This is a genomic window from Xanthobacter oligotrophicus (assembly GCF_008364685.1).
Taxonomy (GTDB): Bacteria; Pseudomonadota; Alphaproteobacteria; order Rhizobiales; family Xanthobacteraceae; genus Xanthobacter; species Xanthobacter oligotrophicus.
The window spans coordinates 1-112,254 of record NZ_VTTL01000006.1 but is presented as its reverse complement, the minus strand read 5'-3'; the positions used below and the strand labels follow the sequence as shown (position 1 = coordinate 112,254).

At 68.0% G+C, this 112,254-nt stretch carries 102 protein-coding genes and 1 pseudogene (1 of these 103 only partly in view); 56 read left to right on the top strand and 47 right to left on the bottom strand.

Annotated elements, in window-relative coordinates; translation table 11 throughout:
* The 14 genes from FZ033_RS11375 to FZ033_RS11310 form a co-directional block, all read right to left on the bottom strand.
* Positions 1-246, bottom strand: partial view of a NifX-associated nitrogen fixation protein gene (locus FZ033_RS11375; RefSeq protein WP_138400539.1) — the 5' portion only. 225 nt of this gene lie to the left of the window's left edge; the window shows 246 of its 471 coding nt (coding positions 1-246); it begins with the start codon at positions 244-246; the stop codon falls past the left edge of the window.
* A gap of 8 nt (positions 247-254) precedes the next feature.
* Positions 255-650 carry a nitrogen fixation protein NifX gene (gene nifX / locus FZ033_RS11370; RefSeq protein WP_011995771.1) on the bottom strand — a complete coding sequence of 132 codons (396 nt, stop codon included), beginning with the start codon at positions 648-650 and terminating at the stop codon, positions 255-257.
* A gap of 24 nt (positions 651-674) precedes the next feature.
* The gene (gene nifN, locus FZ033_RS11365) at positions 675-2,102 is read right to left on the bottom strand and encodes a nitrogenase iron-molybdenum cofactor biosynthesis protein NifN (RefSeq protein ID WP_149576262.1); all 1,428 of its coding nucleotides are present in this window, start codon (positions 2,100-2,102) and stop codon (positions 675-677) included.
* A gap of 9 nt (positions 2,103-2,111) precedes the next feature.
* A complete protein-coding gene (gene nifE, locus FZ033_RS11360) occupies positions 2,112-3,998 on the bottom strand; it encodes a nitrogenase iron-molybdenum cofactor biosynthesis protein NifE (RefSeq protein WP_149576261.1) in 1,887 nt (628 codons plus the stop codon).
* Between the two features lie 120 nt (positions 3,999-4,118).
* Positions 4,119-5,678: a nitrogenase molybdenum-iron protein subunit beta gene (nifK, locus tag FZ033_RS11355; RefSeq protein ID WP_149576260.1), complete on the bottom strand. Its 1,560-nt coding sequence runs from the start codon at positions 5,676-5,678 to the stop codon at positions 4,119-4,121.
* Between the two features lie 84 nt (positions 5,679-5,762).
* The gene (nifD, locus tag FZ033_RS11350) at positions 5,763-7,268 is read right to left on the bottom strand and encodes a nitrogenase molybdenum-iron protein alpha chain (protein ID WP_149576259.1); all 1,506 of its coding nucleotides are present in this window, start codon (positions 7,266-7,268) and stop codon (positions 5,763-5,765) included.
* A gap of 76 nt (positions 7,269-7,344) precedes the next feature.
* Entirely contained in the window at positions 7,345-8,226 is an 882-nt protein-coding gene (gene nifH, locus FZ033_RS11345) for a nitrogenase iron protein (protein WP_138400501.1), read from the bottom strand.
* A gap of 665 nt (positions 8,227-8,891) precedes the next feature.
* Positions 8,892-10,154, bottom strand: a complete 1,263-nt coding sequence (locus tag FZ033_RS11340; protein WP_149576258.1) for a cysteine desulfurase — start codon at positions 10,152-10,154, stop codon at positions 8,892-8,894.
* A complete protein-coding gene (gene sufD, locus FZ033_RS11335; protein ID WP_232847443.1) occupies positions 10,155-11,462 on the bottom strand; it encodes a Fe-S cluster assembly protein SufD in 1,308 nt (435 codons plus the stop codon). It abuts the gene before it with no gap.
* A gap of 37 nt (positions 11,463-11,499) precedes the next feature.
* Positions 11,500-12,261, bottom strand: coding sequence for a Fe-S cluster assembly ATPase SufC (gene sufC / locus FZ033_RS11330; protein WP_149576256.1), 762 nt, complete (start codon positions 12,259-12,261; stop codon positions 11,500-11,502).
* Positions 12,262-12,318: 57 nt separating this feature from the next.
* A complete protein-coding gene (gene sufB, locus FZ033_RS11325) occupies positions 12,319-13,803 on the bottom strand; it encodes a Fe-S cluster assembly protein SufB (RefSeq protein WP_149576255.1) in 1,485 nt (494 codons plus the stop codon).
* A gap of 308 nt (positions 13,804-14,111) precedes the next feature.
* Positions 14,112-14,306, bottom strand: coding sequence for a 4Fe-4S binding protein (locus tag FZ033_RS11320; RefSeq protein WP_149576254.1), 195 nt, complete (start codon positions 14,304-14,306; stop codon positions 14,112-14,114).
* 395 nt (positions 14,307-14,701) lie between these two features.
* Positions 14,702-16,495, bottom strand: a complete 1,794-nt coding sequence (nifA, locus tag FZ033_RS11315; RefSeq protein WP_149576253.1) for a nif-specific transcriptional activator NifA — start codon at positions 16,493-16,495, stop codon at positions 14,702-14,704.
* A 396-nt stretch (positions 16,496-16,891) separates the two neighbouring features.
* Positions 16,892-19,258, bottom strand: coding sequence for a putative bifunctional diguanylate cyclase/phosphodiesterase (locus FZ033_RS11310; RefSeq protein ID WP_149576252.1), 2,367 nt, complete (start codon positions 19,256-19,258; stop codon positions 16,892-16,894).
* A 223-nt stretch (positions 19,259-19,481) separates the two neighbouring features.
* Between FZ033_RS11310 and coaBC the strand changes: the two genes are divergently transcribed.
* From coaBC to cysK, 4 genes are read left to right on the top strand one after another with little or no spacing between them, the layout of a single operon-like run.
* Positions 19,482-20,699: a bifunctional phosphopantothenoylcysteine decarboxylase/phosphopantothenate--cysteine ligase CoaBC gene (coaBC, locus tag FZ033_RS11305; RefSeq protein WP_149576251.1), complete on the top strand. Its 1,218-nt coding sequence runs from the start codon at positions 19,482-19,484 to the stop codon at positions 20,697-20,699.
* Entirely contained in the window at positions 20,696-21,187 is a 492-nt protein-coding gene (gene dut, locus FZ033_RS11300) for a dUTP diphosphatase (RefSeq protein ID WP_149576250.1), read from the top strand. Before coaBC ends, dut begins: the two co-directional genes overlap by 4 nt.
* A gap of 10 nt (positions 21,188-21,197) precedes the next feature.
* Positions 21,198-21,638, top strand: a complete 441-nt coding sequence (locus FZ033_RS11295) for an RrF2 family transcriptional regulator (protein ID WP_011995755.1) — start codon at positions 21,198-21,200, stop codon at positions 21,636-21,638.
* Between the two features lie 49 nt (positions 21,639-21,687).
* Entirely contained in the window at positions 21,688-22,674 is a 987-nt protein-coding gene (gene cysK, locus FZ033_RS11290; protein WP_149576249.1) for a cysteine synthase A, read from the top strand.
* 72 nt (positions 22,675-22,746) lie between these two features.
* Here cysK and FZ033_RS11285 read toward each other — a convergent pair whose 3' ends face one another.
* A complete protein-coding gene (locus tag FZ033_RS11285) occupies positions 22,747-23,001 on the bottom strand; it encodes a hypothetical protein (RefSeq protein WP_149576248.1) in 255 nt (84 codons plus the stop codon).
* Positions 23,002-23,226: 225 nt separating this feature from the next.
* On the opposite strand from FZ033_RS11285, the gene FZ033_RS11280 reads away from it, so the two are divergent.
* Positions 23,227-23,619 (top strand): helix-turn-helix domain-containing protein, encoded by a 393-nt coding sequence (locus FZ033_RS11280; RefSeq protein ID WP_232847442.1) that lies wholly within the window; start codon positions 23,227-23,229, stop codon positions 23,617-23,619.
* A gap of 2 nt (positions 23,620-23,621) precedes the next feature.
* Complete coding sequence (locus FZ033_RS11275) at positions 23,622-24,194, top strand: DUF6456 domain-containing protein (protein WP_149576247.1); 573 nt, start codon at positions 23,622-23,624, stop codon at positions 24,192-24,194.
* Between the two features lie 6 nt (positions 24,195-24,200).
* Here the strand turns inward: FZ033_RS11275 and FZ033_RS11270 are convergent, their stop codons facing one another.
* Positions 24,201-25,625 (bottom strand): pyridoxal phosphate-dependent decarboxylase family protein, encoded by a 1,425-nt coding sequence (locus tag FZ033_RS11270; protein ID WP_149576246.1) that lies wholly within the window; start codon positions 25,623-25,625, stop codon positions 24,201-24,203.
* Positions 25,626-25,865: 240 nt separating this feature from the next.
* On the opposite strand from FZ033_RS11270, the gene ilvD reads away from it, so the two are divergent.
* The gene (gene ilvD / locus FZ033_RS11265) at positions 25,866-27,719 is read left to right on the top strand and encodes a dihydroxy-acid dehydratase (protein WP_149576245.1); all 1,854 of its coding nucleotides are present in this window, start codon (positions 25,866-25,868) and stop codon (positions 27,717-27,719) included.
* A gap of 80 nt (positions 27,720-27,799) precedes the next feature.
* On the opposite strand, the gene FZ033_RS11260 is transcribed toward ilvD, so the two are convergent.
* On the bottom strand, positions 27,800-28,285 hold the full coding sequence (locus tag FZ033_RS11260; RefSeq protein WP_188079437.1) for a CVNH domain-containing protein: 486 nt from the start codon (positions 28,283-28,285) through the stop codon (positions 27,800-27,802).
* Between the two features lie 156 nt (positions 28,286-28,441).
* Between FZ033_RS11260 and FZ033_RS11255 the strand changes: the two genes are divergently transcribed.
* The 5 genes from FZ033_RS11255 (at position 28,442) to rpoN (ending at position 33,696) form a co-directional block, all read left to right on the top strand.
* Positions 28,442-29,062 (top strand): ribonuclease D, encoded by a 621-nt coding sequence (locus FZ033_RS11255; RefSeq protein WP_149576243.1) that lies wholly within the window; start codon positions 28,442-28,444, stop codon positions 29,060-29,062.
* 235 nt (positions 29,063-29,297) lie between these two features.
* Entirely contained in the window at positions 29,298-30,206 is a 909-nt protein-coding gene (locus FZ033_RS11250; protein WP_149576242.1) for a hypothetical protein, read from the top strand.
* Complete coding sequence (locus FZ033_RS11245) at positions 30,203-30,895, top strand: LptA/OstA family protein (RefSeq protein WP_149576241.1); 693 nt, start codon at positions 30,203-30,205, stop codon at positions 30,893-30,895. The genes FZ033_RS11250 and FZ033_RS11245 overlap by 4 nt, the downstream gene beginning before the upstream one ends.
* A gap of 244 nt (positions 30,896-31,139) precedes the next feature.
* A complete protein-coding gene (lptB, locus tag FZ033_RS11240) occupies positions 31,140-32,072 on the top strand; it encodes an LPS export ABC transporter ATP-binding protein (protein ID WP_408068480.1) in 933 nt (310 codons plus the stop codon).
* A 61-nt stretch (positions 32,073-32,133) separates the two neighbouring features.
* On the top strand, positions 32,134-33,696 hold the full coding sequence (rpoN, locus tag FZ033_RS11235; RefSeq protein WP_149576240.1) for an RNA polymerase factor sigma-54: 1,563 nt from the start codon (positions 32,134-32,136) through the stop codon (positions 33,694-33,696).
* A 37-nt stretch (positions 33,697-33,733) separates the two neighbouring features.
* On the opposite strand, the gene FZ033_RS11230 is transcribed toward rpoN, so the two are convergent.
* Both FZ033_RS11230 and FZ033_RS11225 read right to left on the bottom strand, forming a co-directional pair.
* Complete coding sequence (locus FZ033_RS11230; RefSeq protein ID WP_149576239.1) at positions 33,734-34,333, bottom strand: glycoside hydrolase family 75 protein; 600 nt, start codon at positions 34,331-34,333, stop codon at positions 33,734-33,736.
* A gap of 250 nt (positions 34,334-34,583) precedes the next feature.
* A complete protein-coding gene (locus FZ033_RS11225) occupies positions 34,584-35,012 on the bottom strand; it encodes an organic hydroperoxide resistance protein (RefSeq protein WP_149576238.1) in 429 nt (142 codons plus the stop codon).
* A 151-nt stretch (positions 35,013-35,163) separates the two neighbouring features.
* Between FZ033_RS11225 and FZ033_RS11220 the strand changes: the two genes are divergently transcribed.
* Positions 35,164-35,664 (top strand): MarR family winged helix-turn-helix transcriptional regulator, encoded by a 501-nt coding sequence (locus tag FZ033_RS11220; RefSeq protein WP_149576237.1) that lies wholly within the window; start codon positions 35,164-35,166, stop codon positions 35,662-35,664.
* A 111-nt stretch (positions 35,665-35,775) separates the two neighbouring features.
* A complete protein-coding gene (locus FZ033_RS11215; protein WP_149576236.1) occupies positions 35,776-36,456 on the top strand; it encodes an alpha/beta hydrolase in 681 nt (226 codons plus the stop codon).
* Positions 36,457-36,566: 110 nt separating this feature from the next.
* Here FZ033_RS11215 and FZ033_RS11210 read toward each other — a convergent pair whose 3' ends face one another.
* Positions 36,567-37,493, bottom strand: coding sequence for a 2OG-Fe(II) oxygenase (locus FZ033_RS11210; protein WP_232847441.1), 927 nt, complete (start codon positions 37,491-37,493; stop codon positions 36,567-36,569).
* 194 nt (positions 37,494-37,687) lie between these two features.
* Between FZ033_RS11210 and FZ033_RS11205 the strand changes: the two genes are divergently transcribed.
* The 5 genes from FZ033_RS11205 to FZ033_RS11185 all read left to right on the top strand — a co-directional run bounded on the left by FZ033_RS11205 (position 37,688) and on the right by FZ033_RS11185 (position 44,592).
* Complete coding sequence (locus FZ033_RS11205; RefSeq protein ID WP_149576235.1) at positions 37,688-41,188, top strand: PAS domain-containing hybrid sensor histidine kinase/response regulator; 3,501 nt, start codon at positions 37,688-37,690, stop codon at positions 41,186-41,188.
* 224 nt (positions 41,189-41,412) lie between these two features.
* Positions 41,413-41,625: a hypothetical protein gene (locus tag FZ033_RS11200; RefSeq protein ID WP_149576234.1), complete on the top strand. Its 213-nt coding sequence runs from the start codon at positions 41,413-41,415 to the stop codon at positions 41,623-41,625.
* An 81-nt stretch (positions 41,626-41,706) separates the two neighbouring features.
* On the top strand, positions 41,707-42,654 hold the full coding sequence (locus tag FZ033_RS11195; RefSeq protein WP_149576233.1) for a 2-hydroxyacid dehydrogenase: 948 nt from the start codon (positions 41,707-41,709) through the stop codon (positions 42,652-42,654).
* Positions 42,655-42,811: 157 nt separating this feature from the next.
* Positions 42,812-43,510, top strand: a complete 699-nt coding sequence (locus tag FZ033_RS11190) for an orotate phosphoribosyltransferase (protein WP_149576232.1) — start codon at positions 42,812-42,814, stop codon at positions 43,508-43,510.
* Positions 43,511-43,518: 8 nt separating this feature from the next.
* On the top strand, positions 43,519-44,592 hold the full coding sequence (locus FZ033_RS11185; protein WP_149576231.1) for a quinone-dependent dihydroorotate dehydrogenase: 1,074 nt from the start codon (positions 43,519-43,521) through the stop codon (positions 44,590-44,592).
* 13 nt (positions 44,593-44,605) lie between these two features.
* Here the strand turns inward: FZ033_RS11185 and mscL are convergent, their stop codons facing one another.
* Positions 44,606-45,022, bottom strand: coding sequence for a large conductance mechanosensitive channel protein MscL (gene mscL / locus FZ033_RS11180; RefSeq protein ID WP_188079455.1), 417 nt, complete (start codon positions 45,020-45,022; stop codon positions 44,606-44,608).
* Positions 45,023-45,400: 378 nt separating this feature from the next.
* Between mscL and fabA the strand changes: the two genes are divergently transcribed.
* From fabA to FZ033_RS11155, 5 genes are all read left to right on the top strand, one after another.
* A complete protein-coding gene (gene fabA, locus FZ033_RS11175; protein ID WP_149576229.1) occupies positions 45,401-45,940 on the top strand; it encodes a 3-hydroxyacyl-[acyl-carrier-protein] dehydratase FabA in 540 nt (179 codons plus the stop codon).
* Between the two features lie 54 nt (positions 45,941-45,994).
* Positions 45,995-47,212: a beta-ketoacyl-ACP synthase I gene (gene fabB / locus FZ033_RS11170; RefSeq protein WP_149576228.1), complete on the top strand. Its 1,218-nt coding sequence runs from the start codon at positions 45,995-45,997 to the stop codon at positions 47,210-47,212.
* 228 nt (positions 47,213-47,440) lie between these two features.
* Positions 47,441-48,289: an enoyl-ACP reductase FabI gene (gene fabI, locus FZ033_RS11165; RefSeq protein ID WP_149576227.1), complete on the top strand. Its 849-nt coding sequence runs from the start codon at positions 47,441-47,443 to the stop codon at positions 48,287-48,289.
* 134 nt (positions 48,290-48,423) lie between these two features.
* Positions 48,424-49,203 carry a bestrophin-like domain gene (locus FZ033_RS11160; protein ID WP_149576226.1) on the top strand — a complete coding sequence of 260 codons (780 nt, stop codon included), beginning with the start codon at positions 48,424-48,426 and terminating at the stop codon, positions 49,201-49,203.
* Between the two features lie 296 nt (positions 49,204-49,499).
* Positions 49,500-50,390, top strand: a complete 891-nt coding sequence (locus FZ033_RS11155; protein ID WP_149576225.1) for a cation diffusion facilitator family transporter — start codon at positions 49,500-49,502, stop codon at positions 50,388-50,390.
* Between the two features lie 16 nt (positions 50,391-50,406).
* On the opposite strand, the gene mog is transcribed toward FZ033_RS11155, so the two are convergent.
* Positions 50,407-50,940, bottom strand: coding sequence for a molybdopterin adenylyltransferase (gene mog, locus FZ033_RS11150; protein WP_149576224.1), 534 nt, complete (start codon positions 50,938-50,940; stop codon positions 50,407-50,409).
* Between the two features lie 306 nt (positions 50,941-51,246).
* On the opposite strand from mog, the gene FZ033_RS11145 reads away from it, so the two are divergent.
* Positions 51,247-52,137: a helix-turn-helix transcriptional regulator gene (locus FZ033_RS11145; protein WP_149576223.1), complete on the top strand. Its 891-nt coding sequence runs from the start codon at positions 51,247-51,249 to the stop codon at positions 52,135-52,137.
* 91 nt (positions 52,138-52,228) lie between these two features.
* On the opposite strand, the gene FZ033_RS11140 is transcribed toward FZ033_RS11145, so the two are convergent.
* Positions 52,229-53,941: an AAA family ATPase gene (locus tag FZ033_RS11140; RefSeq protein WP_149576222.1), complete on the bottom strand. Its 1,713-nt coding sequence runs from the start codon at positions 53,939-53,941 to the stop codon at positions 52,229-52,231.
* Positions 53,942-54,387: 446 nt separating this feature from the next.
* Here FZ033_RS11140 and FZ033_RS11135 point away from each other — a divergent pair, with 446 nt between their 5' ends.
* The 7 genes from FZ033_RS11135 (at position 54,388) to FZ033_RS11105 (ending at position 60,399) form a co-directional block, all read left to right on the top strand.
* The gene (locus FZ033_RS11135) at positions 54,388-55,260 is read left to right on the top strand and encodes a branched-chain amino acid ABC transporter permease (RefSeq protein ID WP_149576221.1); all 873 of its coding nucleotides are present in this window, start codon (positions 54,388-54,390) and stop codon (positions 55,258-55,260) included.
* Positions 55,260-56,102, top strand: a complete 843-nt coding sequence (locus tag FZ033_RS11130; RefSeq protein WP_149576220.1) for a branched-chain amino acid ABC transporter permease — start codon at positions 55,260-55,262, stop codon at positions 56,100-56,102. Before FZ033_RS11135 ends, FZ033_RS11130 begins: the two co-directional genes overlap by 1 nt.
* Entirely contained in the window at positions 56,099-56,860 is a 762-nt protein-coding gene (locus FZ033_RS11125) for an ABC transporter ATP-binding protein (protein ID WP_149576219.1), read from the top strand. Before FZ033_RS11130 ends, FZ033_RS11125 begins: the two co-directional genes overlap by 4 nt.
* A 1-nt stretch (position 56,861) precedes the next feature.
* Entirely contained in the window at positions 56,862-57,584 is a 723-nt protein-coding gene (locus FZ033_RS11120) for an ABC transporter ATP-binding protein (RefSeq protein WP_149576218.1), read from the top strand.
* An 89-nt stretch (positions 57,585-57,673) separates the two neighbouring features.
* The gene (locus FZ033_RS11115) at positions 57,674-58,846 is read left to right on the top strand and encodes an ABC transporter substrate-binding protein (RefSeq protein WP_149576217.1); all 1,173 of its coding nucleotides are present in this window, start codon (positions 57,674-57,676) and stop codon (positions 58,844-58,846) included.
* 153 nt (positions 58,847-58,999) lie between these two features.
* Positions 59,000-59,686, top strand: coding sequence for a DUF2848 domain-containing protein (locus FZ033_RS11110; RefSeq protein WP_149576216.1), 687 nt, complete (start codon positions 59,000-59,002; stop codon positions 59,684-59,686).
* 29 nt (positions 59,687-59,715) lie between these two features.
* Positions 59,716-60,399, top strand: a complete 684-nt coding sequence (locus FZ033_RS11105; protein WP_149576215.1) for a GntR family transcriptional regulator — start codon at positions 59,716-59,718, stop codon at positions 60,397-60,399.
* A 20-nt stretch (positions 60,400-60,419) separates the two neighbouring features.
* Here FZ033_RS11105 and FZ033_RS11100 read toward each other — a convergent pair whose 3' ends face one another.
* Positions 60,420-62,123 carry a heparinase II/III family protein gene (locus tag FZ033_RS11100; protein WP_188079436.1) on the bottom strand — a complete coding sequence of 568 codons (1,704 nt, stop codon included), beginning with the start codon at positions 62,121-62,123 and terminating at the stop codon, positions 60,420-60,422.
* Positions 62,124-62,333: 210 nt separating this feature from the next.
* Positions 62,334-63,710: an RsmB/NOP family class I SAM-dependent RNA methyltransferase gene (locus tag FZ033_RS11095; protein ID WP_408068479.1), complete on the bottom strand. Its 1,377-nt coding sequence runs from the start codon at positions 63,708-63,710 to the stop codon at positions 62,334-62,336.
* Positions 63,711-63,916: 206 nt separating this feature from the next.
* On the opposite strand from FZ033_RS11095, the gene FZ033_RS11090 reads away from it, so the two are divergent.
* Positions 63,917-65,212 (top strand): adenylosuccinate synthase, encoded by a 1,296-nt coding sequence (locus tag FZ033_RS11090; RefSeq protein ID WP_149576213.1) that lies wholly within the window; start codon positions 63,917-63,919, stop codon positions 65,210-65,212.
* A 153-nt stretch (positions 65,213-65,365) separates the two neighbouring features.
* Complete coding sequence (locus tag FZ033_RS11085) at positions 65,366-66,742, top strand: hypothetical protein (protein ID WP_149576212.1); 1,377 nt, start codon at positions 65,366-65,368, stop codon at positions 66,740-66,742.
* A 250-nt stretch (positions 66,743-66,992) separates the two neighbouring features.
* On the opposite strand, the gene mutS is transcribed toward FZ033_RS11085, so the two are convergent.
* The 3 genes from mutS to FZ033_RS11070 form a co-directional block, all read right to left on the bottom strand.
* On the bottom strand, positions 66,993-69,773 hold the full coding sequence (mutS, locus tag FZ033_RS11080; RefSeq protein WP_188079435.1) for a DNA mismatch repair protein MutS: 2,781 nt from the start codon (positions 69,771-69,773) through the stop codon (positions 66,993-66,995).
* A 161-nt stretch (positions 69,774-69,934) separates the two neighbouring features.
* Positions 69,935-70,891 (bottom strand): zinc metalloprotease HtpX, encoded by a 957-nt coding sequence (gene htpX / locus FZ033_RS11075; RefSeq protein ID WP_149576211.1) that lies wholly within the window; start codon positions 70,889-70,891, stop codon positions 69,935-69,937.
* A gap of 118 nt (positions 70,892-71,009) precedes the next feature.
* On the bottom strand, positions 71,010-71,216 hold the full coding sequence (locus tag FZ033_RS11070) for a hypothetical protein (RefSeq protein WP_041574977.1): 207 nt from the start codon (positions 71,214-71,216) through the stop codon (positions 71,010-71,012).
* Positions 71,217-71,794: 578 nt separating this feature from the next.
* On the opposite strand from FZ033_RS11070, the gene fae reads away from it, so the two are divergent.
* Positions 71,795-72,304 carry a formaldehyde-activating enzyme gene (fae, locus tag FZ033_RS11065; RefSeq protein WP_149576210.1) on the top strand — a complete coding sequence of 170 codons (510 nt, stop codon included), beginning with the start codon at positions 71,795-71,797 and terminating at the stop codon, positions 72,302-72,304.
* A 141-nt stretch (positions 72,305-72,445) separates the two neighbouring features.
* Here fae and FZ033_RS11060 read toward each other — a convergent pair whose 3' ends face one another.
* From FZ033_RS11060 to FZ033_RS11050, 3 genes are all read right to left on the bottom strand, one after another.
* Complete coding sequence (locus tag FZ033_RS11060; RefSeq protein ID WP_149576209.1) at positions 72,446-73,432, bottom strand: YVTN family beta-propeller repeat protein; 987 nt, start codon at positions 73,430-73,432, stop codon at positions 72,446-72,448.
* Positions 73,432-73,968, bottom strand: a complete 537-nt coding sequence (locus FZ033_RS11055; RefSeq protein ID WP_149576208.1) for an SRPBCC family protein — start codon at positions 73,966-73,968, stop codon at positions 73,432-73,434. The genes FZ033_RS11060 and FZ033_RS11055 overlap by 1 nt, the downstream gene beginning before the upstream one ends.
* A gap of 79 nt (positions 73,969-74,047) precedes the next feature.
* On the bottom strand, positions 74,048-74,623 hold the full coding sequence (locus FZ033_RS11050; RefSeq protein WP_149576207.1) for a DUF3280 domain-containing protein: 576 nt from the start codon (positions 74,621-74,623) through the stop codon (positions 74,048-74,050).
* Between the two features lie 177 nt (positions 74,624-74,800).
* Between FZ033_RS11050 and FZ033_RS11045 the strand changes: the two genes are divergently transcribed.
* From FZ033_RS11045 to FZ033_RS11025, 5 genes are read left to right on the top strand one after another with little or no spacing between them, the layout of a single operon-like run.
* Positions 74,801-76,033, top strand: a complete 1,233-nt coding sequence (locus FZ033_RS11045) for an ABC transporter substrate-binding protein (protein ID WP_149576206.1) — start codon at positions 74,801-74,803, stop codon at positions 76,031-76,033.
* Positions 76,034-76,088: 55 nt separating this feature from the next.
* Positions 76,089-77,075 (top strand): YVTN family beta-propeller repeat protein, encoded by a 987-nt coding sequence (locus FZ033_RS11040; RefSeq protein ID WP_149576205.1) that lies wholly within the window; start codon positions 76,089-76,091, stop codon positions 77,073-77,075.
* Positions 77,076-77,113: 38 nt separating this feature from the next.
* Positions 77,114-77,911 carry an ABC transporter ATP-binding protein gene (locus FZ033_RS11035; RefSeq protein WP_149576204.1) on the top strand — a complete coding sequence of 266 codons (798 nt, stop codon included), beginning with the start codon at positions 77,114-77,116 and terminating at the stop codon, positions 77,909-77,911.
* A 10-nt stretch (positions 77,912-77,921) separates the two neighbouring features.
* Complete coding sequence (locus tag FZ033_RS11030; RefSeq protein ID WP_149576203.1) at positions 77,922-78,794, top strand: ABC transporter permease; 873 nt, start codon at positions 77,922-77,924, stop codon at positions 78,792-78,794.
* Positions 78,794-79,429: a hypothetical protein gene (locus FZ033_RS11025; protein ID WP_269152265.1), complete on the top strand. Its 636-nt coding sequence runs from the start codon at positions 78,794-78,796 to the stop codon at positions 79,427-79,429. The genes FZ033_RS11030 and FZ033_RS11025 overlap by 1 nt, the downstream gene beginning before the upstream one ends.
* Positions 79,430-79,453: 24 nt before the next feature.
* Here FZ033_RS11025 and hpt read toward each other — a convergent pair whose 3' ends face one another.
* A complete protein-coding gene (gene hpt / locus FZ033_RS11020) occupies positions 79,454-79,990 on the bottom strand; it encodes a hypoxanthine phosphoribosyltransferase (RefSeq protein ID WP_149576201.1) in 537 nt (178 codons plus the stop codon).
* A gap of 281 nt (positions 79,991-80,271) precedes the next feature.
* Here hpt and ftsE point away from each other — a divergent pair, with 281 nt between their 5' ends.
* The 5 genes from ftsE (at position 80,272) to FZ033_RS10995 (ending at position 84,216) form a co-directional block, all read left to right on the top strand.
* The gene (gene ftsE / locus FZ033_RS11015; protein ID WP_041574975.1) at positions 80,272-80,931 is read left to right on the top strand and encodes a cell division ATP-binding protein FtsE; all 660 of its coding nucleotides are present in this window, start codon (positions 80,272-80,274) and stop codon (positions 80,929-80,931) included.
* On the top strand, positions 80,918-81,919 hold the full coding sequence (locus FZ033_RS11010) for a cell division protein FtsX (protein WP_149576200.1): 1,002 nt from the start codon (positions 80,918-80,920) through the stop codon (positions 81,917-81,919). Before ftsE ends, FZ033_RS11010 begins: the two co-directional genes overlap by 14 nt.
* 82 nt (positions 81,920-82,001) lie before the next feature.
* The gene (locus FZ033_RS11005; RefSeq protein ID WP_232847439.1) at positions 82,002-82,823 is read left to right on the top strand and encodes a YdcF family protein; all 822 of its coding nucleotides are present in this window, start codon (positions 82,002-82,004) and stop codon (positions 82,821-82,823) included.
* Between the two features lie 136 nt (positions 82,824-82,959).
* The gene (locus FZ033_RS11000; protein WP_188079434.1) at positions 82,960-83,781 is read left to right on the top strand and encodes a lysophospholipid acyltransferase family protein; all 822 of its coding nucleotides are present in this window, start codon (positions 82,960-82,962) and stop codon (positions 83,779-83,781) included.
* A 33-nt stretch (positions 83,782-83,814) separates the two neighbouring features.
* Entirely contained in the window at positions 83,815-84,216 is a 402-nt protein-coding gene (locus FZ033_RS10995; protein WP_149576199.1) for a hypothetical protein, read from the top strand.
* A 196-nt stretch (positions 84,217-84,412) separates the two neighbouring features.
* Here the strand turns inward: FZ033_RS10995 and FZ033_RS10990 are convergent, their stop codons facing one another.
* Entirely contained in the window at positions 84,413-85,000 is a 588-nt protein-coding gene (locus FZ033_RS10990) for a gamma-glutamylcyclotransferase (protein ID WP_149576460.1), read from the bottom strand.
* Positions 85,001-85,315: 315 nt separating this feature from the next.
* Between FZ033_RS10990 and FZ033_RS10985 the strand changes: the two genes are divergently transcribed.
* A complete protein-coding gene (locus tag FZ033_RS10985; protein ID WP_188079433.1) occupies positions 85,316-86,380 on the top strand; it encodes a DUF2125 domain-containing protein in 1,065 nt (354 codons plus the stop codon).
* 12 nt (positions 86,381-86,392) lie between these two features.
* Here FZ033_RS10985 and FZ033_RS10980 read toward each other — a convergent pair whose 3' ends face one another.
* Together FZ033_RS10980 and FZ033_RS10975 are read right to left on the bottom strand one after the other, a co-directional pair.
* Positions 86,393-87,526: an alpha-D-ribose 1-methylphosphonate 5-triphosphate diphosphatase gene (locus tag FZ033_RS10980; protein WP_149576197.1), complete on the bottom strand. Its 1,134-nt coding sequence runs from the start codon at positions 87,524-87,526 to the stop codon at positions 86,393-86,395.
* 89 nt (positions 87,527-87,615) lie between these two features.
* Entirely contained in the window at positions 87,616-89,253 is a 1,638-nt protein-coding gene (locus FZ033_RS10975; RefSeq protein WP_149576196.1) for a hypothetical protein, read from the bottom strand.
* 289 nt (positions 89,254-89,542) lie between these two features.
* Between FZ033_RS10975 and argB the strand changes: the two genes are divergently transcribed.
* Entirely contained in the window at positions 89,543-90,436 is an 894-nt protein-coding gene (gene argB, locus FZ033_RS10970) for an acetylglutamate kinase (protein WP_149576195.1), read from the top strand.
* Here the strand turns inward: argB and FZ033_RS10965 are convergent.
* Complete coding sequence (locus tag FZ033_RS10965; RefSeq protein ID WP_149576194.1) at positions 90,426-90,968, bottom strand: GNAT family N-acetyltransferase; 543 nt, start codon at positions 90,966-90,968, stop codon at positions 90,426-90,428. The two genes, argB and FZ033_RS10965, sit on opposite strands and share 11 nt — an antisense overlap.
* A gap of 178 nt (positions 90,969-91,146) precedes the next feature.
* Between FZ033_RS10965 and FZ033_RS10960 the strand changes: the two genes are divergently transcribed.
* A complete protein-coding gene (locus tag FZ033_RS10960; protein WP_149576193.1) occupies positions 91,147-92,292 on the top strand; it encodes a glycerol dehydrogenase in 1,146 nt (381 codons plus the stop codon).
* A gap of 40 nt (positions 92,293-92,332) precedes the next feature.
* The gene (locus FZ033_RS10955; protein WP_149576192.1) at positions 92,333-93,043 is read left to right on the top strand and encodes a GntR family transcriptional regulator; all 711 of its coding nucleotides are present in this window, start codon (positions 92,333-92,335) and stop codon (positions 93,041-93,043) included.
* A gap of 191 nt (positions 93,044-93,234) precedes the next feature.
* Here FZ033_RS10955 and FZ033_RS10950 read toward each other — a convergent pair whose 3' ends face one another.
* The 10 genes from FZ033_RS10950 to rpsT form a co-directional block, all read right to left on the bottom strand.
* Positions 93,235-93,939 (bottom strand): SDR family NAD(P)-dependent oxidoreductase, encoded by a 705-nt coding sequence (locus tag FZ033_RS10950; RefSeq protein ID WP_149576191.1) that lies wholly within the window; start codon positions 93,937-93,939, stop codon positions 93,235-93,237.
* A 29-nt stretch (positions 93,940-93,968) separates the two neighbouring features.
* The gene (locus tag FZ033_RS10945) at positions 93,969-94,730 is read right to left on the bottom strand and encodes an ABC transporter ATP-binding protein (protein WP_149576190.1); all 762 of its coding nucleotides are present in this window, start codon (positions 94,728-94,730) and stop codon (positions 93,969-93,971) included.
* Positions 94,711-95,448: an ABC transporter ATP-binding protein gene (locus FZ033_RS10940; protein ID WP_149576189.1), complete on the bottom strand. Its 738-nt coding sequence runs from the start codon at positions 95,446-95,448 to the stop codon at positions 94,711-94,713. The genes FZ033_RS10945 and FZ033_RS10940 overlap by 20 nt, the downstream gene beginning before the upstream one ends.
* Positions 95,445-96,479, bottom strand: a complete 1,035-nt coding sequence (locus FZ033_RS10935) for a branched-chain amino acid ABC transporter permease (protein ID WP_149576188.1) — start codon at positions 96,477-96,479, stop codon at positions 95,445-95,447. The genes FZ033_RS10940 and FZ033_RS10935 overlap by 4 nt, the downstream gene beginning before the upstream one ends.
* Before the next feature lie 16 nt (positions 96,480-96,495).
* Positions 96,496-97,380: a branched-chain amino acid ABC transporter permease gene (locus tag FZ033_RS10930; RefSeq protein ID WP_149576187.1), complete on the bottom strand. Its 885-nt coding sequence runs from the start codon at positions 97,378-97,380 to the stop codon at positions 96,496-96,498.
* A 126-nt stretch (positions 97,381-97,506) separates the two neighbouring features.
* Entirely contained in the window at positions 97,507-98,760 is a 1,254-nt protein-coding gene (locus FZ033_RS10925; protein ID WP_149576186.1) for an ABC transporter substrate-binding protein, read from the bottom strand.
* 398 nt (positions 98,761-99,158) lie between these two features.
* Positions 99,159-100,295 carry a DNA replication/repair protein RecF gene (gene recF / locus FZ033_RS10920; RefSeq protein WP_149576185.1) on the bottom strand — a complete coding sequence of 379 codons (1,137 nt, stop codon included), beginning with the start codon at positions 100,293-100,295 and terminating at the stop codon, positions 99,159-99,161.
* Positions 100,296-100,402: 107 nt separating this feature from the next.
* Positions 100,403-101,524 (bottom strand): DNA polymerase III subunit beta, encoded by a 1,122-nt coding sequence (gene dnaN, locus FZ033_RS10915; protein ID WP_149576184.1) that lies wholly within the window; start codon positions 101,522-101,524, stop codon positions 100,403-100,405.
* Positions 101,525-101,960: 436 nt separating this feature from the next.
* Positions 101,961-103,466 (bottom strand): chromosomal replication initiator protein DnaA, encoded by a 1,506-nt coding sequence (gene dnaA, locus FZ033_RS10910; protein ID WP_149576183.1) that lies wholly within the window; start codon positions 103,464-103,466, stop codon positions 101,961-101,963.
* Between the two features lie 1,094 nt (positions 103,467-104,560).
* Positions 104,561-104,830: a 30S ribosomal protein S20 gene (gene rpsT / locus FZ033_RS10905; protein ID WP_149576182.1), complete on the bottom strand. Its 270-nt coding sequence runs from the start codon at positions 104,828-104,830 to the stop codon at positions 104,561-104,563.
* 313 nt (positions 104,831-105,143) lie between these two features.
* Between rpsT and FZ033_RS10900 the strand changes: the two genes are divergently transcribed.
* From FZ033_RS10900 to FZ033_RS10870, 7 genes are all read left to right on the top strand, one after another.
* Positions 105,144-106,130, top strand: a complete 987-nt coding sequence (locus tag FZ033_RS10900; protein WP_149576181.1) for a complex I NDUFA9 subunit family protein — start codon at positions 105,144-105,146, stop codon at positions 106,128-106,130.
* A gap of 118 nt (positions 106,131-106,248) precedes the next feature.
* On the top strand, positions 106,249-106,989 hold the full coding sequence (locus FZ033_RS10895; RefSeq protein ID WP_149576459.1) for a phosphoribosylanthranilate isomerase: 741 nt from the start codon (positions 106,249-106,251) through the stop codon (positions 106,987-106,989).
* On the top strand, positions 106,986-108,203 hold the full coding sequence (gene trpB / locus FZ033_RS10890; RefSeq protein WP_149576180.1) for a tryptophan synthase subunit beta: 1,218 nt from the start codon (positions 106,986-106,988) through the stop codon (positions 108,201-108,203). Before FZ033_RS10895 ends, trpB begins: the two co-directional genes overlap by 4 nt.
* Before the next feature lie 2 nt (positions 108,204-108,205).
* The gene (locus FZ033_RS10885; protein WP_149576179.1) at positions 108,206-108,547 is read left to right on the top strand and encodes a hypothetical protein; all 342 of its coding nucleotides are present in this window, start codon (positions 108,206-108,208) and stop codon (positions 108,545-108,547) included.
* A gap of 165 nt (positions 108,548-108,712) precedes the next feature.
* A complete protein-coding gene (trpA, locus tag FZ033_RS10880) occupies positions 108,713-109,540 on the top strand; it encodes a tryptophan synthase subunit alpha (RefSeq protein WP_149576178.1) in 828 nt (275 codons plus the stop codon).
* A gap of 164 nt (positions 109,541-109,704) precedes the next feature.
* On the top strand, positions 109,705-110,598 hold the full coding sequence (gene accD, locus FZ033_RS10875; protein WP_149576177.1) for an acetyl-CoA carboxylase, carboxyltransferase subunit beta: 894 nt from the start codon (positions 109,705-109,707) through the stop codon (positions 110,596-110,598).
* Positions 110,599-110,648: 50 nt separating this feature from the next.
* Entirely contained in the window at positions 110,649-111,992 is a 1,344-nt protein-coding gene (locus FZ033_RS10870) for a bifunctional folylpolyglutamate synthase/dihydrofolate synthase (RefSeq protein ID WP_149576176.1), read from the top strand.
* 10 nt (positions 111,993-112,002) lie between these two features.
* Here FZ033_RS10870 and FZ033_RS10865 read toward each other — a convergent pair.
* Positions 112,003-112,254 (bottom strand): annotated as a pseudogene (locus tag FZ033_RS10865) (dihydroxy-acid dehydratase domain-containing protein); the annotation flags it as partial.

Sequence of the window (112,254 nt, the reverse complement as noted above, 5' to 3'; positions counted from 1 at the left end):
GATCAGGAGGCACACGGCATTGAAGAACAGCTCCATGCGCCAGATGGTCTCGGGATCGGGATCGCCGATGATGGGCAGGGCGCGGCGGGCCTCCTTGTCCACGATGTATTCGGCGATGAGATCGAGGTCAGCCTTGCCTTCCCACGCGCCGTGGGTGTCCTGGGCGCGCCAGACCTTGATGAGTTGCTTGATGAAGGGATTGTCTTCGGCCGATACCGGCTCGATCACTTGCGCTGCTTCGGACATGTCAATCCTCATTCATCAAAATCGAAAGTACGTTCCTGGCCCTTCGACATCACCTTCCGCAGCCAGGGCGGAGGCGTGCCGCGCAGCACCGTGGCCAGCTTTTCGATGAGGTCTTCGATCTCCTCGGGCTGGTTCACCTTCATGGGGTGGATGTTGTTGGCCACCACCCGCGCCGCGCCCGAGCCGCCGATGGCAGCCACGTAGAGGATCGCGCAATCCTTGATCGCCTCGATCTTCGGGGCGAGCTTGTCCTCGTTGCCGTCTTCCTTCAGGTCGCCGTCGAACTCGATGGCTTCCACGAAATGATGGCTTTCCGGACCCACCTCGTAGATGGCGATATTCTTGGCCCACCCGAAATGGGCATCGACCCGTTTGAGGTCCTGGGTTGCAAATGCGACTTTCATGGGAGGGTGCGCCTCTGCTCGTTCTTAGTGGTGGGACGTGCTCACGGCGGTGCCGTGGGTGGGCGTCACCGCTGGGGCATGGGCGTGGCCGTGACCATCCCCGTCCCACGGATTTTTCCAGGTGTCGGGCGTCACCTCGTGGTTCGCCTCGTGATCGGCGATGCACAGGTTCGCAAGCGTGAAGATCAGCTCGCGGGTGCCGCGATAGCCGACGATCATGCGGTGGCCGGCGCCGATGCGGTCGAACATGGGAATGCCGATGCGGTGGAACGGAATGTTCAGCCGCTCCGCCGCCTGTCGGCCATGGGAATGGGTCAGCAGCAGGTCGCAGCCGCGCTCTTTCGCCAGCGTCTCCAGGTCCTCGAGGTCGCCCAGCAGCACCTCCTCCGCCTCCAGCTTCTCGAACACCGGCGACTGGGTGGTGGTGACGGCCGTGGAGATGTGCGTGCCCATCTCGTGGAGCATGGACGCCACGTCGAACAGCAGGTCCGGCTCCGCCCCGATGGCGAGCTTGCGCCCGCCCAGATGGAAGTGGGCGTCCAGCATGGCATCCACCAGCTGGCCACGCTGCCGGCGATACTTCTTGGGAACTTCCCGCCCCGAGATCTCACTCAGGAACATGAAGAATTCGTCGTTGGGCCCGAGCCCGCACAGCCGCTCGAACAGCCGATAAGGCACGCCGGTCTTCTTCTGCATGGCCTCGGCCGCCCGGCGCATCTGCGCGCCGATGGCGATCGTCCACGAGGCCTCGCCCATGGTAGCGATCTCCTCCACCCCGATGCCGCCGATTGTGGTCGGGGTGAAGTCATCCGGAATGTGCCCGTCCAGCGAGCCTGCGAGATCCGGCAGGAAGGAAGGCTCCAGCCCGAAATCCTCGAAGATGGAGCGCAGTTCGTCGAGATCGCCTGGCTGCAGATGGGAGCCCGGCAGCACGTTGATGCGCCTGGGGTCGCGCTTGGCCTCCGGCTCCGGCGTCTTCACCAGAACCTCGACCATCTTGGCGACCGTCTTCTCCCAGCCATCCTGAAAGGCGTCCTTGAAGTCGGGCGTCGAGACATAGACCATGGGGAAGTCCGCAAGCTGCGGATACTTGGCGCGGATCAGCTTGATGTAGCCGTCCACGTCGTCGCCCTTGGTCTCGGTGACGCCGGTGGAGCAGATGCCGATGATCTCCGGCTTGGTCCGGTTGTAGATGTTGAGGACCGCCTGCTCCACATTGTCGAGACCGCCCAGCACGGTGGCGACCTCGCTCATGGCGGTGGTCTGCAGCGGGATCGCTTCCTTGAAGTGGCGCACGAACAGCACCAGGCCGAACGAGGTGCAGCCCTGCGAGCCGTGCAGCAGCGGCATGGCACCGCGAAGCCCCATGAAGGCGAGCGCGCCGCCGATGGGCTGGCTCATCTTCAGGGGATTGACCGCGCAGGCCTTCTTGCCCGTGACGAATTTCGCCATGCCGGCCTCCTATTCCGCAGCCACGAGGGTGGCCGGCGCCGCAGCATCCAGCATGTCCTCGATGCGCTCGGCACAGCCGCCGCAGCCGCCGGTGGCCTTGGTCTGCGCCTTCACCTCGGCGAGGTTGCCAGCGCCGGCATGGATGGCATCCTCGATGGCGCCCACATCCACGCTCATGCAATTGCACACCTTCTTGGCCCGACGCTTGGCCTCTGCTGCGACAGGATCGAGCTCGGGTTCTTCCGCCGGCACCAGGCCACGAGCCTCGAAGATCTCCTCGATGCGACCGGCACAGGCACCGCAGCCGCCGGAGGCATTGGTGTGGGTCTTCACGCCTTCCACAGTGGTGAGGCCGTGGGCCGCGATGGCGTCCTCGATGGTGCCGAGATCGACGCTCTTGCAGTTGCAGATCTTCTTGGCCCGGCGCGCCTTCTCGGCGGCCACCGGATCGGCGGCGAGCGCCGCGGCTTCCGCCTCCATCTCGGCGATGGCGCGGTTCTGCCAGTTGTTGGCCGGATTGTCCCACGGGGCGGGCTTACGCACCTGCTCCCAGATGGGGTTGTAGAGCGCCTTGTCGATCTCCTCGACCAGCTTCACCATACCCACATAGCCCATGTAGGCGTGGTGGCGCTCCTGGTTGATGTCGAGCCACGGCATGGCGGCCTTGAGCGCGATGAACTGCGAGCGGCCGCCCGAGAGCATGATGTCGGCCTTCGCGTCCTTCAGCATCTTGTACATTTCGCGGGGCGTCATGTCGTCGATCATGTGGGCGTCCTGCCCCATGAGCTCCTTGATGCGCTCCTTGTCCTCGCGGGTGGATTTCTTCACCGAGGTGCCCACGAGCTCAAGGCCGGCTTCCTGAAGCGCCGCCACCACCGACCAGGACTTCACGCCGCCGGTGATCAGCAGCACCTTCTTGTCCTTGAAGCGGGGCTTATACTTGGCAATGGCCTTCCAGGCGTTCGCCTCCTCGCGCTCGATGAGGGCTTCGGTGCGGTCCATCAGCTCCGGATCGGCGCCGCGCTCGATGAGCATACGGGCGATCTCGCGGAGCGAGTCGGACGAATCCTGGATGCCGTAGAACGAGCCCTCGAAGAAGGGGATATCGTAGCGCTCCTCCATCTTGCGGGCCACGTTGATCATGGCCTTGGAGCACACCATCATCGCCGCCTTGGCGCGGTGCGAGGAGGCCACGTCCTTGTAGCGCCCATCGCCGGAGATGCAGGCCATGATGCGGATGCCGAGCTCGTCGAGCAGCGGTTTCACCTGCCACAATTCACCGGACAGATTGTATTCGCCGATGATGTTGAGGTCGTAGGGCGTGGTGTATTCCGGCTCCTCGGTGCCGATGACGTGCTGGAGGATGGCCTCGCCGGCGAGCTTGTTGCCGAGATTCTTCGGACCCACGAAGCCGGGCGAATTCACCGGGATCACCGGCGTGCCGAACTTCTCCTTCGCTGCCTTGCAGACCGCGTCGATGTCGTCGCCGATCATGGCGGGCACGCAGGTCTGGTAGACGAAGACGGCGGGAGGATTGTACTTCTCGATGATTTCCTTGATGGACTTGAACAGGCGCTTTTCGCCGCCGAACACCACGTCGGTCTCGTTGATGTCGGTGGTGAAGCCGGTGCGCCAGATCTGCGAGCCGGACGACTTCGCGCCGCGATTGTCCCAGCTGTTGCCCTCGCAGGCGATGGGGCCGTGCACGAGATGGGCGACGTCGGTCAGGGGCTGGAGGGCGATCTTGGCGCCGTCGAACGCGCAGCCGCCGGCGGCACCGCCTGGCTGGAGCTGCTTGGTGCACCCCTTCTTCTTTTCCGCTTCCGATTTGTTCTGGTTCTTCGCGCAGCTTGGCTCGTTGAAGACTTCCTGGATCGTAGCGGAAACCGAGCTCATGGATCTCTCCTTCGAGAAGCGGGCTGTGTAAAGATCAGAACTTCCGAAAAGGGCAGGCTCCCGTTCGGGCCGGCCCGGGCGGGGCCCCGGGCCGGATCGATTGTCGTCAGACTTCTGCGATCAACGGATGATGTCGAACGAGTAGTCGGTCTTCGCCGGGACGATCGTGTTCTGATCGATGGTGTCGAAGATCTTGTCGAGGATGGTGATCAGCACGTTCATGCCGCCCTGATAACCCCACACCGGACGGCGGTGATGGTGGTGACGGTCGAACACCGGGAAGCCGATGCGGATCAGGGGGGTGCCCGTATCGCGCTCGAGATACTTGCCGTAGGTGTTGCCGATCAGGAAGTCGACCGGCTCCGTGAAGAGCAGCGAACGCATGTGCCACAGATCACGGCCGGGATAGACTTGGCAGTTCTGGCCGAACGGAGAAGAGTCGAACAGCGCCTGCATCTTGTCGGCCCACTTCTTGTTGCCGTTGGTGGCAAGCACGTGGGTCGGCTCGGCGCCGAGCTCGAGCAGGAAGGCCGCAAGGCCCATGCAGAGGTCGGGATCGCCGTAGATGGCGAACTTCTTGCCGTGGATATGGGCGTTGGAGTCGGCGATGGCGTCGACCAGGCGGCCGCGCTCCTTGGCGAGGGCTTCCGGGATCTCCTTGCCGGAGATGCGGGAGATCGCCATCAGGAACTCGTCGGTGCCCTTCACGCCCACGGGATGGTTGAAGGCAACCACTTCCTGGCCGTGGTTGGCGATCAGCGGCAGGGTCTTCTCGGTGCAGTATTCCTGCATGGAGATGGTGGCCTTGGCGTGCAGCGCGTCGGCCGCCTCTTCCAGGGTGGTGCCACCGTCATACATGCGGAATTCGCCGTCGGTGGGGGTATCCCACACTTCGGAATTGTCGGCGAGGATGGTGTATTCCACGCCCATCAGGCCGAACAGGCGCTTGACTTCACGCAGGTTGCCGACGGTGTAGCCGTCGAAGCCGCCGATGAAGTTGATCTTCTCGTTCGGGACGCGCTCGAGCTTCGGCGCGGTGCCGGCCTTGCCGTCCCAGAAGTGCTCGAAGATGCCCTTCATCACGTTGTCGTAGCCGGTGATGTGGCTGCCGACGAACGCCGGGGTGTGGGCGAAGGGAACGTCGTATTCCTGCGGAACCGAGCCCTTTTCCTTGGCGGTCTTGATGAAGGCGTTCAGGTCGTCACCGATGACTTCCGCCATGCAGGTGGTGGAGACCGAAATCATCTTCGGCTTGTACATGCTGTAGGTGTTGGCCAGGCCGTCGATCATGTTGTTCAGGCCGCCGAACACCGCCGCGTCTTCCGTCATGGAAGAGGACACGCAGGAGCTGGGCTCCTTGAAGTGACGCGAGAAGTGCGAGCGATAGTAAGCGACGCAGCCCTGCGAGCCGTGCACGAAGGGGATGGTCTGCTCGAAGCCCACGGCGGCGAACACAGCGCCGAGCGGCTGGCAGGCCTTGGCCGGGTTCACAGTGAGAGCTTCGCGGGCGAAGTTCTTTTCCTTGTACTCGGGCGTCTTGGCCCACTCGCGGACGCGCTCGACTTCGGCGGGATCGCGGGGGTTCTCGAACAGCTTCTTCTTGTTGGCCAGCATCTGCTGGTACTCGGGACCGCGGAACAGCTCGAAGTGATCGAGCACGTTATCTGCATTCTGTGGCATCTCGAACCCCTATGGGTGGGTCAATCGGATCAAGCCCGCCGGGTGCCCCTCCCCGAAAAGGGGAGGGGCTTCGGGCTCAGGCGGTCACTCGGCCGCGAGCAGGCTCGGCTGCGCCGGCGCCTTCTTCCACGGAGCCTTGGTCATCTTCCAGACGGGGGAGTTGATGGCCATGTCCATGTCGCGGGCGAAGATGGCGAAGCCGTCATAGCCGTGATACGGGCCGGAATAGTCCCAGGAGTGCATCTGCCGGAACGGCACACCCATCTTCTGGAACACGTACTTTTCCTTGATGCCCGAGCCGACGAGATCGGGCTGGACCTTCTCGACGAACTTCTCGAACTCGTAGCCGGTCACGTCGTCATAGATGATCGTGCCATCCTTGACGTAGTGCTGGGCGGTGCGCTGATAGTCGTCGTTGTGGCCGAACTCGTAGCCGGTGCCGACCACTTCCATGCCGAGGTCTTCGTAAGCGCCGATCACGTGACGGGGACGCAGGCCGCCCACGTACAGCATGACGGTCTTGCCCTCGAGCCGCGGACGGTACTTGGCAATGACCGCGTCCATGAGGGGCTGGTACTTGGCGATGACGCGCTCGGCGCCTTCCTTGATCTTGTCGTCGAAGTAGCCGGCGATCTTGCGCAGCGACTCAGCGATCTTGGACGGACCGAAGAAGTTGTACTCGCACCACGGGATACCGAACTTCTCTTCCATGTGACGGGAGATATAGTTCATGGAGCGGTAGCAGTGCAGGACGTTCAGCTTGGCCTTCGGGGTCGCCTCGAGCTCGGCAAGCGAGCCGTCGCCGGACCACTGGGCGATCACGCGCAGGCCCATTTCCTCGAGCAGGATGCGCGAAGACCAGGCGTCGCCGCCGATGTTGTAGTCGCCGATGATGGCGACGTCATACGGAGACTGCTCGAAGCGGGGGGCCGCATTCGGGTCCATCTTGTCGAACACCCAGTCCCGGATCGCATCGTTGGCGATGTGATGGCCGAGCGACTGGGACACGCCGCGGAAACCCTCGCAGCGGACCGGCACGATGGTCTTGTTGTCGTATTCCTTGGACTTCGCCTTGGACACGGCCTCAATGTCGTCGCCGATGAGGCCGATCGGGCACTCGGACTGGACGGTGATGCCGTTGTTCAGCGGGAACAGGTCCTGGATTTCGTCCATGATCTTGGCGAGCTTCTTGTCGCCACCGAAGACGATGTCCTTTTCCTGGAAGTCCGAGGTGAACTGCATCGTCACGAAGGTGTCGATACCGGTCGTGCCGATGTAGTAGTTGCGGCGGGCGGCCCAGCTGTACTGGCCGCAGCCCACCGGGCCGTGGGAGATGTGGATCATGTCCTTGATGGGACCCCACACCACGCCCTTGGAGCCGGCATACGCGCAGCCGCGGATCGTCATCACGCCCGGGATGGACTTGATGTTCGACTTCACGCCGCAATCGGACTTGCCGGATTCATGGACGTTGAGGTGCTTCGCGCGGCGCTTCGCGGTCTTCTCCGGATAAACCTTGAGAACTTCCGCGATGATTTCTTTGTTACGCGCCTTGATTTCAGCAACGCTTTGCGGTTGGGCCAAGCTCATTTCGCAATCTCGCTCTCGTTTTGGATGCCGGATGAAGGCCGACCCCGCAATTGGGGCCGGCCTCGCTGCGTCAGCCTCAGGCAGTGAGCTCTGCGGCGGTCTTGCCGACCTGGCTCTCGTCCACGGCCTTCATGATGCCGTGCTCCATCAGCATGTCCTCGAGCTCGTCCATCGTGATGGGGGTCGGGATGATGCCGTTGCCCTTGTTGGCGTGAACCTTTTCCGCAAGGTTCCGGTAATGCTGGGCCTGAACCGAATCGGGCGCATACTCGATCACGGTCATGCGGCGCAGCTCGGCGTGCTGCACGATGTTGTCGCGCGGCACGAAGTAGATCAGCTCGGTGCCGAGCTTCTTCGCCAGGTTCTCGGCCAGCTCCAGTTCCTTGTCGGTCTGGCGCTCGTTGCACACCAGCCCGCCCAGGCGCACGCCGCCGGAGTTGGCATACTTCAGAATGCCCTTCGAGATGTTGTTGGCCGCATACATGGCCATCATCTCGCCCGACATGACGATGTAGATTTCCTGGGCCTTGTTCTCGCGGATGGGCATGGCGAAGCCGCCGCACACCACGTCGCCGAGCACGTCGTAGGACACGTAGTCGATGTCCTCGTAGGCGCCGTTCTCTTCCAGGAAGTTGATCGAGGTGATCACGCCGCGGCCGGCGCAGCCCACGCCCGGCTCAGGACCACCGGACTCCACGCAGCGGATGTCCTGGTAGCCGATCTTCATCACGTCCTCGAGCTCGAGGTCTTCCACCGAGCCGGCGTTCGCCGCAAGCGACAGGATGGTGTCCTGGGCCTTGGCATGCAGGATCAGGCGGGTCGAGTCGGCCTTGGGGTCGCAACCCACGATGAGGATCTTGTGGCCCATCTGCGCAAGCGCAGCCAGGGTATTCTGGGACGTGGTGGACTTGCCGATGCCACCCTTCCCGTAAAACGCGATCTGTCGCAGCGAAGACATCTGTCTCTCCTTCGAACCTTAAGCCGACATTCGGTCCTGCCCGGTCTTTCGGTGTGCGCCGGCTGGCGGTCACACCCCGGGACGTTGCACTCCGGCGCGGATGCGGACGTGGCCTTTGTAGGGGCCCACAAAGCCAGCAACCTGTCGCCCGCACTAGAAGCTAGCAACCAGCGTGCCAGCAGACCGCACTGCAAAAATGCCTTTGAAAACAGACATTTATTGAATGACTACCGGCACTTGCGCCCGTGTTCAGAACCCGACACACGGTGATTTCGGCCGACACGCCAGTTTAGGGCTGTTTGAAACAGGACACTGCCGGCAGACCGTCCGAGCCTGAGCGGAAGCCGACACAGGCGACGGATAGGGGGGCCGTGTCGCAAGTTCGACGTGCCCCGCCGACACGGTCACGAACCCCAAGTAGGGGCGGCCGGACATGGGTCCTTCCTGTCGGGAGACGGACGCCAAGGATGTGTTTCGAACAGGGATGGGTTCGGGCCTGGGGGCGCATGTCGCGCCGGGCGTGGGCAGGGCTGGCCGCGGTGTGCCGCGTGACGAAGATTCGTCAGGACCCGAACGGAAAGAGGGGAAGCGCAGAAGCACTGGGGAAAATGCGGACCGGGCTGATGACACCGCCCGGTCCGGGGGAAACGCAGTGTGTGCCGGCCTCAGCCGATCAGCTCCTGCGCCTTCGAGAGGGCGGCGACAAAACGGTCCACTTCCTCGCGGGTATTGTAGAGACCGAAGGAAGCGCGACACGTGGCCGAGACCCCGAAGCGCTCCAGCAGCGGCATGGCGCAATGGGTTCCGGCGCGCACGGCGATGCCGTCATTGTCGATCAGCGTCGCGAAATCGTGGGCGTGCGCGCCCTTGATCTCGAACGAGATGATAGCGCCCTTGTCCTTGGCCGTGCCAATGATGCGCACGGAATTCAGCTCGCCGAGCCGCTCCTGCGCATAGCGGGTGAGTTCCGCCTCATGGGCCCGGATGCGGGCCTTGCCGATGGACTCGATATAGTCCAGCGCGGCACCGAGGCCCGCCGCCTGCACGATGGCCGGCGTGCCCGCCTCGAAGCGGTGGGGCGGATCGCCATAGGTGACGGTTTCCTGCCGCACTTCGCGGATCATCTCGCCGCCGCCGTTGAAGGGCGGCATGGCCTCCAGATGCTCATACTTGCCGTAGAGCGCGCCGATGCCGGTGGGCCCATACAGCTTGTGGCCGGTGATGATGTAGAAGTCGCAATCGAGATCCTGCACGTCCACGTCGAGATGGACCGCGCCCTGGGAGCCGTCCACCAGCACCGGAATGCCGCGGGCGTGGGCGATCTTCACCACCTCCTTCACCGGAACGGTAGTACCAAGCACGTTGGACATCTGGGTGATGGCCACCATCTTGGTCCGCTCGGTGAGCAGGGCCTCGAACTCGTCCATGAGGAAGTTGCCTTCCTCGTCCACCGGCGCCCACTTGATCACCGCGCCGTGACTCTCCCGCAGGAAGTGCCAGGGCACGATGTTGGCGTGGTGCTCCATGATGGAGAGCACGATCTCGTCGCCTGGCTTGATGCGGGTCTTGCCGAAGGTGGCGGCGACGAGATTGATCGCCTCCGTCGCGCTGCGGGTGAAGACGATCTCCTCTGGACGCGCGGCGTTGAGAAAGCGCTGGACCCGGGCGCGCCCGCCCTCATAGGCCTCGGTGGCCGCATTGGCGAGGTAATGCAGGCCGCGATGCACGTTGGCATATTCGGAGGTGTAGACCTGCTGGATGCGGTCCAGGACTTGGCGAGGTTTCTGGGCCGAGGCGCCATTGTCCAGATAGACCAGCGGCTTGCCGTTGACCTTCAGGTCGAGGATGGGAAAGTCCTCGCGCACGCGCAGGACATCGTAGCTGCCGTTGGAAACGGCGGGGTGCGGAGCGGGAAGGGGAAGCATCATTCACTCCCGACCCAGGAGCCAGGCCTGGGTCGCATCCGTCAGCGCCGCGCGCACGCCCTCGTTGCCGATGGCGTCGAGCACCTCGCCCACAAAGGCCTGGATCAGCAGCGCTTCCGCCTCCTTCGCGGGAATGCCGCGGGACATGAGGTAGAATTTCAGCTGCTGATCCAGCGTGCCGGTGGTGCAGCCGTGGCCGCACTGCACGTCGTCGGCGAAGATCTCCAGCTCCGGCTTGGCGCAGGCTTCCGCCGTCTCGGTCAGCAGCAGCGCGCGGCTGAGCATGCGGGCGTCGGTCTTCTGCGCCGCCTGGCGCACAGCGATCTTGCCCTGGAAGATGTCCTGCGCGGTGCCATCGAGCACGGCGCGGAAGGATTCCCGGCTTTCGCCGGCAGGCGCCGCATGGTCCACCGACAGCAGGGTGTCCGCATGCTGCTTGCCGGACAAAAGGCTCACCCCGTTCATGCGGGCGTGGATCGCCTCGCCGGCGAGGTGCCCGAGGAGCTGGTTGCGTACCACCAGGCCGCCGGTGGTGAAGAAGGTGTTGGCGAACGTGGCGGTCGCATCGATGCGCGCGAGGAGGGTGGCAAGATGCACCGCGTCTGCGCCTTCCGCCGTGATCTTCACCCGCTCCACGTTGGCGCCGGCGCCCACCACCAGCTCCAGCGCGGTGTTGACCTGGTAGGCGACGCCAGAGGGGCCCTCATGGCTCTCGATAAGGGAGAGGGAGGCCCCCTCCTCCACCACCACAAGGGAGCGGGTGAACATGGACACCGGGGTCGCCTCGGTGGTCACGAAGACCAGCTCCACCGGACGCTCGATGACCGCGCCAGTCGCCACGTGCAGCACCACGCCGTCGCCCATGAGGGCCGTGTTCAGCGCCAGAACCACGTCCGACGACGGCACCGTCTGGCCGAGTTGGGCAATGAGCGCATCGCCATTCGTCAGCGCATCGGCCATGGAGCGGATGGAGAGGCCGGCTTCGAGGCCGGCGAGGTCCGACAGCTCGGGCACGAAGGCGCCGTTGACCAGGACCAGGCGGCGGAAGCCGAGGCCCGCCAGCATGGCGCCGGCCGTGGCGGCCCGGGCCTTGGCCTCCGCATCCGGCGGAGCTGCGAGGGGGCGCGCCTCGCGCATCAAGGCGCGCAGGTCCGTATAGCGCCAGGCTTCCACCCGCCGGTGGGGCAGGCCCGCATCGGCGAAGGTGCCGAAGGCGGCGGCGCGCTGGGCCGCCACGTCCGGGCCGCCCGGAAGCGCGGTGCGCGCGGCGGCGAAGGTTTCGGCCAGCGCCAGCTCGGCGCTGGTCTTCATGGGTCGGATCTGGGCAGAGGTCGGGGCGGCCATGGGATCACGCTGCCTCGTTCTGGTACTGGGCGTAGCCGGTGGCTTCCAGCTCCAGCGCCAGTTCCTTGCCGCCCGTGTGCACGATGCGGCCGGCGGCGAAGACGTGGACTACGTCCGGGACGATATAGTCGAGCAGGCGCTGGTAGTGGGTGATCACCAGCATGGAGCGCTCGGGGGAGCGCAGCGCGTTCACGCCGTTGGACACCACCTTCAGCGCATCGATGTCGAGGCCGGAATCCGCCTCGTCCAGCACGCACAGATAGGGCTCGAGCAGCGCCATCTGGAGCGTCTCGTTGCGTTTCTTCTCGCCGCCGGAGAAGCCCACGTTCACCGGGCGCTTCAGCATCTCTGCATTGATGCCCAGCGTCTGGCCCAGCTCGCGCACCTTGCGCACCAGCTCCGGCGAGGTCAGCTCGGTCTCGCCGCGCTTGCGGCGCTGGCTGTTCACCGCCGTGTGCAGGAACGCCATGTTGGAGACGCCCGGGATTTCCAGCGGATACTGGAAGCAAAGGAACAGGCCCTGCGCCGCGCGCTCGTCGGGGGACAGCTCCAGCAGGTTCACGCCGCGGAAGATCACCTCGCCGGCGGTGATCTCATAGCCCGGCTTGCCCGACAGCACGTAGGACAGGGTGGACTTGCCGGCGCCGTTCGGCCCCATGATGGCGTGAACCTCGCCCGGATTGATGGTGAGGTTCATGCCGTCGATGATCTTGCGTCCCCCCGAGATCTCGGCATGGAGGTCCTTGATTTCCAGAAGGGGAGCCATGGTGAAGATCCTTTGATGTGTGGGGCCCGGCGTTTTTTGACGATCGAAGACGTGGCGTCAGCCGACGCTGCCTTCGAGACTGATGGAAATGAGCTTCTGCGCTTCCACGGCGAACTCCATGGGCAGTTGCTGGAGCACGTCGCGTACGAAGCCGTTGACCACGAGGGCGACCGCGTCTTCCTGGGTCAGGCCGCGCTGCATGCAGTAGAACAGCATGTCCTCGGAGATCTTCGAGGTGGTGGCCTCGTGCTCGAACTGGGCGGTGGGGTTCTTCGCCTCGATGTAGGGCACGGTGTGCGCACCGCAATTATCGCCGATGAGCAGCGAATCGCAGTTGGTGAAGTTGCGCGCGCCGGCGGCCTTGCGGTGGGCGGAGACGAGGCCGCGATAGGTGTTGTTGGAACGGCCCGCCGAAATTCCCTTGGAGATGATCCGGCTGGTGGTGTTCTTGCCCAGATGGATCATCTTGGTGCCCGAATCCACCTGCTGGCGGCCATTGGAGATGGCGATGGAGTAGAACTCGCCGGAGGAGCCCTCCCCGCGCAGCACGCAGCTGGGATACTTCCAGGTGATGGCAGAGCCGGTCTCCACCTGGGTCCAGGAAATCTTGGAATTCTTGCCGCGGCAGTCGCCGCGCTTGGTCACGAAATTGTAGATGCCACCCTTGCCGTCGGCATCGCCGGGGTACCAGTTCTGCACCGTCGAATACTTGATCTCGGCATCGTCGAGCACCACCAGCTCCACCACAGCGGCGTGCAGCTGGTTCTCGTCGCGCATGGGGGCGGTGCAGCCCTCCAGATACGACACGTAGGAGCCCTTGTCGGCGATGATCAGGGTGCGCTCGAACTGGCCGGTATTCTTCTCGTTGATGCGGAAGTAAGTGGACAACTCCATGGGGCACCGCACGCCCGGCGGGATGTACACGAACGAGCCGTCGGAGAACACCGCCTGGTTCAGCGTCGCGAAATAATTGTCGGTCGGCGGCACCACGGAGCCGAGATACTGCTTCACGAGGTCGGGATGCTCGCGCAGCGCCTCGGAGATCGGCATGAAGATAACGCCCGCGGCCTTCAGCTCTTCCTTGAAGGTGGTGGCCACGGAGACGCTGTCGAACACCGCGTCCACCGCGATCTTGGGACGCTCGCCCTCGGGGATCTCCACGCCGGCCAGGATCTCCTGCTCACGCAGCGGGATGCCGAGCTTGGCGTAGGTCTTCAGGATCTCCGGATCGACCTCGTCCAGGGACTTGGGCGCCTTGAACTGCTTGGGCTGGGAATAATAATAGAGGTCCTGGTAATCGATCGCCGGATAGTCGACCCGCGCCCATTCGGGCTCCTGCATGGTCAGCCATCGCGCATAGGCGTCAAGCCGCCACTGCAGCATCCATTCCGGCTCTTCCTTCTTGGCGGAGATGTAGCGAATCACCTCCTCCGAAAGGCCTTTCGGCGCCTTTTCGGATTCGATCAGGGTCTCGAATCCGTATTTGTACTGGTCGACGTCGATGGAGCGAACCTGTTCGACTGTGTCCTGTACGGCCGCCATATGTCCCTCCGTCCAACTTGCCAGCGGCGGCGCGCTCACGTTACCGGGCGCAGCACACCGCACATGAAGCCCGCCAGGGGCCTTGAAATGACTTCGCCTGAAACGCTTTCGCCCGAAAACCGGGCGGCCCGGCACCGACTTGGTGCATCAGGCCCCGGAACCGTGCGGGTGGGGATCTGCGATCCGCCGCCCGCCACTCTTTGCCACCGGAGAGCACGCATCGCATGCGTCCCGGCGAAGATACTGCGCGGTGACCGGCCCGCAGATGCGCCCATGGACGCCATGCGGGCCACCCGCCGCTCAGGCCATCAGGCCGGGACGCAGGTGTTTTCCACCGGGCACACCACCGCGCACTGCGGGGTCTCGAAGCTGCCCTCGCATTCGGTGCACTTCTTGGGATTGATGATGTACATATCGTTCTTCAGGCTGATCGCGGCGTTCGGGCACTCGAACTCGCAAGCGCCGCAGACGGTGCACTGAGACGCAATAATCTTGTAGGCCATGGGCTAGCTCCGCTCTGTGCAGATTGGCAGGCAAGGCTCTCTTTCAAGCACCGTGCCATCGTCTAACCCATTGAATTATTATAAATATTCTTTGGCCCTTGAGAACAGAGCGCTGTCGCTCCCCCGACAACGTGTCGCAAGTGCGACAGCGCGCCTGTCGGCATCGGAAGCCGTGCGGAGACGGGGTAAGGCGCCTTCCAGGCATCCACGGCCGACAATGCCGGCACCCCGCCCGGCCACACGAGCCCGCGATCACGAGGTGGCGGTAATGGGGGTGGAGGCGCAGGAGCACGCTTGCCCCAAAACGCTTGAGCCCGAAGGCGGCCAGGGCCGACTTCGGGCTCAAGGCCGAACACCCGAAGGCGCGGCCGGATCCGGACGATGGTGCGAAGGCGTCAGAAGCGCTTGATCTCGATGTCGTGCTTCTTCAGCGCATAGCCGATCTGGCGAGGGGTGAGGCCGAGCAGGCGCGCGGCTTTCGCCTGCACCCAGCCGGCCCGCTCCATGGCGTCCACCAGCCGCTCGCGCTCCGACAATTCCTCGTCCAGCGCGGTCGGCCGCGCCGGCACCACCGCCGGAGCTGCGGCCGGCGACAGGGGCTGCGGCGCCGCCATCGGCAGAGGCAGCTTGGTGACGGTGTTGGAATTGGCCGGCTCGGCGCCGATGGGCGTGACCACCGACGGCATCACCGGCAGCGGGATCTCCATGGGCCGGCGCGTCGCCGCCTCGGCCGGGCTGCGCCACAGCAGGGCCGACAGACACTCGTTGTGCTTGCAGGCGAAGTCGTCGCTGACGATGGCGCCGCCCTGGGCGAGTGTGGCGGTGCGCTGCACGCAGTTCTCAAGCTCGCGCACGTTGCCGGGGAAGCCGCAGCCCATGAGGACTTCCATGGCGTCGGGATTGAATGCCAGGTCGCGGCCGTTCTCGCGGTTGAAGCGCTCGAGGAACTCGTTGGCCAGAAGCGGAATGTCTACACGGCGGTCGCGCAGGGACGGCACGATGACCGGGATGACGCTGATGCGGTAGTAGAGATCGGCGCGGAACTCGTTCTTCGCCACCGCTTCCTCAAGGTTGCGGTTGGTGGCGGCGACGACGCGCACGTTCACCTTCAGCGTGTGGGAACCGCCGACCCGCTCGAACTCCTGCTCCTGCAGCACGCGAAGCAGCTTGGCCTGGAACGAGGGCGAAATCTCGCCGATCTCGTCGAGGAAGAGCGTGCCCTTGTCCGCCAGCTCGAATCGGCCCTTGCGGGCGCCCACGGCGCCGGTGAAGGCGCCCTTCTCATGGCCGAACAGTTCGGATTCGAGCACCGATTCCGGCAGCGCCGCGCAGTTCAGCTTGATGAAGGGGCCCTTGGCCCGTGGCGACAGCTCGTGGATCGCCTTGGCGATCAGTTCCTTGCCGGTGCCGCTCTCGCCGCGCAGCAGCACGGGCGAATGGGACTTGGCGACGATCATGATCTTGTCGAGCAGCGCGCGAATCTCGCGGCTCTCGCCGATGATGCCGTCCACATAGACGCGCTTGCGCTCGCTTCTGCCCGTGTGGGGCTTCAGCTCGGACAATTCCTTCTGCAGGCGCCCGCTCTCGGCCATCAGGCGCTCGCGATCGCGGGAGACGACGCGATGCAGCTGCACGGTCTGGCCGATGAGGTTCGCCACCATGGTCAGGAAGCGCACGTCGGAATCGAGGCGGAAGACGGAGCGGCCGTCCCACACCCGGTCGATGGTGAGGGTGCCGATGACGCGCGAGCCGACCCGCAGCGGAACGCCGATCCAGGAGACACGCGTCTCCTCGCTGGCACCCAGCGCCACCACATCGGCAGGGGCGAAGGCGGGATGGGAGGCGACGTTCTCCGCGATCAGCGGCACGGCGGTGGCAATCACCTGGCCGATGGCCTTTTCGGGCAGGCGTGCGCGGTAGCGCGCATCGGTGCCCTCGTTCCAGCCGGCGCCCACGGTGATGTTGGGAATTCCGTCGTCTTCCAGCAGCGAGATGACGCCGTGGCGCATCTGCATGAAGGACGAAAGCAGGCTGACCACGCTCGACAACGTGGTTTCGAGCCGGTTCGGCGCCGTCAGAATCTTCGAGATCTCGTAGATCCCGGTGAGCGCCACATCGCTCAGGGATACGAGGGGTACATGAGCCCGGGGCTGCTCGCGCTCGACTTGCAACGCTTCTTGATGAACCATGGTGCTGTCTCCGTCACCTCAGGCTCCCATCCCAACTTTTTTGTATGATTAGCGACACTTTGATTTAGTTTCATTCTCATGTCGTGCCCAAGGTAAGGGCAAAAGTTGCCACCGTTTTGAGCACCTTTTGATCAGTGTCCGTTTTCGCGCCAAACAGCGCCATCATCCGGCCCGACACGAGCCGACAATTGTTCGAAAATTGACGGTTCAGCACATGTGTCGGCAAAAAGATTTCGCACTGCGAAAGCCGCCACGTCGCATTTGCCGCAACTTTCCTCACCCTGCGGCGCTGCAGCGCACCAAAGCGATCTGTGAGGCCTGATGTAAAGAACCCACCGCCGCGCGGCCTTGTCCGGGCTCGAAGTCAGGTGGGCTTGAAGTCAGGCAGTCTTGAAGTCAGCTGGTCTCGAAGGTGGCGAGGCGCGCTGCGGCGGCCTCCTCGCCTTCGTTGCGCAGCAGCTCCGTCATCTCAGCCCCGTCGAGGGGACGGAAGAAGAAGAAGCCCTGCGCCAGCTCGCAGCGCTTGTCCTTGAGAAACCGCGCCTGCCCGGCGGTTTCCAGCCCCTCGGCCACCACCCGCATGCCGAGGTTGCGGCCAAGGTCGATCACCGCGCAGACGATGGCGGTGTCGAAGGCGTCGCGCTCGATGTCTTTCACGAAGCTCTGGTCGATCTTGATGGTGTCGATGGGCAGCTGCTTCAGGTGGATGAGGCCCGCATAGCCGGTGCCGAAATCGTCGAGGGCGATGCGCACCCCCGCCCGGTAAAGCTCGTCGAGGATGGGTGCCACGTGGTCGGAGCTGCGGCCGAGGAAGACCGTCTCGGTGATCTCCACGTCGAAATGGGTCGGCTCCACGCCCGCCGCGTGGAACTGGCGCAGCAGCGTGGCCGCCAGATCCCCCCCGGCGAACTGGGCCGGCGCCAGGTTGATGGCGATGCGCCCGCACGGATGGCCCGCCTCGATCCAGCCGCGCACGTCGGTCGACACCCGCCGCACCATGCGCTCGCCGATGAGGACGGCCAGCTCCGGATCGGTGAGCGCGGCCTCGAACGAGCCCGGCGACAGCACGCTGTGCGGCGAGCGCCGCCAGCGCACCAGCGCTTCCAGCCCCTCGATGCGCCCGGTCACCAGCGACACCTTGGGCTGGTAGTAGGGAATGATCTCGTCCTCGGCGAGGGCGGCCCGCATGGCGCGGTTGAGCGCCACCCGCTCCAGCACCGCCTGCCGCATGGCCGGGGCATAGACCACCGTGCGGTTGCGGCCCTGCTGCTTGGCGGCATAAAGGGCGAGGTCGGCGTCCTTCATCAGCTCGCCATAGCTGCAATCGTGGTCCGGGCAGGCGGCGAGCCCGATGCTGGCCCGGGTGGCGAAATGGCGCCCGGCGTGCAGCACCGGCCGGCGCAATTCGGCGAGAATGGCGTGTGCAAGCCGTTGGCCGGCGGCGACCGGCGCCGCCCCCTTCACCACCGCCACGAACTCGTCCCCGCCCAGCCGGGCCAGCAGGCCGTCCGGCTCCAGCAGGGCATCCAGCCGGTGGGCGGTTTCCATCAGCGCCGCATCGCCGGCGTCGTGGCCGAGGGTGTCGTTGACATCCTTCAGGCCGTCGAGATCGATCAGCAGCAGGCAGATCCCCTGCCCCGGTCGGCGCGCCTCGAGCGCCGCGCCGAGACGATCCTGGAATGCGGCACGATTGGGCAGGCCGGTGAGCGCGTCGTGGGTCGCCGCGTAAAGCGCCTGGTCCTCGGCGACGCGCCGCTCGGTCACGTCCACCAGCGCCGCCACCAGGTGCGGCGCTGGCTCCATGGGGATGGCCGCGGCCGCCAGCACCACCCGCCGCTCCTCGCCCCCGCTCACCGAGACCGTGGTCTCGAAACCGGTCACCGCGCCTTCGGAGCGCAGGCGCCCCATGAAATCGCCGGCGGCATCGGGCGCAAGGCAGCCATCGCACAGGCCGCCGGTCAGCGCGTCCAGCGACCCGCCATAGAAGCGCCGGGCCGCCGCGTTGGACTTGACGTGCCGCCCGTCGTCGAGCCGCGCGACCACGAGGGGCAGCGGCACCGCCTGGAACGTTTTCTCCAGCGTGTCCTCGCTGACGCGCAGCCGCTCGTTCGCGCTCTGGGCTTCGCCCGCCGCCGCCCAGAACTGCCGTTCCATGCGGTTGGTCCGCGAGACCACGATCATCAGTGCGATGTTCAGCGAGGCTACCGCAAGCGCCAGCCCGAATCCCACCTGCCAGCCGATGGACATGTCGGCATAGCCGTAGAACAGCAGGAGACTGCTGCCGACACCGCCGGCCAACAGCCAGGAGAAGGAGATGGGCACCGCCAGATAGAAAATGGTGGGCAGCAGCATGACCACCAGCAGCGCCAGCTGGCTCTGCGAGGTCACCAGCACCGCCACCGCGCTCGCCGTGCCCCATTGCCAGATGGCGTAGATCAGGTCGGCGCGTCGGGGGGTGTTCGCCAGGTGGATCGCGCCGAGGCACAGGAGCGACAGCCCGATCACGACGAATCGCGCCGACACCGCCACCGCGAAATGCGCCGTTCCCGCAAAGCGCCAGTCGCTGAGAAGGAACAGCGCATTGAGGATGACCGAGGCCGCAAACAGGATGCGGGCCTGCCGGCGCGCCTCGCCCAGGCGGCTTTCGCGGAATGCCGCCTCCAGCGCGGGATCGGCGAACTCCCCGCCGATGGCGGTCAGTCGCAGATCGTTCGCGCTCGCGCTCGGCTCTGGCCGTCCGTTGTGGCGAGAAGTGCCCCTCATGGAGGTGATCCTAGAGCGCGGGAAACGCTTTCGCCACAATCCTGCCGGCCCGTTGTCCCAATGAACCCCAACTGCTCGGCTGGGTTGCACAAATGCGCGGCCACTCCATTCTGCGCCGGCTCGCCTCGCGCGGCGGCCCGGTCTATATGGCGTTCATGACGATGCAAGGTCGGCAGCGGCGCCCGGCGCCACCGCCTGACCGCAGGCCGAGCGGGAGCCACCGATGCTTAACGATAAACGCATCCTCCTCCTGATCGGCGGCGGGATCGCCGCCTACAAGTGCCTGGAGCTGGTCCGCCGCCTTAAGGATCGCGGCGCACGGGTGCGGGCGGTCATGACGCGGGCGGCCGGCCAGTTCGTCACGCCTTTGTCCGTGGGCGCCATCACCGGCGAGCGCGTCTTCACCGACCTGTTCGACCTCACCGCCGAGCACGACATCGGCCACATCCGCCTGTCGCGGGAGGCGGATCTCGTGGTGGTCGCGCCCGCAACGGCGGACTTGCTGGCCAAGATGGCCCACGGCATCGCCGACGATCTCGCCACCACCGCGCTGCTCGCCACCGACAAGCCGGTGCTGGTCGCCCCCGCCATGAACCCGCGCATGTGGGCGCACCCCGCCACCCGGCGCAACGTGGCGCAGTTGCGCGCCGACGGCATCGCCATGGTGGGCCCCAACGCGGGCGCCATGGCCGAGCGCGACGAATTCGGGGAAGGCCGCATGGCCGAGCCCATGGAGATCCTCGGCGCCATCGAGGCCCATTTCGGGATTGCGGAGGCGCCCCTGCTCAAGGGGCGGCGCATCCTCGTCACCTCCGGGCCGACTCACGAGCCCATCGACCCGGTGCGCTACATCGCCAACCGCTCCTCGGGCAAGCAGGGCCACGCCATCGCCTCGGCGGCCCGGGCGGCGGGCGCCGAGGTGGTCCTGGTGTCCGGCCCCGCCGAGGTCGCCGATCCCAAGGGGGTCAAGGTGATCCATGTTGAGACGGCGCAGCAGATGCTGGCCGCCGTGGAGGAGAGCCTGCCGGTGGATGCCGCCGTGTTCGCCGCCGCCGTGGCCGACTGGCGCGTGGCCGACGCGTCCGACCAGAAGATCAAGAAGACCGGCGGCGGCGCCCCGGCCCTGACCCTGGTGGAGAATCCCGACATCCTCGCCACCATTGCGCGCCACGGCACCCTGCGGCCGCGCCTGGTGGTGGGGTTCGCGGCCGAGACCCAGGAGGTGGTGGCCCATGCCCGCGACAAGCGCCTGCGCAAGGGCTGCGACTGGATCGTCGCCAACGACGTCTCGCCGGAGACCGGCATCATGGGAGGGGATGTGAACACCGTGCATCTTGTGACCGCCAGCGGGGTGGAGGACTGGCCCTCCGCCTCCAAGGCCGAAGTCGCCCGCCACCTGGTGGCGCGGATGGCCGCAGAACTTGCGGGAGAGGCCCGATGAGCCGCGTGCAGACACCCCGCCCTGCCGTGCGCATCCAGCGCCTGCCCCATGGCGAAGGCCTGCCCCTGCCCGCCTATGCCACCGAAGGCGCGGCCGGCCTCGATCTCTCCAGCGCCCTGCCGGAGGAGACCCCCCTCATCCTCCTGCCCGGGGCGTTCGCCGCGGTTCCCACCGGCTTCGCCATCGCTTTGCCGGAGGGCTTCGAGGCCCAGGTGCGTCCCCGCTCGGGCCTTGCCCGCAAGCACGGCGTGAGCGTGCTGAATACGCCCGGCACCATCGACTGGGATTATCGCGGCGAGCTGATGGTCCTGCTCATCAATCACGGGCCCGAGCCGTTCATCGTGACGCGGGGCATGCGCATCGCCCAGATGGTGGTTGCCCCGGTCACCCAAATAATGCTGGAAGAATCCGGAGATTTGAGTGAAACTGCACGCGGCTCCGGTGGTTTTGGTTCAACCGGCTTCGGAGCTACGTTTTTGAAGAAGTAGCTACAGACTGATGCCGCGTTTATCCGACAAAAGCCTCCTCGCCATTGCAGCCGTCGTGGATGTGGCCGTGCACGCGCGCGGCGCTCCGGTAGCGGCCAAGGCCCTCGCAGCCCGGCACGGCCTTCCGCCCCGCCGGCTTGAACCCGTGCTCCAGGCGCTGGTACATGCCGGCGTGCTGAAGGGGGTGCGTGGCCCCCGCGGCGGCTACGAGCTGGCGCGTGAACGCCGGCGCGTCTCCGTCGCCGAGATCGTCCGGGTCGTCGAGGGGGCGGAGGAGGAGAAGGAAATCATCCTGCCCCCGCTGGTGACCGAGGTGGTCCAGCCCGCTGTTGCCGCGGCCGAGGATACGTTCGACACTGCGCTCGACGCGGTGACGCTCGAGGACCTCTGCCGCAGTGCCGATGGCAAGGGCCACGGTTCGGAGCACGAGAGGATCGATTTCGCCATTTGAGAGGTACGCTCCCCGCGTGCCGGCGACCAATTTTCCAAGGAGATCGCCCATGGCAGGACCTGCCGCCAAGATCGTGCCCGCCGCCCAGCCTCGCCTGGGGCGCGGCCGCGTCTATGATTCCATCACCGAGACCATCGGCAACACGCCGCTGGTGCGGCTGAAGCGCCTCGCCGAACTGCGCGGGGCCAAGGCCGAGATTCTGGCCAAGCTCGAATTCTTCAATCCCATCGCCAGCGTCAAGGACCGCATCGGCGTCGCCATGATCGAGGCGATGGAGGCGGCGGGCGTGCTGGACCAGGACACCGTGCTGGTGGAGCCCACCTCCGGCAACACCGGCATCGCGCTGGCCTTCGTGGCAGCGGCCCGCGGCTACCGCCTGATCCTGGTGATGCCCGAGAGCATGTCGGTGGAACGCCGCAAGATGCTCGCCATTCTCGGCGCCGAGCTGGTGCTGACCCCGGCGAACCTGGGCATGAAGGGCGCCGTCGCCCGCGCCGAGCAGCTCATCGCCGAACTGCCCAAGGCGGTGATGCCCCAGCAGTTCAAGAACAAGGCCAACCCGGACATCCACCGCCGCACCACGGCGGAGGAAATCTGGAACGACACCGACGGCAAGGTGGACGCGGTGGTGTCCGGCGTCGGCACCGGCGGCACCATCACCGGCATCGGCCAGGTGCTGAAGCCGCGCAAGGCCTCGCTCAAGATGATCGCGGTGGAGCCCGAGGATTCCCCGGTGCTGTCCGGCGGCTCCCCCGGTCCCCACAAGATCCAGGGCATCGGCGCCGGCTTCGTGCCCGAGGTGCTCGACCGCTCCATCATCGACGAGGTGGTGACGGTGGGCAACCAGACCGCATTCGACACCGCCCGGGCGCTGGCCCGCTACGAGGGCATCCCCGGCGGCATCTCCTCCGGCGCGGCCGTGGCGGCGGCGCTGGAGATCGCGGTGCGCGACGACATGGCGGGCAAGTCCATCGTGGTGATCGTGCCGTCCTTCGCGGAACGCTACCTCTCGACAGCCCTGTTCGAAGGCCTCTGACAGAGAGCTACGGCTCTTTCGCCCGAGGATACCCTCAAGTTCCTGCGCCCCGGCCCTGCCGGGGCGCAGCTGTCATAAGGCCTGGCCCTCGCGGAGGCGACTCGCCCGGGTCCGAGCCAGCCGGACCAGCGCGGCATGGCGCGCCGGATCGTAGCCGATGCCGCCCCTGAACGCCGCCTTGCGCGCCAGGCGCAACGCCCGCGCCAGGGCCGCCGGCGCGCCATAGGCGACGGCGAGCCCCACCATATGACGCCGGACCTGCGCTTCCGGATCCTCGCATGTGAAGGCGTAAACCCGCTCCGACCGCACCCCGGCTGCTGCCCGCATGATCCATTCTCCCCTGTGGAGCGGAATGGTCGCCCGGCGGGGAGGTAGGGGGATAAATTCCTAGAATCGAAACGTCCGACGCACACCAAATTTTGCATACAACCGATTGATACGACAGGTTTTAATTCCGATTTACCACAAACATAAGTTGCAAGATCTCTCCACGCCCCCTTGAAACGCAAGAAGATCGTTGTAGGAATTTTTTCCCCGCAACGAGAGGGTGTAATGTCTTACCAGCCGGTCGAGCCCCGCGCCGCCTCCGCACAGCCCCCTGCCCGCCCGCCGGTCGCCGCGACCGGCGCCTTGTCCGAAACGGCCGTGCCCTATCCGTGCCGGCTGGCGACGGCCATCGTCGCCGCCATGGCGGGGCTGAACGTGGATGCATTGCTGGACCTGCGCCGGTCCACCGCGCCAGTGTCGATGGCGCGGCAGATCGCCATGTACCTCGCCCATGTGGGCCTCGGCCTGTCGCAGGCGGGCGTGGCGCAGGCGTTCCGGCGCGACCGCTCCACCGTCGCCTATGCCTGCCGGCGCATCGAGGACCTGAGGGACGATCCCGCCTTCGACCACCGCGTGGCCCAGATGGAGGCCTGCCTGCGCTGGGCCACGGAACGCTGATCATGGCGCCCCGCAAAACACCCTCCGGTAAAGCAAACTCCGGCAAGGCCCCGACCCGCCGCCCCGCCCCGGCCGGCGCCCACGGCCCGCAGATGAACCTTGCCGAAAGCCCGCTGGCCTGGCTCGCCCGGCGCACCGGCAAGGACGGCCGCGCCCTCGTGGATGCGACCCAGCTGGCCGCCGGCGAGCGGCTGCGGGCGGATTTCACCCGCGCCCAGCTCACCCCGCGCATCACCAGCCGCTGGAGCGAGGTCTCCGGCGCCGGCACGCCGGAGGCCTTCACCGACATGGTGCTGGCCGCCAAGCTGCGCGTCAGCCGGGCCATGACGGCGGTGGGGCCGGAGCTGTCCGGCGTGCTGCTGGATGTGTGCTGCTTCCTGAAGGGGCTGGAGGCGGTGGAGCGCGAGCGGCTGTGGCCGGCGCGCACCGCCAAGGTGGTGCTGGGCCTCGCCCTTGACCGGCTCGCCGGCCACTACGGCCTCAGCGGATCGACCCAGGGCCGCGCCCGCTCCCCGGTGCGCGGCTGGCGCGCCCCGCCCGAGCCGCCAGCGCAGGAACCACCAGCGCAAGCGTAAGCCCCCTCAGGACAGGGCGCGGGCGGTGTCGCGGATGATGTGGAAGGCGGCGTCCACGTCCGCCTCGGTGGCCTCCATGGACCCCGCCTGGAAGCGGATGGTGAGGCGGCCGTCCACCCGGGTCGGGGTGAGGTAGAGCTGCCCGCCGTCATTGATGGCCTGGAGCAGGGCCAGCATGTGGGCGTCGCCATCGCGGCCGTCGCCGGGATCGTGGCGGAAGGCGAACAGGGACAGCACCGGCGTCGAGGCCAGGGAGAAGCCGGGCTCGGCGGCAATGCGCGCGGCGAGCGCCTGCGACCAGCCCACATGGTTGCGGATCATCTGCCTGAGACCCTCAAGGCCATGGGCGCGCAGCACGAACCACAGCTTCAGCGCGCGGAAACGGCGGCCGAGCTGGATGGTCCATTCGCTGAAATTGACGATGCCGCCGTCGATGCCCTCATGGGCGTGGGTCTTCAGATATTCCGGCTGAATCGCCAGCGTCGCCAGATGGTCGTCGGCGCTCTTGAGGAAATGGGCGGAGCAGTCGAACTGTACGCCGAGCCATTTGTGCGGGTTCAGCACGATGGAGTCGGCCTGTTCCACCCCCGCCCACAGGGACCGGAACTCGGGGCACACCATAGCTGAGCCCGCCCAGGCCGCGTCCACATGGACGAACAGGCCGTGGCGGTGCGCCACGCCCACAACTGCCGCCACGTCATCCATGGCGCCGGTGCTGGTACCACCTACGCAGGCGACGACGCCGGCCGGCACGAATCCAGCCGCCTTGTCGGCTTGAATGGCCGCCTCCAGCGCCTGCGGCACCATGCTCCTGAGCGGGCCTTGGGTCGGGATCCGCACCAGATTGTCGTCGCCGATGCCGCAGAACCACGCCGCCCGGTCGATGGAGGTGTGCACCTCGCTGGAAGTGTAGACCCGCAGCTGCGGGCGGCCCGAAAGCCCGGTGCGGTTGCCGGTGAAGCCCAGCGCCCGCTCGCGCATGGTGAGGAAGGCGCACAGGGTGGCGGAGGAGGCGGAATCCTGGATCACGCCGGAAAAGCCCTCCGGCAGGCCCACCGCCTGGCGCAGCCAGTCGAGGGCGACGATCTCCAGCTCGGTGGCGGCGGGAGAGGTCTGCCACAGCAGGCACTGGGCGCCCATGGCGGAGGACAGGAACTCGCCGATCACGCTGGCCGGGCTGGCATTGGCCGGGAAGTAGGCGAAGAAGCGCGGATGCTGCCAGTGGGTCATGCCCGGCACCAGGATGCGCTCGAAATCCGCGAAGATGTCGGCCATGGGCTCGGCTTCTTCCGGAGCGGAAGCCGGCAGCTGGGCCGCGATCTCCCCTGGCCTGGTGCCGGCGCGCACCGGCCTGTCGCGGAGGCCGGCGCGATAGTCCGCCGCCCAGTCCGCCGCCGCGTGCGCCCAGTGGCGGAACGCCTCCCCGTCCATGTGGTGTCCTTGTCTTTTGATGTTTGGCCGGGACATAGCCGACTTCAGCCGTGCTGGAAAACCGGCGCCACGCCGCAGGACGGTGCCCGTCCTCGTGATCACGGGCGCCCCCGCAGGCGTGATAGAGTGTCGCATCAAAGGCCTTTCATGCAGGCCCACATGGTTCTAAGACGGCCGGCAGCTTTGCGCGCCGGGCTAAGAGCCATCGCGCACCACAACACATAAGAGGCAAGAGAGGACATGCCCCAGTACCGCTCCCGCACCTCCACCCACGGTCGCAACATGGCCGGCGCCCGCGGCCTGTGGCGCGCCACCGGCATGAAGGACGGGGATTTCGGCAAGCCGATCATCGCCGTGGTGAACTCCTTCACCCAGTTCGTGCCGGGCCACGTGCACCTCAAGGACCTCGGCCAGCTGGTGGCCCGCGAGATCGAGAAGGCCGGCGGCGTCGCCAAGGAATTCAACACCATCGCGGTGGATGACGGCATCGCCATGGGCCATGACGGCATGCTCTATTCCCTGCCGTCCCGCGAGATCATCGCCGACAGCGTGGAATATATGGTCAACGCGCACTGCGCCGACGCCATGGTGTGCATCTCCAACTGCGACAAGATCACCCCCGGCATGCTGATGGCCGCCATGCGCCTCAACATCCCGGCGGTGTTCGTCTCCGGCGGGCCCATGGAGGCCGGCAAGGTGCTGCTCTCCACCGGCGAGAAGAAGGTGGACCTCATCGACGCCATGATCGCGGCGGCCGACGACAAGGTCACCGACGCCGACGTGCAGGTGATGGAGCGCTCCGCCTGCCCCACCTGCGGCTCGTGCTCGGGCATGTTCACCGCCAATTCCATGAACTGCCTCACCGAGGCGCTGGGCCTGGCGCTGCCGGGCAACGGCTCGACGCTGGCCACCCACGCCGACCGCGAGCGGCTGTTCGTGGAGGCCGGCCACCTCATCGTCGACCTCGCCCGCCGCTATTACGAGCAGGACGACACCAGCGTGCTGCCGCGCTCGGTGGCCTCGTTCAAGGCGTTCGAGAACGCCATGACGCTGGACATCTCCATGGGCGGCTCCACCAACACGGTGCTGCACCTGCTCGCCGCCGCCAACGAGGGCGAGGTGCCCTTCACCATGGCCGACATCGACCGGCTGTCGCGCAAGGTGCCGGTGCTGTGCAAGGTGGCGCCGGCGGTCGCCAACATCCACATGGAGGACGTGCACCGCGCCGGCGGCATCATGGCCATCCTCGGCGAGCTGGACCGCGGCGGCCTCATCCATACCGAGCTGCCCACGGTCCACGCCGCCACCATGGCCGACGCGCTGGATCGCTGGGACGTGAAGCGCACCAAGAGCGAGAGCGTCGCCACCTTCTTCCGCGCCGCGCCGGGCGGGGTGCCCACCCAGGTGGCCTTCAGCCAGTCCCGCCGCTGGGACGACCTCGACCTCGACCGCGAGACCGGCGTCATCCGCGACGTGGCCCACGCCTATTCCAAGGACGGCGGCCTCGCGGTGCTCTACGGCAACATCGCGCTGGACGGCTGCATCGTGAAGACGGCGGGGGTGGACGCCTCCAACCTCACCTTCACCGGCAAGGCCCGCATCTTCGAGAGCCAGGACGCGGCGGTGGAGGCCATCCTCTCCACCGGGCGCATTGTCGCCGGCGACGTGGTGCTGATCCGCTACGAGGGGCCGCGCGGCGGGCCGGGCATGCAGGAGATGCTCTATCCCACGTCCTACCTGAAGTCGAAGGGCCTCGGCAAAGCCTGCGCCCTGGTCACCGACGGGCGCTTCTCGGGCGGCTCCTCGGGCCTGTCCATCGGCCATGTCTCGCCGGAAGCGGCGGAGGGCGGGGCCATCGGGTTGGTGGAGGAAGGCGACACCATCGAGATCGACATCCCGAACCGCATCATCCGCGTGGCGGTGTCGGACGAGGTGCTGGCCGAGCGGCGCGCCGTGATGGAGGCTAAGGGCGACAAGGCGTGGCTGCCGGAAAACCGCAAGCGCGTGGTTTCCCAGGCGCTGCAGGCCTATGCCGCGCTCACCACCTCCGCCGCCCGCGGCGCGGTGCGCGACGTGAGCCGCCTGCGGCGCTGATCAAGACGGGACCTGCCAAAAGGAAAGGGGCGCCGCGGCGCCCCTTTTTGTTTGGTGCAGGTGGTTCGGCCGTGTGCCAATCAACGCGTACACGTCAGCTGCCCGTTGAAGTTAGCGATGTCCCGCGCGCCCCAGCAGTAACGCATGTTCACCGAGGAGTTCACGAACAGGTTGCCGCCCAAGCGGCACTGTGCCCGCAGGACGTTGTCCGGACCCACGAAGGCATTGCGGCAGGTGCGCTGGTAGGAACCGGGAGGCGCCGGCATGGGACCGGGGGCCGGCGGCGGCGGCATGGGGCGGCCACGGGCGCACCACAGCTGGCCGTCCTGGTTGGAAATGTCACCCCGGCAGCTCGGGAAGTCGTTGAGCCGGGTCTGCACCCAGTTGCCCCGACGGGTGGCGCAGAAGGCGGTGAGGTCACGCCCACGGCGCACCTGCACGTTGTTGCAGCTGTTGAGGTAGCTGCCCCCCGGCACCGGCTGGGCCACGGCCTCGCCGGCCGAGACCAGCCAACCCAGCGCCAGCAGCAGGCCGAACAGGCCGGCGACGACGACATTTCGCTTCATGATTCCCCCCTGTGGAAAGGCGCGCCCTTCTATCATGGCGAATCAGGAGACGAACAGCCGTCGTGGCCCGTATGGGAACCGCCGCCGCGCGGCCATCGACAGGGACGCCGTGCTTCGTTAAAAGCCGTGGCGATCCAGAAAGATAAAGACGCACCGATGACCATCCGCCTGCATCGCGGCGACCTGCCCGCGGACTTCGTCGCCGCGCCCGTGGTGGCGATCGACACCGAGACCATGGGGCTCAACCCCTTCCGCGACCGGCTGTGCCTGGTCCAGCTCTCCAACGGCGACGGCAGCGCCGATCTGGTGCAGATCCCGCAGGGCGCCGACGCCACCACCGCGCCGAACCTCACGCGCCTGCTGGCCGATCCCGCCATCACCAAGCTGTTCCATTTCGGCCGGTTCGACATCGCGGTGCTCCAGCACACCTTCCATGTGATGCCGCAGCCGGTGTGGTGCACCAAGATCGCCTCGCGGCTGGTGCGCACCTACACCGACCGCCACGGGCTCAAGGACCTGCTGCGCGAGACCATCAACGTGGATATCTCCAAACAGCAGCAAAGTTCGGACTGGGGCGCCAAGGATCTCTCCGACGCCCAGCTCGCCTATGCCGCTTCCGACGTGCTCCACCTGCATGCGGTGAAGGCGAAGCTGGAGGAGATGCTGGCGCGGGAGAACCGCACCGGGCTCGCCGCCGCCTGCTTCGCCTTCCTGCCGGCGCGGGCGGCCCTCGACCTCTCGGGCTGGGCGGACGAGGACATCTTCGCCCACTCCTGAGCCGGCAACCTTTATGAAAATCGAGCCCTGGCAAGGCCTTCCGGCCGGGCCTTGCACCGGCGCGCCATTTCGGACAATTTGGCCCTGTGCGTGGGGCGACGCGCCGGCCGGCCCTGTGGCTTGAGGCCAGTGAGAGCCCATGCCGATCAGCTCGCATCGTGACCTGGTCGGCGAACGGTCTCTCTGCCAACCATGACAGGCGCACGCGGGATTGGCCCGCCGCCGGAACAGGGCCATGAACCGACACGTGTCGCCAGACGATCTCGACCGGCAAGGGACCGTGCCAGCGGCCGCGCCCGAAGACACGCGCCTTGATGCGCGCCTGGAAGCGTCTCCCACCTTCCGGGACTACACGGACGAGGAAGCTGCCCTCGACCAGCGCGCGAGCCCGGATTTCTCGAGCGCCCGGCGTCACAGCAAGCGGGTGCGCTGGATCAAGCGCCTGCTGCCGCTCTCGATCGTCGTCGCGGTGGTGGCCATCGGCGCGGTTTCCATCCTGTCGCGGCTGAAGCTCTCCATCGAGCTGCCGTTCGAGATCGGGCACCTCACCCTCTCGGGCTCGCGCCTCACCATGGAATTGCCCAAGCTCTCCGGCTTCACCGACGACAATCGCGGCTACCGCGTCACCGCACGCACCGCCACCCAGGACCTGACCCACCCGGACCTCATCGACCTCACCGACATCGAGGCGCGGCTGGAGATGACCGACAAGGGCTGGGCCAAGGTGACTGCCAAGGTGGGCAGCTTCGACACCAAGAAGCAGTTCATCACCCTCGGCGACGGCGTGGACCTTGCCATGAACGGCGGCTACGGCGGCCGCCTGCACGACGCCGAGGTGGACGTGAAGGCCGGCACCATCGCCACCGAGAAGCCGGTGGTGTTCACCTATCTGGACGGCAAGCTGGTGGCCGACCGCCTGCACGTGGGCGATCGCGGCACGCGCGCCCTGTTCGAGGGCAATGTGCAGCTGGATTTCCGCATGTCCAACCTGCCGGGCCAGAAATCGGGCGAGGCAGCCCAGCCGGCAGGCTCGCCTGTCGGGACTTCTGCCAAGCCCCATGGCGACGCGGTGGGATCGGTGCCCGCCACGCCCGCCGCCCAGCCCACTCCCCTTCCCCCGCGACGCCCGGTGTCCAACCCATGATCCGCCAGTCCCAGGACCGAACCGGCCTCGCCTTCCGCGCCCGGCGCCTCGCCCAGGTTGCGGCCGCGGCGATGCTCGTCGCGGCGCCCGGCGCCGCCCTTCTGGGTGTCTCTACGTCAAGCACCGCTGCCGCGCAGACTTCCAACGTGCCCAACGCGCTGCAGGGCTTTGCCAAGAACCGCGACCAGCCGGTGCGCATCAACGCGGATTCCCTCGAGGTACGCGACAAGGACAAGGTCGCCGTGTTCTCCGGCAACGTGCTGGTGACCCAGGGCGACACCACGCTGCGCTCCAAGGACCTCATGGTCTATTACGAGGGCTCCGTGGCCCAGCAGGCCGGCGGCCAGCCCGCCGGCGAGCAGGCAACCGGCGTCGACCCGTCCCAGAAGGGCCAGATCCGCAAGCTGGAAGCGGTGGGCGGCGTGGTGGTGAAGACCAAGGAGCAGACCGCCACCGGCGACAGCGGCGTGTTCGAGATGAAGACCAACACGGTCACCCTCGTGGGCAAGCCGGTGGTCCTCACCCAGGGCCCCAACGTGATCCGTGGCCAGAAGCTGGTGGTGGACCTCGTCTCCGGCGTGTCCAAGTTCGAGGGCGGGCGGGTGGAAAGCCTTATCGTCCCCGGCAGCCTGAAGCAGGACACCCTGCCCAAGCCCGCCGACCAGGGCGGACAAGCCCCCCGCCGCTGACGAAAGCGAACGCGCGCAGCGGTTGAAATGCGCCCCTGGCGGTAGCCGGGGCTGTAGACGCAGTCGGCGCGATTCGCAAAATTTTGACCTGAAATCAATCCGTTACGCAAGATCCGCCCGAGCCGGGCGCCGCCGCGCGACGGGGCGCAACGCCATGCGGCCCACATTTTGCATGGAAACGTTGCATCCCCGGCAAGGACGTTCTAAACCTTCCAATCCGGGGGCCGGAGGTGCGGAGGTCGCGTTGAACGTCCTGTCCATGTTCGGCAAGTCTAAGGCCAGGTCCGGCGGCATCACCCGCCGGAGCGAAAGTGACACGCCGCGCGACACGCGCGAGTGGGACGAGGACGACCCGCGCAACGCCGCCGACTACGACGACGGCGGCTGGGACGATCCCCGCTACGCCGCCCTCGATGGCCGCGGTGACGGCCGCGACGCCCAGCCCTTCGATTCCACCAGCGCGCTGGCGGCCTTCGGCATCGCCAAGTCCTATGGCGGCCGGCAGGTGGTGCGCGACGTGAGCCTCAACGTCCGCCGCGGCGAGGCGGTGGGCCTGCTCGGCCCCAACGGCGCCGGCAAGACCACCTGCTTCTACATGGTGACCGGGCTGGTGAAGGCCGATCGCGGCCGCATCGAGCTGGACGGCCACGACATCACCCCCATGCCCATGTACCGCCGCGCCCGCCTCGGCGTCGGCTACCTGCCGCAGGAGGCCTCCATCTTCCGGGGCCTCTCGGTGGAGGACAACATCATGGGCGTGCTCGAGGTCACCGAGCCCAACCGCGCCCGCCGCCGGGAGGAGACCGAAGCCCTCCTCGAGGAATTCAAGATCACCCATGTGCGCAAGTCGCCCTCCATCGCGCTTTCGGGCGGCGAGCGGCGGCGGCTCGAGATCGCCCGCGCTCTGGCGAGCCAGCCCTCCTTCATGCTGCTGGACGAGCCCTTCGCCGGCATCGACCCCATCGCGGTGGGCGACATCCAGGCCCTGGTGCGCCACCTCACCTCCCGTGGCATCGGCGTGCTCATCACCGACCACAATGTGCGCGAGACGCTGGGCCTCATCGACCGCGCCTACATCATCCATTCCGGCTCGGTGCTGATGGAGGGCGATCCCGAATCCATCGTCTCCAGCCCCGAGGTGCGGCGGCTGTATCTCGGCGAGGAGTTCCGGCTATGAGCGCCGCCTCGCCCCGCACGCCGCTCGCCCGACCCGTGCCACGCCGGCGGAGGCTTCCGCCATGGTGTTGAGCCCCAAGCTGGAATTCCGCCAGAGCCAGTCTTTGGTGATGACGCCGCAGCTGATGCAGGCCATCAAGCTGCTGCAGCTCTCCAACATGGAGCTGGTGGCCTACGTGGAGGCGGAGCTGGAGCGCAATCCGCTCCTGGAGCGCATCACCGAGGGCGACGGCCCGGCCGACACCGCCGGCGGCGAGACCCCCTCCGAGACCGCCCAGCGGGACGAGGCCCCCGCTCCCGAGCCCGAGGCCGCAGTCTCCGGCGACTGGATGGAAGGCAACATGGAGCCCAGCCGGGCGGCCATGGAAACCCGCCTCGACACAGATCTCGGCAACGTCTTCCCGGACGACGCCCCCGCCGATCGCGGCGCCTCCGGCGGTGGCTCCACCGGCCAGAGCCCCTCCACCGGCGAGTGGGGCGGCGGCGAGCGCGGCGAGGACTACAATCCGGAAGCCTTCCTCACCGCCGAAATGACCCTGGCCGACCATCTGGAAGCCCAGCTTGCGGTGGCGGTGAGCGATCCGGCGCGGCGGCTCATCGGCGTCAACGTCATCGGCCTCATCGACGAGACCGGCTATTTCACCGGCGACCTCGACCAGCTGGCCGAACAGCTCGGCGTGGCGCGCGCCGATGTGGAGGCCATGCTAAAGCTCATCCAGACCTTCGAGCCGTCTGGGGTGGGCGCGCGCAACCTTGCCGAATGCCTCGCCATCCAGCTCCGGGAGCGGGACCGCTTCGACCCCGCCATGCAGGCGCTGGTGGCGAACCTAGAGCTTCTGGCGCGGCACGACCGCAATGCGCTCAAGCGCGTGTGCGCCGTGGACAACGAGGATCTCGCCGACATGATCGGCGAGATCCGCCGGCTTGATCCCAAGCCGGGCCTCGCCTTCGGCACCGGCGTGGTGCATCCGCTGGTGCCGGATGTCTATGTGCGCGCGGGCAAGGACGGCACCTGGCTGGTGGAGCTGAATTCCGAGACCCTGCCACGGGTGCTGGTGAACCAGACCTATCATGCCACCGTGGCCAAGGTGGCGCGCTCGGCCGAGGACAAGAGCTTCCTGGCCGAGTGCCTGCAGAGCGCCAGCTGGCTGACGCGTTCGCTGGACCAGCGGGCGCGCACCATCCTGAAGGTGGCGAGCGAGATCGTGCGCCAGCAGGACGCCTTCCTGCTGCACGGCGTGCGCTATCTGCGACCGCTGAACCTGCGCACGGTGGCGGACGCCATCGGCATGCACGAATCCACCGTGTCGCGAGTGACATCCAACAAATACATCTCCACCCCGCGCGGCGTGGTGGAGATGAAATTCTTCTTCTCCTCGGCCATTTCCGCCTCCGGCGGCGGCGAGGCCCATTCGGCCGAGGCGGTACGCCACCGCATCAAGCTGCTCATCGAGGCCGAGAGCGCGGACGACGTGCTCTCCGACGACACCCTGGTGCAGAAGCTCAAGGAAGAGGGCATCGACATCGCCCGGCGCACAGTGGCGAAGTATCGGGAGGGCATGAACATCCCCTCCTCGGTTCAGCGCCGCCGCGAGAAGATGGCCCTGCGCAGCGAGGCCAGCTGAGACGAAGACGCCGCTCCCGGCCCGCGCGTGGCAAATCTCACGCGCGCTGGAGCTCGTAGATCTCGCCGGCGATGATGGCGGCACTGCCGGGCCACATCTCGAACCGGACACCGGTGCCGATGCCGCCGGTACGCGGCGAACTCTTGATCCCGAGGGCCTTCGCCGCGGCGATGGACAATTCCCCGATGCGCCCGACCCCGCTGACGTCGGCCACCACCGCCACGATGCTCCTGTCCTTGTAGGAAATCAGCGCCCGGCACCCGATCACCACGCCCACGGCGTGCCGGCGCACCAGCGGATTGACCACCACATAGGGGACGGTCGCCGCATCCACGTAGCGCGTGGGGATGGGGCGGCCTTTCCAGGCATAGGTGGTCTTGGAATAGATGTTGCCGTCGGCGTCGGTGAGGGGATAGCCGTTGCCCCGGTCGACGAGGACATTGTCCCAGGCGCCCTTCGGATAGCCGGCGTTCTGAAGGGCGTCGAGCCCCTTGTCGTCCAGCCGATAGGCGAACTTCGCCCCGTTCTGCCCATTGGCCCCATCGGCATCGATGGCGCCGCCCGATTCCCAATGCACACGCCCGTCCTCGTCCTGAACCACAGGAAAGCCGTCGATCAAGGCCAGTTCAATCGGCATGTCAGCCCCCATAGAATCCATCACAGGTTGCACAACCTGATATGATGGGTATCTATGGTGGGCCTGCAACGCAATTTTGCAGTCGGACCCTGAAAAAAGAACGTCTGTTTGCGTTGTACCTTACGATTCCAAATGGAAAAGAGGGAGGCGATACACCTTTTTAAGATCAAAATAATCGCAATGGTTGAATATGGTTGTATCCGGCCCGCACAACTGGACGTCGCGCGGGCCGGCAGGGACCGGATGAGGCTCAGGCAAGGCTGAGCTTCACGTCGATATTGTTGCGGGTGGCGTTGGAATAGGGGCACACCTGATGCGCCTTGGCGATCAGATCTTCGCCCGCCGCGCGGTCCACGCCCGGCAGTGACACCTCAAGCGCGATCTCCAGGCCGAAGCCACCTTCGGAGCGCGGGCCGATGCCCACGGTGGAGGTGACGGTGGCGTCCGCCGGCACCTTCGCGCTGCCACCCTGGGAGGCCACGAACTTCATGGCGCCGAGGAAGCACGCCGCATAGCCGGTGGCAAACAGCTGTTCGGGATTGACCCCATCGCCGCCGGCGCCGCCCAGCTCCTTCGGGGTGGAGAGCTTCACATCCACCGCCCCGTCGAGGGTCGCGGAATGGCCGTCGCGGCCGCCGGTGGCGCGGGCGGAGGTGCTGTAGAGAACATTGACGGGCATGGGACTGTTCCTTCTCAGATGGCGTGGCGATATTTAGTCGACACGATTAATTCGTGTACGATATTTCTAGCCAGACCGATCCCGCATGTCAAGCGATTGCGATTATATCGCGTACGAATTATATTCCGCCCAGAGACCTAAGGTCGTTGCCATGCCCCACGACACCACCAAGCCAGCGTTAAGCCCGCCCCTGACCGACGTGCCCGCCCCGGCGCTGGTGCCCGTGGACGACCTGCTGTGCTTTTCCTTCTATGCGGCAAGCCACGCCTTCACCCGCGTGTACAAGCCACTGCTCGACGCCATCGGCCTGACCTATCCGCAATATCTGGTCATGGTGGCGCTGTGGGAGAAGGACGACCAGACGGTGGGCAGCATCGGCGGGAAGCTGGGACTGGAATCCAGCACCCTGACCCCGCTGCTGAAGCGGCTGGAGGCCCTCGGCCTCGTCACCCGCAGCCGCGATCCGGCGGACGAGCGGGTGGTGCGGGTGCGCCTGTCCGCCCAGGGCGAAGCGTTGCGGGCGCAGGCGCGGACCATCCCCGAATGCATCCTCAAAGCCACCGGGCTCGACCTTGGTGACGCGATACGGCTCCAGAGGGAGGTCACCGCCCTGCGCGATGCCCTGGAGAAGGCCGCCGCCGGCAAGCCCTGAACGGCCGCCATGCCGGGCCTCTCGTGACCGGGAGGCGGGCCACGAGAAGGGGCTTCATCCGGCCATTGATATACGGTATGCCAGAGAGAAGAAGCTCATCAGGGCCTGGCCATGCTGGATGCCAATCTCGTCGGACATATCGCCTTCACCCCCGCGCCGCCAGTGCTGCCGCCTCTGGCGCACGGCCGGCACGATCTGGGCATCGCCGCGGAGCGCGACGCGGTTCTCGTGGTGCCGGAGGGCTTGGCGGAAGGCGCGCCGGTTCCGCTGATGGTGCTGTTCCACGGCGGCGGCGGCAGCGCCAACAAGATCCTCCCCATGATGGAGGCTCACGCACAGCGCCATCGCTTCCTGCTGCTGGTGCCGCAATCGTCCTTCCCCACCTGGGACATCGTGATCGCCGGCAACGGGCCCGATCGTGAGCGGGTCGAGATGGCCCTCGCTGCGGTGGCCGCGCGGTTTGCGATCGATCCCGGCCGCGTCGCCTTCGCCGGCCATTCAGACGGCGGCAGCTATGCCCTGTCCCTCGGCCTCACCAACGGGCATTTCGTGACCCACGTCATCGCCTCGTCCGCCGGCTTCATGTCGGTGCACCGGCAGCAGGGCGCACCACGGGTCTTCATCTCCCACGGGGTCCACGACGAGCAGATCCCCATCGAGCGCAGCGCGCGGGTGCACACCGCCCTGCTCAAGGACGCCGGCTACGACGTGACCACCATGGAATACAACGGCCCCCACGCCTGGCAGCCGCCGGTGGTGGCGCTGGCGGTGGATTTCTTCCTGTCGCCGTAACACACGCCAATGGCGGCAGGAGCGGGTGCGATCGCACGCGCTCCTGCCGCCATTGGGCGGCGCCACGGGAGCAGAACCGCACGCCTGAGACTGCGGGCGCCGGCGCGCTCCTACTTGATATATTTGTGCTTGTTCTCGACCACGCCTTGCGGAAACAGCGCCCGCACGGCGGACCGCGCAGCAATGTCGGCCTGCAGCACGATGTCCCGCACCGGCTGCTCCGGACGACCACGGAACGAGGTGACGTGGAACTCCTGCTCCGGATGCATGGGGGTGGGGCCGAAGTAATAGTTCGACACGCAGCAGCGGCTCGCCGTGTTGGTGATTGGGCTCACCGAATGCCATGCCTGGTGATGGGTTTCCATCACCGCGAGGCGATTGAACTTCGAGTGGATCGTGATCTGCTTCTGCTTGGGGCCTTCCGGCCAGATCTCAAGATTTCCGCCCTTGTCCTCGGGCCAATCCGGCGACACATAGAAAAGCAGGTTGAGATTGCGCCAGAGCTGGCGATCCTTGTCGTGCGAATTGTCGAGATGCGGGTTGAGGAAGTGCCCCGGCGCCATCAGAGAGATGCCACCCGCATACAGGTTGTCGTCCGGAACCATATCGTGCTTTCCGACGACTTCACTTATGATCTCAACGATCTCCGGCTCCTGGAAGGCGTAGATCGATTCTTCGAGAAGCCTGTCATGCTCATTCATCTGCGCGGAGATAAACTTCAATTCCCGCAGGGATTTGTTGAGCCGCATATTCTCCCCGGACGGGAATTTCCCGTGGATCGCCAGAGCGACATCGACGGGAAGAACATCGTCCACCACAAAATTTCGGATCGGCAGACTGGATTCGTATTGTTTTTTAATGCCATCAAACTCGGCTCGCAAACGATCGGCGATAAACTTCGACAGCGTGACACGATCATGCATTGGATTCCCCCTGACAGGCCCAATACCCAGTTCACCGAGCGGCATTTTTGTAGTTACCACAATTTCATTCGAAATTAAATCGCAGATTGCAATTATTTCTGGACGCACCGTCATCAAAGCTCCTTCAAAACCTATTTTTGCAAATCACACAATACCTTGACACCACCAGCCCATCCCGGGCAGCGGCCATCGCGCCGGGCCGCCACCGGGAGAATCCCGCGCTGGACAACGCCGGCGCCGAGTGATGAGTTGGCTTCAACGAAAACAAGACAATGGCGGCCGCCTGATCGGGCCGCCGGACGGGAGACATGCTTCGGGCCTCGGTCGTCATCTTCGCAGCGCTGGCCTACATCGGCTTCCTGTTCGCCATCGCGAGCTATGGCGACCGGCTGCGGCCGAAGGCGGCGCGGCGCGCGCCGCGGCCCATGATCTATTCCCTGTCGCTGGCGGTCTATTGCACCTCATGGACCTTCTTCGGCTCGGTGGGGCTCGCCACCACCCAGGGCTTTGACTTCCTCACCATCTATCTCGGCCCCATCATCCTGATGACCGTGGGCGCCCCCGTCTTCATGCGGGTGGTGCGCCTCGCCAAGGCCAACAACATCACCTCCATCGCCGACTTCATCGCGGCGCGCTACGGCAAGAACCAGGGCATCGCGGCGCTGGTGGCGCTCGTCGCCATCGTCGGCGCCATTCCCTACATCTCGCTGCAACTCAAAGCGGTCTCGGCCTCCCTCGTCGCCATGCTCGGCCATTTCGCCGGGGAGCACGGCCGCGGCACGGTGGTGGGCGACCTCGCTTTGTTCGTGGCCTGCGCAATGGCCGCCTTCGCCATCCTGTTCGGCACCCGCCACACCGACGCCACCGAGCACCAGGACGGCCTGATGCTCGCCATCGCCACCGAATCCCTGGTGAAGCTCGCGGCCTTCCTCGCCGTGGGCATCGTCGTCACCTTCCTGATCTTCGACGGCCCCGTGGAGCTGTGGTACGCGGCGCGCGAGGCCGGCGTCACCGCGCCGTTCGAGCACGGCTTCCCGCTCGGCAACTGGCTGACCATGATGGTGCTCTCCGGCGGCGCCTTCATGCTGCTGCCGCGCCAGTTCCACGTGGCGGTGGTGGAGAACAAGGGCGAGGAGGAGATCCGCCGGGCACGCTGGCTGTTCCCGCTCTATCTGGTGCTCATCAACCTGTTCGTGGTGCCGCTCGCCCTCGCCGGCATGACCCTGTTCCCGCTGCAGATGGTGGACAGCGACGTCTACGTGCTGGCGGTGCCGCTCGCTGCCGGCTTCGACACCATCGCGCTGCTTGCGTTCGTAGGCGGGCTCTCGGCGGCGACCGCCATGGTGATCGTGGAATCGGTGGCCATCGCCATCATGGTCTCCAACGACCTGGTGATGCCCCTGCTGCTGCGCCACCGCGCCGCCAAGGCGGACGGTGGCCCCCCCGACGACATGACCAGCGTGCTGCTGATGGTGCGGCGGGTGGCCATCTTCGTCATCGTGCTGGCCGCCTATCTCTACCACCGCATCACCGGCGACGCGCAGCTGGCCCAGATCGGCCTTTTGTCCTTCGCCGCCATCGCCCAGGTGGGGCCGGCTTTTGCCGCCGGCATCCTGTGGCAGCGCGCGACCGCCACCGGCGCCATCGCCGCCATCCTCACCGGCAGCGCGCTGTGGGCCTATACGCTGCTGCTGCCCAGCCTCGCCGAGGCCGGCCTCATCTCCTCCACCGTGGTGCAGAACGGCCCGTTCGGGCTGTGGCTGCTGAAGCCCACCGCCCTGCTCGGCCTTTCCGCCACGCCCCTGGCCCATGGGGTGGCCTGGAGCCTCGGCATCAACACGCTGGTGCTGGTGGTGGTGTCGTTCCTCACCCAGCCGAGCCAGATCGAGCGGGTGCAGGCCCGCCTGTTCGCCGGCGGCGGCGACCGGGGGCAGATGCGCCCCGCCTTCCTGCGCTGGCGCTCGTCCGTGACGCTGGGCGAGGTAATGGCGACTGTGGAACGCTATCTGGGTGCCGAGCGGGCTCGCGCGGCCTTCGAGAATTACGCCCGCCAGCACGGCTTCATCCTCGATCCGCACCGGGAGGCGGACGCCGGCATGGTGCGCTATGCCGAGCACCTGCTGGCCTCGGCGGTGGGCGCAGCCTCCTCGCGCATCGTGCTGTCGCTGCTGCTGCGCAAGCGCACCGTCTCCACCAAGGCGGCCCTGAAGCTGCTCGACGACGCCTCCGCCGCCATCCAGTACAATCGCGAGCTGCTGCAGAGCGCCATCGACCATGTGCGCCAGGGCATCGCCGTGTTCGACCGCGACCTGCGCCTCGTGTGCTGGAACCGCCAGTTCGGCCAGATGCTGGACCTGCCCGCCGAATGCTATGCCGTGGGCGTGCCGCTCACCGACATCCTCGCCTCCGCTCCCGCCGACGACGAGGTGAAGGGTGTGGGCGCGCGCATCGCCCGCTATGCCCATCCCAGCCCCGACTTCTCCGAGCGCCTGCACCAGCGCGGCGCGGTGATCGAGGCCCGTTCCGACGCCATGCCCGACAGCGGCATCGCCGTCACCTTCACCGACATCACCGCTTCCGTGGAAGCCGCCCTGGCCCTGGAGCGGGCCAACGAAAACCTGGAACGCCGCGTGCGCGAGCGCACCGAGGAGCTGGAGCGCCTCAACCAGGCGCTGGAGAAGGCCAAGGGCGAGGCGGAGGAGGCCAACCTCTCCAAGACGCGCTTCCTCGCCGCCGCGAGCCACGACATCCTCCAGCCGCTCAATGCCGCCCGGCTCTACGTGACCGCCATGGTGGAGCGCGCCAAGGGGCAGGAGGAGGAGCGCCTCGCCGGCAACGTGGACGCCTCGCTGGAATCGGTGGAGGAGATCCTCTCCGCCTTGCTCGACATCTCCCGCCTCGACTCGGGCGTGATGCGGCCGGAGATCGCGCCGTTCCGCCTCGCCGACATCCTGAAGCCGCTGGAGATGGAATTCGCCCCGCTGGCGCGGGAGAAGAATCTCGAACTCACCTTCGTGCCGTGCTCCCTCGCCGTGCGCTCGGACCGGCGGCTGCTGCGGCGCCTGCTGCAGAACCTCATCTCCAACGCGGTGAAATATACCCCCCACGGGCGGGTACTGGTGGGCTGCCGCCGCCATGCGGGCCGGCTGCGGGTGGAGGTGCACGACACCGGGGTCGGCATCCCGCGCTCCAAGTACAAGGTGGTGTTCCAGGAGTTCCAGCGGCTCGACCAGGGCGCCAAGGTGGCGCGCGGGCTCGGCCTCGGCCTGTCCATCGTGGAGCGCATCGCAAGGGTGCTGGAGCACAAGGTGGACATCACCTCCCAGCCGTCCAAGGGCTCCACCTTCAGCGTCGACCTGCCGGTGGCCGTCTCCATGCCGGAGGAACCGCAGGCCGTCCCCGCGCCGGCCCGCCGCGGGGCCCAGCTGGACGGCCTCACCGTCCTCGCCATCGACAACGAGCCGGCCATCCTCGAGGGCATGGAACTGCTGCTGAAGGGTTGGGGCTGCGAGGTCATCACCGCGTCGAGCGCCGCCGGCGCCCTGGAAGCGGTGCGGCTGACACGCAAGACGCCGGACGTGGCCCTGGTGGACTATCATCTCGACGACGGGCACGGCATCGACGCGATCATGTCGCTGAGGTGGAAACTGGGGAAACTGCCGGCCGTTCTCATCACCGCCGACCGCACCAAGAAGGTGCGCGACGCGGCCCGCGCGGCGGACATGGAAATCCTCAACAAGCCGTTGAAGCCGGCGGCGCTGCGCGCCCTCCTCGCCCACTGGCGCCTCGCCCGGTCCGCCGCCGAATAGACCCCGTTTCGCACCCGTGCGCGGCCATTTTGCAACAGGCGCGAGCCATCCGGGTTAAGCCCTCGTTCATCCGCATGAACGCCCAATAAACGCCGCCTTCAGCCAGCGTTATGTGGCCGTGCCATAGAAGCACGCCCTCGGGGCATGGAAATGTTACTATTTTGTTAAAGTTTGTAACTGATCCATGCTGACTTGAACGCGCGATATACTTTTGGAGCGTGGCTATGACGATCACGATTAACGTCCCCGTCTTCCCGCTACGGAAAGAAATCGCCGCTCGCAAGCGGCGTCTCAGTCTTTCCCTCGGCCTGCCGCTGCGCGGGGCAAAGGGTGGCGCGAAAGGGGCTGGCACCGGCCCGGACCCGCGCTATACCGCCGACGGGCTGGAGTTCGACGTGAGCGGCATCGGCAAGCCCGGCCGACGCGGCGAGGGCTGAAGCGCAGGCAGGGGGGACCGCATCGGCCCCCGGCCTTGGTCACGCTGGTCCCGGACATGCCCCCGGGACAGAGGTCAGACGATGCAGATCCCGCTTCTGGTCACAATCGAAATTGATCCTGTCTCCTCATCCCGCCTCGAAGCCGCTGGTTTCGGGCTGCGCAGCGCCATCGACAAGGCCGAGCGAGCGCGGGTCATCAGCACCGCAGGAGACGACATCCGGGCGGTCCTGACCAACGGGTCCACCGGCCTCGACGCCGACGAGATCGCCGCGCTTGCGGCCCTCGAAATCATCTGCGCCCTCGGCGCCGGCTACGAGAAGATCGATCTGGAGGCCGCCCGGGCGCGGGGCATCGTCGTCACCCATGGTCCCGGCACCAACGATGCGACAGTGGCCGACCACGCGATGGCGCTGCTCATGGCCGTTGCGCGCGGCATCGTCGGCGCCGACCATGCGGTGAGGGGCGGTGATTGGCTCCGGTCGCGCCAGCCCCGCCCGATGATTTCGGGCAAGAAGCTGGGCATCCTGGGCCTTGGGACCGTCGGCGAGCAGATCGCGCGGCGCGGTGCCGGCGGGTTCGGCATGGATGTGGCCTATCACAACCGCACGCCCCGGGCCGGCGCGCCCTGGCTCTACCTTCCCTCCCCCCTGGCCCTGGCCCAATGGTCGGATTTCATGGTGGTCGCCACCCCCGGTGGGGCGGCCACGCGGCATCTCGTGGATGCGGACGTACTGGCCGCGCTCGGCCCGGCGGGCTTCCTCGTCAACATTGCCCGTGGCAGCGTGGTCGACACGGTGGCCCTGGTCGATGCCCTCGAACACGGGCGCATTGCCGGCGCTGCCCTCGACGTGGTCGAGGGCGAGCCAAACGTGCCGTCGGACCTCTCGCGGCAGCAGAACCTCGTGCTCACACCCCACATCGCCGGCCGCTCGCCGGAGGCCGTGAAAGCTACCGTTGATCTGGTCATCGACAATCTCAAGGCGCATTTCGGCGGCCGCCCGGCGCTGACGCCGGTGCCGGGCACCTGAGGCAGGCCGCCACACCCCAACGGCACATCAGCCCAGCCTGCGGCACATTCGACCTGCGCCTGCGGCTCATTTGCCTGCCTGCGGCGCCTGGGCTGTCGCATTGGGCCGCGGCTCTGATATATGCGCGTCACATAATCGAGGCACCGAGGCCCTTCCCATGGCGAACGTCACAGCTTTTCCGGACAAGGCCACCATCGCCGAGCAGACCGCGCGGATGCTGCTGGAGGTGGAGGCCGTGCGCTTTTCCTCCGGCGAGCCGTTCATCTTCACCTCCGGCTGGGCGAGCCCTGTCTATATCGACTGCCGGCGCCTCATCTCCTTCCCCCGCGTGCGCCAGACGCTGGTGGACTTCGGCATCTCCACCATCTTCCGCGAGATCGGCTACGAGCAGTTCGACACCGTGGCCGGCGGCGAGACGGCGGGCATCCCGTTCGCGGCGTGGGTGGCGGACCGGCTGATGCTGCCCATGCAGTATGTGCGCAAGAAGCCGAAGGGCTTCGGCCGCAACGCCCAGATCGAGGGGCACCTGGCCCCCGGCCAGCGGGTGCTGCTGGTGGAGGACCTCACCACCGACGGCAAGAGCAAGGTGACCTTCGTCAACGCCCTGCGTGAGGCCGGGGCCGAGTGCTCGCACTGCTTCGTGTTCTTCTATTACGACATCTTCGCCGAGGCCTCGGGTATCTTCGACCAGGCCGGGCTCAGCCTGCACCGCCTCGCCACCTGGTGGGACGTGCTGGCGGCGGTGAAGACCATGAACCGGTTCGAATCCAAGCAGATCGCCGAGATCGAATCCTTCCTCCACGATCCCCACTCCTGGTCGAAGGCCCACGGCGGCACCGCCGTCACCGGCGAGTGACCGCGCGGATGGACCTCTACGGCGTCCTCAAGCCCCTGTTCCGGTTCATCACGCCGGAGCAGGCGCACCATCTGTCCATCCGCGTGCTGAAGAGCGGCCTGGTGCCGGACCTGTCGGGAGGCCCCGACGATCCGGTGCTGGCGACGCAGGTGTGGGGGCTCGACTTCCCCAATCCGGTGGGCCTTGCCGCTGGGTTCGACAAGCATTGCGAGGTGGCGGACGCCCTGTTCAAGTTCGGCTTCGGCTTCGTGGAGGCGGGCACGGTGACGCCGCGCCCCCAGCCGGGCAATCCCCTGCCCCGCCTGTTCCGGCTGGACGAGGACGAGGCGGTCATTAACCGCTTCGGCTTCAACAGCGAGGGCCTTGCCCCCTTCATCTTCCGGCTGGGCCAGCGCCGGGCGGCGGGCAAGGGCGGCATCGTCGGCGCCAATGTGGGGAAGAACAAGGAGAGCGAGGACGCGCTGGAGGATTACGGCGCCGGCGTCTCGGCCACCTGCCGCCTCGCCGACTATCTGGTGTGCAACATCTCCTCGCCCAACACGCCGGGCCTTCGGGCGCTCCAGGCCCGGGCGGAGATGGAAACCCTGCTCGCCCACGTCATCGGCGTACGCAACGCCTCCATGCCCGATCCCGCCGCGCGCACCCCCCTTTTGGTGAAGGTGGCGCCCGACCTCGACGACGCGGCCCTGGCCGACGTGGCGGAGGCCTCCCTCGCCACCGGGGTGGACGGCATCATCATGGGCAACACCACCCTGTCGCGCCCGCCCAGCCTGCAGAGCAAGTTCAAGGACGAGACCGGCGGCCTCTCCGGCAAGCCGCTCATGGCCCTGTCCACGGAACGGCTCGGGGCGCTCTACCGCCTTGTGGGCGGCCGACTGCCCATCATCGGCGTGGGCGGCATCGCCTCCGGGGCAGACGCCTATGCCAAGGTCCGCGCCGGGGCGAGCCTGGTGCAGATCTATTCCGCCCTGGTGTTCCACGGCCCCGGCCTCGTGGCCCGGATCAAGACGGACCTTGCCGCCCGCCTGAAGGCGGACGGCTTTGCCTCCATCGCCGACGCGGTGGGCGTGGACGCGCGCTGAGGCGCGCGGCGCCTCAGGTCGGGCGTTTGGCGAGGAGGTCGCGGATCTCGGTGAGCAGCACTTCCGTGTGGCTGGGCGCAGCCGGCGGCTTGTTCGCCTCCGCCCGGCGCAGGGCGTTGAGGGTCCGCACCACCAGGAACAGCACCGCCGCCACGATCAAAAAATTGATGGCGATAGTGATGAAGGAGCCATACGCCAGTACCGCACCCTGCTTCTTGGCGTCCACCAGGTTGTCGGCCGTCACCGCCGACGACAAGGGGATGTAGTGGTTCGAGAAATCGAGGCCGCCGGTGACCGCCCCGATGACCGGCATGAAGATGTCGCCGACGAGGGAGGTCACGATGTTGCCGAAGGCGGCCCCGATGATCACGCCGATGGCGAGATCCATCACATTGCCCTTGACGGCGAATTCCCTGAACTCCTTCAACACCGGCATGTCCGTCTCCCGAGCCGTTTGAGATGGCACCCTTAACCCGAATCCTTACGAAACGTCCTTACGCAGCGCCAAGGCGCAACCAGGCCGCAAGCAGGCAACGCGGCCGGGGCGGCCCGGGTTCACGCCTGAAGCCGGATTTCCCTTCGGCCCACCTTCGCCACCATGTGCAACCGCTTCCCGCCAAACGGATCGCTCCGTTGCGGCACCGTTGCGTGCGGCGTGACGCTTTCATGACTTTGAGTGCGCCCGTCCCTATGTTAGGGAGTGCCCGCCGCCGATGACGGGGGCGGGTCTTCGGGCTCTTTCGGCAACACCCCACGGGGTCCCCTAGCGGGTCAACCCCTTCCGGGCAGAATGGCGACACGCTTGAGAATGGCGGACCGGCAAACCAGCTTCGCATATGAAGATCTCCTCGCCTGCGGACGTGGCGAGCTGTTCGGCGCCGGGAACGCGCAATTGCCGCTGCCGCCCATGCTGATGTTCGACCGCATCGTCGAGATTTCCGAGACCGGCGGCGAATTCGGCAAGGGCTTCATGCGCGCCGAGCTCGACGTGAACCCGGACCTGTGGTTCTTCGCCTGCCACTTCAAGGGCGACCCGGTGATGCCCGGCTGCCTGGGCCTCGACGCCATGTGGCAGCTGGTCGGCTTCTATCTCGGCTGGCTGGGCTCCAGCGGCCGCGGCCGGGCGCTGGGCCTCGGCGAACTCAAGTTTTCGGGCCAGGTTCTGCCGGGCGTGAAGAAGGTGGTCTACGGCATCGAATTCAAGCGGGTGATGCGCTCCAAGCTGGTGCTGGGCATCGCCGATGGCTGGCTGTCGGCGGACGATGCCGTCATCTATCGCGCGAAGGATCTGAAGGTGGGCCTGTTCCAGGCCGATGCGGCACCCGCCGCGGGACCGGCGAGCGCCTGACAAGGCGCCGCCACGATCCGCGGCCATACTGCTGCTTTCCAATGGGGATTTGACATGCGGCGCGTCGTCGTCACCGGGATGGGCATTGTCTCGTCCATCGGCAACTCCACGCAAGAGGTGCTCGCCAGCCTGCGCGAGGCCAAGAGCGGCATCTCCATCGCGGGGGATTATGCCAAGCTCGGCTTCCGCTCCCAGGTCCATGGCGCCCCGACGCTGAACGCCGAGGAGGTGGTGGATCGCCGTGCCATGCGCTTCCACGGCGGCGGCACCGCCTGGAACCACGTGGCCATGGAGCAGGCGATCCGCGACGCCGGCCTCGAGCCGCACGAAATCTCCAACGAGCGCACCGGCCTGATCATGGGATCGGGCGGCAGCTCCACCAAGACCATCGTCGATTCGGCCGACATCACCCGCGACAAGGGCCCCAAGCGCGTCGGGCCGTTCGCAGTGCCAAAGGCCATGGGCTCCACCGCCTCGGCGACGCTGTCCACTTGGTTCAAGATCAAGGGGCTGAGCTATTCCATCTCGGCCGCCTGCGCGACCACCAACATCTGCATCGGCAACGCTTCCGAGCTGATCCAGTACGGCAAGCAGGACATCATCTTCGCTGGCGGCTGCGAGGACCTGCACTGGACCCTCTCGGTCCTGTTCGACGGCATGGGTGCCATGTCGTCCAACTTCAACGACCGGCCCCAGGTGGCCTCGCGCGCCTACGATAAGAACCGCGACGGCTTCGTCATCTCCGGCGGCGCCGGGGTACTGGTGCTGGAAGAGCTGGAGCACGCCAAGGCGCGCGGCGCCCGCATCTATGCCGAGATCGCCGGCTATGGCGCCACCTCCGACGGAGTGGACATGGTGGCGCCCTCGGGCGAGGGCGCGGAGCGGGCCATGAAGCTCGCCCTGTCGCAGATCAAGGCGCCCATCGACTACATCAACCCGCACGCCACCTCGACGCCCATCGGCGACCTGAAGGAGATCGAGGCGATCCGCGCCGTTTTCGGCAGCGCGTGCCCGCCCATCTCCGCCACCAAGTCGCTGACCGGCCATTCGCAGGGCGCGACAGGGGTGCACGAGGCGATCTATTCCATTCTGATGATGCAGAACGGCTTCATCTGCGAGAGCGCCAACATCGAGGAGATGGACCCGGCGTTCGCGGACATGCCCATCGTGCGGCAGCGGGTCGACAACGTGTCGCTCGGACATATCCTGTCGAACGGCTTCGGCTTCGGCGGGACCAACGCCTCGCTCATCATCAAACACGTGGATGCGTGACCGTACGGCAGCGGCTTAAGCCCGCCGGGCAGCCCCCCACCGGCAGGACCATCGGGGGCAAAGACCGATGCGGGCCAGAGCAGCTTGAAGCAAGGCCATATGGGGCAAGGGCTTTTCAGACCTTCCCCGGAGGCATGCGTCAGGGTCGGTCATGAAAGGTGAAGGGCCGTCCCGTGGTGCCGGCCCGCGCGGTCTGCTATCGGCGTTTCAGGCGCGAGAGGGTGGGTAATGCAGGACCTGATGAAGGGCAAGCGTGGCTTGGTGATGGGGGTCGCAAACGACCATTCCATCGCCTGGGGCATCGCCAAAGCCTTGGCCGGCCAGGGCGCCGAGATCGCCTTCACCTACCAGGGCGACTCCGTGGCCAAGCGCGTGAAGCCGCTGGCCGAGAGCCTGGGCTCCTCCATCCTCCTGCCGTGCGACGTGGAAGACCTCGCCAGCGTGGATGCCGTGTTCGCGGCGCTGAAGGAGCGCTGGGGCGCCATCGATTTTCTGGTGCACGCGGTGGCCTTCTCCGACAAGTCGGAGCTGAAGGGTCGCTACGCTGACACCAGCCGGGAGAATTTCTCCCGCACCATGGTCATCTCCTGCTTCTCCTTCACGGAGATCGCCAAGCGCGCCGCCGCGCTGATGCCCAATGGTGGATCCCTCATCACCCTGACCTATGGCGGCTCCACCCGGGTGATGCCCAATTACAACGTGATGGGCGTGGCCAAGGCGGCGCTGGAAGCCTCCGTGCGCTACCTGGCCGCCGATTACGGGCCGGCGGGCATCCGGGTGAACGCCATCTCGGCGGGCCCCGTGCGCACCCTGGCCGGGGCCGGCATCGCCGATGCCCGCCTCATGTTCAACTACCAGAAGCGCCACGCGCCCCTGCGCCGCACCGTCTCCATCGAGGAAGTGGGCGGCTCTGCCCTCTACCTGCTGTCCGGGCTGTCGGGCGGCGTGACGGGCGAGATCCATTTCGTGGATTCCGGCTACAACATCATGTCCATGCCGCATCCCGACGTGCTCAAGCAGCAGGAAGACGCCGAGGCGAAGCTTGCCGCGGACGCGCCGGTGAAGGCTGCGGAATAGCAGCGGCCTTCCGGCCTGCGTCGATGATCCGCCCGACCTGACCCAGCGTCGGGCGCGATTGCCTCTTTACCTCCTGCGCCAGAGCGCTACCTATCGGCGCGGGCTGTTCTGACCGTGAGAGACAGAACAGCTGCATGCTGGGGATGGGTGAGGGCATGGACGCACTGGTGGTCGCCGGGCTTGTCTTCGTGTGTCTGTTCGGCGGCGCCATCGCCGGCATGGGGGCCTCCCGCAAGCTGAAGGAACAGCACCTCTCCAAGGAAACCCAGGAGGCGGTGAAGCTCGCGGTGGGCATGGTGGCGGCCATGGCCTCGCTGATCCTCGGCCTGATGACCGCGTCGGTGAAGGGGAATTTCGACACCACCAGCCGCGACGTGCAGCAATACGCCACCTATCTCATCACTCTCGACCTGTCGCTCCGGCACTATGGACCGGACGCCAATCCGGCCCGCGATGCTCTGCGCGGCTATACCCAGCACGCCCTCGACGAGACCTGGCCGGCGGACGCCACGAAGACCCTCGTCAACAGCGACGTGTCCGAGCAGACCCTGTCGCATGTGGGCCATATGGTGCGCGCCCTCGAGCCGAAGACGCCGGACCAGGTGGAGCTCAAGACGGAGGCGCTCGACCGCTACAAGTCCCTGGCCGCCTTGCGGTGGGTGCTGATCGAGGAAAGCGCGGTCCAGGTGCCGCCCATCTTCACCGTCGTGCTGATCGTCTGGCTCACCTTTATCTTCATGAGCTTCGGACTGTTTTCGCCGGTCAACTCGGTGTCGGTATCGATTTTTCTCCTGTGCGCCCTCTCGCTGGGCGGGGCGATCTTCCTGATCCTGGAGATGAGCACGCCCTTCGACGGAATTATAATAATACCGCCCGACGCCATGCTGAAGGCGTTGCAGCACATGGTGAAGTAAGCGGCCCGCCTGCTGGCAGCGGGGATGGGCGGATCGGCGGCATCATGGGGCGTTGCACTGCACCCGCCCAGCGGCTAGAGCATAGCGCGTCCGGATCGCTCCGGGCCGGGCATATCGCCCAACTCATTGAATTTGAGCCAACTTCCAGTCGGCGGGGCAATCCGCTCCGGTCGGAAGCTGCTCCACAGGCACCTTGTCCGCAGCCGCGGCGCTGGCCCCGCGGGCCGCGAGCGGAGCGGACGGGAATGCGCGAGCCGAACCGGCAGCGCTCGCCTTTGACAGGACAGGAGGCGGACATGAGCCGCAAGACGCTGTGGGTGGCGGCGGCGAGCGTGCTCGTCGGCATCATCGTGCTCGGCCTCAAGACGCTGGCGTGGTGGGTGACGGGCTCGGTGGCGCTGTTGTCGGACGCGCTGGAGAGCATCATCAACGTGGCCGCCTCCGGCGCGGCGCTCATCGCTCTGCAGGTGTCCTCGCGGCCGGCCGACGACAACCACCAGTTCGGCCACCACAAGGCGGAATACATCTCGGCGGTGATCGAGGGGGTGCTGGTGGTGATCGCCGCCCTCACCATCATGCGCGAGGCCTATAACGGCTTCCAGAACCCCACCCTGCCCGACCAGCCGCTGAAAGGCATGCTGCTGAACGGCGCGGCCACCGTCATCAACGTAGTATGGTACGTCGTGCTCATGCGCGTCGGCCGTGCCTATCGCTCGCCGGCCCTGATCGCCGACGCCAAGCACCTGATGTCGGACGTGGTCACCTCCGCCGCCGTGCTCGCCGGCTTCGTGCTGGTGCCGGTCACCGGCTGGCCGCAGCTGGACCCGCTGCTGGCCGGCCTCGTCGCCCTCAACGTGCTGTGGACCGGCTGGGGGATGATGAAGGAATCCGTGGGCGGCCTGATGGACGCCGCGCCGCCGCCGGACGTGGTGGCGCGCATCAAGGAGCTGGTCTCCACCCACGCCGCCGGCGCCCTCGAGGCCCACGACCTGCGCACCCGCCACGCCGGGCGCATCACCTTCGTGGAGTTCCACCTGGTGGTGCCCGGCACCATGACGGTGGCCGCCGCCCACGAGATCTGCGACCGCATCGAGAGCGCCTTCGAGCAGGACATGGACGACGCGGTCATCACCATCCATGTGGAGCCGGAAGACGAGGCCAAGCACCGCGGCGTGGTGGTGCTTTAATCACGCGCCCAAGGCGTCACGCTCCCTTGGGGCGGAAGGCGGCGCACACCTGCGGGTCGGTCTCGATGCGTCCCGCGCCGATGAGATCGAGGCAGTAGGGGATGGCCGGGAACACGGCCGCCAGGCACACCGCAATAGACGCCGGCTTGCCCGGCAGGTTCACGATCAGGGTCTTGCCGCGCACCCCCGCCTCCTGCCGCGACAGGATGGCGGTGGGCACCTCCTGGAGGCTGATGCGGCGCATCTGCTCGCCGAAGCCCGGCAGCGGCTTCTCGATCACCGCCGCCATGGCCTCGGGGGTCAGGTCGCGCGGGGCGGGGCCGGTGCCGCCGGTGGTGCAGATGAGGTCGAGGCCGGCGTGGTCGCACATGTCGATCAGGGTGTCGCGCACGCTCTCGAAGCCGTCCGGGATGACGCGATAGTCGGCGCTCCACGGGCTGGTGATGGCATGCCGCAGCCACGCCTCGATGGCCGGCCCCGAGAGGTCGGCATAACCGCCGGAGCTGGCGCGGTCCGAGATGGTGACGATGCCGATGCGGGCTGGCGACATGGGAGCGATCCGGTTGGTCCAGAGTGCGCGCTGACTGCGCGCCCCCGGTCTCGAAGGCGGGAGGCGGATGCGCCGATCAGGCGGGTTCAACCTGATCGGGCCCGTCTCCAGGGCGGTCCGCCTGTGCTGGCGCGACCCGGGCCGAAATGCAAGCCCGTGTCCATTTCCCGTGCCCATCTCCGCATCAGTTGGGCGCGCCGCCATACCGCAGCGATAGAGATTGAATTTCGCGTGAAACCGTATTCATGTGAATATAGGTGAAACGTGTTGTTTTTTCGGGCCCCTGCCGTGACGGTGCATCGGAGCATGTCGGATTTCCTCACCACCCGCGAGCTGGCGGCGCTGCTGCGCGTGAAGGAGCGCAAGGTCTACGACCTGGTGGCGACAGGCAGTCTCCCGGTGCGGCGGGTGACGGGCAAGCTGCTGTTCCCGCGCAAGGAAATCGAGAGCTGGCTCGGCGGCGCCACCGAGCCGCGCGAGGCTGGAGAGACGCAGGCGGCAAGCGAGCATGCCCAACTGCCCCTCGTTCTCGCCGGCGGGCATGACCCCCTGCTGGACTGGGCGTTGCGTGAATCGCGCTCCGGCATCGCCGCCTTCCTCGACGGCGCGCTCGACGGGCTCGCCCGCGCCGAGCGGGGCGAATGCATCGCCGTGGGCCTGCATGTGCCTGATCCGCAGGGCTGGAACGTGGGCACGGTGGAAGGCCGTTTCTGCCGCGAGCCATGGGTGCTGATCGAATGGGCACGGCGGGTGCGCGGCCTCATCTACCGGCCGGACACGACCCGCCCGCCGAAAAGCCTGAAGGATGTCCGGGGCCTGCGCTTCCAGGCGCGGCAGCCGGAAGCCGGCAGCGAGCTGGTGCTGGAGCGGCTGTTGTCTGCCGAGAAGATGACGCGCGCCGACCTCCGGGTGGTGGACACCATCGAGCGGACCGAAACCGATCTGGCGCTGGCCATCGCCACCGGGCGTGCCGACGTGGGCCTCGGCATCGCGGCGGCGGCGCGCCTCAACAATCTGCGCTTCCTGCCGCTGCTGGAGGAGCGCTTCGACCTCCTGGTCTGGCGCAAGGCCTATTTCGATCCGCCATTCCAGAAACTGGTGGCCTTCTGCCGCGAGCCGGTCTTCGAGGCGCGCGCCGCCGATCTCGGCGGCTACGACGTGTCCGGCTTCGGCACGGTCCACTACAATTGCTGCTGAACCGGCCCCTGAACGTCGCGCCGTAAAGAAAACGCCCGCCCGGAGACCGGACGGGCGCAAGGTCGCGCAGGGAACTGGGTGTTCCGAAGTGTCAGGCCGCCTCCACCGGGGGCACGTCGAGGGCGCGGAAGATGGCGCAGCGGCGGAAGGCGTCGATGGTGGGCGGCTCGTTCTTCTGGGAGCAATATTTCGCCACCAGCTTGGCAAGCCCCTTGATGTCGCGCCCGGACGTTTCCGGGAACATCACCACCAGCTTGCCGATCAATTCGTCCGACAGCGGCAGGCCGAACTGGTCCGCCATCACCCGCCAGATCTTGCGGCGGTCTTCCGGCCCCGGCGAATGGTATTTGATCAGCGCGATGCAGCGCGAGATGATGGCCTCGTCAATATCGTCCACCCGGTTGGTGGTGAGGAACAGCAGGCCGTTGAAGTATTCGAGCACGCGCAGGAACACGCCCACCACCGCATTCATGGTGAGGTTGTCCTGCCGGCGCTTGATGTAGACATCCGCCTCGTCGATGAGCATCACCGCGCCCCAGCGCTGGGCGCGAGTGAGCGCATCCTTCAGCGCCTGCTCCATGTGGGCGACATCGAGGCCGAGCTGGCCGGAATGCACCCGGTAGAGCGGGCGCTGGATGATCTCCGAATAGACCTCGGCGGTGAGCGTCTTGCCGACACCGGGCGGGCCGGCGCACAGCACGGTGGTGCCGCCGGACTTGCCCGCCACCACGTCGTCCATGAGCGTGTTCATCTCGGCGGTGAGGATGTCGATGAGGTCGGTCTGCTCGGGGGGCAGCACCAGCTTCTGCTTCAGCTCGGGGTGGTACTGGTAGGGCGTGATGTCATCCACATGCACCCACACGTGGTGGTGCAGCTCCAGATGGAACATGAGGATGAGGGGGTGCACCGGCATGTCGGTGAACGAGCCCTTGCGCACATTCGCCTGCGCCGCCTTCAGCGCCTCGTCCACCGCCATGTGGAAGAGGTTCTGCTTGTCCGCCTTCTTCACGATCTTGTCGAGGAAGAAGCCCGAGGTTTCGTTGCCCAGCGTACGCTCGCCCAACAGCTCCTCGTCGTTCACCAGGCGCGCCTCGGAGCCCGAGGAGGACAGGACGATGACGGACTTGCGCGACCAGTCGGTGTCGCGGCGGTTGGCGGTGGGGTCCTCGGCGAAGATGCCGGTGCCCTTGCCGGAGAACTGGTGGCCATAGCGCCCCCGCCACTCGAAATAGCGCACCAGCTGGTCGTCGAAGGAGGCGAGCAGGCCCGCGTCCTCCATCAGCCATCCCTTGGCCGCCAGCGTGCCGGGAATGGTGAGCCCGCGCAGGTCCTTGGAGCGGATCAGCAGGTTCTCCACATGGGTCTTGCCGCGATTGTTGGCCTTCAGCTCGATGATGATGCGGCCGGCCTCCTCCTCGCCGGGGGGCGTGTAATCGAGCCGGGTGATGAGGTAGGGCTCGGGCTTGCCGCCGGAATTCATGCGGAACAGCCAGCCCCGGATGGACGCGTTCACGAAGTAGAGCGCGAGCGCGCCGGCGAGGTCTTCCAGCTCTTCCGGCGCGAAGCGCTGGCCCTCGTCCTTGAACACGCCGACGAGATTGGCGAGCTGCTCCTCCTGCCCGCGCACGGCGGTGCCGCCATTCTTCAGCACCAGGTCGTGGAGATGGGCCAGCTCGTCGGGCTTCAGCGTGTCGAGCCCCAGCTCCATGCGGGTGGAGAGGCGCGGCTGGGCCAGGAGGTGCGCCTGATCGGGAAAGGCCTCGACCAGGGATTCGACCACCAGACGTTCGACGATGAGCTTCATGACCGCCTCACGGTGACGACCAATGTCCGGGTTCCGACAAAAATAGTCGGGCTGTGACAACCCCTGGCATCGGACGATGGGTTGAAACGGCCATAGCAAGATCGAGGCCGGCAAGATCAAGACGGGGCTCGCTCCCGGCGGCCCACCGCCGCCCCGGACGCCGGGACATCGAAGCCGCCCTGCCGCGCCGTTGGGCACCGCACAGCTCACCCCCGCATCAGCGGCAGGCGCCGAAACAGTCTTCTCGCGCCGGCCAACCCACGGGAACAACGCCCTTATTCAGATGCATCGCCGTCGCCCCGACCGATCGCCTGAAATCTGAAATCCGCCTGAAATTTCAGCTTGCATGGGAAAGTCAGATAGCTTTGTATATTAGCTAATTCGCCTGTCGCGAAAGCGGCCGGCGGGTTACTCACCCGGCGTTCCAGCGAGGTTGCCCCGTCGCCATGGTCGCGCAGCAGATCGTCAACGGCCTCATGCTCGGGGCCATCTACATGCTCGTGGCGGTGGCCTTCACCCTCGCCATCGGGGTGTTGAACTTCCTCAATTTCTCCCTCCCCGGCCTGTTCATGGCCGGCGGCATGCTCGCCTTCGGGCTGATGAAGGCCGGCTGGCCCTTCCTGCTCGCCGCCGCCGGGGCGCTGGCCGCCGCCGCCTTCATCTCGCTGCTGGTGGAGCGCTTCGCCTACCGGCCCATGCAGGGCGGCGATCCGGAAGTGCCGCTGGTGTCCTCCCTCGGCTTCCTGGTGCTGCTGGAAAACCTGATGCTGGTGCAGTTCGGCTCGGACCAGCAGGCGTTCCCGGCGCTGTTGCCGGACCTCAACCTGCGCCTCGGCGGCCTCGTCATCGGCTATGCCCAGCTCGCCTCGCTGCTGCTGTCGCTAGGCCTTGTGGCGGTGCTGTCCTTCGTGCTGGCGAAGACCGCCGCCGGACGGCGCATCCGCACCGTGGCGGAGAGCCGGGAGACCGCGCTGCTCATGGGCATCGACATCGCCCGCCTGGTGCCGCAGCTCTTCGTCGCCTCGGCGGCGCTGGTGGCGCTGGCCGGCATCCTGTTCGCGGTGAACTACCAGCAGGTGTCGCCCTTCATGGGCGAGGGCGTCGGCTTCAAGGGCGTCGCCGCCATGATCGTGGGCGGCATGGGCTCCATCTGGGGCGCGGTGCTGGGCGGCCTGCTCATCGGCCTTGCCGAGGTGGTCTCCATCTCCTTCATCGGCGCGGATGTGGTGAACATCACCGTCTACGGCCTGCTGCTCCTCATCCTCATCGTGCGGCCGCAGGGCCTCATGGGCCGTGCCCCCAGCCGGGAGAAGCTGTGATGAGCGGCTATCTGACGGGCGTCCTCGTCGTCCTCGCCTTCAATGTCATGGCGGCCTATGCGGTGTACCTGCCGCTCGCCGCCGGCCAGCTCAATCTCGGCATCGCCGGCTTCATGGCCATCGGCGCCTATGGCTCGGCCTTCCTGACCAACGAATACGCGTGGCCCATGTGGGCCGCCATCCCGGCGGGGGCGCTGGCGGCGGGGCTCACCGGCTTCCTCATCGGCCTGCCGGTGCTGCGCACCCACGGCATCTATTTCGCCATGGCCACCTTCGCCTTGGGCCAGGTGATCTCCGCGGTGTTCCTGAACCTGGAAGTCGTGGGCGGCGCGGCGGGCTATCCGGTCACCGATTATGCCGGCCCTAACGTGGTGTTCGCGGCGGCGGCCGGCGTGGTGCTGCTGATGCTCTACATCTCCCGCACCCGCTTCGCCCTCGAGCTGACGGCGGTGAAGAGCGACGCCACGGTGGCGGACCTGCTGGGCGTCCCGGTGCGCGGCATGAAGGTGGCGGCCTTCGCCCTGGGGGCCATGGTGGCCGGCTTCGGCGGCGCCCTTTACGCGCACCATTATAATTTCGTGGAAGCCCAGCACTTCAACGTGCTGCTCTCGGTCTTCACCGTGCTCTACGTGCTGTTCGGCGGCACCCAGACGGTGTGGGGACCGCTGGTGGGCGCCGCCTTCTTCACACTCGTGCCGGAGCTGCTGCGCGCCTCCGACCAGTGGCGCTACGCGGTGTTCGCCGTCTTCATCATTGTCTTCATGGCGCTCCGCCCGCAGGGGCTGGTGACCGCCGCCCTGTTCCGCCTGTTCCGCCGCCGCGCGCCGGAGGCCTCCTCATGAACATGGCGCTGGAAATCTCCGCCCTGTCGAAGTCGTTTGCGGGCGTCCAAGCCATCCGCGACCTCTCCTTGAGCGTGCCGAAGGGCGTCTCCACGGCGCTCATCGGCCCCAACGGCGCGGGCAAGACCACGGTGTTCAACATGGTCAGCGGCGTCTATGGCGTCGATGCCGGCCGCATCACGGTGAACGGCGTGGACGTGACCCGCATGCCCTCACGCCAGCGCATCGGCACCGGGGTGGCCCGCTCGTTCCAGAACGTCCGGCTGATGCCACACCTGTCGGTGCTGGAAAACCTGCTGGTGGGCCAACATGTGCGCGCCTCTTCGCTGGCCGCGCTGCTCACCCCCTACCGCCTCATCCCCAACCACCACTGGAAGCGCGAGGCCCGCGCCGCGCTGGAGGAGAGCGGCCTCGGCCGCTGGGCGGACGAGACCGTCTCCGCCCTGCCCTATGGGGTGAGGAAGCGCATCGACCTGGTGCGCGCAACATTGGCCGGCGCCAGCCTCCTGATGCTGGACGAGCCCGCCGCCGGCCTCAATCCCTCCGAGACCAATGCGCTGAGGGATCACCTCAAGGCGCTGATGGCCAAGGGCACCACCCTGCTGGTGGTGGAGCACGACATGCACTTCGTGGAGTCCATCTGCCAGAACGTGGTGGTGCTGAATTTCGGCGAGAAGATCGCCGAAGGCCCGCTCTCCCGCGTGCGGCAGGATCCCAAGGTGCGCGAGGCCTATATCGGCTCGGACGGGGAGGCCTGACATGGCGCTGCTCGAAATCTCCGCCCTTTCCGTCTCCTACGGCCGCGTGGCGGCGCTCACCGACGTGTCGCTGCGGGTGCAGGAAGGCGAGATCGTCACCGTGCTGGGCGCCAACGGGGCCGGCAAGTCCACCCTGCTGAAAGCCATCCTCGGCGCGGTGCCGGCGAAGGGCGGCGGCATCACCTTCGCCGACACCGACCTCACTCGCGCCGCCCCCCACAAGCGTATGGGCGCGGGGCTGGTTCTGGTGCCGGAGGGCCGGCGCATCCTCATCTCCCTGACGGTGGAGGAAAACCTGCTGCTGGGCGCCCATATGCGGCGCGACACCGCTGCCGTCCGCCGCGAGATGGAGGCCATCTATGGCCGCTTCTCCAACCTCGCCGAGCGCCGGCACATGCTGGCCTCCTGCCTCTCCGGCGGCGAGCAGCAGATGCTGGCCATCGGCCGCGCCATGATGGCGAAGCCCCGCCTGATGATGCTGGACGAACCCTCCCTCGGCCTCTCGCCGCTGTTCGTGGAAAAGCTGTTCGACCTCATCTGCGAACTGAACCGCGACGGCCTCTCCGTGCTGCTGGTGGAGCAGAACACCGGCAAGGCGCTGAAGGTCGCCCACGCGGCCACGGTGCTGGAACTGGGCCGCGTGACCATGGACGGCGACCCCAAAGCGCTCGCCGCCGATCCAAGGCTCCAGGACGCCTATCTCGGCGGGGCGGGTGGTCCCTGATCTTTCCAGGCGAAGTGAAGACCGGTTCGCGTGATGAAAACACGCGCCACACAAAGAAAAACCAGACCAAATCCAGAGGAGAGTTGGACATGAAGAAAAGTCTGCTTCTTGGCGCCGGCCTTCTGGCCGCGCTGGTCGCCGCCGGCACCGCGCGGGCCGAGGAAGACCTCGTCCTCGGCTACATGATGGCCAAGAGCGGCCCCTATGTGAGCCTCGCCAACACCAACGAGGTGGCGGTGGACATGGCGGTTGAGGAAATCAACGCCAAGGGCGGCATCAACGGCCGCAAGATCAAGGTGGTCAAGTTCGACACCGCCGGCGATCCCAAGCAGGCCACCACCGCCGTGCGCTCGTTCGCGCAGGATGCCGGGGCGCTGGCCATCATCGGGCCGTTCTCCTCGTCCGAGGTGCGCACCACCTTCCCGGTGGGCGAGCGCGAGGGCATCTCGCAGATGTCCATGGCCTCCTCGGCGCCGGGCCTCACCAAGGGCTTCACCTACGGCTTCCGCAACACCACGGACGAAGGCAAGGTCATCGACCAGGTGCTGGCCTCCATCATGGACAAGAAGCTGCCCATGGCCTCGGGCGCGGCGGCCTATGCCACCGACGACGTGGTGTCGAAATCCATCGGCACCGGCGTGGTCCCCAAGATGTTCGAGAAGTATTCGATCCCCTCCAAGGGCGCGGTGGATTTCCAGCTCGCCGCCTTCGACCTGTCGCCACAGGTGGCGCAGCTGAAGCAGATGGCACCCGACGTGGTCGGCCTCGGCTCGCCGCCGGAAGGCGCCATCACCATCGCCAAGGAGCTGAAGCGCCAGGGCGTTGCCACCCGCCTCATCGGCGGCACCACCATCGCCGATCCCGAGCTGCCCAAGCGCATGGACGGCGCCGGCGAAATGCTCACCATCGGCACCACCTTCTTCCCTGAAGTGAACGACAAGACCCGCGCCTTCGCGGCGGAATTCGCCAAGCGAACCAAGGCCGCCGGCCTCAACCGCACCGACCCCAACCAGATGGACGCCTCGGTCTACGACATCGTCTACCTCTACGCCGAGGCCATGAAGCGGGCCGGCACCACCGGCGACAAGGCGAAGCTCGCCGCCGAGCGCAGCGCGGTGCGCGACCAGGTGGCCAAGCTGAAGGACGTGCCGGCGCTGGAAGGCGCCATCTCCTTCGCCGATGGGGACGCTGTGAAGCCCGTCTACATCCTCGAGGTGAAGGGCGGGAAGTGGACCCTTCTGGATACGCGGATGCCGAACTGACCTCGGCACAATCCGCGTACGGCCGGCGCCTTCCTTCTGCCCCTGACCGGAAGGCGCCGGCTCTTCTCCCATCCCGCCACTCCACGATAGAGAACGCGTTCGCTGGTCAGATCGTGATGCGATCTGACCAGCGCGTGCTCAAGAGAGACCTCCATGCCGGCCACCACGCTTGATTTCACCCTTCACGCCGATGGCGGGACCACTCGCCTTGCGGTGGAGATCCGCCACGCGGTGATCGCTGGCTGGACCGGCCGCGACAAGGCGGCGCTGGAAAAGCACATCGTGGAGCTGGAGGAGCTGGGCGTTCCGCGCCCCGCCTCCACCCCGATCTATTACCGGGTGGCGGCCGCCCGCTTCACCACGGCGGACGCCATCGAATGCACCGGCGGCGATTCCTCCGGCGAGGTGGAGTTCATGGTGCTCCAGAGCGGCGGGCGCCGCTTCCTCGGCGTCGGCTCGGACCATACCGACCGCACGGTGGAGACCTATGGCATCACCGTCTCCAAGCAGATGTGCGACAAGCCGGTGGCCCCCGACCTGTGGGCGCTGGACGACGTGCTGCCCCACTGGGACAGCCTGATCATCCGCTCGTTTGCCACCATCGGCGGGGAACGGGTGCTCTACCAGGAGGGGCCGGTATCGGCCATGCTGCCGCCGGGCGAGATCATCGCCGGCTACGGGCCGGGCCTTTTCGACGGCACCGCCATGTTCTGCGGCACCCTCGCGGCCAAGGGCGGCATCCGCCCGGCGGACCGCTTCGAATTCGAGCTGGAGGACCCGGTGCTGAAGCGCACCATCCGCCACGCCTATGACGTGCGCATCCTGCCGATCGCCGGCTAAGCTCGAAAAGAAGCCGCCGGAGGACGCCCATGCAGATCGACGCAGAGCTGGGGGAGGAGGCGGCGGAGACCGGCGCCGCTCCGGTCCGCTCGCTCCGCGACACCGCCTATGAGGTGCTCAAGCAGCGCATCATCATGTGCGTGTTCCGCCCCGGCGAGGCCCTGAGCGAGGCGCAGGTGGCATCCAGCCTCGGCCTCGGCCGCACCCCGGTGCGCCAGGCGTTCGACCGGCTCATGCGCGACGGCCTCGTGGAAGTGCTGCCGCGCAAGGGCATCATCGTGCGCCCCATCAGCGCCGACGAGGTGCGCCACATGGTGGAGGTGCGCCTCCTCAACGAAGGCTTCTGCGCCCGCCTCGCCGCCGAGCGGGCCGACGGCGCCACCCTTGCCGCCCTGGCGGACAACGTGCGACGCGGGGGCGAGGCCGCGGCGGAGAGCGACGTGGCGGCGGCCATGGCGCTCGACCGCGCCTTCCATGCCACCATCTCGACGGCGGCCGGCAATCCGGTGCTGGGCGACATCCTGAAGAATCTGCACGAGCGGGCGCAGCGGGTGTGGTTCGTGTCGCTCCGCGATGCCGGCCATCACGCCCGCGTGGTGGAGGAGCACGCCGCCATCGCCGCCGCCCTTACCGCCCGCGACGGCGACGGCGCCGAAGAGGCGACGCGGGCGCACATCCTCTCGTTTGCGGCGAATATCACGCGGCAGCTCTGAGGCAGCCGAAACGCCCCCGCCTATCCCCGCGCTGGCGGGCGTCCCGGCGGCACGCTCTGGGCTTCGCGGGTGCGCACGAAGGTCCAGATGACGCGCGGCGTGCGCACCACCTCGCCCGACAGCACCAGCTGCGCCGTGCGGCGCGGGCCGCCGGCGGCGGCAAGATCCACGCTTTCCTCCACCGCCAGCGGCACATGCGGCGCCGCGAAGGCCCAGGCCTCGCCGTTGGGCAGGCTCAAGAGGGCGGTGTGGGGATCGTCCAGCCGTTCCACGGTCACGGACGGGTGCAGGTGGAAGCGAATGGCGAAGGTCTCCGCCGGCAGCTTCGCGCCCTCCTCGGCGACCTTGAACACGTCCTCGCCGTCCAGCCGGTTGCCTTCCATGGCGAGGCGGAACGAGCGCTGGTGGAGGAGGCCGAACGGCTCCGCATAGCCATCGTGGCTGGCGCGCAGCAGCAGGGCATTGTTGCGGGTGCCGCGCTGCACCTCCACGTGCTTGGGCCCGGAGACGATGGGCGCGCCGAAGATGCGCGTCATGGAACCGCCCTGCAGGAACCGGCAGGACGAGGTGTCGGCGATCACCGCAGTGGAATGGGCCGCCGTGGAGCGCGCCACCTGCCGCCACATCTCCCGATGCACCTCCGGCACCCCGCAATTGATGACGATGCGGTGCCGGCCGGACGAAAACTCGAAGGCGAGGCAGCTGGCATGGGCCTCCCAGCTCGCCATGGCCGGGGGCGGCGGCCCGGTGTCGGCGATCACCATGAGGGCGCGGGCGTCGAGCCGCTGGTAGCCGGAATAGGGCGCGTTCGCCACCGGCGCGCCGCGGGCGTCGTCGAAGGCGAGGATGGTGGCGAGCTGGTCCGCCGCCGTGTGCCCCATGCCGTGGAAATGGGCGAACGCCCCGTCGCCGTGCCGGAAGAAGCGCAGCATGGGCATCATCCGGTCCACCGCGTTCATGAGCGCGGGGGGCGCCGGCTGGTTGCGCGCGGTGAAGGCCTGGCGCAGCGGCAGAAGGTCCAGCAGCAATTCGATGAGCATGCCGGGATTGCGGGTGAGCGGGCCGCCATCGGGCAAGATCTGGCGGTCCAGCTCCTCGGACAGGCGCTTGTCCGCCGCCTTCAGCAGCCGGCCCTGGTCCGACATGCACAGGCCGGCGAAGACCAAGGCCGTCACCGCCAGCATGCGCGGCTGGCCGTCCGGCGCGTCATTGGCCATGCGGCGCAGCTGGCGCACCTGCCGGGCCAGCGAGCGCATGAAGCGGCGGTAGAAATCGTGGTCGGCGTCCTGCAGCAGGAAGGTGGCCTGGGTGAGCCAGGAGATGATGCGCCGCGCCGCCACGTCCGGCCGCGCCGCCACCGCCCGGGCCTTGCCGGGATCGCGCATGAAATCGCCCACCAGGGAGCGGGCATTGGCGCGGGCAATGGTGGTGCCGGCGGCTTTCAGATGCCGCAGCCAGCCGAAGCCGTGCAGCGCCTCGGCCCATTCCACGGAAGGCGGCACCAGCTCGAACGGGGTGCGCCCGTCCAGCAGCATCACCTTGCCGGCGAAGGCGAAGCGGCCGGAATAGATTTCGCTCGCCAGCGTCGCGTCGCCGGTGCGCAGGTCCTGCGGGGCGATGAGCAGCCGCTCGGGCACCGGCACCGGCACATAGCCGAGCGCCATGGTGCGGCCGCCGAGGCGAGCAAGCACCTGCTGCGACCACAGCTCCGCGAGGAGGGCCATCAGGCGCGTGCGCTCTCTCAGGCCGCTCCGGCTCACGGCTCTCCCCGATAACGGGGCGAGACCCTTGGCCAGGCCGCCTTTGGCCAAGACACCCCTGGCCACGACCTGAAGGGGCCCCGCCGCTCCATTCCAAATCCGCATGCGCTCGTCTTCACCGACTGATTCGCAACGGACGGGAGGGGCCGGCAGAGCGTCGCGCGGACCTGAGCTTCAGGCCTTGCGCTTCAGCCGGGCGGCGAAGAAGCCGTCGAGACCCGACCGCTCCGCCTCCCCCCGCATCCAGTGACTGGGAAGAGTGCGCACATCCCCTTGAGGAGTTATGAACGGATCGATGCCTTCCACCTCTCCGGACACGATTGGTGCGCGAATTATATCACTGCGGGCGGCCAGGAGCCGTTCAACCTGCTGTTCCCCTTCGTCCGGCTCCAGCGAGCAGGTGGAATAGACCAGGGTGCCGCCGGGCTTCAGCAGGTCCGCCGCATGGGCGATCAACCGGGCCTGGAGGGCGGCAAGGGTGACGAGGTCCCCCGGCCGCTTGTTGACGGCGATGTCCGGATGGCGCCTGAGCGTCCCGGTGGCCGAGCACGGCGCGTCCAGCAGCACGGCATCGAACGGGCCGCCGGCAAAATCCGCCGCATCCCCGGCCACCACCTGGGCGGAGAGCTTCAGGCGCTCCAGGTTTTCCTTCAGCCGGGTGAGGCGGGACGACGAGCGGTCCACGGCGGTGACGATGGCTCCCGCCGCCGCAAGCTGCGCCGTCTTGCCGCCGGGGGCAGCGCACAGGTCCGCCACCTTGAGGCCGTTCACATTGCCCAGCAGCCGGGCCGGCAAGGCAGCGGCGGCGTCCTGCACCCACCAGTCGCCCTCGGCGAAGCCCGGCAGCGCCCGCACCGGACCGGCCTGGAGAACGCGCACCGAGCCGGTGGGCAGCACCTCGCCCGACAGGCGCTCGGCCCACAGGGCCGGGTCCGCCTTCACGGTGATGTCGAGGGGCGGCTCCACCTTGTGCATGGCGGCGATGGCGCGGGTGGTCTCAAGGCCATAGGCCTTGATCCAGCGCTGGCCCATCCACTCCGGCGTGTCGGCGAAATCGGGGCTGATGCCGACCATCAGCGCATCCGCCTCGCGGGTGAGGCGGCGCAGCACGGCATTCACCAGGCCCGCGAACCCGGCGGTGTTGCGGTCGGCCCGGGCCACGTCCACGCACAGGCCCACGGCCGCGTGGTTGGGCACGTCCATAAACAGGATCTGCGTCGCACCGGCCAGCAGCACGGATTCCAGCCGCGGCGCCGATTTCGGCAGGCCGCGCTCCATCAGCTTGGCGATCAGGGAACGCAGGGTCCCGATGCGGCGCAGGCTGGTGGCAAGGATGCGATAGGCGAGCGCCCGGTCGCGCGGATCGAGGGCGACATCGGCGTCGAGGGCATCCTCGAGCGCGGCACCGTGGCGCAGCACCTGCTCAAGGCCGTCCACGGCGAGGATGCGAGCGGCAAGGCCGGGCGTCGCAGGAGCAGGCTTCCCAGGAGCCGGGGCGGGTCCTGAACCGGGGCGGCGGGCGGGTTTCGGGGCGCGAGAAGGCGGTTTCATCGCGCAACGTAGAGCACGAACCATGCCCCCGCGCCAACGGCTTTGCCGCACGGCGCCTTCGCCGCGCTTGCCCCACCTCGTTTACCTTGCCTCGCCAGCGCCGATCCCTTAAGACGCTCGGGTAACGCCCCGGACCTGAGCCGGGGCTTTCCTTTGTGCGCGCGTGCGTTGCGATGCACCCGCGCCGGACCGGGAGGCGCCTTAAGGTGGCCAACGTGGTGGTAGTCGGCTCCCAATGGGGCGACGAAGGCAAGGGTAAGATCGTCGATTGGCTGTCGGAGCAGGCGGACGTGGTGGTCCGCTTCCAGGGCGGCCACAATGCGGGCCATACGCTGGTCGTCGGCGGCGTCACCTACAAGCTCTCCCTTCTGCCCTCGGGCGTGGTGCGCGGCGGCAAGCTCTCCGTGATCGGCAACGGCGTGGTGCTTGACCCGCAGGCGCTGGTGGACGAACTCGCCCGCCTCGCCGCCCAGGGCGTCGTGATCGGTCCCGACCGGCTGCGCATCGCCGAGACCACCCCCCTCATCCTGCCGCTGCACCGCGAGCTGGACGCCCTGCGCGAGAGCGCAACCGCCGAGGGTGCCCGCATCGGTACCACCAAGCGGGGCATCGGCCCGGCCTATGAGGACAAGGTGGGCCGTCGCGCCATCCGCCTCGTGGACCTCTCCGATCCGTCCAGCCTGCCGGCCAAGGTGGATCGGCTGCTGACCCATCACAACCTCATCCGCCGCGGCCTCGGCATGGAAGAGGTGAACCGCGACGCCCTGGTGGCCGAGCTGCTCGCCATCGCCCCCAAGGTCCTGCCCTTCATGGACCGGGTGTGGGAACTGCTCGACAAGGCGCGGCGCGACGGCAAGAAGATCCTGTTCGAGGGCGCGCAGGGCGCGCTGCTCGACATCGACCACGGCACCTATCCCTACGTCACTTCGTCCAATACGGTGGCGGGATCGGCGGCGAGCGGCACCGGCATCGGCCCGGGCGCGCTGGATTATGTGCTCGGCATCACCAAGGCCTACACCACCCGCGTGGGCGAAGGCCCCTTCCCCACCGAGCTGACCGACGAAGTGGGCCAGACCCTGGGCAGCAAGGGCCGCGAGTTCGGCGTGGTCACCGGCCGCGCCCGCCGCTGCGGCTGGTTCGACGCGGTGCTGGTGCGCCAGACGGTGCGCACCTGCGGCATCCATGGCATCGCCCTCACCAAGCTCGACGTGCTGGACGGGTTTACCGAACTGAAGGTATGCGTCGGCTACACGGTTGACGGTAAGGAAATCGACTACTTGCCGGCGGAGAGCGGGGCGCAGGCGCGCGCCGAGCCCATCTACGAGACCATGGAAGGCTGGCAGGATTCCACCGCCGGCGCCCGCTCGTGGGCGGACCTGCCGGCGGAAGCGGTAAAGTACGTGCGACGGGTGGAGGAGCTCATCGGCTGCCCGGTGGCCGTGCTCTCCACCAGCCCGGAGCGCGATGATACCATCCTGGTCCACAATCCGTTTCAGGCCTGATCTTCGGGCGTGACGCGGGTCCGGAGCATTTTCACGCGGCGCGAACTTGAGGTTCGCGTCAGGGAAATGCGGCATATAAATGCGATAGGGCGTGTGTCGTGACCGGTGTCACGCGCGCTGCCCTAACGGCTCAAGGCGAAGCGCACGTCTCTCATGGCTGACTACTACCCGCTGCTGGTCCGCGCGATTTCGAGCCTGCCCCAGAAGACCGGGGAAGGCCGGCGCGCGGTCTATGACCGCGCCCGCACGGCCCTCATGCGCCAGTTGCGGGGGGTGGACCCGCCTTTGCCCGAGGGCGAGATCACCCGCGAGCGCATGAGCCTCGAGGAGGCCATCCGCCGGGTCGAGGCCGACTACGCCCAGCAGGACAATTCAGCCGACGCCATCGACGACGAGGCCGAAGCCGCCCACGAGCCCCGGGATGAGCCGGAGGACGAGCCGGAGGCGCCCGCCGCCCCTGCGCGCCCCTCTGCTACGCCTGCGGCCCCGCCCGCCGCCAGGGATCAGCTGCGCCCGCCGCCGGCCGAAACCGCGCCCGAAGCCAATGGCCGCGCGGAGCGCCGCCTGCCGCCCCGCCAGCGCAGCGAGGAGGAGGACGACGCCGAGGCCGACAGCCGCCCGCCGGTGCGCGGCCGCGGCGAGGTGCGCAGCCGGGTCGCCGCCGCCAACGGCGCCCGCCACCCCGCCAATGGGGAGCGCGGCCCCTCCTGGAAGAAATTCGCCCTGTGGCTGGCGCTCGCCCTGCTGGTGCTGGGCGGCATCGCTCTGGCGGTGGTGTACCGTGACCTGTTCCTGGGCGGCTCCGCCGAGCAGCGCGCCGCACAGCCGGCCGCCTCCGGCGCCAGCAGCGACCAGCCCAAGATCGCCGACCGGGTGGTGCGCGCCTCCGGCGACGCCGCCCGGCGCGCCCCGGCAGCCGCCCCCCGGGCTGGTGGCGGACCTGCCCGCGCCGTGCTGCTGGAGGAGACCCCCGGTGGCGCCCAGCCGCAGGTATTCGAGGGCACGGTGGTGTGGAAGACCGAGACCGTGAATGCTGGTCCCGGCCTGCCCCCCGACATCGGCCTGCGCGGCGACGTGGTCATCCCCGAGCGCAAGATCAACATGAGCTTCGTGCTCCGCCGCAACACCGACCAGACCCTGCCGGCCTCCCACACAATCGAGATCGGCTTCAAGCTGCCCGACGACTTCCCCTTCGGCGGCGTCACCAACGTGGACGCGGTGCGCATGAAGCCGAACCAGCAGGCCCTCGGCACCCCGCTCGCCGGACTCGCGGTGCGGGTGAACCCGACCCTGTTCCTGGTCGGCCTTTCCGAGAAGTCTGCGGACCGCCAGCGCAACGTGACGCTGCTTCAGGCCTATCCGTGGCTGGATGCGCTCATCACCTACACCAACAACAAGAAGGCGGTGCTGGCCTTCGAGAAGGGTCCCGCCGGCGAGCAGGCCTTCAACGACGCCTTCTCCGCCTGGGGCGAGCTGCTCCAGCGCCCGCCGGCCCAACCCGCCCCGCCGGCGACACAGAACGGCGGCTGACAGGCCGCGCTGACCGACGCACCGACCGGCTGGACGGCGCCACCCACGCCCCCTGACCCCCGTCGCCCTCCGGCCCGACCGGACGGCCCATGTCGCCGCCGGAACGGTACTTTTCGACACATTCCCACCATCGGGACACGTGGCGAGATGGACCCTCCGGTCGAGCCGGAGGGCGACGGTGTTGTGAAGACGCGAACGACCGGGCGGGCGGAACAATGGGCGGTGACTAAAGACAGCCCATCCCGCCCCCTCACCCCTCCCGCCGCAGCCCCTTCAGCCGATAGAGCGCATCCAGCGCCTCGCGCGGGCTCAGGCTGTCGGGGTCGATGCCGTCGAGGGCCACAAGCGCCGCCTCGGCCTTCGGGTCCACAGACGCGGCGGCGGCCACGGGCCTGGGGCGCACCGCGAACAGGGGCAGGTCGTCGATGAGCTTCTGGGCGGGCGAGGCGCGCTCGGCCGCCTCAAGCTCCGCGAGTACCGCTTTGGCGCGGGTGATCACCGCCTCGGGCAGGCCGGCGAGCTTGGCCACCTGGATGCCGTAGGAGCGATCCGCGGCCCCCGGCACCACCTCGTGCAGGAAGATCACGTCGCCATGCCATTCGGTGACCTTCACCGTGGCATTGGAGAGCCGCTTGCAGCGCTGCGACAGGGCGGTCAGTTCGTGGAAATGGGTGGCGAACAGCGCCCGGCAGCGGTTCACCTCGTGCAGGTGCTCCAGGCTCGCCCAGGCGATGGACATGCCGTCGAAGGTGGCGGTGCCGCGCCCGATCTCGTCGAGGATGACCAGGGACCGGGCGGTGGCCTGGTTCAGGATGGCGGCGGTTTCCACCATCTCCACCATGAAGGTGGAGCGCCCGCGCGCGAGATCATCCGCCGCCCCCACGCGGGAGAACAGGCGGTCCACCACGCCGATTCGAGCGGACCGAGCGGGTACGAAGGCGCCGGCCTGCGCCAGCACGCAGATGAGCGCGTTCTGCCGCAGGAAGGTGGACTTGCCCGCCATGTTCGGCCCGGTGACCAGCACGATGCGCCCGTCCTCGAACCCCTCCGGCGGGGAGAGGTCGCAATCGTTGGGCACGAACGGCCCGCCCTCTTTGGCGAGAGCCTGCTCCACCACCGGATGGCGCCCGCCCGCGATGGCGAAGGCGACGCCCTGCTCCATGTGCGGGCGCACATGGTTTTCCACCGCTGCCAGCTCGGCGAATCCCGCCGCCACATCAAGCTCCGCCAGCGCCTCGGCGGCGGCGCGAATGGTCTGCGTCTCCGCCACCACGGCGGCGGCGAGCCGGTCGAAAATCGCCTGTTCCAGCCCCAGGGCGCGCTCGCCGGCGCTGGCGATGCGACTTTCCAGGTCCCCCAATTCCAGGGATGAGAAGCGCACCGCCCCCGCCATGGTCTGGCGGTGGACGAAGACGGCGTCCTGGGGCGCCTCGCGCAGGCGGTCGGCGTTCTGGGCGGAGACTTCGACGAAATAGCCGAGCACCGCGTTGTGCCGGATCTTCAGGGCGCGCACGCCCGTCTCTTCCACATAGCGCCGCTCCAGCGCCGCCACCACGCGCCGGCTTTCGTCGCGCAGCGCCCGGGTGGCGTCCAGCTCGGCGTCGCAGCCCTCGCGGACGAAGCCGCCGTCGCGGCGGTGGGGCGGCAGGCTCTCGGCCAGCGCCGAGGCGAGGTCCAGCACCAGCGCATGCGGCACCCGCGCCAGCGCCGCCAGCGAGCGGGCCAGGTCCTCAGGCGGCCCGGCGCCGAACAGGGCGGCGATGGAAAGCGCGCCGTCCAGCGCATCGCGCACGGCGGCAAGGTCGCGCGGGCCGCCGCGCTGGAGCGCGAGGCGGGTGACGGCGCGGGCCATGTCGGGGGCGCGGGAGAGCCGCGCCCGCAGCTCGCGCCGCAGCTCGCCCTCGTCTACCAGATGCGCCACGCCGTCGTGCCGGGCGCGGATGGCGGCAAGGTCCGTGAGCGGCTCGGCGATGCGGCGGGCGATGAGGCGCGCGCCGGCCGCCGTCACCGTGCGGTCCACTGCGGCAAGCAGCGAGCCGCGCCGCTCGCCGGAGGTGGTGCGCACCAATTCCAGATTGGCCCGCGTGCCGGCATCGATGGCCATGATGCCGCCTTCCGCCTCCTTCACCGGACGGGAGAGCAACGGCTTTGCCCCAAGCTGGGTACGGTCCACATAGGCGACGATGGCCGCCGCCGCGATCAGCTCGGCGCGGGCGAAGGTGCCGAAGGCGTCCAGCGCCGCCACGCCGAAGAAATCGGCAAGGCGCTTTTCCGCCCCAGCCCCGTCGAAGGACTGGCGCGGCAGCGGCGTCACCGCCGGGAAGGCGCGCAGCAGGGCGCGCAATTCGCCATCGTCCAGCACCGCGTCCGAGACGAGGATCTCCGCCGGGTCGAGGCGGGCGAGGTCGCCGGAGAGGTCGTCGCGCGTGGTGGCGGCAACCCGGAAGGTGCCGGTGGACATGTCGGTGTAGGCGAGGGCGTAAGCGAAATCCTGCGGCCCCGAGCCGGCGCGCACGCGGGCCAGCGCGGCGAGCACGTTCTCGCGCCGGGCGTCCAGCAGCGCGTCCTCGGTGATGGTGCCGGGGGTGACGAGGCGCGTCACGTCCCGCCGCACCACGGATTTCGGCCCGCGCTTCTTCGCCTCCGCCGGGTCCTCCAGCTGCTCGCACACCGACACCCGGAAGCCGAGCGCGATGAGCTTGTGCAGATATTCCTCGGCGCGGTCGATGGGCACGCCGCACATGGGGATGTCCTCCCCCAGGTGCTTGCCGCGCTTGGTGAGCACGATGCCCAGCGCCTGCGAGGCGGCTTCCGCGTCCGTGAAGAACAGCTCGTAGAAATCGCCCATGCGGTAGAATAGCAGGCTGTCCGGGTTCGCCGCCTTGATCTCCAGATACTGCGCCATCATGGGGGTGACGCGCGCCTCCTCCCCCCGCGCGAGAGCCGGAGCGGCGCTGTCGGGCGCAGGCGTATCCTGCGAGACATCTGGGGCGGCGGTCCGGGTGCGGTCTGGGCTGCGGGCTGTGGTCATGGCCGCACGGTATCGGGCGGTCCGCGCCCTGTCAGCGCACGCGCGCCCGGCATCGACAGGAAATGCGGGGATGGGGCCGCATTGGACCTCGGCCGAAGCCGGAAACCTCCAGCTTCGACCCGAACGCGGGTGCTACGGGACCGCAGAGCGCGGGCCGCGCCTCAGCCCCAAGGCCCTCGGCGCTGGCCACCCCCGGGATCGCCACCCCACGGGTTGCCCCCCGGCGGACGGGCCGGCGCCGGGCCGGGCGCGAAACCGCCGCCGCCGCCCATCTGCTGCGACAGGGCGCGCAGGGCGGCGATGCGGTTCTCCACCGCCGGATGGGTGGAGAAGAGATTGTCCATCCGCGCCCCCGACAGGGGATTGATGATGAACATATGGGCCGTGGCGGGGTTCGATTCCGCCTCATAATTGGGCACTTCATGGGCCGCGCCGGAGATCTTGGCCAGCGCCGAAGCCAGCACCATGGGCCGGCCCAGGATCTCGGCACCTCCGCGATCCGCCTCGTATTCCCGCGAGCGGGAGATGGCCATCTGCACCAGCATGGCGGCGAGCGGGGCCAGGATCACCATCAGGATGGTACCGATGGCGCCGAACGGGTTGTTGGAGTTCCGGTTGCCGCCGCCACCGAACAACAGACCTAAGTTCGCCAGCATGGAGATGGCGCCGGCGATGGTGGCGGTCATGGTCATGGTGAGGGTGTCGTAGTGCTTGATATGCGCCAATTCGTGCGCCATCACCCCCGCCACCTCCTCGGGCGTTAGGGACTGGAGCAGGCCGGTGGTGGCTGCCACGGCCGCGTTCTGCGGGTTGCGGCCGGTGGCGAAGGCATTGGGCTGCGGGTTGTCCATGATGAACACGCGCGGCAGCGGGAGGTCGGCGCGGCGCGCCAGCTCATGGACCATGCGCACGAAGTCCGGCGCGGTGGTCTCGTCCACCTCGCGGGCGCCATACATGCGCAGCACCATCTTGTCGGAATTCCAGTAGCTGAACAGGTTGGTGGCCGCCGCTACCACGAACGCGATCATCATGCCGCCCCGCCCGCCGATGGCGAAGCCCACCGCCATGAACAGAGCGGTGAGGCCGGCGAGCATGATCGCCGTCTTCAGGTGGTTCATCCCACGCCTCCCGACGCGTGAGCCGCGCCTCGACCTAGAGGATGGGAGGGCGGCCACGCCGACGCAAGGGGAGGTTCCGGACGCGGACCCCGCAGAGACGCACCGGCCAGACGCAGGATCAGATGTCGCGGGAGAGGCGGCTCGCGGGCACGCACTTCCAGCGGCCCACCTGCCACTGGGGATGCTCCTCGCTCCACTGGGCGATGGTGAACTGGGACGACATCATGCAGGCGGTGGGCGCGGCCACCTCCACTGAAACGTTGATCCGCTCTTCCCGGCAGGTGGCCGGCGCGGTGATCAGGCACGCATAAAGCACGACGAACATGACGGTGACTTCCCCATTTGGCTGTGCTGGGTCTGCCGCCCTTCCGTTTTCCGTCCCACTGCCTTTCACCGGCAGTTTACCGTTGGTCCGCGGTATTATCGGAGTGTATCGCGGCCATTCTTATGAACTTCTCAGTCTTCGTCACAAAGCAAATACGATGCCAAAGATGCCTACCTTTCCGCCAGTCTCTCGCCGATCCAGGATCTTCTCACCCGGCGCGGTGAACGACCTCAGCTGCGGCTTCAAGCCACGCTCAAGGCCGGCACCTTTATCCGGCCAATCTTGCCATGAAAGCGGGCGAAGGTCCCAATAACGTCTTCTAACCGATCGTGACCGCAGCAAAATCAGGGGGTTTGCGCGTGCCGAGAGGAACGATGGTCACGCTGCAGTGCCGCATGGTTTCGCATTGCGGCCGGCTTGCTGGTGAAGGCGGGCTCGGCTAGTGTCCCGCCCGCTATCTGGTGAACCGGTTCGGCACTCCTGCCGGGCGCTGACAACAAGGGTAGGCGGCATATGACCGCTTCCCGGAATGCCTTCGGGGCGGTCATCCCTGTTCGATCTACGAGGGAGGGCATAAGGTGGCTAAGATTAACAAGGTTCTGATCGGTGAAGCGCTTGTCGGCGACGGCAACGAGGTGGCTCACATCGATCTCATCATCGGCCCGCGTGGTAGCGCCGCCGAGACGGCGTTCTGCAACAGCCTGACCAACAACAAGGACGGCTTCACCACGCTTCTCGCGGTGCTCGCCCCGAACATGCAGTGCAAGCCCAACACCCTGCTGTTCAACAAGGTGACCATCAAGGATGCGCGGCAGGCGGTGCAGATGTTCGGTCCCGCGCAGCGCGGCGTCGCCAAGGCGGTGCAGGACGCGGTGGCCGAAGGCACCATCCCCCTGGAAGAGGCCGACGACCTCTACATCTGCGTCGGCGTGTTCATCCATTGGGAAGCGGCGGACGACGCCAAGATCCAGCACTACAACTACGAGGCGACCAAGCTCTCCATCCAGCGCGCCGTGGCGGGTTTCCCCTCCGCCAAGGAAGCGACCGAGCAGCGCGATCTGGTGAAGCACCCCTTCGCGGCGGCCTAGAGCGGAAACCACCCTGGGCAGAGCGGCGACCTTCCGGCGATGCCGAAAGGTCTGCTTCAGCGGTTGGCCGCCCTATTTTTCAACAAGTAAGTCTGAAGCGACCGGCGGTACTCCCGCCGGTCGTTTCTATTTGGGCACAGCTTATGGCGTCGGGTCGCGCCGGATGAAGGCGCCGAATGCGCGCGGCCCTTCCCCCACCGCCACGCTCGCCACCACCTTCAGGGTCCGCGCATCGATGGTGGAGAGGGTGTTGTCGAACCAGTTGGCCACATAGACGTGCCGGCCATCGGCACCGGCGGCGATGCCTTCGGGATATTCTCCCACATGCACCAGGCCGCGCGGCTCCAGCGTCGCCACGTCGAACACGCTCACCGTGCCCGCATACTGGTTGGTGACGAAGGCGAGCCGCCCGATCAGCGCCACCGCATAGGGCCGCGATCCCACCTTCACCGTGCCCACCACGGCGCGGGCGGTGACATCGATGATGCTCACGTCGTCCGAGCCCACATTGGCGGTATAGGCGCGCGTTCCATCCGCCGAGAGGGTGATGCCGAAGGGCCGCTTGCCCACGGGGATCACCGCCACCCGCTCCAGCCGCGCCGTATCGATGAGCGAGACCGTGTCGTCGTCCCGGTCGGCGGACAGCACGAACGCGCCGTCCGGCGTCACCGCGAGGCCGGAGGGAGAGGCGCCGGCAGGGGCCGTGCGGATCTCCCCGGGCTTGTCGGGGTCCACCACCAGCAGGCGCGCGCCATACCAGTCGGCCACATAGACCGGGCTTCCGGCCGGGGCCACGGCGACGCCCAGGGGACCGCCGGTGAGGGGAATACGGGCGATGACCTTCCGCGCCGCCGTATCGATCACGCTGAGGGCCTTGCCCTCGGGGCTGGTGACGAAAGCGCGCCGGCCGTCCTGCGACACCGCCACGCCGGCCGGCTGGCCGGGCACGGGGATGCGGGCGACGAGGCGCGCGGGCGCCCCGTCCGTGCCGCCAAGGTCCAGCACCGCCACCTCGTTGCCCGGCTGGTTGGTGACGAAGGCTTCCTCCGCCACGGCGGAAGCGGCAGAAGCGGCAGCACTCAGAAAAAGCGCGAGGGCGGCAGCCGCCCCCCTCGCCTTCAGCCCCATCAGGAGCCCTTTTCCAGCTTGGCCTTCAGGGCGTCGAGGCCGCCGCGATAGACGCCGGTCACCGCGGCGATGGCGGCCTCGTCGCTCAGCTCCGGAGGCGGATCATTGTTGGGGTAGCCGCGATAGAAGGCGCCGCGCCACTCCACCTTGGAATGGGTGGCGTCGATGGGCGTGACGGTGATGGTGGAGGAATAATTGGTCACCGGCAGGACTTTCACGTCCACTTCCGCGATGCGGTAGGAATAGCTCTTCTGCTCGGGCTCGAACTTGTAGAGCACCTCGTCGATGGTGCCGCCGCCCTGGAGGGTGAGCTTGCGGGTGGCGTCCACCGCGTTGCCGCCCTGGCCGACGTTGGCGGTCACGGCCGGGTGCCAGCTCATGTCCTGGAAATTGCCGATGGCGGCCCACACCTTCTCGGCGGGGGCGTTGATATCGACGGTCTCCGTCACCTTCTTGCGGGTGGGGCCGTGCGCGTCGGCGGCGACGGGCAGCAGCGCCATGGAAAGCGCCGCGGCGGCGGCAAGCAACAGCTTCATGAAACACATTCCTCCGATGGTCCGGCCCGTTCCCCGGGCCGTAGTCTTGTGCAAAGGCGCCCGCCGGCGGGCGACGGCGCTATCTGGGGTCGAGGGGCGGCTGCCCCGGGGCCAGGATGCGGTTTTTCATCAAATAGCGCACCCCGCGCAGCCACGATTCGTCAGTGTTGCCGCGGATGTCCACCTGCCCGCCGCGCACCACCTTCTCCGCCCCGCCCACCTCCTTCACCCGGATCGTGAACGTGAGGATGAGATTGGAAAGCTTGCGCACCATGCCGAGGACCTCGAGCCGGGCGCCAGCGGCGCCGGCGATTTCCTCCTCGCAACCGTTGCACTTGTAGAAGGGCGCGAGCTCGGCGATGCGGGCGGCCTCGCCCTGAAGGTCCACCGGCGCCATCTCGCCGGATTCGGCGATGAGGCGGGCCAGCTCCGCATTCACCAGCTTCAGGCGCGCCGCCTGCTCGGCCTGCACCTCGGGCCGGGTGTCCAGGGTGTCGTCGAAGAACTCGAAGCCGAACACGGCCGTTGGCACGCCGGCAGCCGCCGCCGGCCCGCAGACGAGAACCCCGGCGAAGGCCCAAGAGATGGCCAACGCAACGGCAAGGCCCGCGCCGACACGCCGGGCGGTTTGAAGACCCTTGTAAGCACACCACATGGCGTCAACCTTTTCCGGTTCAGGGTGTCACAGCCGCACCGCGCGTGGCAAGCCGGGAACATCTTATTGTTTTCTTAGATCTATTCGGTTGCACCCCTCAGACGATGGTGTCTAGATCTTCGCCTCTTCGACGGACGATCGCCCGGACCGTGCTGAACCGATGCTGATTTTGGCCCCATGCTGACCCGCGTTGCCCGCCTGCTGCTCCCGGCCGCGCTGCTCGCGGCGGCGCCTCTGTGCCTGAATGTGGCGCAGGCGCAGCAGCCGGCGGCGGATGCCACGGCGCCAGCTGAGGCGAAGCCGCTCGAGATCCGCATCGGCCTCATCACCCGCGCCGTGCCACCGCCGCCGCTTTATGATCTCCTCGCGGTGCCGGAAGACGAGGCCGTGGCTGGCGCGGAACTGGCGCTGAAGGACAACACCACCACCGGCCTCTTCACCGGCCAGAGCTTCGCCCTTGAGACCACCACGCTGGCCGAGGACGAGGACCCGGCGGAGGCCGCCCGCACCCTGGTGGCGAACGGCACGCGCCTCCTCATCATCAACCTGCCCGGCGCCGAGCTGCTCAAGGTGGCCGACGCGGTGAAGGACAAGGGCGCCGTCCTCTTCAACGTGGGCGCCACCGACGATGCGCTGCGCGCGCAGGATTGCCGGGCCAACGTGTTCCACGTGGCACCGAGCCGCGCCATGCTCACCGACGCCCTGATGCAGTTCCTCGCCAGCAAACGCTGGACCAAGCTCTTCCTCATCACCGGCCCGCAGCCGGCGGACGCCCTCTATGCCGAGGCCCTGCGCCGCTCGGCGAAGAAGTTCGGGCTGAAGATCGTCGCCGACAAGCCCTGGACCTTCGGCCCGCTGGGGCGCGAGCGCTCCGACAGCATCACCCGTTCCGACGCCCTCGTCTTCAGCCGGGGCGTGGACGCAGACGTGATCGTGGTGGCGGACGAGGCCAACGATTTCGGCACCTACATCCCGTTCCGCACCTACGAGCCGCGCCTCGTGGTGGGCACGCAGGGCCTCACCGCCTCCACCTGGCATCCGGCGCAGGATGCCTGGGGCTCGGCGCAATTGCAGAGCCGCTTCCTTCGCTCGGCCTCCCGCACCATGCGGCCGGCGGACTACCAGGCCTGGGTCGCCGCGCGCATGATCGGAGAGGCGACCACCCGCACCAAGAGCGCCGACCCCGCCACCCTCGCCGCCTTCCTGCGGACGCCGGATTTCAGCCTCGCCGCCTTCAAGGGCGTGCCGGTGAGCATCCGGCCGTGGGACCAGCAACTGCGCCAGCCGCTGCTCATCGCCCAGCCCCTCGACATCGTCTCGGTGGCGCCGGAAGACGGCTTCCTGCACCAGCGCACCCCCCTCGATACCCTCGGCACTGACGAGGGCGAATCCAGATGCCACCTGAAATGACGCCGCCTGAAATGACAAGGCGCGAAAAGCGCCACCGTCCGGGAGGACACGTTTGATGACCCTTCTTCGTCCCCGACGGCTTGCAGCGCTGCTCGCAGGCGCCGCCGCGCTGGTCGCCGCCGATGCTGCGTCCGCCTACACGGTCTATGTGTCCAACGAGAAGGGCAACACCATCAGCGTGATCGATTCCACCACGCTGGAGGTGAAGCAGACGGTGAAAGTGGGCCGGCGCCCGCGCGGCATCACCATCAGCCCGGACGGCAAGGCGGTCTATGTCTGCGCCAGCGACGATCACGCGGTGCAGGTGATCGATCCCGCCAGCCTGAAGATCCTGCGCAAGCTGAAGTCCGGTCCCGATCCGGAACTGTTCGCGCTGCATCCCACCGGCAACCCGCTCTACATCGCCAACGAGGACGACAACCAGGTCACCGTGCTCGACGTGGAGGCCAACAAGGTCGTCGCCCAGGTGCCGGTGGGCACCGAGCCGGAAGGCATGGCGGTGAGCCCGGACGGGAACACCCTGGTGGCCACCTCCGAAACCACCAACATGGCCCATTTCATCGACACCAGGACCAACAAGATCATCGGCAACGTGCTGGTGGACGCGCGCCCGCGCTTCGCCGAATTCTCCGCCGACGGCAAGCGCCTTTGGGTGTCGGCGGAAGTGGGCGGCACGGTCTCGGTGATCGATCCGCAGACCCGCCAGATCATCCGGAAGATCGACTTCAAGATCCCCGGCGTCTCCAAGGAATCCATCCAGCCCGTGGGCATCCGCATCACCAAGGACGGCAAGCGCGCCTTCGTGGCGCTCGGCCCGGCCAACCGGGTGGCGGTGGTGAATGCCGAGACCTTCGAGGTGGAAAAGTATCTCCTCGTGGGCCAGAGGGTGTGGCAGCTCGCCTTCACTCCGGACGAGAAGCTGCTGTTCACCACCAACGGCAATTCCAACGATGTCTCCGTCATCGACGTGCCCGAGCTGAAGGTGGTGAAATCCATCAAGGTGGGCGGTGCCCCGTGGGGCGTTGTGGTCTCGCCCCAATAGGTGCGAGGGTTGAATCCGGCACGGCCCGGAGAGGCGGCATGAACCATCAGGAAGCGCCGGCGCTGGAAATCCGCGCGGTCAGCCACGCCTTCGGCAAAAGGCTGGCGCTTAACGACGTGTCGCTGGCCGTGCCGGCGGGCCGCTTTGTGGCGCTGCTCGGGCCCAACGGCGCGGGCAAGACCACCTTGTTCTCGCTGGCGACGCGGCTCTACAGCACACGCGAGGGCGCCGTGCGCATCTTCGGCCGCGACCTGGCCACAAGCCCCTCGGCGGCGCTGGCGGAGCTGGGGGTGGTGTTCCAGAACCGGACACTGGACCTCGACCTGACGGTGAACCAGAACCTCGCCTACCACGGCGCCCTGCACGGCCTCTCCGGACGGCCTCTGAAGGCCCGCATCTCGGCGCTGCTGCATCTGGTGGGCCTTGCCGACCGGCTGAACGAGAAGGTGCGCACCCTCTCCGGCGGGCAGGCGCGGCGGGTGGAGATCGCCCGCGCCCTCATCCACCGCCCGCGCCTGCTGCTGCTGGACGAGGCCACCGTGGGCCTCGACCTTGCCTCCCGCGCCGCCATCGTGGACATCGTGCGCCGGCTGGTGGCCGAGGAGGGCCTCGCGGTGCTGTGGGCCACCCACATCTTCGACGAGGTGCACCCGCAGGACGACATCTACGTGCTCGACAAGGGCCGCATCATCGCCCACGGCACGGCGGGTGAAGTGGCCGGCGCGCATCTCGCGCCCGCCCGCCCCATGGAGGAACCTGCTCCGGAGGGCGCTACGGCCGCGCTGGAAGCCGCCTTCCGCGCCATGACGGCGGCCCGTGCCGAGGATGCCGCATGAGGACGACAGCATGAGCGACACCGCGCTGCCGCCCCGCCCCATTGCCCACCCGATCGTCCGCCCGCTGGGCTTGGCCGGCCACGCGGTGTGCCTTGGCGGGATCGTGAACCGCGAGCTGCTGCGCTTCGTGCAGCAGAAGGAGCGCTTCCTCTCGGCCCTGGTGCGGCCGCTGGTGTGGCTCTTCATCTTCGCCGCCGGCTTCCGCAGCGTGCTGGGGGTGTCCATCATCCCGCCCTACGAGACCTATGTGCTCTACGAGGTCTATGTGACGCCGGGCCTCGCGGTGATGATCCAGCTGTTCAACGGCATGCAGTCCTCCCTCTCCATGGTCTACGATCGGGAGGTGGGCTCCATGCGGGTGCTGCTCACCAGCCCGTTCCCGCGCTGGTATCTGCTGCTGTCGAAGCTGGTGGCCGGCGTGGTGGTGTCGCTGGCGCAGGTCTACGTGTTCCTCGCCATCGCCCGGCTGTGGGAGGTGGAGATGCCGCCCATGGGCTATCTGGCGGCGCTGCCGGCCTTCATCCTCACCGGGCTGATGCTGGGCTCCATCGGGCTGGTCATCTCCTCGCTGATCCGGCAGCTGGAGAATTTCGCCAGCGTGATGAACTTCGTCATCTTCCCCATGTTCTTCGCCTCGTCCGCCCTCTACCCCCTGTGGCGCGTGCGCGACGCAAGCGAGACGCTCTACCTGGTCTGCATGATCAATCCCTTCACCCATGCGGTGGAGCTGGTGCGCAACGCGCTCTACGGCGTGTTCGAGCCGGTCTCCTTCGCCGTCGTGCTCGGCACCACCATCGTGTTCTTCGCCCTCGCCGTCGTCGCCTATGATCCCGGGCGCGGCATCATGGGGCGGCGTGGCGGTCCCAAAGGAGAAGCCGCGTGATGCGCTCCGTTTCGCTCCCCCTCATCGCCGCCGGCCTGCTTCTGGCCGCCTCCCTGCCGGCGCTGGCCCAGCCCAAGGCCGACCCGGATTGGCCGTGCATCCAGCGCAAGGCGCCGGAGATCGACCTCGCCCAGGTGTGGAACGGGCCGGACCCCGCCACCGCCGGCAAATGGACCGACGACCAGGAGGCCGCCACCGTCGCCCAGCGGATCGCCTCCCGCCGCACCCCCATGGACGAGGTGGACGTGGTGCTGCAGCTGTTCGCGCGAGAGGCGGGGGCAGAGGCCAACACCCGGCTGCTGCGGGTGATGGCGGGCACCTACGAGATCATCAACACCGAGCGCAGCCGCGTCATGCACGGCATCGAGCGCTATGCCCGCGGCCAGCAGCGCCTCGCCGACCGCATCCGCGAGGAGGGCGAGAAGCTGAGCCAGGCCAAGGCCACCGCCGTCATGACCAACGTCCCCGCCGAGAGCGCAGAGACCAAGACCCTGGACGAGCAACTGACCTGGGACGCCCGCATCTTCGACGAGCGGGCGCGTTCCCTCACCTATGTGTGCGAGATGCCGGTGCTGCTGGAGCAGCGGGCCTATGAGATCGGCCAGCGCATCGCCGCGCGCATGAAGGGCGGGTGAGGCGGCCTCCTCTCCAGAGACGCCTTACCCCAGCCCCTTGATGTGCCCGATGAAGGGCAGCTGGCGGAAGGCGTGGGCCACGTCCATGCCGTAGCCGACCACGAACACGTCGGGGCAGGTGAAGCCCACGAAGTCCGGATCAATCTGCACCGCGCGCTTGCCGGGCTTCTCCAGCAGCACGCACACCAGCACCCGCCGCGCCCCGCGCGCCATCAGCAGGTCCTTGGCGAAGGCCAGGGTACGGCCTGATTCGAGGATGTCGTCGATGAGCAGCACGTCGCGGTCGCGCACGTCGCTCTGCACGTCCCGCAGGATCTCCACCTGGCCGGAGGAGACCGTGGCCTCGCGGTAGGAGGACACGTGCATGAACTCCACCTCGGGCTCGAGGCCCGAGCCGTGCAGCGCGCGCAGCAGGTCGGCGGCGAACATGAAGGAGCCCTTCAGCACCGCGACGGCGAGCAGGCGCTCCGGGTTGGTGGCGGCGATCTCGACCGCGAGGGAGTGGTTGCGGGCGGCGATGCGGTTCTCGTCGTAGAGAACGGTGACGTTGGGCAGGGTCATGGTTCCTCGTCGCAAGATGCGCGAGCATGGGCCTTATGGAACGGGGCGTCCACCCGGACGATGGGCGGGACATGGGCGGGCGCATCGGCGCAGGCCGTCGCGACCCTATCCCGGCCGACCCCGGGAAGCGCTGACAGCCCTCCCCTCGGGCGGGAGCGGGACGACGCCCGGATCGTCGGCCTGGTCCCCGACACCCACAGTCCCAGCCGGTGGCGGGGCGGCGCGCTTCGTTTATGTTGGGACCGCATGCATCACTGGCGATTCGCGGGAAGGAAGGGGCGTTGGTCCGGTTCGAGAATGTCGGCCTGAGATACGGGATGGGACAGGAAGTGCTGAAGGACGTGTCCTTTGGCATCCAGCCCAATTCGTTCCAGTTTCTCACCGGCCCCTCGGGCGCCGGCAAGACCACGCTCATGCGCCTGCTGTTCCTGTCGCTGAAGCCCACGCGCGGGCTCATCACCCTGTTCGGGCGGGACGTCTCCTCCCTCGATCCGGACGAGGTGGCGGTGCTGCGCCGGCGCATCGGCATCGTGTTCCAGGATTTCCGCCTGCTGGACCACCTCACCACCTACGAGAACGTCTCGCTGCCCCTGCGCGTGCTCGGCAAGGAGGAGGCGAGCTACCGCGCCGAGGTGACCGAGCTTCTGGGCTGGGTAGGCCTCGGCGACCGCATGCATGTGCTGCCGCCCATCCTCTCCGGCGGCGAGAAGCAGCGTGCCGCCATCGCCCGCGCCCTCATCGGCCGGCCGGAATTCCTGCTCGCCGACGAGCCCACGGGCAATGTGGACCCGACGCTCGCCCGCCGGCTGCTGCGCCTGTTCATCGAACTCAACAAGTCCGGCACGTCGGTGCTGCTGGCCACCCATGACATCGCGCTCATGGACCAGTACGACGCCCGCCGCCTCGTGATCGCCGACGGGCGCCTCTATGTCTACGAATGACGCCGCCCCCGTTGGCAAGCCGCCGGCCGCCGCCGTGCCGGGCGATCCGGCGCGGGCCGCCAAATCCCAGCCCGCCAAGCCCCGGGCGGAAAAGGCGCGCCAGCCCACCTCCATCGTGCCCTCCGCCACCATTGCCGGGCGGGCGCTGGTGGCGGTAGTGGCCATCATGACCTTTCTGGCCGCCATCACCATCGGCTCGGCGGTGGCGGTACGCGGCACCGCCAGCCAGTGGCGCTCGGACGTGACGCGGGAAGTCACCATCCAGATCCGCGCCGGCGACAAGGCCTCGACCGACGCGCAGGTGCAGGCCGCCGCCGACATCGCGCGTAAAACCCCCGGCATCGCCGACGCCCACATCCTCACCGGCGAGGAGACCTCGCGCCTGCTGGAACCGTGGCTGGGCTCCGGCCTCGACCTCAACGACCTGCCGGTGCCCCGCGTGGTGGTGCTGCGCCTCGACGGCGCGGGCACCGCCGACCTTGCCCGGCTGAAGCGTACCCTCACCGACAAGATCCCCACCGCCTCCCTGGACGATCATCGCGGCTGGTCGCGGCGCCTGGTGGCGGTGACCGACGCGGTGATGCTCATCGGCGTGGTGATGCTGGTGCTGGTGGGCCTCGCCACCGTGCTGTCGGTGGTGTTCGCCACCCGCGCGGCGGTGGCCACCAACCGGGCGGTGGTGGAGGTGCTGCATTTCGTCGGCGCGCGGGACGGCTTCATCGCCGCCCAGTTCCAGCGCCATTTCCTGAAGATCGGCACCCAGGGCGGGCTGATCGGCGGGCTCGGCGCGGCGGCGGTATTCGGCGCCATCGCCGCGCTGCCGCAGCTCGGCCTTGGCGGCGATCCGGAGCTGCCAACCGTGGTGAGCTGGCTCAATCCCGGCCTGTGGGGCTTTCTCGGCATCGCGGTGGCGGTGGCGGTGGTGGCACTGGCAACCGCCCTCACCTCCCGTGTCACCGTTTACCGGACGTTGAGGACGATCCAATGAAATGCGCCCGGCGGGAGCAGGACGGGCCGGCCGGCTGCGGTCTTCCTCGCCTCCGCCGCATTCCACGGGCATTCTTCGCTTCATGACCATGTCCAACACCGGGCGCAGAGCGGTGCGGCAGAAGCAGTCCGCGACAGGGAGGACGGGCGCGCGGGCGCAAACCCCGACCCGCCCGCGCAGCCTTCTGCGCCGCCTCGCCGTCGCCCTGGTGCTGCTGACGGGCCTCGCCGGCGTGGCCGCGGCCGCGGGATTCCTGGCCTTCACCGCGCAGATCGCCGCCCGCGAGCCGGCGGCGGTGCGCTCCGCCGACGCCATCGTGGTGCTCACCGGCGGGCCGTCGCGCATCGTGGATGCGGTGGGCCTGCTGGCCGACGGACGCGGACGGCGGCTGCTGATCACCGGCGTCAATCCCGCCACCTCCATGGACGAGATGCGCCGCGCCCTGCCGGACGGCGAGCATCTGCTGGGCTGCTGCATCGATCTCGGCCACAAGGCGCTGAACACCCGCGGCAACGCGCTGGAGGCGGCGGAATGGGCGCGGGAGAAGCGCTTCCGCTCGCTGGTGGTGGTCACCTCCTCCTGGCACATGCCCCGCGCCATGATGGAGCTGGGCCGCGCGCTGCCGGACGTTGAACTGGTATCCTATCCTGTCGTCACCACCCGCACCCAGCCGGAAAGCTGGTGGAGCGATCCCGGCACGCTGAATCTGCTGGTGAAAGAATACCTCAAGTTCGTCATGGCCACGGTGAAGATCCGCCCGGCGCAGGCGGTGGCAGGCGCCGGCGAGGCCCCGCGTCCGGCGCCTCCTGCCTCGGTCGCCCCGGCCACGCTCCGCATCACCCCCACGCCCATTCCCACCACCGGCGCCGGCTTCCGGCCGGCGGAGGCGCGTCTTTCGCCCTGATTGCGGCGCTCCACTCTTGAGTTTGGCCGCGGGATCGCCGATCAGGTGGCCGCGCCTGCCCGATCCGTCACCCGACACCCGTCGCCCGGCGGGCCACAGGCTCAGGTAAAACGGACCCAAGCGACTGGAGACCCTTGTGACCGGCGTCCTCACGGCCTTCCGCTCGCTGCTCTTCCAGGTGGCGTTCTACGGGATCACGACCCTTTATCTGATTGTCCTGATGCCCCTCATCCCGATTTTGCCGCGCCGGCTGCTCTGGAAGTTCGGCGCGTTGTGGTGGGTCGCCACCAACCGCGTGCTGCTGCGCGTGCTGGTGGGTATCCGCGCCGAGTTTCGCGGGCTGGAGCGCATCCCGCAGGGGCCATTGCTGATCGCCGCCAAGCACCAGTCGGCTTGGGAGACGTTCGCGCTCTTGCCGCTGTTCCGCGACCCCGCCTTCATCCTGAAGCAGGAACTGATGCGGATCCCCTTGTTCGGGTGGCTCGCCGCGAAGCTGCGCATGATCCCCGTCGACCGCAAGGGCGGCACGGCCGCGCTTAAGACCATGACCCGGCGGGCGCAGGCCGACATGGCCGAGGGCCGGCAGATCCTGATCTTCCCGGAGGGCACGCGGCGCCCCCCCGGCGCGCCGCCGGACTACAAGTTCGGCGTCGCCTATCTCTATTCCACCCTGAAGGTGCCTTGCCTGCCCGTCGCCCTCAATTCCGGGCTGTGCTGGCGGCGACGGGCCTTCATCCTGCGACCGGGGACCATCCTGGTCGAAGTGCTGGAGCCGATCCCCCCAGGCCTCGGCCGCGCCGCCTTCATGGCGCGCCTCGAACACGACATCGAAACCGCCAGCAACCGCCTCCTCGCCGAGGGACTGGATGACCTGGGTACGGCAGCCCCCGACGACGTGCGGCGGCCCCCGGAAACCCTGCCCGATCCCCGTTTTCCACCGCCTGTGGAAAACTCTTGATCGAGGGCCCGATATCGTTCTAGTTTCGTTCTCATGAACGCAACTGATTCGCTCCTCGTCCCCCTTGTGGATGCCGGCAACCTCAACGGTTTGAAGCACGGCCTCGGCTCGCGCTACCGCTTTTGGCGCGACGAGAACGGCGTGCGTCATGTGTTTTCCGTCTACCCCGCCGACGCCGCACCCGACTATCCCGACGCCCTTGCGGTGGTCACCCGGCGCACGCCCGCCGGCGCCATCGCCATGTGGGCCGGCCCCGCGGGCGAAGCCGCGCGCAATGCCGCGCTGCGCACGCGCGGGGATGAAATCCATATCCACGTCTTCGGCGAGGAGGGCGCGCCTACGCTGCGCCGCCTCATGGACCGCGGCGCCGTCCTTTCGGCCCCCCGCTCCACCGGCCTGCCCCGCTGCCGCAACGACCGTCGCCACGCCGCCTGAGGGCGCGAAAGGCGATCTCGCGGCTTTGCCGTTCGTCAAGCCTGAACGGCGGAGATGTGTCAGTTTGAAAGTCTGCTGCTGCGACCGGACACCCCGGTGAGCCCTCCCCCGCAAGCGGGCGAGGGAGTCGACGGTGCTTCAGTCAAGCTAAGGGCAGAACCCGCGCCGCCTCGCCGTCCCACGAGGTGACCAGCCCTCAGGGCAGCGTCTTCTCGTCGTCCGCCGGCAGGTCCGCCGGTGCGCCATGGCCGCCCGCCAGGTGGTGGACGATGAAGGCGAGCGCCGCGTCGCGGATGCCGAGGCCCTCCAGCGCCTTCACGGTGGCGACCACATAATCCGTGTTCGGCCCCGACTTGCCGTGGGAGCGTCGTACCAGGTGAAGCTGGTCCTGCAGGGTCAGGCCGCGGGCATATTGGGGATGGGCGCGGTTCACCAGATAGGCCACCGCCGGCGCCTCGCGACCTGATCCGTCCAGCAGGCTGATGCGGCGTGTCACCTCGCGATAGACGCCGGAAATCTGCTCCCGCTCGGTGAGGTAGGCGTGGGTCTGCGGCCAGTCCGCTGCGGCGACGCGATAGGCGATACCCCGGCAGGAGCCTCCCAGATCGAGCCCAAGCACAAGGCCCGGCTGTTCCGGCGTGCCGCGATGGTGGAACGAATAGACACACAGGGTCCGGTGCGCGCCGGTGAGCCGCGCCTCGCACCGCTCGGCGAAGGCAAAGCCGGGATTCCACATGAGCGAGCCATAGGCGAACACCCAGACATCGCCCGAATGGGGCTGCATCACGCCGGCTGGCCCGCCGCCCTTTCCCGCCCCCTGCTCGTCCACCATGGATGCGCCCGACGCTCCAACCGTGTGTTCAATGCGTTATCATTACACGCGCCCGCCCGCGCCACGACGCGCTCGGGCGTTGACAGAAACCCCAGACCGTCGCCTAACAGCCGGCACCTGCCGCCGCAAGCATGCGCCTGGTCCGCCCTTGAGCGAAACAGGCTGCCGCCCGCGTGCGCAAACCGATATTGCCCGACCCGTCGGGGCCTGTTGCGCGGCATGGATCCGCACGGCGGCTCCGACGGCCGCCACTTCCCAGGGACGTTCATGACCGCCACCGACGCCCTTCCTCCCCGCCGCAAGCCGTGGCTCGTCATCGTTCCGGTCACGCTCGTGGTGATCTTGGCCGTGATCTGGAGCGGCCTGTGGTTCTATGCGGCGGACCGCGCCCAGCGTGAGATCGATGCCTGGATCGGCCGGGAAGCCCGGCTCGGCCGCATCTGGGGCTGCGCCGACCGTAGCCTCGGCGGCTTCCCGTTCCGCTTCGAGCTGCGCTGCCAGAGCCCGACGCTGGAGACGCGGGGCGGCGACGCCATGCGCTTCACCGCGGTCTCCGCCCATGCGGTGGCTCAGGTGTGGGCACCGAGCCACATCGTCGCCGAGTTCGCCGGCCCGGCGCGGGTCGAGGACCTCAACACCGGCAGCGCCTATGGGGCCAATTGGTCGCTACTGCAGATGAGCGGTGTCGGCGACCTGTCCGGGCGGCCGCAGCGCTTCTCGCTGCAGGCCCACGACATGCGCATCGAGCAGCCGGGAGCAGCCGGGGCGCCCCCGTCACCCCTCGCCACGGCCCGCCTGTTCGAGTTTCATGCCCGCCTCGCCCCCGGCACGGACGGCAAGCCCGACGGGGTGGACTATGCCTCGGGCATGCGCGGCGGGGAGAGCGCCGTGCTCAATGCGCTGGGCGTCACCGGCCCGGTGGACATGACCCTTCAGGGCACCGTCACCGCCTCGGCGGACCTGCGCCCCATGCCGGTCGTCCAGCGCCTCAAGGCCTGGGCGGCGGCTGGCGGCACGGCGACGCTGGAGCGCTTCGCGGTGACCTCGCCCAAGCTCGCAGTGACCTCCACCGGCGCCGTCTCGCTGGATCAGCAGGGGCGGCTGAACGGCAAGCTCGACCTGGGCTTCGCCGGCCTCAACGACCTGGTGAAGGGGCTCGACCGCGCCGGCGTGGTCCCGCGCGAGGTGTCGCCCATCGTCGGCGCACTGGCCATGGTGGGCAAGCAGGGCGAGGTGGAGGGGCGCAAGGGCACCACCTTCGCGCTCAGCTTCGAGGCGGGCACGCTCAAGCTCGCCGGCTTCCCGGTGGGCATCGTCCCGTCCCTGTTTTAGGGCCAGGGACGCTCAGAACACCCGCTCGCCGTCCACCATCACCTGCCGCACCACCGGCGTCGTGTCCACGATGCGGAAGCGCAGCAGGTCGGCCCGAAGCCCTTCAGCCAGCCGGCCGCGATCGGCAAGCCCGGCCATCTGGGCCGGATTGCCGGTGACGAGGGTCATGGCCCGCGGCAGCGTCAGGCCATCGGCGAGATGGAGCCGCACCGCCGCCTGCAGCAGGCTCGCCGGCACGTAGTCGGAAGCGAGGGCATCCACCAGCCCCTCCCCCGCCAGCGCGCCCATGGCGACGCCGCCTGAATGGGAGCCGCCGCGCACCACGTTGGGCGCGCCGCCGATGGTGGCAAGCCCCGACGCCCGCGCCGCGACGGCGGCCGCGCGGGTGGTGGGGAACTCGCTCACGGTGCAGCCGGCCTCCTGGGCGAGGCGCACGTGATCATCCGTGGTGTCGTCGTGGCTGGCACGCACGAGGTTGGTGGCCGCCAGCATCTCCACCAGCGGCGCGAAATTGCGCTCCACGTTGGAGCGTCCACGCGCGGTGCGCTCGGCGATCTCGCGCTCCGCCTCGCCGGCATCCTTGCCGATGCCGAGGAGAAAGCCGCGCAGCACGTCCACGTTGCGCCACTGCCGGGCGCCGGGAGTGTGGTCCATGAGGGAGGCGAAGGCGAGGGTGGATCGCGCCAGCGCCGGTTCCACCAGCGCCAGCAGGTCGGGGTCCGTCATCTCACAGCGCAGGTGGACGAGGTGGTGGGCGCGGAACAGGCCGGCGCCGTCCTCCACCGCGTCCAGCATCAGCTCGAACAGGTCCCGCCGCTCCACCTTGGCCTGGTCGAAGCCACCGGCGCAGATGGCGTCGAACACGGTGGTGATGCCGCTCGCCACCGTCTGGCCGTCATGGGCCAGCGCGGCGGCCCGCGCGTCCGGCCAGAACACCTTGGGGCGCGGCACGAAATGGCCTTCCAGTGCGTCGGTGTGCAGGTCGACGATGCCGGGGGCGATGAAATCTCCCGCGCAGTCCATGGCCGATGGCGCATGGGCGCGGCCCGCGTCCACGGCGACGATGACGCCGTCGCGGACGGTGAGGGTGCCGTCGATCACCTCGTCGTCGAGGATCAGGCGGGCGTTGGTGTAGACGGTTTCCATGGGGGCTCTGTACCGGAAAGGGGCATGCCTTGCACCGAACCCGTGACGGCCAAGTGACCGCACGGTGGGTGACGGCACGCCCCCGCGGTTCAGGACGGCGGGGCGCTGGGCGGGATCACCTGGTAGAGCTGGAAGCGCTCGCCCTCGAACACCAGCTTCAGCCGGTCGCTGTCCGGATTGGGGGCGCCCCGCTCGGTGAAGAGCACATAGACATATTCGAAGTTCTGCGGCCACAGGTCCCAGTAGCGCGGGCCGTCGGCACTCGGCTCCTCCTCGGTCACGAGCAGCTGCTCGATCTGGGGCGGGGTGCCGTCCTCGGTGTCCACATGGCTGCGATAGGGCTCGTGCACGCGCAGGATCTGCTTGCCCTTCACCGCGAAGGCGGTGGTGACCAGCGACGACTTCTCGATCATGGCGAGGCAGGCGGCATGGACCAAGCCGAGATCGCGCGGATCGTTGCCGCCGTTGACATCGGCATAGGCGACCAGGATGCGGGAGCCGGGCCTGATCTGCTCCACCGACTGGCGGAACGCCACCGTCCACTGGGACAGGCGGTCCCACACCACCTGCACTTCGCCGACGCGGACCGCCAGCAGCAGGATCAGCACCACCGCGAAGCCGCGCCGGGCCAGGCGATGGCGCAGGTCCGCGCGCATGGCCGCGAGCACGAAGAAGGCGATGGCCACCGGCAGGCGCTGGTCGGCCATGTAGCTGGCGAACACCACGCGCGGCATGGCGAGATAGACCACCCCGGCCACCAGGAGCAGCGGCAGCATCAGCGAATGGACATGGAGCAGGCGGTGTCGCGCGGCCCAGATGGCTGCCCCCAGCACCACGGCGGTCAAAAGGACGGCCACGAAGTCGAAATAGACGTTCACGACCATTTCGAGGCCTTCGACCTTGCCCTGCGGCTCCCAGATATTCTCGGTGCTGAGGCCCCAGGTGGGGCTGGCGATCAGGAGCGGGACGATGGGCAGGAAGGGCAGGCCCGCCGCCACGAAGGTGGCAAGCCGCGGCCCCCACGGCCGGCCGTGGCCCTGGCGCAGGCGGTCCAGCTCGAAGGCGAGGAGGCCGACGCCATACACCCCCGCCGCGAACAGGTGGCAGAAGAACAGCGCCACCACGAACAGCGTCGAGATGACGAACCGCCACGGCCACGGCTTGTCGCGCAGGAACGCCCAGGCCGCGAGCGCGAACAGCGCCAGGCCGATGCCGAAGTAATAATTCATCACGCCGATGAGGAAGATGGCGTTGTAGAGCAGCGGGAAGGCCACCAGCGGCAGCGCCGACCACATGCCGAACAGCGCCCGGTTGAGCGTCAGCGTGCCGCCGGCGATGAGGGCGAAGCACATGAGCGTGTAGATCTCGCCGGCGGTATAGATGTCGGTGACCCGCTCGATGACCGGCACGATCAGGTCCATCATCACGTTCGGCAGGATGGACCACTTGAGATAGTAGAAGCGCGCGATGTCGGGATCGTCCGGCAGCGCGGCGATGACGTGCATGCGCGCCAGATGGTTCACATAGTCCGACAGGGGCGGCAGGGGGTGCGTCAGGATCGGCACCGCCACCAGCGCGAAACAGGCGACGAACAGCAGCGCGATCCAGCGTCCGCGCAGATCATGCGGCAGGCGCGGCGGCGCGGCATGTACAGGGTGGCCGAGGACGGGATGGCCCTGCGCGGCGGACGAATGCAACGCTGGGGAAGCGGACGAGGGGGTGGTCATCTGGGCCGTGCGATCTCTGGCGAATGGCTGGAGGGGGAGGCAGCAGCGTCCTGAAGGCAGGTCGCACCCGGAGTGCCGGGGGCTGTTGACCTGCCGAATGTGTTGGGTCGGTGGCCGCTTCTGATCACCTTTCCGCGACCAGTGGAAGACTGACGCTAGGGAATATGCGCAAAAGATAGGCCCACGCGCCGCCCACCGCCATGCCCTTTCACGGCGCCGGGGAAACGGCTAGAACGGCGCCGCCCCGGCACCCGCCGGGGGCTCTCCAAGACTCATGAGCGAGCCCGTCATGAACGAGCCCCTTTCCACGCAGGTGTCGGAAGCCCAGCTGCAGGCCGAGGTGCTGGCCAAGGCGCTGCCCCACATGCAGCGCTACGACGACGCCATCGTCGTGGTGAAGTATGGCGGCCATGCCATCAGCGGCGAGGAAGGTGCGCGCACCTTCGCGCAGGACATCGTGCTGCTGGAGCAGTCGGGCGTGAACCCGGTGGTGGTGCACGGCGGCGGCCCGCAGATCGGCGCCATGCTGGCCAAGCTCGGCATCAAGTCCGAGTTCGCGGCCGGCCTGCGCATCACCGACAAGGCCACGGTGGAAATCGTGGAGATGGTGCTCGCCGGCTCCATCAACAAGCAGATCGTGGGCTTCATCAACGAGGCCGGCGGCAAGGCCATCGGCCTGTGCGGCAAGGACGGCAACATGGTTCGCGCCCGCAAGGCCAACCGCGTGGTGGTGGACAACGACCATGTGGTGGACCTCGGCTTCGTGGGCGAGCCGGACACGGTGGACACCACCGTGCTCGACCAGATCCTCGGCCGCGATCTGATCCCGGTGCTCGCCCCGGTGGCGGCGGCGGTGGACGGCGGCACCTACAACGTGAACGCCGACACCTTCGCGGGCGCCATCGCCGGCGCGCTCGGGGCCAAGCGCTTCCTGCTGCTCACCGACGTGCCCGGCGTGCTGGACAAGAACAAGCAGCTGCTGCCCAAGCTGACCATCGCCGAGGTGCGGGCGCTGATCGCCGACGGCACCATTTCCGGCGGCATGATCCCCAAGGTGGAGACCTGCATCTACGCCCTGGAGGCGGGCGTGGAAGGCGTCGTCATCCTCGACGGCAAGGTGCCCCACGCGGTGCTGCTGGAACTGCTCACCGACCACGGCGCGGGCACGCTGATCACCCGCTGAAGCTGAGGTCCGCTTCCTCGGGCACGGTGTCGGCGCCGGGTCCGAGGGAGCGTTGCATGAGCACCGTATCGATCCACCGGCCGAACTTCAGGCCGGTGGCCGGCAGGATGCCGATATCGGCGAAGCCGCAGGCGCGGTGCAGGCCGATGGAGCCTGCATTGGCGCTGTCGCCGATCACTGCCACCATCTGGCGGAAGCCTGCAGCCTCGCACGCCGCGATCAGCGCTTCCAGCAGGGCGCGGCCGACCCCGCGCCCCTGCGCCGCAGGCGCCACATAGATGGAATTCTCCACCGTGTGGCGATAGGCGATGCGCGGGCGGAAGGCGCTGACATAGGCATAGCCCAGCACCGCCCCACCCTCTTCCAGGACCAGATAGGGAAAGCCCGCCTCCACAAGGGCCGCGTGGCGGCGCATCATCTCGCTGACGCCGGGCGGCGCCAGCTCGAACGAGGCGGTGCCGATGCGCACGGCCTCGTCATAGATGGCGGCGATGGCGGGGATGTCGGCGGGGGTGGCGGGACGGATCGGCATGCCGGCCTTTTACGGCAGGTGGCCCGCCCCTGAAAAGGGCGGTCGTATCCGAGCCCGAAATGGAACGTCTTGCCCCGGAGACGCTTGATCTCCGATTATCATACACGATATATCATGTTCGGAACGGCGCCCATGGGGCGTGCCCCGCCAGACGCAGGACAAGAATCGGAGGGTCCAGATGAAGGTGTTCGGCGCGCCGCGGCGCTATGTGCAGGGCAAGGGCGCGCTGGATCATCTCGGTCCCGAGCTGGCGCGCCTCACCGACAGCGCCGCGCTGGTCATCGATCCCTTCATCGACGATCTGTTCGGCGACCACCTTCAGGCCTCGTGCCGGGCGGCGGGGGTGAACCTCGTCCGCCTGCGCTTCGGCGGGGAAAGCTCGCCATCGGAGATCGACCGCCTTCGCGCCGCGCTGGGTGACACCCCGCCCCCGCTGGTGGCGGCGGCGGGCGGCGGCAAGTGCATCGATGCGGGCAAGGCGCTGGCCAACCGCATCGGCGCGAAGGTGGCGACCATCCCCACCATCGCCTCCACCGACGCGCCCACCAGCCATAATTACGTGCTCTATGACGACGACCACCGCCTGCTGGCGGTGGAGAAGCTGCCCGCCAATCCGGACCTGGTGCTGGTGGATACCCAAGTCATCGCCGAGGCGCCGCGCCAGCTGTTCCTCGCCGGCATCGGCGACGCGGTGGTGAAACTGTTCGAGGTGGAGCGCTGCGTGGCCGCGAAGGGCCGCAACGTGTTCGGTGCCGACCCCGCCTTCTCGGCCCTCATCCTCGCCCGCGGCTGCTACGACGTGCTGCGACGCCACGCCCCGGCCGCCCTCGCTGCCGTGGACCGCAAGGAAGCGGACGACGCCCTCGACCTGGTGGTGGAGGCCACCGTGCTCATGAGCGGCCTCAGCTTCGAGAGCGGCGGCCTCTCCATCGCCCATTCCATGACGCGTGGCCTCTCCGCGGTGCCGAAATATGCCCGCGCGCTGCACGGGCTGGAAGTGGCCTATGGGGTGCTGGTGCAACTGGTGCTGGAAGGCCGCGACGCGAATTTCTTCGCCGATCTCCTCGGCTTCTACAACGCCACCGGCCTGCCCACGAGCCTCACCGCCCTCGCCGGCGCGGCGCCCACGCCTGAGGAAGCGGACACCATCGCCCGCCTCACCTTGTCGGCGCCCCATGCCCGGCATTTCCCTCGGGTGCTGGAAGAGGCGGAGGTGGTGCGCGCCATCCTCGCCATCGAGGCGGGGCGGTTCGCGGACGCGCTTGTGGAGGATGCAATGCAGGGGAGCAAATCCCCCAGCACCGCACCGGCGCTGGCCGTATGATATAGGGTGTATCTGGACCCCTTCAGAAGCGTTGGATGCCATGGCCGAGTTGCGGCAGATCGAGAAGGAAAATCTTTCGGCCCGCGTCTACGGCCGCATCCGCCGGGCGCTGATCGACGGGCAGTTCGAGCCCGGCGAGCGGCTGCGCATCTCCGCGCTCGCGGCCGATCTCGGCACCTCCATCACCCCCGTGCGCGAGGCCATCTTCCGCCTCGTGAGCGAGCAGGCGCTGGAGATGAAGGCCGCCACCGCCATCCATGTGCCGCTCTTGGACAGCGCGCGGCTGAAGGAGATCCAGCTCATCCGCATGGAGCTGGAGGGCGCGGCTTCCGCCCGCGCGGCGGAGCGCATCACCGACAAGCAGATCCGCCGGCTGGAGCAGATCCAGGACGAGTTCATCGAGGCCGCCGCCTCCAACCCGAAGAAGGCGAGCCTGAAGAACCGCGACTTCCACTTCGCGCTGATCGAGATCGCCGAGCTGCCGCTGCTCGAATCCATCGTGGAGAACATGTGGACCCTGATGGGGCCGCTGCTCAGCGTGTTCCACTCCACGTTGCCGCCGCGCCAAATCGCCGGCGAGGACCACCGCCACTATGACGTTCTGGAAGCGCTCCGGGCGCGCGATCCGGAGCGGGCGCAGCATGCCATCCAGCAGGACATCGCCTGGGGCCTCGTCATGGCCGACTGGCTGGACGAGCAGGCCAAGGCCCCGCCCGGCAAGCGCAAGCTCGCCTCACTCACCGCGGAGTGAGGGCGCAACCCGGAACCGCCGTCATCCGTCTCGCACCCACCGTCATCCTCCGGCTCGACCGGAGGATCCATGGTGCGGCCGGGACGCGCTCCCGCCTTCACACAGCGCGCGCACGACGCGATGGATGCCCCGGTCAAGCCGGGGCATGACGGTGGGGAGGCGGCGGGCAAAACACCTCCCGCGACCGCCCCTCACGCGATGCCGTAGCCGCCGTCCACCGGGATGATGACCCCGGTCACATAGGCCGCCGCCGGGGACAGGAGGAAGCCCACCACCTGCGCCACGTCGGCCGGTTTGCCCCAGCGCTGCATGGGGATGCGCGCCATGATCGGCCCGGCCCGCTCGGGATTCTGCAACGCGCCGGCGGACAGGCGGGTCTCGATCCAGCCTGGCGCCACCGCATTCACGCGGATGCCCTCGGCCGCGAACCCCACCGCGTGGGAGCGGGTGAGCTGGAGGACGGCGCCCTTGCTGGCCGCATAGGCCGGGTTCCGCCCCGAGCCGAAATAGCTCCACATAGACGCCGTGTTCACCACCGCCCCGCCCGCCGCGCCCAGAGCCGCGCGGAAGGCGAGGGTCGTGATGTTGGAGCCGTTGAGGTTCACGTCGATGACCTTGGCGAAGCCCTCCGGCGTCAGTTCCTTCGCGTCGTGCAGGATGATGCCGGCGCAGTTCACCAGCGCCGACAGGCGCGGGAAGCCAGCGGCGAAAGCGGTCACGGCCGCCGCGTCGGTGACATCCAGCTCGGCGAAGCGGATGGCCGCCGGCAGATCGTCATCCCGGTCGCGTCCGGCCGCCACCACGGTGTAGCCCTCGCCAAGCAGATGCTCGGCCACCGCGCGGCCGATCCCCGTGCCGCCGCCGGTGATGACGGCGAAGCGCTCCAAAGCAGTCATGTGGGTCTCTCCCGATGGGGCGGCGGGGCTCACAGCCCCAGGTAGCTCGCCCTGAGATGATCGTTCGCGAGCAGGTCCGGCCCGGTCCCCGAGAGGGTCACGGCGCCGTTCTCCAGCACGTAGCCGTAGTCCGCCATCTCCAGCACCTGGAACACGTTCTGCTCGATGATGAGGATGGTGAGGTCGCGCTCGCGGATGCGGGCGATGCTCTCGAACAGGCGGTCCACCATGATGGGGGCAAGCCCCAGCGACGGCTCGTCCAGCGCCAGCACCCGCGGCAGGGCCATGAGCGCGCGGCCCACCGCCACCATCTGCTGCTGGCCGCCGGACAGGGTGGAGGCGTTGTAGGCCTGCCGCTCCTTCAGGATGGGGAAGAGGTCGAACACCTCCTCCAGCGTCTCCTCCCGCCGCGCCCGGGCGCGCGGGTTGGCGGCGCCCACCAGCAGATTTTCGCGGATGGACATGTCGAGGAAGAGCTGCTTGCCCTCCGGCGACTGCACGAAGCCGCGTTCCACGATGCGGTGCGGCGGAAGGCCGGAAAGCACCTCGCCGCCGAGGCGGATCTCGCCCCGGCGCGGGCGGATGAGGCCGGAAATGGTGCGCAGAAGCGTGGACTTGCCGGCCCCGTTGGCGCCGATCAGCGCCACGATGGAGCCCGGCTTCAACGCGATGTCGATGCCGCGCAGCACGTCCTGCTCGCCATAACCGGACCACAGGTCCTTCACCTCAAGCGCAGGCGCCTCCCGTCCGCCCCGCTGGGACGCGGTATTTTCAAGCGCGGGCATGGACATAGCGCTCTCCGAAATAGGCCTTCAGCACGTCGGGCTGGTTCACCACCTGCTGCGGCGGTCCATCGGCGATGAGCTTGCCGTAGTCGAGCACGATGACCCGGTCCGAAAGGCCCATGATCACCTTCATCACGTGCTCGACGATGAGGATGGACACGCCGAGGTCGCGCACCCGGCGCACCAGCGCCACCATCTCCTGCGCCTCGGTGGGGGTGGCGCCGGCCACCACCTCATCCATCAGCAGCAGGCGCGGGGCGGTGGCGAGCGCCCGCCCCAGTTCCAGCTTGCGCCGGTCGAAGGCGGTGAGGTCCTCCGCATCGGTGCATGCCTTCGCGGACAGGCCAAGGAAATCCACCACCTTTTCGGCCTCGGCGCGGGCTTCCGTCTCGGAGGCGGTGCGCACGAAGGCGCCCACCATCACGTTCTCGACCACGGAGAGGCCGCCGAACGGCTTCGACAGCTGGAAGGTGCGGGCGATGCCGCGCCGGCAGATGTCCCACGGCTTCTCGCCCACGATGTCGCGGCCGTTGAAGCGGATGGCGCCGGTGTCGGTGCGCAGCGCCCCGGCGATCATGTTGAAGGCGGTGGTCTTGCCCGCGCCGTTGGGGCCGAGCAGGCCGAGGATCTCGCCCGGCTCCATGTGGAAGGAGAGCGGCGAGACCGCCTGCAGGCCGCCGAAGCGCTTGGAGATGCCGTCCACCTCGAGGATGCGGGTGCTCATCGTCCCTCGACCTCCTTGGGCGTCACGATGTGCGCGGGCGTTTGGGGCGCAGGCGCTTTCGGCGCGGGGGTCAGCCAGCGCTGGAGCGGGGCGATGATGCCTTTGGGGAAATACAGCACCGCCAGCATCAGCACGACGCCGTAGATGATGAGGTGCAGCCCCAGCACGTGGCCGCCCAGGGTGGCGCGCACCATCTCGCCCACCGGATGCAGCACCAGGGCCCCCAGAGTCGGGCCGAGGAGGGTGCCCTGCCCGCCCACGATGGTCATCACCGCCATGTCGATGGACAGGTCGATGCCCATGTTCCGCTCCGGATTGATGTAGCGGAACAGCTGCGCGTAATAGGCGCCGCCGAGGCCAGTGAGGAAGGCGGAAAGCGCCAGCGCGGTCAGGCAGTAGCGGGTGGGGTCGATGCCCAGCGCCTCGGCGCCGTCGCGGTTGCCGCGGATGGCTTTCAGGTAAAAGCCGAGCCGCGAGCGCTCCATGAGGTGGGTCGCCGCCATCACCCCCACCAGCATGGCGAGGATGATGAAGTAATAGGGCAGCTTGCCGTCGAACTGGAAGGCAAGGAAGCTCGTGCCCCCCACCGGCGGAACGGTGAGCCCCTGCGCGCCCTTCAGCGGGATGCCGAGGAACTCGTCGGTATTCTCCAGCCAGATGCGCATGATCTCGGCAAACGCGATGCTGGTGAGGGTGAAGTAGGGCCCCTTCAGCCGGAAGGTGGCATAGCCCACCGGCACCGAGATGGCCGCCGCCAGAATGCCGCCGAGGATCATGCCGATCCAGGGCGACAGCCCAAGCCCGGTGAACAGCAGCACGCTGGCGTAGCCGGCAATGCCGGAGAAGGCGGCGTGGCCCAGCGAGACCTGTCCCACATAGCCGCAGACGAAGTTCCACGACGACGCCATGTAGGCGAAATAGAGCACCATGGCCGCCGAATGGACCACGTAATTGTCGGCGACCACGAACGGCAGGATCAGCGCCGCCACGAGCAGCGGCAGGCCCAGGATGAGGGTGAAGGAGGCGCGCATGGGGACTCGTGCCTTCTCAGGCTCGGCCCATGAGGCCGGCGGGCCGCATGAGCAGGATCACGATGAAGAGGCCGAAGGAGAAGATCGCCGCCGAGGTGGCGGTGACGAACTGGGCGGCGACGGATTCGAACACCCCGAGCAGCAGCCCGCCGAGGATCGAGCCCGGGATGGAGCCGATGCCGCCCAGCACCACCACCAGGAACGACTTGATGCCGAACGACAGGCCGATGGTGGGGGTGATGGAGAAGAACGGCACCAGCAGCGCCCCGAACAGGCCGAGCACGGCGCAGCCGAGGCCGAAGGTGACGTTGTAGATCAGCGGCACGTTGATGCCGGACATGGCCGCCGCATCCCGGTTCTGCGCCGTGGCGCGGATGGCGCGGCCCATGTCCGAATGCTTCAGCCAGAACGACAGGGCGAAGGCCACGAGGATGGCGGCGGCGAAGCCGATCAGCCGGGCCATGTTGATGGGCAGGCCGGCGACGAAGATCGACTCGTAGGTGATGTCGGTGGTCACCGAGCGCACGTCCGGCCCGAAGGCCATGAGAACGCTATTGTCCACCACGAGGTAGACGCCGGCGGTGAGCAGCAGCGCGCTGGTGGGCTCCACCACCAGCGCCCGCTCGCGCCGGATGAGCGGCGAGATGACCACGCTCTGCACTAGATAGCCCACGCCGAACAGAAACGGCACGGTGACGAGGATGCTCACATAGGGATGCACGCCAAGGCTCGCCCAAAGAAGATATGAGCAATACATGGCCAGCATCAGGAACGAACCGTGCGCGAAATTGATGACGCGCATGACGCCGAAGATGAGACTGAGGCCGAGGGCGACGCCCCCGTAGATTCCGCCGAGCAGAAGTCCGTTGATGACCGCAAAGGAAAGGGTCAAGGGATCCATGGGGTCACCTCCGTGGGGACGGCGCGCGGCACGCGGCGCAGTCCGGGATCGGGGACGGGGGATGTGGGAGCAGGTGAAAAAGGGCGCCGGCGATCCGGCGCCCGCAGTGCTGCGCGGAGGCGAGCCTCAGCGGGCCGACCAGTCCGGCACCGGCCACACCGGCTTGGTGTCGGGGGCGCGGTTGGCGGAGGGCCAGATGGTGCGGCGCTCGCCGCCGATGTTCTCGGAAATCACCCCGTGGCCGAAGGTGTTCTGGCCCTGCTCGTCGAACTTGATGCGCTGGTAGCCGACGATGAGCGGCATGCCGGAGGTGATGTCGGTGGCCGCCAGCGCGTCGCGGATCTTCTCGCGGTCGGCGGAGGCGGAACGCTCCAGCACGTCCTTGATGAGGTAGACGTTGGAGATGCCCTGGGCGCCGTAGGAGTTGATGTCGTAGCCCGCCTGCGCCTTGAAGCGGGTGTTGGCGTCCACCACGCGCGGGTCGGTGTCGGTCTTCAGGCGGTCGATCTGCCAGTCTTCCTGCACGAACAGATAGTCCACCGCCTTCTGCGGCACCGCCTTGTAGAAGGACGGGTCCTCGGAGCCGCCGCCCACCGAGTGGATGCCGAAGGGAATGTTGATCTTGTTCTCGAAATACTGCCGGGTGAACAGCAGGTGGTCCGGCGTGTACGCCACCACGATGAGCGCCTCGGGCTTCGTCGCGCGGATCTTCAGCAGCTGGGCGGTGAAATCCACCTGGTTGGGCGGGAAGCTCTCGTCGAGGCTGATGGCGTAGCCGCGCTCCTTGGCGAACTTCTTGATGTTGGCGGCATGGGAGCGGCCCCAGTCGGTGCCCTCGTAGAACAGGCCGATGCTTGAGGGACCCTTGCCGGTCTCCTTCTTCAGGAGATCCATGGCATCGAGCTGCTCGCGCGCGTCGTAGGTGGCCTTGTTGTTGGGGCGGAACACGTATTTGAAGCCGCGCTCGGTGATCTCGTCCTTCACCGCGCCGGTGACGATCCACGGCGTCTTGTAGCGCTCGGCCACTTCCGAGGCGGGGAAGGTGACGGCGCTGTTGTAGGCGCCCACCAGCAGCGCGACGTTTTCGCGCTGGATCAGGCGCTCGGTCTCGGACGCGCCGATGTCGGGCTTGGACTGGCTGTCGGCGAAGATCAGCTTCAGCTTGGCCCCGCCGAGGGAGGCGATGCCGCCCGCCGCATTGATCTGCTCGGCGGCCACCTGGGCGCCGAGCTTGGTCTGGTTGCCGATGGTGGCCGAGCCGCCGGAGAGCGGCAGCACGAAGCCCACCGTCACGTCCTGCGGCTGCGCATGCGCCGGTACCATGCCGATGGCGGCGGCCGCCGCGAGCGCGAGTGTGCCACCCAGAATCTGCCGGATCATCATCCCTCCCACGGGTCGTCTTATTAGTATGTATGATATATGATGTTTACTCGAAGGGGAGTCAAGCGGGCTTATAGGGGGGCCGGCACCCGGCGCGACCCTCCACAGATGCGACCGGGCGAGGTGCAAACCCTCTCCGGCTTGCGGAGGAGGGCAGGGAGGGGGCAACGGTGTTTTTCCTCGGCGCCGCCGGTGCCTTCTGGCACGAGCCTGCCCCCTCCCCAGCCCTCCCCCGCACGCGGGAGAGGGGGAGGACGGCGCCTCGTTCCAAAATCGAGCTGTGATTGGTCCATGAGGCAGAAACGGACGGCTTGCAGCCCCCTTGCGCTAAATTCCGGCGCGCATTGCGCCGACGCTGCATGCGTCCGGAATGCACCCTCAAAAGATGACCGCGCCCCTCAGGCCCGCGCGATGGCCCCCGGTGCCACCTCGAAGCGCTCGGCACTTTCAAGAGCGGCGAAGGCGGTGGGGTCGGCGCCGGTCATCCAGGCCTGCGCGCCAAGGCGGGCCAGCGCCTCGAACAGGCCGGTGCGGCGCGCGGCGTCGAGATAGGCCACCACGTCGTCCAGCAGCAAAATGGGGGAGAGCCCCTGCATGGAGGCCACCAGCCGCGCATGGGACAGGGTGAGGCCAATCAGCAGGGATTTCTGCTCCCCCGTGGAGCAGCGCGCTGCGGGCAATTGCTTCTCGCCATGGCTCACCGACAGGTCGGTGAGGTGCGGCCCCTCCAGGGTGCGGCCCGCCGCCCGGTCGCGGGGACGGTTGTCGCGCAACAGGACGCGGTAGCGGTCCTCCACCTCCAGCGCGGGATGGACGGCGATCAGCCGCTCCACCGCCCCGTCGAGAGCCAGCTCGGCGAAGGGGAAGAGGGAGGCGTCGTCGCGGTGGGCCGCAATCTCGGCGCCAAGGCGGGCCACCGTCTCCAGCCGCGCCGCCGCCACCGCCACCGCCAGCTCCGCCACCTCATGCTCCACCGCATCGAGGAAGCGCGCCGAGCCGTTCTCCTCCAACAGCCGGTTGCGCGAGCGCAACGCCCGCTCCAGACCGTTGACCCGGGTGCCGTGGGCGCCATCCACCGCCAGCACGAGACGGTCGAGATAGCGCCGCCGGTCGCCGGGCGGGCCGAGGAACAGGCCATCCATCTCCGGGGTCAGCCACAGCACTTTCAGATGGTCGAGGAAGGCATTGGCGGAGGGCACCGGCTCGCCGTCGATGCGGCAGCGCCGCACGCCGCCCTCCTGCGCCGGGTCATGGCCGGTGCCGAGGCGGACCTCGCCCAGCGCGCCCTCGACCAGTGCGGAGACAGCCCACGGCGCCTCGCCGGCGACGCCCGGCGCGCGATGGCCCACATCGCCCAGTTGGGCACGCCGCAGCCCCCGCCCGGGAGAGAGGAAGGACAGGGCTTCCAGGATATTGGTCTTGCCCGCCCCGTTCGGCCCGGTGAGCACCACCGGCCCATCCTGCACGCTCACCTGCGCCGACGGATAGGACCGGAAGGCGGTGAGGGTGAGCTTGCGGATGGCGGCGTGGGGCATGGACCTTTCGGCCGGTCTTCCGTCGGATGCGGCCGGTCCCGCAGGAACGCAGTGCGGCTTGGCGCCGGCCGCCAAACTCACACCCGCGGTTCTCACCCCCCCCGTGCTCACACCCGCATGGGCATGAGCACGTAGAGCGCATCCGTCCGGGTGGAATCGCGCACCAGCGTGGGCGAGCCGGGGTCGGCCAGCTTCAGTTCCGCCGTGTCGCCTTCCAGCTGCGAGGTGATGTCCAGCAGGTAGCGGGAATTGAATCCGATATCGAGGGGCTCGGCGGTGTAGTCCACCTCCAGCTCCTCGGTGGCGCTGCCCGAATCGGGATTGGTAACCGACAGCGTCATCTTGCCCTCGGCCAGCGACAGCTTCACCGCGCGACCACGCTCGCTGGACACGGTGGAGACGCGGTCCACCGCGGCGGCGAACTCGTCCTTGTCCACGATCAGGGTCTTGTCGTTGCCCTGGGGAATCACCCGTCCATAGTCGGGGAAGGTGCCGTCGATGAGCTTGGAGGTGAGCACGATAGAGCCCACCTGCACCCGGATCTTGGTGGTGGAGAGCGAGATGGTGGCCTCCGCCTCCTTGTCCTCCAGCAGCTTCTGGATCTCCGCCACGGTCTTGCGCGGCACGATGACGCCGGGCAGGCCAGCCGCGCCCGCCGGCGCCTCCAGCTCGGCCTGGGCGAGGCGGTGGCCGTCGGTAGCCACCGCCCGCAGCATGGACTTGCCGCTGGCGCCCTCGGTGACGTGGAGATAGATGCCGTTCAGATAATAGCGCGTCTCCTCGGTGGAGATGGCGAACTGGGTCTTGTCCACCAGGCGCCGGAAGTCCGCGCCCTTCACCTTGAAGGTGTGGGAGAATTCGCCGGCTGCGAGGTCCGGGAAGTCGGCCTCGGGCAAAGTCTGCAGCGAGAACCGGGCGCGGGACGCCTTGACGGTGAGGGTGCCGCGCTCGCCGCCGGCCTCCAGCTGCACCTGCGCGCCCTCGGGCAGTTTGCGCACGATGTCGTAGAGCACATGGGCGGGCACCGTGGTGGCCCCTGCCTGGCCGGTCTCGGCGGGAACGATCTCCACCACCTCCAGGTCGAGGTCGGTGGCTTTCAGCTCCAGCCCGTTCTTGCCCGCCTTGATCAGCACGTTGGCGAGGATCGGAATGGTGTTGCGCCGCTCGACGACGCGGTGGACGTGGCTGAGCGATTTGAGAAGCTCGGCGCGCTCGACGGTGACCTTCATGGTCCTGGCCCGTTCACTCTTCGCTCTGGAGCCGGCCTGCCACGGGCGCCTACGTCCCGCCGGTGGGTCCGCCTCGTCGTTCGGGGACGGCGCCCGCTCCGCCCTTCCCCGCTGTCGCGGGCAAGGTGGATCGCGCGCCAAGTGGCGATTGCGCGGAACGCAGGAAGCGTCGCGCTGGCACCCGCCGGGAGACGGATGCCGGGCCGCAGACATTGCCGCCCAAGGCGCGCCAAGGCAAGGGCGGCTGGCTGATTTTTACCGTATGGCGCCGCCCACGCCCCCAGGATCCACCGCAGCCCATACCCGCGCGGCTGAAACGGTCGCTGGAAACGCACCAATCCGCGGGGCCGGTACAAACGAAAACGGCGCCGTCAGGCGCCGGATTCGGGGACCAAGGTGGGGCGATCACGGGCCCGGTGGGTCGACGAAGGCCGTCTCAGGCTTCCAGGGCGAGGCGCTTCAAGACCTCGATTTCCTCGGCCAGCGCCCGGTCGGCGTTGACGAGGCCGTCGATCTTGCGCACCGCGTGCAGCACGGTGGTGTGGTCGCGACCGCCGAAGCGCCGGCCGATTTCCGGCAGCGAGCGCAAGGTCAGCGTCTTGGCCAGATACATGGCGATCTGGCGCGGCTTCACCACTGTGGCGGTGCGGCGCTGGGACAGGAGGTCCGCGCGCGACACGTTATAATGCTTGGCCACCACCCGCAGGATGTCGTCCACGCGCACCCGCTTGGGATCGGTGGGACGGATGAGGTCCTTGACCGCGTTTTCCGCCATCTCCAGCGTCACCGGCTCGCCGGTCAGCTGGTTGAAGGCCAGCAGCTTGTTGAGCGCGCCGTCGAGGTCGCGCCCGCTCTGGCCGACGCTGCGGGCCAGGAACTCCAGCACCGGTGCCGGCACGGCAAAGCCCGGGTGCTGCTCGGTCAGGGTCTGGTAGCGCGCCTTCAGGATTTCGAGGCGCAGGTCCTCCTCCAGCGCGGCCAGCTCCACCACCAGGCCGCCGGCGAGGCGCGAGCGCACCCGCTCGTCGAGATGCTCAAGCTCGCCGGGCAGACAATCCGCCGCCACCACCACCTGCCGCCCGCCGTCGAGCAGGGCATTGAGGGTGTGGCAGAATTCCTGCTGGAGATTGTTGCCCTTCAGGAACTGCAGGTCGTCGATCACCAGCGTGTCGATGGTGCGCAGGGCATCCTTGAAGGCGATGGCCGAATGGGTCTTCAGCGCGGCCACGAAGCCGTACATGAAGCGCTCGGCGGTCAGGTACGTGGTGCGCCGGCCGCCCACCGCGCCGGCCCGGGCGATGGCCTGCAGCAGGTGCGTCTTGCCGAGGCCCACCGCCGCATGGAGATAAAGCGGGTTGAACACCGGCGCCGAGCCGGGAGCGCTTTCGGCCACCTGCTTGGCAGCAGCGAAGGCCAGCGAATTGGACTTGCCCACCACGAAGGTCTCGAAGGTGAGGCGCGCGTCGAGGGGGGAGCCGGAGGCCACGTCCCCCGCCGCTGCGTCGGACAGGGCGGCAGCCGCCGCGCGGGGCTCCACAGCCCGCGGCTCGGAGCCGCGCCCATCGGCGGAGCGCGCATCGGAAGCCCGGGCCGGCTGCTGGCGCGTATCACCGGAACGCAGGTCGGTGCGCTCGGTCACCACCTCCCGAACCGTGGTCGCCTTCAGCGCCACGGGACGGGCAAATGCGTTGCGCACGGCAAGGTCCACGCGCCGCTTGGTGCCGCTCTCCTCGGCCCAGATGTCGGCGATCCGGGGCAGATAATTCTCCTGGATCCACGACTTGAGGAAGCGCGTGGGCACGGAGAGCAGGACCGCGTCGGCGGTCAGCTTGTCGAGGTCCATGCGGGCGAACCAGCTGGTGAACTTCTCCTCGCCGATCTCTTCACGCAGGCGCTGACGGACGCGCTCCCAAGGGGTGGTCGCGGTCGTCGCGCATTCCATTCCGGCGGTCTCCGCAAGGGCAGGCTGAAACGTGTTCGATCCGGCACGGCGCGCGTCCGGCGCATGAGGTTTGAGCATGGAGCCCCGACCGCGTTCAACGCGGTTCCCTGGTTAGTGACGCAAAAGCCGTCCGCGCCCTTTCGGGCTGCGCGCACTTTCGCAAAATGAGAGCGGTGTTTTCAGGTGCGTCCGCAGGACGCTGTTACGGCATCAGCGCAAAGTCATGCGCGATCCTTGCCGCGAGGAGGGGGCGAGGTACAGATGAACTCGAGGCCAGCACTCCCGACGATCGGAACGCAACGCAAGGCAGCCGGAAAGTGAGCCTTAAATGCCGCTGCATCCGCTGCCGCTTGTGTGCCAGAAGTCATAGCCGCCCCATTTCCGCCGACGAAGTTCATCGGCGGCCGTTGGAATTAATCAGATTTTTGCTTGTTCTAAAACGTGCTCAGAGCTGGGACCAGACAATCACTCTCAGCATAGCTCGACGGAACGAAGGATACACACATTCACGGCACAGCAACCAAAGGGAGAGCGGTGAAAGAATACAAACACAGCCATCCCCTCCTCATGCACGAAGAGCCGTGAAAACTTCATTCTGTCGGTGAACCCCAGTGTCGCTCCCGGAGTGAGATTGAACATACACAGCCCCTCTGGGGGGTGCAACGCCTTTCCCCTGCCCCATGGGATAACGGGTACAAGCCAGAGCGCCACCGACCCGCACCGGCTCTCGATATCAGCCGGCAAACCTCTGTCGCGACAGTGAGATTCCGAGTGGCGGCGGCGGCCGACCGACGCGAAATAACGCCGCGCGGCGAGGTGTTTTCCTACCCCTGAAATGGGTCCGCTTTGGCGTCTTCCGACCTTTAGCCTTTAAGCCTTTCACCCGGATGTTGTTTTTCTGATCGGTCCACGGGTGGCCCCATGCCCTCTCCACAACCGGTCGGAAAGCAGGACTTGACGGTTGGAGAGAATCGGGATTATCGCCGCCCCAGGGTCGAGCAGCCCGCTACCTGCCACACTATGATTGTACCAAGCAAAAAGGCCCGGCTGTGCCGGGCCTTTACAGTTAAGACAGCATTCTTGATTGATCTAAATCAAGCAGCGCTGAGCTTCTTCACACGGGCGGCAAGGCGCGAGACCTTGCGGGACGCAGTGTTCTTGTGCAGCACGCCTTTGGTCACGGCGCGCATGATCTCAGGCTCGGCGGCCTGGAACGCCGCGGTTGCGGCGGTGGCGTCGCCGGCCGAGAGCGCATCCTCAAGCTTGCGCAGATAGGTGCGCACGCGGGAGCGGCGAGACCGGTTCACTTCGGTGCGGCGCTCGATCTTGCGCACCGCTTTCTTGGCGGAAGGCGTATTGGCCATCGGCCGTCCTTGCTGGTTCGCGCCCGGCTTTGCGGCCCGTATGGCCCCTCCGCGTCGCGCATGAATGGGTGGATAAGCCGGCGGCATAACCGCCAGCGAAGTGCCGGGCTTATAGTGTCGGAGCGCGCCCGCGTCAACTCTCCAGTGCACGCGCCGCGGCGAGAGGGCGGCATCGCAGCGCCTTTACGGAGGGGTCCCGCATCGCGTATGTGCTCGACGCACTCTATATATGGACGTGCCGGCGCCGCGAAAGCGTCCCGGCAGATCCACCACCACAGGGGACCGGCGGAATGCCGGCGAGCGGGGGTTCGGCATGAGCGATGTGACGGTGACCGATCGTCCTGTGAGCGACAGCCTTGTAACCGTGTTCGGCGGCTCGGGCTTCCTCGGGCGGCACGTGGTGCGGGCGCTGGCCATGCGCGGCTACCGCGTGCGCGTGGCGGTGCGGCGGCCGGAACTCGCGGGCTTCCTCCAGCCGCTCGGCTTCGTCGGGCAGATCCAGGTCAGCCAGGCCAACGTGCGCTATCCCGAGAGCGTCGCCCGCGCGGTGGACGGGGCCGAGGCGGTGGTGAACCTCGTGGGCGTCCTCGCCCAGGGCGGACGCCAGAGCTTCGACGCCATCCACGTGTTCGGCGCCCGCGCCATCGCCCAGGCGGCGGCGCGGGAAGGTTCGCCGCTGGTGCATATCTCCGCCATCGGCGCCGATGCCGCCTCCGCCTCCGGCTACGGCCGCACCAAGGCCGAGGGCGAGGCCGCGGTGCGCGCCGCGGCGGCGGATGCCATCATCTTCCGTCCCTCGGTGATGTTCGGACCCGAGGACGAGTTTTTCAACCGCTTCGCCGCCATGGCCCGCCTCTCCCCGGTGCTGCCCCTGATCGGCGGCGGAGTGACCCGCTTCCAGCCCGTGTTCGTGGGCGACGTGGCCGCCGCCATCCTCAAGGCGGTGGACGGCAAGGCCAAGGCCGGCGCCACCTACGAGCTCGGCGGGCCGGAGGTACGCACCTTCCGGGAGCTGATGGAGCTGGTGCTGCACGAGATCTGCCACAAGCGCCTGCTCGTGGACCTGCCGTTCGGCCTCGCCAACCTGATGGCCCGCCTCACCCAATGGGCGCCCGGCGCGCCGCTCACCACCGACCAGGTGGCCATGCTGCGCACGGACAACGTGGTCTCCGACGCCGCCAAGACCGAAGGCCGCTCCTTCGCCGGCCTCGACATCACCCCCACCGCGCTCGCGACGGTGCTGCCCACCTATCTCTGGCGCTTCCGCAAGGCCGGCCAGTTCACCCACGTGGAGACGTGATCGCAATGCGCCGTCTCGGGTTCCGGGCGGCGCGCGCAAGGTTGAGACGATGAGCGACGCAGCAAACCGCGACGCAAAAGACCACGCCCCAAGGAAGCACGACGGGCGGCACCTCGACGTGAAGATCTGCGGCATCAGGACCGCGGACGCCCTCGACGCGGCGCTGGATGCGGGCGCCGACCTGGTGGGCTTCGTCCATTTTCCCAAAAGCCCGCGCCACCTCGCCCTCGCTGAGGCCCCCGGCCTCGTGGCCCGGGTCGAGGCGCGCGCGCGCAAGGTGGCGCTGCTGGTGGATCCCGACGACGCCCTGGTGGCGCAGGTGGTGGCCGCCTTCTCCCCCGACCTCCTCCAGTTGCACGGCCACGAGAGCCCGGAGCGCGTCGCCGCCATTCGCGCGCGTTTCGGCCTTCCGGTCATGAAGGCGCTGCCGGTGGGCCGGCGGGAAGACCTTGCCCCGCTGCAGGCCTACGCAGAAGTGGCCGACATGATCCTGTTCGACGCCAAGCCCGATCCCGGCGCCCTGCTGCCCGGCGGCAACGGACGGCCGTTCGACTGGCGGCTCGTCGCCGGCCTTGACGTCGCCCGCCCGCTCATGCTTTCCGGTGGCCTCACTGTCGACAATGTGTCGCAGGCCCTTTCCGAGGTCCGGATGGACGGGGTGGACGTATCGTCTGGCGTGGAAGATGCCCCCGGCGTGAAGTCACCGGACAAGATCCGCGCCTTCGTCGCGGCGGTCCGGCGCGCCGAGGCCAGTCTCCCGGAAGCCCGCCTGCCCGACCAGCCGGCCGAAGCTGAACCGACCCGCGCGAAAACGGCGCCGGGGCCTGAAGATCTCTCATCGAAAGTGCGTGCGTCGTGACCGCTCTCAATTCCTATCGCACCGGCCCCGATTTCCGGGGTCACTTCGGCATCCATGGCGGGCGTTTCGTCGCCGAGACCCTGATGCCGCTGATCCTGGAGCTGGAGCAGGCCTACGAGGCGGCGAAGGTGGACCCCGCCTATCACGCCGAGATGGCGGGCTACCTCACCCATTATGTGGGCCGCCCCTCCCCGCTCTATTTCGCCGAGCGCCTCACCGACCATCTGGGCGGCGCCAAGGTCTACCTGAAGCGCGAGGAGCTGAACCACACCGGCTCCCACAAGGTGAACAACGTGCTCGGCCAGATCCTGCTCGCCCGCCGCATGGGCAAGGAGCGGATCATCGCCGAGACCGGCGCCGGCCAGCACGGCGTCGCCACCGCCACCCTGTGCGCCCGCTTCGGCCTGAAGTGCGTGGTCTACATGGGCGCGGTGGACGTGGAGCGGCAGGCCCCCAACGTGTTCCGCATGAAGATGCTGGGTGCCGAGGTGGTCGCCGTGCAGTCCGGCTCGCGCACCCTGAAGGACGCCATGAACGAGGCGCTGCGCGACTGGGTCACCAACGTGCACGACACCTTCTACTGCATCGGCACGGTGGCGGGGCCGCACCCCTACCCGGCCATGGTGCGCGACTTCCAGTCCATCATCGGCCGCGAGACCCGCGAACAGATGCAGGAGATGGAAGGCCGCCTGCCGGACAGCCTGATCGCCTGCGTGGGCGGCGGCTCCAACGCCATGGGCCTGTTCCACCCCTTCCTCGACGATCCCACCGTGGCGATCTACGGAGTGGAGGCCGCGGGCCGCGGCCTCGACACCCATGAGCATGCCGCCTCCATCGCCGGCGGGCGGCCGGGGGTGCTGCACGGCAACCGCACCTATCTGCTCATGGACGGCGACGGCCAGATCACCGAGGCCCATTCCATCTCGGCCGGCCTCGATTATCCCGGCATTGGGCCGGAGCATTCCTGGCTCAACGACGTGGGCCGCGTGACCTACCTCTCCTGCACCGACCAGGAGGCGCTGGACGCCTTCCAGCTGCTCACCCGGCTTGAAGGCATCATTCCGGCGCTGGAATCCGCCCATGCCATCGCCAAGGTGGTCGAGCTTGCACCCAAGCTGCCGAAGGATCACCTGATGGTGGTCAACCTGTCCGGCCGCGGGGACAAGGACGTGCCCCAGGTGGCGGAAATTCTCGGCACCAGCCTGGGGGCTTAGCCATGAAGTCGTTCTCCGCGGTTCTTGCGTTTGGCGTTGCCGCCTGTGTTGCGGGCGTTGCCACCCCGGCATCGGCCCAGACCGCAGCGCTCCAGCTGACCACCGGCAAGGTCATCACCGACCCGGCGGGCGCCTTTATCTCGGTCTCAGTGAAGAACGGCACCACCGCACCCATCTCGGAGGCCTATGTCGCCTGCGAGTTCTTCGCCGGCAACCGGGCGCTGGGCAAGTCGTCCACCACCTTGTTCTCCATCGTGCCCGGGGTGACGGGAACCGACCAGGTGCGCCTGCTCGGCGGCACGTCGGCGAACCGCGCCACCTGCTCCATCACCGGCCACAAATAAGACCATCGGCCTCGGTCTTTGACCGATGCCAAGTGGGTACGCTCAAGCGCCGCGCGGGCTTGACCCGTGTCCCAAGAGCCAGGCTCATGGAACACGGGTATAAGGCGCACGGTCTCAAGGACCTCTTTCCCGCGCCTCCATCCGTTTCTTGATCCAGGCAGGCCCATGACCACGCGCATCTCCACCCGTTTCGCCGCGCTGAAAGAGGAAGGCCGCCCCGGCCTCGTCACCTTCGTCACGGCGGGCGATCCGGACGGGGAGACCTCCCTCGCCATCCTCAAGGCGCTGCCCGGTGCCGGGGCGGACGTGATCGAGCTGGGCATTCCCTTCACCGATCCCATGGCCGACGGACCGGCCATCCAGGCGGCGGGCCTACGCGCTCTCAAGGCCGGCCAGACCCTGGCCAAGACCATCGAGATGGTCCGCGTCTTCCGCACAGAGGACACCGCCACCCCGGTGGTGCTCATGGGCTATTTCAATCCCATCTACGTCTATGGCGTGGAGCGCTTCCTCACCGACGCCAAGGTGGCGGGGGTGGACGGCCTCATCGTGGTGGACCTGCCGCCGGAGGAAGACGAGGAACTGTGCCTGCCGGCGCTGAACGCCGGGCTCGACTTCATCCGCCTCGCCACCCCCACCACCGACGACAAGCGCCTGCCGACCGTGCTCGAGCACACGGCGGGCTTCGTCTATTACGTCTCCATCACCGGCATCACCGGCTCGGCGACGCCGGACGCGGACCTGGTGGCCGCCGCCGTGGCCCGCATCAAGTCCCACACTGACCTGCCGGTGGCGGTGGGCTTCGGCGTGCGGACGCCGGAACAGGCCAAGGCCATCGCCGCCGGCGCCGATGCGGTGGTGGTGGGCTCCGCCCTGGTGGAGGTGGTGCGCCGCACCCTCGATGCCGAGGGCAACGCCACCGCCAACACCCTGCCGGGCATCGAAGCGCTGGTGAGCGAGCTGGCCGAGGCGGTGCGCTCCGTCCAGCGCTGACGTATCCTGCGCCCCCGCAGCCGGGCGATGGAGGCACTTGAGTGGACGAATGTGCGGCACGGCTTCGTCCTGCCGCACTTTCGCCGCGTCGCGCTTGCCATTACATGGACGCAGAGTGGTGTGCGCCGCAGCGCGGCTGTCCGCCCGCCTTCCGGAGACCGCCCGTGAACTGGATTTCCAACGTCGTCCGCCCGAAGATCCGCGATTTCCTGGCGCGCCGCGAGGTCCCCGAAAACCTCTGGGTGAAGTGCCCCGAAACCGGGCAGATGGTGTTTCACAAGGACCTGGAGGCCAACCTCTACGTCATCCCGGCATCCGGTTACCATATGCGCATGGATGCGGTGAAGCGGCTGAAAGCCACCTTCGACGACGGCGCCTATGAAGAAGTACCTCTGCCCGAGGTGGCCACCGACCCGCTGAAATTCCGCGACGAGCGCCGCTATATCGACCGCCTGAAGGACGCCCGCACCAAGACCGGCTACCAGGATGCGGTGAAGGTGGCGACCGGCCTGCTCACCGAACTGCCGGTGACCATCGCGGTGCAGGATTTCGGCTTCATGGGCGGCTCGCTCGGCATGGCCGCCGGCGAGGCGGTGGTGAAGGGGCTCCAGACCGCCGCCGAGAAGGGCACGCCCTTCATCATGTTCGCCGCCTCGGGCGGGGCGCGCATGCAGGAGGGGATTTTGTCCCTCATGCAGATGCCGCGCACCACCGCCGCCATCCAGGAACTGCGCGAGACCAGGAAGCCCTACATCGTGGTGCTCACCAACCCCACCACAGGCGGGGTCACGGCCTCCTACGCCATGCTGGGCGATATCCAGATCGCCGAGCCCGGCGCCCTCATCGGCTTCGCCGGTCCCCGCGTGATCGAGCAGACCATCCGCGAGAAGCTGCCCGACGGCTTCCAGCGCGCCGAATACCTGCACGAGCACGGCATGCTCGACATGGTGGTGCATCGCCACCAATTGCGCGACACGCTGGGTCGCCTGTGCCGCATGCTCACGAAGGCGCCGGCCCTGCCGCCCAAGGGCCGCCTGCCCCGCCCCGAAGCGGCCTGACAAGGACGCGCCAGCGGGCGCCGGCACTTCGCTGCCGCGCCCGCGCGAGAATGAACATGGCCCTGCCCCGCCCCTTCCCCCTGCCCGCGCGCGCCACCGACGAGATCCTCACTCGCCTCGCCGCGCTCCATCCCAAGAAGATCGACCTGTCCCTCGCGCGGATGGGCCGGCTGCTGGATGCCCTCGGCAATCCGGAGCGGCGCCTGCCGCCGACGATCCATGTGGCCGGCACCAACGGCAAGGGCTCCACCATCGCCTTCATGCGCGCCATGCTGGAAGCCGCCGGCCAGCGGGTGCACGTCTATACCTCGCCCCATCTGGTGCGCTTCAACGAGCGTATCCGCCTCGGCGCGCCGGGGGGCGGCGTGCTGGTGTCCGACGCGGCCCTCGCCGAGGCTCTCGACCGCACCGAGACCGCCAATGCCGGCCAGCCCATCACCCTGTTCGAGATCACCACGGCGGCGGCCTTCCTGCTGTTCGCCGAGCATCCGGCCGACGTGCTGCTGCTGGAGGTGGGCCTCGGCGGCCGGCTCGACGCCACCAATCTGGTGGCCGAGCCGCTGGCGAGCGTGATCACCCCCGTCTCCATCGACCATGTGGATTTCCTCGGCACCTCGGTGGAGGCCATCGCCGGCGAGAAGGCGGGCATCATCAAGCCGCGCCGCCCCGTGGTGGTGGGCTCGCAGGTGCCGGAGGCCCTCGCCGTCATCGAGCGGGCGGCGGGCAAGAAGCTCGCGCCGTTGTTCGTGCGCGGCCAGCAATGGAACGTCAGCGAGGAGGCCGGGCGCCTCGTCTATGCCGACGAGGACGGCCTGCTCGATTTGCCGCGCCCGCGCCTCGTGGGGCCGCACCAGATCGACAATGCCGGCCTTGCGGTGGCGACGCTGCGCGCCGTGAAGCTTCCGGCGGCCCATGAAGCCGGGATCCTGCAGGCCGACTGGCCGGCGCGGCTCCAGCGCCTGCCCTTAGGTCCGCTGGTGGCGCGGGCGCCGGCCGGCGTGGAGGTGTGGCTCGACGGCGGGCACAATGCCGCCGGCGGGGCCGCCCTCGCCCATGCCCTGTGCGAGCTGGAGGAGCGCTATTCGCGCCCGCTGGTGCTCATCCTCGGCATGCTCGGCACCAAGGATGTCACCGGCTTCCTCGCCCCCTTCGCCGGGCTGGTGCGGGAGGCCATCGCGGTGCCGGTGCCCGGCGAGCATGCGGGCCTCAAGCCCGAGGACGTGGCCGCCGCCGCCATGGGCCTCGGCATGTCGGCGCGGGTCGCCCGCGACGTAGGCAGCGCCCTCGACAGCATTACCCGCACCTCGCAGGTGCCTCCGCCCCGGGTGCTGATCTCCGGCTCCCTCTATCTCGCCGGGGCGGTGCTCGCCGCCAACGGCGCCGAGCCGGCCTGACCACCTCGCCTCACGCGAAGGCGAAAATGCTTGCGCCCTTTTCGGCTTGGCCGACGGCGTTTCGGAAGGGGGCGAAGAGTTCGCGGCCGACGCCGGAGTGGGAGGCGGAAAGGTCCACGGTCACCGGCGTGCGGGCGGCCCATTCGGCGGCCGGGACCAGCACTTCGAGGGTGCCGGCCACCGCATCCACCCGCACCAGGTCGCCGTCGCGCACCTTGGCGATGGCGCCGCCGTCCACCGCTTCCGGCGTCACATGGATGGC

Bases quoted from the DNA above. Each gene is read 5' to 3' on its own strand.
- nifX (WP_011995771.1), bottom strand. From the start codon at position 650: ATGAAAGTCGCATTTGCAACCCAGGACCTCAAACGGGTCGATGCCCAT.
- nifN (WP_149576262.1), bottom strand. From the start codon at position 2,102: ATGGCGAAATTCGTCACGGGCAAGAAGGCCTGCGCGGTCAATCCCCTG.
- nifE (WP_149576261.1), bottom strand. From the start codon at position 3,998: ATGAGCTCGGTTTCCGCTACGATCCAGGAAGTCTTCAACGAGCCAAGC.
- nifK (WP_149576260.1), bottom strand. From the start codon at position 5,678: ATGCCACAGAATGCAGATAACGTGCTCGATCACTTCGAGCTGTTCCGC.
- nifD (WP_149576259.1), bottom strand. From the start codon at position 7,268: ATGAGCTTGGCCCAACCGCAAAGCGTTGCTGAAATCAAGGCGCGTAAC.
- nifH (WP_138400501.1), bottom strand. From the start codon at position 8,226: ATGTCTTCGCTGCGACAGATCGCGTTTTACGGGAAGGGTGGCATCGGC.
- FZ033_RS11340 (WP_149576258.1), bottom strand. From the start codon at position 10,154: ATGATGCTTCCCCTTCCCGCTCCGCACCCCGCCGTTTCCAACGGCAGC.
- sufD (WP_232847443.1), bottom strand. From the start codon at position 11,462: ATGAAGACCAGCGCCGAGCTGGCGCTGGCCGAAACCTTCGCCGCCGCG.
- sufC (WP_149576256.1), bottom strand. From the start codon at position 12,261: ATGGCTCCCCTTCTGGAAATCAAGGACCTCCATGCCGAGATCTCGGGG.
- sufB (WP_149576255.1), bottom strand. From the start codon at position 13,803: ATGGCGGCCGTACAGGACACAGTCGAACAGGTTCGCTCCATCGACGTC.
- FZ033_RS11320 (WP_149576254.1), bottom strand. From the start codon at position 14,306: ATGGCCTACAAGATTATTGCGTCTCAGTGCACCGTCTGCGGCGCTTGC.
- nifA (WP_149576253.1), bottom strand. From the start codon at position 16,495: ATGGTTCATCAAGAAGCGTTGCAAGTCGAGCGCGAGCAGCCCCGGGCT.
- FZ033_RS11310 (WP_149576252.1), bottom strand. From the start codon at position 19,258: ATGAGGGGCACTTCTCGCCACAACGGACGGCCAGAGCCGAGCGCGAGC.
- coaBC (WP_149576251.1), top strand. From the start codon at position 19,482: ATGCTTAACGATAAACGCATCCTCCTCCTGATCGGCGGCGGGATCGCC.
- dut (WP_149576250.1), top strand. From the start codon at position 20,696: ATGAGCCGCGTGCAGACACCCCGCCCTGCCGTGCGCATCCAGCGCCTG.
- FZ033_RS11295 (WP_011995755.1), top strand. From the start codon at position 21,198: ATGCCGCGTTTATCCGACAAAAGCCTCCTCGCCATTGCAGCCGTCGTG.
- cysK (WP_149576249.1), top strand. From the start codon at position 21,688: ATGGCAGGACCTGCCGCCAAGATCGTGCCCGCCGCCCAGCCTCGCCTG.
- FZ033_RS11285 (WP_149576248.1), bottom strand. From the start codon at position 23,001: ATGCGGGCAGCAGCCGGGGTGCGGTCGGAGCGGGTTTACGCCTTCACA.
- FZ033_RS11280 (WP_232847442.1), top strand. From the start codon at position 23,227: ATGTCTTACCAGCCGGTCGAGCCCCGCGCCGCCTCCGCACAGCCCCCT.
- FZ033_RS11275 (WP_149576247.1), top strand. From the start codon at position 23,622: ATGGCGCCCCGCAAAACACCCTCCGGTAAAGCAAACTCCGGCAAGGCC.
- FZ033_RS11270 (WP_149576246.1), bottom strand. From the start codon at position 25,625: ATGGACGGGGAGGCGTTCCGCCACTGGGCGCACGCGGCGGCGGACTGG.
- ilvD (WP_149576245.1), top strand. From the start codon at position 25,866: ATGCCCCAGTACCGCTCCCGCACCTCCACCCACGGTCGCAACATGGCC.
- FZ033_RS11260 (WP_188079437.1), bottom strand. From the start codon at position 28,285: ATGAAGCGAAATGTCGTCGTCGCCGGCCTGTTCGGCCTGCTGCTGGCG.
- FZ033_RS11255 (WP_149576243.1), top strand. From the start codon at position 28,442: ATGACCATCCGCCTGCATCGCGGCGACCTGCCCGCGGACTTCGTCGCC.
- FZ033_RS11250 (WP_149576242.1), top strand. From the start codon at position 29,298: ATGAACCGACACGTGTCGCCAGACGATCTCGACCGGCAAGGGACCGTG.
- FZ033_RS11245 (WP_149576241.1), top strand. From the start codon at position 30,203: ATGATCCGCCAGTCCCAGGACCGAACCGGCCTCGCCTTCCGCGCCCGG.
- rpoN (WP_149576240.1), top strand. From the start codon at position 32,134: ATGGTGTTGAGCCCCAAGCTGGAATTCCGCCAGAGCCAGTCTTTGGTG.
- FZ033_RS11230 (WP_149576239.1), bottom strand. From the start codon at position 34,333: ATGCCGATTGAACTGGCCTTGATCGACGGCTTTCCTGTGGTTCAGGAC.
- FZ033_RS11225 (WP_149576238.1), bottom strand. From the start codon at position 35,012: ATGCCCGTCAATGTTCTCTACAGCACCTCCGCCCGCGCCACCGGCGGC.
- FZ033_RS11220 (WP_149576237.1), top strand. From the start codon at position 35,164: ATGCCCCACGACACCACCAAGCCAGCGTTAAGCCCGCCCCTGACCGAC.
- FZ033_RS11215 (WP_149576236.1), top strand. From the start codon at position 35,776: ATGCTGGATGCCAATCTCGTCGGACATATCGCCTTCACCCCCGCGCCG.
- FZ033_RS11210 (WP_232847441.1), bottom strand. From the start codon at position 37,493: ATGACGGTGCGTCCAGAAATAATTGCAATCTGCGATTTAATTTCGAAT.
- FZ033_RS11205 (WP_149576235.1), top strand. From the start codon at position 37,688: ATGCTTCGGGCCTCGGTCGTCATCTTCGCAGCGCTGGCCTACATCGGC.
- FZ033_RS11200 (WP_149576234.1), top strand. From the start codon at position 41,413: ATGACGATCACGATTAACGTCCCCGTCTTCCCGCTACGGAAAGAAATC.
- FZ033_RS11195 (WP_149576233.1), top strand. From the start codon at position 41,707: ATGCAGATCCCGCTTCTGGTCACAATCGAAATTGATCCTGTCTCCTCA.
- FZ033_RS11190 (WP_149576232.1), top strand. From the start codon at position 42,812: ATGGCGAACGTCACAGCTTTTCCGGACAAGGCCACCATCGCCGAGCAG.
- FZ033_RS11185 (WP_149576231.1), top strand. From the start codon at position 43,519: ATGGACCTCTACGGCGTCCTCAAGCCCCTGTTCCGGTTCATCACGCCG.
- fabA (WP_149576229.1), top strand. From the start codon at position 45,401: ATGGCGGACCGGCAAACCAGCTTCGCATATGAAGATCTCCTCGCCTGC.
- fabB (WP_149576228.1), top strand. From the start codon at position 45,995: ATGCGGCGCGTCGTCGTCACCGGGATGGGCATTGTCTCGTCCATCGGC.
- fabI (WP_149576227.1), top strand. From the start codon at position 47,441: ATGCAGGACCTGATGAAGGGCAAGCGTGGCTTGGTGATGGGGGTCGCA.
- FZ033_RS11160 (WP_149576226.1), top strand. From the start codon at position 48,424: ATGCTGGGGATGGGTGAGGGCATGGACGCACTGGTGGTCGCCGGGCTT.
- FZ033_RS11155 (WP_149576225.1), top strand. From the start codon at position 49,500: ATGAGCCGCAAGACGCTGTGGGTGGCGGCGGCGAGCGTGCTCGTCGGC.
- mog (WP_149576224.1), bottom strand. From the start codon at position 50,940: ATGTCGCCAGCCCGCATCGGCATCGTCACCATCTCGGACCGCGCCAGC.
- FZ033_RS11145 (WP_149576223.1), top strand. From the start codon at position 51,247: ATGTCGGATTTCCTCACCACCCGCGAGCTGGCGGCGCTGCTGCGCGTG.
- FZ033_RS11140 (WP_149576222.1), bottom strand. From the start codon at position 53,941: ATGAAGCTCATCGTCGAACGTCTGGTGGTCGAATCCCTGGTCGAGGCC.
- FZ033_RS11135 (WP_149576221.1), top strand. From the start codon at position 54,388: ATGGTCGCGCAGCAGATCGTCAACGGCCTCATGCTCGGGGCCATCTAC.
- FZ033_RS11130 (WP_149576220.1), top strand. From the start codon at position 55,260: ATGAGCGGCTATCTGACGGGCGTCCTCGTCGTCCTCGCCTTCAATGTC.
- FZ033_RS11125 (WP_149576219.1), top strand. From the start codon at position 56,099: ATGAACATGGCGCTGGAAATCTCCGCCCTGTCGAAGTCGTTTGCGGGC.
- FZ033_RS11120 (WP_149576218.1), top strand. From the start codon at position 56,862: ATGGCGCTGCTCGAAATCTCCGCCCTTTCCGTCTCCTACGGCCGCGTG.
- FZ033_RS11115 (WP_149576217.1), top strand. From the start codon at position 57,674: ATGAAGAAAAGTCTGCTTCTTGGCGCCGGCCTTCTGGCCGCGCTGGTC.
- FZ033_RS11110 (WP_149576216.1), top strand. From the start codon at position 59,000: ATGCCGGCCACCACGCTTGATTTCACCCTTCACGCCGATGGCGGGACC.
- FZ033_RS11105 (WP_149576215.1), top strand. From the start codon at position 59,716: ATGCAGATCGACGCAGAGCTGGGGGAGGAGGCGGCGGAGACCGGCGCC.
- FZ033_RS11100 (WP_188079436.1), bottom strand. From the start codon at position 62,123: ATGGCCCTCCTCGCGGAGCTGTGGTCGCAGCAGGTGCTTGCTCGCCTC.
- FZ033_RS11095 (WP_408068479.1), bottom strand. From the start codon at position 63,710: ATGAAACCGCCTTCTCGCGCCCCGAAACCCGCCCGCCGCCCCGGTTCA.
- FZ033_RS11085 (WP_149576212.1), top strand. From the start codon at position 65,366: ATGGCTGACTACTACCCGCTGCTGGTCCGCGCGATTTCGAGCCTGCCC.
- mutS (WP_188079435.1), bottom strand. From the start codon at position 69,773: ATGACCACAGCCCGCAGCCCAGACCGCACCCGGACCGCCGCCCCAGAT.
- htpX (WP_149576211.1), bottom strand. From the start codon at position 70,891: ATGAACCACCTGAAGACGGCGATCATGCTCGCCGGCCTCACCGCTCTG.
- FZ033_RS11070 (WP_041574977.1), bottom strand. From the start codon at position 71,216: ATGTTCGTCGTGCTTTATGCGTGCCTGATCACCGCGCCGGCCACCTGC.
- FZ033_RS11060 (WP_149576209.1), bottom strand. From the start codon at position 73,432: ATGGGGCTGAAGGCGAGGGGGGCGGCTGCCGCCCTCGCGCTTTTTCTG.
- FZ033_RS11055 (WP_149576208.1), bottom strand. From the start codon at position 73,968: ATGAAGCTGTTGCTTGCCGCCGCCGCGGCGCTTTCCATGGCGCTGCTG.
- FZ033_RS11050 (WP_149576207.1), bottom strand. From the start codon at position 74,623: ATGTGGTGTGCTTACAAGGGTCTTCAAACCGCCCGGCGTGTCGGCGCG.
- FZ033_RS11045 (WP_149576206.1), top strand. From the start codon at position 74,801: ATGCTGACCCGCGTTGCCCGCCTGCTGCTCCCGGCCGCGCTGCTCGCG.
- FZ033_RS11040 (WP_149576205.1), top strand. From the start codon at position 76,089: ATGACCCTTCTTCGTCCCCGACGGCTTGCAGCGCTGCTCGCAGGCGCC.
- FZ033_RS11035 (WP_149576204.1), top strand. From the start codon at position 77,114: ATGAACCATCAGGAAGCGCCGGCGCTGGAAATCCGCGCGGTCAGCCAC.
- FZ033_RS11030 (WP_149576203.1), top strand. From the start codon at position 77,922: ATGAGCGACACCGCGCTGCCGCCCCGCCCCATTGCCCACCCGATCGTC.
- FZ033_RS11025 (WP_269152265.1), top strand. From the start codon at position 78,794: ATGCGCTCCGTTTCGCTCCCCCTCATCGCCGCCGGCCTGCTTCTGGCC.
- hpt (WP_149576201.1), bottom strand. From the start codon at position 79,990: ATGACCCTGCCCAACGTCACCGTTCTCTACGACGAGAACCGCATCGCC.
- FZ033_RS11010 (WP_149576200.1), top strand. From the start codon at position 80,918: ATGTCTACGAATGACGCCGCCCCCGTTGGCAAGCCGCCGGCCGCCGCC.
- FZ033_RS11005 (WP_232847439.1), top strand. From the start codon at position 82,002: ATGACCATGTCCAACACCGGGCGCAGAGCGGTGCGGCAGAAGCAGTCC.
- FZ033_RS10995 (WP_149576199.1), top strand. From the start codon at position 83,815: ATGAACGCAACTGATTCGCTCCTCGTCCCCCTTGTGGATGCCGGCAAC.
- FZ033_RS10990 (WP_149576460.1), bottom strand. From the start codon at position 85,000: ATGCAGCCCCATTCGGGCGATGTCTGGGTGTTCGCCTATGGCTCGCTC.
- FZ033_RS10985 (WP_188079433.1), top strand. From the start codon at position 85,316: ATGACCGCCACCGACGCCCTTCCTCCCCGCCGCAAGCCGTGGCTCGTC.
- FZ033_RS10980 (WP_149576197.1), bottom strand. From the start codon at position 87,526: ATGGAAACCGTCTACACCAACGCCCGCCTGATCCTCGACGACGAGGTG.
- FZ033_RS10975 (WP_149576196.1), bottom strand. From the start codon at position 89,253: ATGACCACCCCCTCGTCCGCTTCCCCAGCGTTGCATTCGTCCGCCGCG.
- argB (WP_149576195.1), top strand. From the start codon at position 89,543: ATGAACGAGCCCCTTTCCACGCAGGTGTCGGAAGCCCAGCTGCAGGCC.
- FZ033_RS10965 (WP_149576194.1), bottom strand. From the start codon at position 90,968: ATGCCGATCCGTCCCGCCACCCCCGCCGACATCCCCGCCATCGCCGCC.
- FZ033_RS10960 (WP_149576193.1), top strand. From the start codon at position 91,147: ATGAAGGTGTTCGGCGCGCCGCGGCGCTATGTGCAGGGCAAGGGCGCG.
- FZ033_RS10955 (WP_149576192.1), top strand. From the start codon at position 92,333: ATGGCCGAGTTGCGGCAGATCGAGAAGGAAAATCTTTCGGCCCGCGTC.
- FZ033_RS10950 (WP_149576191.1), bottom strand. From the start codon at position 93,939: ATGACTGCTTTGGAGCGCTTCGCCGTCATCACCGGCGGCGGCACGGGG.
- FZ033_RS10945 (WP_149576190.1), bottom strand. From the start codon at position 94,730: ATGTCCATGCCCGCGCTTGAAAATACCGCGTCCCAGCGGGGCGGACGG.
- FZ033_RS10940 (WP_149576189.1), bottom strand. From the start codon at position 95,448: ATGAGCACCCGCATCCTCGAGGTGGACGGCATCTCCAAGCGCTTCGGC.
- FZ033_RS10935 (WP_149576188.1), bottom strand. From the start codon at position 96,479: ATGCGCGCCTCCTTCACCCTCATCCTGGGCCTGCCGCTGCTCGTGGCG.
- FZ033_RS10930 (WP_149576187.1), bottom strand. From the start codon at position 97,380: ATGGATCCCTTGACCCTTTCCTTTGCGGTCATCAACGGACTTCTGCTC.
- FZ033_RS10925 (WP_149576186.1), bottom strand. From the start codon at position 98,760: ATGATCCGGCAGATTCTGGGTGGCACACTCGCGCTCGCGGCGGCCGCC.
- recF (WP_149576185.1), bottom strand. From the start codon at position 100,295: ATGCCCCACGCCGCCATCCGCAAGCTCACCCTCACCGCCTTCCGGTCC.
- dnaN (WP_149576184.1), bottom strand. From the start codon at position 101,524: ATGAAGGTCACCGTCGAGCGCGCCGAGCTTCTCAAATCGCTCAGCCAC.
- dnaA (WP_149576183.1), bottom strand. From the start codon at position 103,466: ATGGAATGCGCGACGACCGCGACCACCCCTTGGGAGCGCGTCCGTCAG.
- rpsT (WP_149576182.1), bottom strand. From the start codon at position 104,830: ATGGCCAATACGCCTTCCGCCAAGAAAGCGGTGCGCAAGATCGAGCGC.
- FZ033_RS10900 (WP_149576181.1), top strand. From the start codon at position 105,144: ATGAGCGATGTGACGGTGACCGATCGTCCTGTGAGCGACAGCCTTGTA.
- FZ033_RS10885 (WP_149576179.1), top strand. From the start codon at position 108,206: ATGAAGTCGTTCTCCGCGGTTCTTGCGTTTGGCGTTGCCGCCTGTGTT.
- trpA (WP_149576178.1), top strand. From the start codon at position 108,713: ATGACCACGCGCATCTCCACCCGTTTCGCCGCGCTGAAAGAGGAAGGC.
- FZ033_RS10870 (WP_149576176.1), top strand. From the start codon at position 110,649: ATGAACATGGCCCTGCCCCGCCCCTTCCCCCTGCCCGCGCGCGCCACC.